This window comes from Sphingobium sp. MK2 (assembly GCF_040170545.1).
Classification (GTDB): domain Bacteria; phylum Pseudomonadota; class Alphaproteobacteria; order Sphingomonadales; family Sphingomonadaceae; genus Sphingobium.
On the sequence record NZ_JAZDXA010000013.1, the window covers coordinates 1 to 109,973 of the forward strand.

Sequence of the window (109,973 nt, forward strand, 5' to 3'; positions counted from 1 at the left end):
GAAGCAATCCATTGTGGTGCCGGTGGATTGCTTCGCTGCGCTCGCAATGACGATTCGACTTCGAGTCATCCGGCTTTGAAAGCCTCGTCATCCCCGCGAAGTCTCACCTTACTGCACGAAGGTCAGCGACAAATTCTCGGCATTTTTGGGAATGTCGATCCGGCTCTCGTTGATCGACGCCTCTTCGCCGGGCTTCAACCGGGCCTTGTCGGCCTTGGTGGTCCAGCTGAACACCAGCCGGTTCTGCTGGTCGCGCAATTGCACCAGCACCGGCGGCACCGGCAGCGCCTGCGTCCCGCTGTTCACGATACGCGCACCAAAGGCGAAATATTCCTCGCCCGTCGGCAGCTTGCGCCGCTCGGCAGGCTTGGAGAGGTAGAAGAGCAGATCGGGATCGCCCTCTTCGGCGACCAGTCCCATGCTGACCGCCCATCCCGGCGGCCCGAAATAATAAAGCGCGCCGCCCGCCGCTGCCACGATCAGGGCAAAGGCGACGGCGGCATAGGTCCATAATTTCAGGACATTGCGGCGGCGCTTGACCGGCAGGGCAGGCGCTGGTTCGCTTTCCTCCACCCGGCTGACGGGCGCACCGGCATAAATGTCGTCGAAACGATTATTCGCTGGCGTCGAAGGCTCTGGCGCAACCGGCTCGGCGGCCTGCGTTTCAGGAACCGTCTCGACCGGTGGGGCAACGGGCGCTGGTTCCGGCGATGGCGGCACTGCCACCGGCGGCGGCGCGGCTTCCGCTGGCTCGTCCGCCCGTCCGGGCAGGATGGCAGGCTCCTGGAACCAGCTATGCTTGCAGGCGGCACATCGCACCTGGCGGCCATTGGGGCCGACGGCGCTGTCCGGCACGACATAGCGTGTCGCGCAATGGGGACATAGCAGGATCATGACGCTTCATAGGCATGGCAGGGACTCGCGCGCAAGCGGCAAGCATCGGGCACGTCACGCCACTGTCATTCAGTCTCGCGACTCGCCCCTTTTCCCGGCGCGGGCTTTACGGCGACCTGCCCGCTGTGCCATGGCGGGGCTTCCGGGGAAGCAGGGAGCGCATGACGCGCCATCAATCTGACATGACGGCCATCGTCCAGTTCGAAAATGTCGGCCTGCGCTATGGTCTGGACAGTGAAACCCTGTCGGACGTCAGCTTTTCGCTGGCGGCTGGCGGATTCTATTTCCTGACCGGCGCATCGGGTGCGGGCAAGACGTCGCTGCTCAAACTCCTCTATCTCGCCCAGCGGCCCAGCCGCGGCGTCATCCGCTTGTTCGGCGAGGATGTCGTCACCCTGCCGCGCACCCGCCTGCCCGGCTTCCGCCGTCGCATCGGCGTGGTGTTTCAGGATTTCCGCCTCGTCCCGCATCTCTCGGCCTATGACAATATCGCCCTCCCGCTCCGCGTGGCGGGGATGGAGGAGAAGGAGATCGACGCGCCCGTCGCTGAAATGTTGAGCTGGGTTGGCCTCGGCGATCGCGGCCAGGCGCGGCCCGCCACTTTGTCGGGCGGGGAACAACAGCGGGTCGCCATCGCCCGCGCCGTGATCGGCCGTCCCGAAATCCTGGTCGCCGACGAACCGACCGGCAACGTCGATGCCGACATGGCCCGGCGGCTGCTGACCCTGTTCGAAGCGCTCAATCGCCTGGGCACCACCATCGTCGTCGCGACCCACGATCTGCCGCTGATGAGCCAGGTCACCGGCGCGCAGATGATGCGGCTGGACAAGGGGCGGCTCGCTGATCCCACCGGATCGCTACGCTATCCGGCCCGGTCCCGGCAGGCCGAATGAGCAGTTCGCGCGCCAGCCGCCGCGCGTCCGCCGCCGCGCGCCATCGCCTGCTGCCGGGTGGACGCCTCGCTGGCCCCATGCCCTGGATCATCGCCATCATGATGTTCCTGACCGTCCTGTCCGCCGCCGCCGGGCTGGCGCTGGGCGCCGCTGTCCAGGCGATGAGCGCTGACCTTGCCGGACGCGCCAGCGTGCAGGTGGTGGAGGCCGATGCCGCCGTGCGCGACCAACTCGCCGCCCGCACGCTCCAGGCGCTGCGCCAGGCGAGCGAAGTGCGCGCCGCAACCCCGGTCGATCCCGCCGCGCTCGCCGACCAGTTGCGCCCCTGGCTGGGCGAAGATGCCGCCAGCGCCGACCTGCCGGTGCCCGCGCTGATCGATGTGACGCTCACCCCAGGCGTGGCGCAGGCAAAAGTCGATCGGTTGCGCCGCCTGCTCGGCACGCTGTCGCCCAGCCTGCGGATCGAACCCCATGCCGCGTTCCTCCTGCCGCTTGCCGGATTGCTGACGGCGCTCGGCTGGCTGGCGGTCGGTGTCGTCGTGCTGATGACGGTCGCGACCGGGGCAGTGGTCGTGCTGGCGGCGCGCGCCGCGCATGACAGCCATCGCGGCACGATCGACGTGCTGCACCTGATGGGATCGACCGATGTGCAGATTGCCCGGCTGTTCCAATGGCGCATCGGCCTCGACGCGCTGCTGGGCGGCGTGCTGGGCTTTGCCTTTGCGGTAGCCACCCTGCTCGTCATCGGCCTGCGTCTCGATGCGACCGGCTCCGATCTGCTGGGCGCGGTGGCGCTGGACGGGACCGGCTGGGCGCTGCTCGCGCTGCTGCCGGTGGCGGGCGTCCTGCTCGCTGTCCTCACCGCCCGCTGGACCGTGCTGCGCGCGCTGGGCCGCGCGCTGTGATCGTCCGCCTGTTCGCCGTCAGCCTGCTGGGGTGGATGCTGGGCTTCATCTGGTTCGCGGTCCTGCTGCCCCAACCGCTCGACAGCCGCCCCACCGACGCCATCGTCGTGCTGACCGGCGGGGCCGGGCGGATCGACCGGGGGATCGCTCTGCTGGAGGCCAAGACCGCCAAGCGCATGCTGATCTCCGGGGTCGACCGCTCCGTGCGTCCGGGCGAACTGGCCGCCGAATATGATACGCCCGAAGCGCTGTTCGCCTGCTGCATCACGCTGGGCCGCGAAGCGATCGACACACGGTCCAACGCGATCGAGACCGCCCGCTGGCTGGAGCGCCGCGATTACAAGACCGTGCGCTTGATCACCACCGACTGGCATATGCGCCGCGCCGCGCTGGAGTTGCGGCAGGCTTTGCCGGCGCAGGTGGCGATTGTTTATGATGCGGTGCCCAGCCGCCCCAGCCTGACGATATTGGTGCGCGAATATAATAAATATCTGCTGCGGCGCGGGGCCGCACTGCTTGGTATCTGACAAAGGCGCTATCTGCTCATGCTTACCGCGATCCGTTCGCTCGTCTTCACGCTGATCTTCTATCCCGGCAGCCTGTTCTTCGTACTTGCTGCGATGCTGGTGGGCTCGTTCAGCACAAGCGCGGTGCATCGGATCGGTACGGGTTGGAGCCGCTTCCATCGCCTGTGCGCGCGCTGGTTGCTGGGGCAGAAGGTGCAGGTCGTCGGCGACCTGCCGCTGGGTTCCTATCTTTACATCATCAAGCATGAATCGATGTTCGAGACGATCGACATGCTCTGCCTGTTCGACCGTCCCGCCGTCGTCGCCAAGCGGGAATTGCTCGACATTCCGCTGTGGGGCCGCGTCGCCCAGCGCTATGGCCTCATTCCCATCGAGCGCAGCGGCGGGGCGAGCGCCATGCGGGTGCTGCGCGCCGCCGCGCGTGACGCCAATGCGCAGGGGCGGGCGGTGTGCGTTTTCCCTGAAGGCACCCGCGTCCCCCATGGCGAAGCGCCACCGCTCAAGGCCGGTTTTGCGGGCCTCTATGTCCTGCTCGGCCTGCCCGTCGTGCCAATTGCGATCGACAGCGGTCGGGTGTCGCCGCGCGGCAAATTCCTCAAACGGTCGGGCACCATCACCTATAAGGTGGGGGAGATCGTCCCGACCGGCCTTGATCGGCGCGAGGCCGAAGCCCGTGTCCATGCCGCGATCAACGCGCTGAACCCGCCATCCGCCCTGCTTCAGTGAGAGCGGCCGAAATCCGGCTTGGCGTCATCCTGTCCCTGTTCGATGATCGAGCGGCGAATGTCGCGGGTGTGGGTGAACAGGTTGAACAGCGCGTCGCCGTCATTCCAGCGGATCGCCCGCTGCAACGCGGATAGATCCTCCGAAAAACGCTGCAGCATTTCCAGCACCGCATCCTTGTTCGCCAGGAACACGTCGCGCCACATGGTCGGGTCGGACGCCGCGATCCGGGTGAAGTCGCGAAAGCCGCCAGCCGAATATTTGATCACTTCGGACTGGGTGACATTTTCGAGGTCGCTGGCCGTGCCGACGATGGTGTAGGCGATAAGGTGCGGCAAATGGCTGGTTACCGCCAGCACCAGGTCATGATGCGCCGGGTCCATCATCTCCACATCCGCCCCGACCCGCCGCCACAGTTCGGCGACCCGCTCGACCGCGGCCGGATCGGCATCGGCGGGGGGCGTGACGATGCACCAGCGACCCTTGAACAAAGTCGCAAAGCCCGCTTCCGGCCCGCTATTTTCGGTCCCCGCGACGGGATGCGCCGGGATGATTGTTCGCCCCGGCAGCGCGGCGCTTAGTTGCGCCAGCACATCGGCCTTGCACGATCCCACATCGCTGACGATCGCGTCGGCGGGCAGATCATCGGCAATCTCGGCGGCGGCCACGCCCATCGCGCGGACGGGCACGCACAAGATCACCAGATCGGCGTCGGTCACCGACGCCCCCGCCGTATCGGTGACATCGTCGCACAGGTCGATCCGACGCGCGGTGCCGCGCACCTGCGGGTCGGCGTCATGCCCGGTCACGCGCACGGTGGGCATGTTCGCCCGGATCGCGCGGGCGAGCGAGGAGCCGATCAGCCCCAGGCCGATGATGGTGACGCGAGCGAAAGGCAGCATCGCGTCAGGCCGCTTCCGCCATGGCGCGCAGCTTGGCGGCGACGGCGCGGGTCTGCGCCTTGGTGCCGATGGTGATGCGCAGCCCGTTGGGCAGCCCCTGGCCGGGCAGCCAGCGGGTGGCATAGCCTTCGTCCCACAGACCCTTCATCGCGGCTTCGGCGGTCAATGTGCCGTCGAACAGGATCAGCAGGAAATTGGTCTTGCTTGGCACCACGCGCAGGCCGTGGTTGGACAGGGCACCGACTTCGCCCGCCAGCCATTCGCGCCAGCGCGCATTATGCGTCCGGCTCGATTCGACCCAGGCGCTGTCGTTGATCGCGGCGATGGCGGCGGCCTGTCCTGCGGTCGTCACGTTGAACGGCGCGCGGATGCGGTGGAGAATTTCGATGATCGCCGGGCAGGCATAGCCCCAGCCGATACGCTCGGCGGCGAGGCCATAGATTTTCGAGAAGGTGCGCGTGACCAATATGTTGGTGGCACTCTTCGCGAGGTCCAGCCCGCCATCATCCTCGCCCGCGTCGAGATATTCGGCATAGGCCTGGTCCAGCACCAACAATATGTCGGGGCGCAGGCCCGCATGCAGCCGGGCAATTTCGTCGCGGCCGGTCATCGTGCCGGTGGGGTTATTGGGGTTGGCGAGGAACACGACCTTGGTCTTGTCGGTCACCGCAGCCAGCAGCGCGTCCACGTCGGTCGCATAGTCCTTGTCGGGCGCGATCACCGGCGTCGCGCCGACCCGACGGGCCGCAATGTCGTAGACCGCAAAGCCATAGCGCACATAGAGGATTTCATCGCCCGGACCGGCATAGGCGGAGGCGGCGATGTGCAGCAGCTCGTCGGAGCCCGTGCCATAGATGATCTGCGCCGGGTCCAGCCCATGCACCGCACCGATCGCCTCGCGCAACCGGGTCGCGGCGGGGTCGGGATAGCTGGCGAGATCGGCGGTGGCCGCGACCAGCGCGGCGCGCGCGGCCGCGCCAGTGCCCAGCGGATTTTCATTGGCCGACAGCTTGATCAGCGGGCGGCCATCGTCGGCGGCGGATTTGCCGGGGATGTAGGGCGAAATGCCCATTATCCAGTCTTTGGGAGCGGGTTGTGTCATGGCATCGCGCTTTAGCGGCTTCCGCGCCAAAGGCAAAGCGGCAGACCGAGCGGGGATTTTGGGCTGTTCAGGGTCACAGGGGGAAATACACACCGTTGCAGGGTCGATTTTTGGGGCGAATTGGCCCGAATTGTACCGGGAAAGCCATGGCAACGTCCCGGCGACGCGACACGGACGCGACAGCGACGCGCCATGCATGCGCCACCAACGCGACGGGGGCGGGGGGCGGTGGAGGGTGGCGTGGAACGGGCGGAGGACTGGCGCATCGCTAAGGATAGACCAGAGAAAATCCTACATTGGAAGGGGGTTGGTTGGGGACGGACGACTGGTCTTGGGGTGGTGGTGTCGAGGCGGGCAGTCGGCCTTTTTCGACCGTGGCGCTGGCCCACCCCCCAACCCCCTCCCGCCTGCGGGAGGGGGAGCAAGACTGGCCGATCGGTAGCGGGGTGGGTTTTTGTACTGAAATGCTCCGTTCCATCCCCAAGTGAGGGCGGAGGGGCGGAACCCTATTGAGAGGGCGACACCCCTCCGTCTGGCTACGCCAGCCACCTCCCCTGCCCTGCCAGGGGAGGATGACCGAAAACGACCGAAGCTGTATAAAAACGTGTGGCTACTAACGAAATGAACAATTTTAGAATTAGTGTGATCCCCATCGCGTATAGAAATTATCCTGCGTCAGTATCGTGTAAACCAAAGTTATGCGGAAGAGCATTTCATTGTCGTGTTTACACAATCTCGACCACAATGGGACGTCACCCCGGACTTGATCCGGGGTCCCGCTATTTGTGCGGATAAAAGCGGGATGCCGGGTCAAGCCCGGCATGACGAAGGAGGAATGGGAATGAACGGTCATTTTGCGGACCTTCAGGTGACAGGCTGGCACTTGATGGTGATGCGGCTGTGGCCGCCTCTTGGCCCTGGCGGCAAGCGAGGGATGGACCAGCGGTCACCAGTTCCCAAGCGACGAAAGAGCGCACCGCATGTCAGTCTATCGGGGGTGGGTTCGCCAAGATATACTGTAACACCACCGTCTCGAAGAAGTGAAAACTCGCAGCGAAGCAACGTTTGGCCACCGCTGCAAAGCAGATTCTGAATGTGCAGTTGAGGTGCGACGGCGGCGTCGCTTCCAGCATTTGCCCAGCGAGCAGCGAGTTCGTTGCCGTTTCCGATTAGGGCATTCGACTGAAGGTCACTCCAGATTTCTGCGCGAAGTTCCCCCGCAAGTGCTTCTTCAGGATGAGCCATCTGAATATCTGGGTTTGGCGAATGGGTGCATCCCGACCCAACAGCCGAAACGAAAGATAGCAGAATGAAGGTGCGCGTCATCGCGCAGTGCTATACCAAACAAATGTCGCCAACCCACCCCTTCCCCTCATGCTTGTAAACGCACCCGGCGGCCCTCGCGGGCGGAGCGGTAGATGGCTTCGATGACGCGGAGGTCAGCGAGGCCTTCTTCGCCGGGTACGATGACGGGCGTGCCGTTCAGCACCGCTTGCGCCAGATGGTCGAGCTGGCCGGCAAATTGCGTTTTGGGCGATGGCGGCAGGGTGCGGTCGGTGACTTTTCCGTCTTTGCGTATGCGCATCGCATGGCCGCTATAGGGGGTGGCGGGTTCCATATCTATCCACCCTTGCGTGCCGATCACGCGATAGCTGTTGTGGGCCGAGCTATAGCTGGACACGCAGGTCGCCTCGATCCCCGACGGGAAGCGCAGCAGGAAGGTGATGCGGTCCTCCACAGTGCGAAAGCGTGGGTCGGCGCGGTCGGTGGATTCGATCGCCATCACGTCCACCGGCTCTTCGCCGGTCAGGTAACGCACGGCATTGAGGCTGTAGATGCCGATATCCATCAGCGATCCGCCGCCCGACAGAGGCTTGTCCAGCCGCCATTGGCCCGGCTGGATGGGGAAGCCATGTTCAGCGGTGATGATCCGCGTTGGTCCGACATGGCCGCCACGCGCCAGTTCGATCGCCAGTTGGTTATGCGGTTCGAAGCGTGATCGATAGCCGATCATCAGTTTTTTGCCCGCCGTGCGGCTGGCCGCGATCATCGCTTCGCATTCGGCGACGGATATCGCCATCGGCTTTTCGCACATGACATGCTTGCCCGCCCGTGCGGCGCGGATCGAATATTCGGCGTGCATACTGTTGGGCAGGATGATGTAGACCGCGTCGATATCGGGATTGTCGGCGATGCGGTCGAACGTCTCATAGCTGTAACGATGCGTCTTGGGCACGCCATATTCGGTGCCGAATTGTTCCAGCTTGGCGGGGGTGCCGCTGACGAGGGCGCTGATCTTCGCATGATCGCACCCGGCAAAGGCGGGCATGATCTGTTTCGTCGCATAAGATCCCAGGCCGACGATCGCATAGCCGAACTTGCGACCGGGCCTGGCCGCCAGCGCGGGCATGCCCGCTGCGGCAAGGCCAAGGCCGACTCCGGTCATCAGGGTCCGCCGCGTTACGATGCTCTCGTCGGTCATGCTCATCTCCTAAAGGGTCGGTCTGCCGCTCTGGAGAGAGAATAACCCATACAAATGACAATGCCCACCCTTTTGCTGTGCGCGGTGCAGGGGCGGGGCTTGCGCATGCCATGCCGCGATGCGCCTGAACAGCGTTCAGGCCGGGCGATGCCCGCAGGCTTTCCATTCACAAGGGGGGTGGTGCGGTCGAGAAGACTCGAACTTCCACGGCCTTTCGGCCACAACGACCTCAACGTTGCGCGTCTACCAGTTCCGCCACGACCGCACACTCAAAGGGAAACCGGCAGGGCCGGCATCTGGTAGGCGGTGGCCATTAGCAAAGGCTTTTGCGCCATGCAACAACCTATCTGCATCTGCGTTATGATTGATGAATTTGGGTCGATATAAGGATCGTGGGAAGGTGAGGCGCGGGATGCCGGGGCAATGGTGGATGATGTCGGGCATGACGCTGGCGGCATCGGTTGCGATGGGGCTGGCGCTGGGAAGCTATGTCACCAGCCCGCAGACATCGTCGGCGGCCGCCGAGGAAATGTGGACGCCAGAGGACAGCCCATCCTATGCCGATGCGGGAAGCGCGAGCCTGACCAGCGATGACGATCGGGGACCGGCGGTGATTCGCTGCACCGGATGTGGCCCGACCTTGACGGAACGGCGCTTTGCCGCCGACATGGCCGGGATGGACGCTGATGGCATGATCAGCGGCAGCAGCGATCCGGTGGTGCAGGACTATATGGCGCAGGATCAGGTGCCGACCGACGAGACGCTGGTGATCGACCCCGCGCCGGTGCGGCCAGCCGCAGAGCCGCGACCGGAACGCCCGAAGCTGGCGGCGGGCGACGCGCTGCCAAAGCCTATCCGGGCTTCGCAAGGGGTGGTGCCGCCGATCGTCCTGCCGACGATCGGCCACGACCACCCCTGAGGCTTTATTCGGCCGCGACGACTTCCGCCGGGGCGTCGCTGAGCGGATGCGCGAGGCGGGTGATCATTTCCTTGGGGCACACCTGCCAGAAATAACGCCGCCAGCGATCCCAATCATCCAATATGGTGTTTGACCATTTGCTGTCGGTCGCCACCGCATGTTGGGCGATCAGCGCTTTCAGCTCCGCTTCCCAATGGGCGCTTTCCAGCCGCTGCCAGACGATGCCTTCGGGGTTGGCGCGCGACGGGAAGCTGCCATCTTCGTCGAGGATGAAGGCCATGCCGCCGGTCATGCCTGCGCCGAAATTGGCCCCGGTCTTGCCCAGGATGACCGCCGTGCCGCCGGTCATATATTCGCAGCCATTGGCGCCGCAGCCTTCGACCACGACCTGCGCGCCCGAATTGCGGACAGCGAAGCGTTCACCGGCTTGCCCTGCCGCGAACAGCTTGCCGCTGGTCGCGCCATAGAGGACGGTATTGCCCAATATGGTGTTGTCCTTGCTCGCGAGCGGGCTGGAGACGGTCGTGCGCACGACGATGATACCGCCCGACAGCCCCTTGCCGACATAGTCATTGGCGTCGCCAAACACTTCGAGCGTGATGCCCTTGCACAGGAATGCGCCGAGTGACTGGCCCGCAGACCCGCGCAGACGGACGGTCAGATGCCCGTCGGCCAGCGTCGACATGCCGAACTTGTCGGTGACGGCCGAGGAGAGGCGGGTGCCGACCGCGCGGTGCGTGTTGCGCACCGTATAGGTCAACTGCATCTTCTCGCCACGCTCGAACACCGCCTTGGCATCGCGCATCATCTGCGCGTCCAGGCTGTCGGGCACGTCGTTGCGCCATTGGGTCAGCGAAAAGCGGCGCTGGTCGTCGGGGGCATCCACCTTGGCCAGGAGCGGGTTGAGATCCAGGTCATCGAGATGCTCGGCCCCGCGATTGACCTGCTTGAGCAATTCGGTCCGCCCGATCACTTCGTCCAGGCTGCGATAGCCCAGCCGCGCCAGCACTTCGCGCACTTCTTCGGCGATGAAGGTCATCAGGTTGATGACCTTCTCCGGTGTGCCAGTGAATTTCTGCCGCAGTTTCTCATCCTGCACGCACACGCCCACGGGGCAGGTGTTGCTGTGGCACTGACGCACCATGATGCAGCCCATGGCGACGAGGCTGAGCGTGCCGATGCCGAACTCCTCCGCGCCCAGGATCGCGGCGATGACGATGTCGCGCCCGGTTTTCAGCCCGCCATCGGTGCGCAGCTTCACCCGGTGGCGCAACCCGTTGAGGGTCAGCACCTGATTGGCTTCCGACAGGCCCATTTCCCATGGCGTCCCGGCATATTTAATCGAGGTCTGGGGGCTGGCGCCGGTGCCGCCGACATGGCCCGCGATCAGGATGACGTCGGCATGCGCCTTGGCCACGCCAGCCGCGACCGTGCCGATGCCCGCCTGGCTCACCAGCTTGACGCAGACGCGCGCGCGCGGGTTGATCTGCTTGCAGTCATAGATGAGCTGGGCGAGATCCTCGATCGAATAGATGTCGTGATGCGGCGGCGGCGAGATGAGCGTTACGCCGGGCGTCGAGTGACGCAGCTTGGCGATAAACTCGGTCACCTTGAAGCCGGGGAGCTGGCCCCCTTCGCCGGGCTTGGCCCCCTGGGCGACCTTGATCTCGATTTCCTCGGCCGATGCCAGATATTCGGCATGGACGCCAAAGCGGCCGCTGGCGATCTGCTTGATGACCGAATTGGCGTTGTCGCCATTGTCATAGGGCTTGAAGCGGTTGGCATCCTCGCCGCCTTCGCCGGACACGGCCTTGGCCCCGATCCGGTTCATGGCGATCGCCAGCGTTTCATGCGCTTCGGGCGACAATGCGCCCAGCGACATGCCGGGCGTCACGAAGCGCTTGCGAATTTCAGTGGTGGCTTCCACCTCGTCGATCGGCACGGCTTCGCGGGCGAAGTTGAACTCCATCAGGTCGCGCAGATAAACGGGCGGCAGGTCGCGCACGCCGCGCGAAAACTGGAGATAGGTCGAATAGCTGTCGGTGCCGACAGCGGTTTGCAGCAGGTGCATCAACTGCGCCGAATAAGCATGCGCCTCGCCGCCGTCGCGTTGGCGGTAGAAGCCGCCGATCGGCAGACGAACGACCGCGCTGTCGAAGGCCTTTTCGTGCCGCAGCATCGCGCTGTAATGGAGCGAGGCATAGCCTTCGCCCGAAATCTTCGCCGGCATACCGGGGAAGAGATCATTGACCAGCGCCCGCGATAGGCCGACCGCTTCGAAATTATAGCCGCCGCGATAGCTGCTGATGACCGCGATGCCCATTTTGGACATGATCTTGAGCAGGCCTTCGTTGATGGCGGTGCGATAGCGTTCGAAACAGGCGTCGAGCGAGAGGTCGCCGAACAGGCCGCGCGCATGGCGATCGGCAATGCTGGCTTCGGCCAGATAGGCGTTCACCGTGGTCGCGCCGACGCCGATCAGCACCGCGAAATAATGGGTGTCGACCGCTTCGGCGCAGCGCACGTTGATCGACGCATAGGAGCGCAGCCCCTTGCGCACCAGATGGGTGTGGACCGCCGCCGCCGCCAGCACGCCCGCTATCGCGGCGCGATCGGCATCGACGCTCTCGTCGGTCAGGAAGATTTCGGTGCGGCCTTCGCGTACCGCCTGCTCGGCTTCCTCACGGATGCGGGCGATCGCCGCGCGCAATTGTTCCTGCCCGCCCGTGGCGGGGAAGGTGCAGTCGATCTGCGCCACGGCCGGGCCGAAATGCGCCTTTAGCCGCGCCCATTCGGCGCTGGTGAGCACCGGCGATTCCAGCACCAGCACATGGCTGTTCTGCGCATCCTGCTCCAAAATATTGTGCAGGTTGGAAAAGCGCGTTTTCAGGCTCATCACATGCCGTTCGCGCAACGGGTCGATCGGCGGGTTGGTGACCTGGCTGAAATTCTGGCGGAAGAAGTGGCTGATCGTGCGCGGCTTGTCGGAAATGACCGCCAGCGGCGTATCGTCGCCCATCGACCCGATCGCTTCCTTGGCATCCTCCACCATGGGGGCCAGGATCAGTTCCAGATCCTCCAGCGTCAGATTGGCCGCCACCTGCCGCCGCGTCAGTTCCGCCTTGTCCCACGCGGGCAGGGCGGTCGGCGCGTCGGTCAGGTCGCCGATCGCCATGAAATCCTTGATCAGCTCGCCATAGGGGCGCTCGCCCGCGATCCGGTCCTTGATCGCGGCGTCGTCATAGAGTTCGCCTTCAGCCAAGTCGATCGCGATCATCTGGCCCGGACCCATGCGGCCCTTGCGCACGATCGTCGTTTCGGGAACCACGACCATGCCGGTTTCGGACCCGACGATCAGCAGATTGTCGCCGGTCAGCGTGTAGCGCAGCGGGCGCAGCGCGTTGCGATCGACGCCTGCCACGACCCAGCGGCCGTCGGTCATCGCCAGCGCGGCGGGGCCGTCCCACGGCTCCATGACGGAGGCGAGATATTCATACATGTCGGCATGGGGCTTTGGCAGTTCGGCGCTTTCGCTCTGCCAGGCTTCGGGCACCAGCATCAGCTTGGCGGTCGGCGCGTCGCGGCCGGAACGGCAGATCGCCTCGAACACGGCGTCGAGCGCAGCGGTGTCGGACGCGCCCGCCGGGATCACTGGCTTGATGTCCTCCGACTGTTCGCCAAAGGCGAGGCTCGCCATCTTGATCTCGTGGCTCTTCATCCAATTCTTGTTGCCGCGGATCGTGTTGATCTCGCCATTATGGGCGAGCGTGCGGAACGGCTGGGCCAGCCACCATTGGGGGAAGGTGTTGGTCGAATAGCGCTGATGGAAGATGGCGACGCGGCTTTCGAACCGCTCATCCTGCAGATCGGGATAGAAGACCGACAGCGATTCCGCGAGGAACAGCCCCTTGTAGATGATCGACCGGCACGACAGCGAACAGACGTAGAAATCGTTGATCTGCGCCGCGATGACCTGCTTCTCGATCCGGCGGCGGATGAGGTAGAGATCCTTTTCGAACTCGGCCTGATCGCGTTCTTCGGGCATCGGCCCGGCGATCATGATCTGTTCGATTTCGGGGCGCGTGCGCTGCGCCTTTTCGCCGATGACGGAGACATCCACCGGCACCTGACGCCAGCCATAGATGGTGTAGCCCGCGTCGATGATCTCGCTCTCGACGATGGTGCGGCAGGTTTCCTGGGCGGATAGGTCCGTGCGCGGCAGGAAGATCATGCCGACGGCAAGGCGGTTGGGCAAAGGCTTGTGGCCGGAGTCCGCAATCGCGTCATCAAAGAAGCGCACCGGCAGGTCGACATGGATGCCCGCGCCATCGCCGGTCTTGCCATCGGCATCGACCGCGCCGCGATGCCACACGGCCTTGAGCGCATCGATCGCGCTGGCGACCACGCGGCGCGAGGGGCGGCCATCGGTGGCGGCGACCAGGCCAACGCCACAGGCGTCGCCTTCCAGGTCGGGATGATACATGCCCTCGGCGGCGATCCGCGCGCGTTCTTCGGGGCTTGCCATGAAGGGAGTGTCAGTCATGATCGCCATCCTATTCTTCCGTTCGGTTCGAGCTTGTCGAGAACCCCTGCGCCTCGTTCTCGACAAGCTCGAACCGAACGGGGTGGGGTGGATTGGGGCGCTTAGGCTGCCACGCTCTCGCGGGTTTTGGCCTTTGCCTTGAGATATTTGTGCATATGCTCCGTCACGTCCCGCCCATCACGGATCGCCCACACCACCAGCGATGCGCCGCGCACGATGTCGCCGGCGGCGAACACGCCGTCCACGCTGGTCATCATCGTTTTGTGATCGACGCGCAGCGTGCCCCAGCGGGTGACCGACAGGTCGTCCGCGCCGAACAATTTGGGCAGTTCTTCGGGGTCGTAGCCCAGCGCTTTGATGACCAGATCGGCCTCCAGCGTATGTTCGCTTCCCGGATCGGGTTCCGGCGCGCGGCGGCCGGAGGCGTCGGGGGCTCCCAGGCGCATCCTGGTGACCTTGACGCCGGTGACATGGTCGGTGCCTTCGAACGCGATTGGCGCGGTTAGCCAGACGAACTCGACGCCTTCTTCCTCGGCATTGGCGACTTCGCGCTGTGATCCTGGCATGTTGTCGCGGTCGCGGCGGTAAAGGCACTTCACCGACTTGGCCCCCTGCCGGATCGCGGTGCGGACACAGTCCATCGCGGTGTCGCCGCCGCCGATGACGACGACATTCTTGCCGGTCGCCAGCAGCGTGCCGTCTTCATGTTCGGGCACGGAGTCGCCGAACCCGGCCTTGTTGGAGGCGGTGAGATAATCGAGTGCCTTGACCACGCCCGGCGCGCCGACGCCCGGCGCGCGGATGTCGCGGGGCTTGTAGACGCCGGTCGCGATCAGGATCGCGTCATGCTTGTCGCGCAGCGCTTCGAGCGTCGCGTCGCGGCCGACCTCGAAATTCTCGTGAAAGACGATGCCGCCATCCTTGAGGCGCTGGACGCGGCGCATGACGATGTCCTTTTCCAGCTTGAAGCCGGGGATGCCATAGGTCAGCAGGCCACCGGCGCGGTCATGCCGGTCATAGACATGCACCTCATGCCCCGCCGCGCGCAGATATTCCGCCGTGGTGAGGCCCGCAGGCCCCGCGCCGATCACGCCGATCGACTGGCCGGTGGGCTTGCCCGCGACTAAGGGTTCGACCCAGCCTTCCTTCCAGGCGGTGTCGGTGATGTATTTTTCGACCGAGCCGATGGTCACGGCGCCATGGCCGGAAAATTCGATGACGCAATTGCCCTCGCACAAGCGGTCCTGCGGGCAGATGCGGCCGCAGATTTCGGGCATGGTGCTGGTCAGATTCGACAGTTCATAGGCTTCGCGCAGGCGGCCTTCGGCGGTCAGGCGCAGCCAGTCGGGGATGTGATTGTGCAGCGGGCAATGGGTCGAGCAATAAGGCACGCCGCATTGCGAGCAGCGCGACGCCTGCTCCTCCGCCTTGTCCAGTATGAAACTGCGGCTGATTTCCAGAAAATCGTCGGCGCGGTCGTCGGCTGCGCGCTTTTCCGGGTAGGCTTGTCCCTTGCCCACGAATTTCAGCATCGGATTGTCGGCCATCGCTCGCCCCTGATCTAAGTGTCAGAGGCGCGCATAGCATAAAAACCCGCAGAGTCACGCGGATTCTGGCACTTAGGACAGCAATGCTTACTATAAAAGAACGGTTATGAGGGCTAGTTGCGAAATGATCGCAAAAACTGGGGTAATAAAAAGACCGTTTCGGACCTATCGCCACCCCAGCCAGATCAGCGCGGCGATCCCGGCGATGATTCGATACCAGGCGAAAGGGGCGAAGCCATGTTTCGACACCAGACCGACGAACCAGCGAATGACCAGCAGGGCGACGATGAACGACACGACAAAGCCCAGCGCGATGCTGTCCCATCCCACGGCGGCGCTGGTGATGCGGTCGCCCTTCTTGAGCAGTTCGAGGACACTCGCGCCCAGCATTGTCGGGATGGCGAGGAAGAAGCTGAACTCGGCCGCCGTGCGCCGTTCCACGCCCAGCATCAGCGCGCCCATGATGGTCGCGCCCGACCGGCTGACGCCGGGCACCATGGCGAGGCACTGGATGAAGCCGATCGCCAGCACGCGGACCATGGGGATGTCGGCGATGCCGTGAAAACGCTGTTCCTTGACCGCGCGTTCGATCAGCAGGATGGCGATGCCGCCGACGATCAAGGCCCAGGCGACGACCTGCGGCGCGCCCAGCAATATCTCGATATAGTCATGCAGCGCCAGGCCAATGACGGCCGAGGGGAGGAAGGCGATCAGCAGATTGCGCAGGAAGCGCCAGCTCACCGGCTCGCGCCGCAGCAGCCCCATGCCGACGGCCCAGAAGGTGCGCCAATAGAGCACCACCACCGCCAGGATCGCGCCCAATTGGATCACGACGTTGAACATCGCCCAGGTCGCGGAATCATAGCCAAGTAATTCGCTGGCGAGGATGAGGTGCCCGGTGGAGGACACCGGCAGAAACTCGGTCAGCCCCTCGACAATGCCGAGCAGGATGACGGTCAGATAATGCAGGTCCATGGGTAGCAGGCTCCTGTTACATCCTCCCCTGGCAGGGGAGGTGGCAGGGCGAAGCCCTGACGGAGGGGTGTCACCCTCTCGATAGGGTAACACCCCTCCACCACCAGCAAGCTGGCGGTCCCCCTCCCCTTGCAGGGGAGGATGATTATATCTTAAGCGCTGGCGCGATCGGTAAAGCGGCCATGACGGCGGAAACGGACCATCCATTTGTCCGCAATGCCGTCCATCGGCGTGGCGACCACGCCCAGAGCGTCGAGGCCCTTCGCCCCCTCTGCCACGACATTGTCCCGGCCGAGCATGGCCAGTTGGTCGCGGGTGATCGGTCCGCCGGGCAGCATGGCCAGCATCTTCGCGACGCCCTGCGGCACTTCGACCAGCGACTTGTCCCGGCCGATCGCCTTGATGATCCACTGGTTGATCTCGCGCATGGTCCGCACCTGCGGTCCGCCCAGTTCATAGGTTTCGCCACCGTGGACGCCGGGCTGCTCGGCTGCATTGGCGATGGCCTGGGCCACATCGGCGACATAGACCGGCTGGAACTTCGTTGCAGCGCCAATCACCGGCACGACCGGCATCATGCCGACGATGCCTGCAAAACGGTTGAGAAACTGGTCTTCCGGACCGAAAATGATCGAGGGGCGGATGATGGTGGCGGTCGGGAAGGCGGCCTTGACCGCCGCTTCGCCCGCCGCCTTGGACCGGCCATAGGCGGACGGACTTTCCGGGTCCGCGCCGATTGCCGACATATGCACGAGCGCGGTGACGCCAGCGTCCGCTGCGGCCTTGGCGACATTGGCCGCGCCGCGATGATGGAAGGCGTCGAAGTCGCCCTTCAATATGCCGACCAGGTTGATGACGACATCGCTACCCGCGATGGCGCGCGCCACGCTGGCGGGATTGCGGATGTCGGCGGCGATGAACTGGACCTGGCCGAGGCCGCCCAATGGCTTGACCCGGAGCGCCGTCGAGGGATCGCGCTGCGCGATCCGCACCCGTGCGCCGCGCCCCAGCAGCGCCTGTGCCACCTGGCGACCGACAAAGCCGCCGCCGCCGAACACCGTTACCAGACTGTCTTTCATCACCTGTCCCATGTCCGTTCGAAAAGGAATATGCTGCCATTTCCCTTGCCCCAGCCGCGCGGCGCTGACAACCGCTTAGCGCATGTTTGGAAATGCGCAAAAGGGCGCATTTCAAAGTCCGCACCGGCCCTCACCCCCACCCGGCCACCCATATGATACTGCCGTTGGGTGGCCGGGTGGGGGTGAGGGCCGGTGCGAACGCCTTACCCGATCCAGCCCTGAAGATCGGCGATCATCCACAGGCCAAGGATCAGGAACAGTAGCGCAGCGCCGACTTGCAACGCACGCATCGGGACTTTCTTCGCCAGCGCTTCACCGAACAGCACGGCCGGGACGTTGGCGACCATCATGCCCAGCGTCGTGCCCATCGTTACCGCGAGCAGATTGTCGAAGCGTGCGCCGAGCGCGATCGTCGCTACCTGCGTCTTGTCGCCCATCTCGACCAAAAAGAAGGCGACCAGCGTGGTCATGAACACGCCTGCGCCCGATGGTGCCTTGAGCGGCGCATCTTCGTCGATCTTGTCTGGCACCAAGGTCCAGGCGGCCATGGCGATGAAGCTGATCGCCACCGCATAGCGGAACCAGCCCTGCGTCAATATGCCAGCGATCGAATGGCCAAGCAGGGCGGCGAGGAAATGGTTGGCCAGCGTTGCGAACAGGATGCCGAGGATGATCGGCACCGGCTTGCGAAAACGGGTGGCCAGCAGCATGGCGAGCAATTGCGTTTTATCGCCCATTTCGGCGAGGGCCACGAGGGCGGAGGAGGTAAGAAGCGCTTCCATCAGGCATATCCGGGGCCGGGCGGAGGTGAATGACGCAATGCCACCGGCGCTCCCCGCCCGGCCGGGCATGGAACGTCGATGCCATTGGTCTCGCCTTACGCGGTCCTGTCCGCGTCCCCCATGCCATGACCTCTCGGCCAAATATGTTGACATAAGGCCCGTTCCGCTAAGCGGGACGGCTGGCTACTCCCCAGATGACGGGTCGTGCTTAGGTTAAAGCGGCGATGGATGCAAGATGCTCAGGGTTCGCCACGGCTTTGCTGCATCCGCCGCTCGGCAAACCATTGTTCCAGCATCTTGGCGGTACAGCCGGTGGCACCATTGGCCCCGTTGACCGAACAGCTATTGGGCAGATTCTGCCGCTGGACGCCTTCCATCGTGGCGACCTGGCTGCCCCAGCCGGGGCCACCCGATACCGCAGGCTTTTCGCGCAGCTTCTTGGGGATTCGGTAGCGCTCCGCCTCCGGCCTGCGCGCGCAGACGACGATTTCGTCGCCTTCGCCCTGCGGGCAGGGATCATCGCCATAGACGAGCAGGTTGATGGTACGCTCCGGCGGGGGTTCCGCCTGCGCAAGCGCGGGAGAGGAGAGCAGCGGGGTCAGCAGCAGGCCGACAAGGGGTAGGACGACAGCATGTCGCATGGGATCATATTCCTTCATACCCCTGTCAAAACCGGGGGTGCCCAAATCCCCGGCTGGTCGGTTTTGAGACGCCGACCGATGCGCAAAACCGTCAGGGTTGCGTCGGACTGGCACCCTGTTGCTGCGCGGCCTTTTCTTCGGCCTTCACCCGTGCCTCGATCTCTTCGCTGTCCGCATCAATCGTGGACAGGCGCTTGGCGCGCTCGGCCTCGACCAGATCCTTCCAACTGGCATTGTCGAGTGCCTGGCGCTCAGCCTTGGCGAGCCGGGCGAGTTGGGCAAAACATCCGGTCGCCCCGCCGCCGCCCGATGGCGAGCAGCTTTCCGTGCCGGAGCGTCCGACATATTCCATCGAGCGCACCCGTTCGCCCCAGGCCTGGTTGCTCGGCTTATTGGGGTCGCCGCGCAGCGGTTCGGGGATGCGATAGCGTTCCGCCTCGCCCTTGCGCGCGCAAACGACGATTTCGTCGCCCTGGCTGGGCGGGCAGGCATCCTCGCCATAGACGATGACGATATTGACCTTTTCATTGTTCGGATCGGTCACGGCGGTTGGCGCTGTCGGCTGTTGCGCCATGGCGGGGACGGCGGCGGCCAGCAGCGCCAAAGCTGCGATCATCGGGGTCTTGGTCATTCGTCCGTCCTTTTCAGATGCGCTTCGACAGCGCGATGGCGGCCCGGCATCCCAGACGGATCGCGCCGAATAACAAGGGATAGGCTGGTGCCTGTTCGGCCCCATGCGCCAGTGCGGCGTCACGATGCTCGACTTCCTCTGCCTGGAAATCCGCAATGGCCTCGGAGAGTTCCGCGTCATCGGTGCCAAGTTGTTCCAGTTGCTCGGCATAATGACGGTCGATTTCGGTTTCGATGGCGGCGGTGCAGGCCATGGCGGCCTTTGGGCCGATCGCGGCGGTAACGGCCCCCAGCGCGAAGCCAGCGACATTCCAGATGGGAGACAGCGCCGTGGGGCGCACGCCGCGCCGGGCGATCATGGCGTCGAACGCGGCGCGGTGGCGTTCTTCCTGTGCCGCCATGCCTGCAATGATCCGGGCATAGGGGTGGCGGTCGCCCATCACCGCCAATTGCCCCGCATAGATGCGGGTCGCGCCATATTCGCCGCCCTGATCCACGCGCAGCATGGAATCGCGCGCATTGTCGGTCAGGCGTCGGCCGGGGCGGGGAAAGTCGTTCGATCCGCTCATGCGTGACGTCCCTTCTTGCTCAACAATGCCAAGATGGCGACCGCGCCACCGACCGACAAGAGGCCATTATAGCCCGCGAGCGAGATGCCCAGCAGGCTCCAGGGCGCAACGTCGCAGCGGGTGATCGGCGTCGCCATGATCTGCGTCAATATGTCCGACGCGCTGCCGCCGGTGGGCGTGGTGGAGCAAGCGGTCAGCCCCTCCCACCAGCCATATTCGACCCCGGCATGGAACAGGCCGATGCCGCCGCTGATCGCGATGGCCATGGCGGCGAGTGCGGTGAAGGCAGCGCTTGTCCGGGGCGTCGCTTTCGTCGCGAAGGCCAGCAAGGCCAGCGGAATCGCGGCCATGTGCGGATAACGCTGCCACCAGCACATTTCGCAAGGGTGCAAGCCGCCAATATATTGGGAGGCATAGGCACCGCCAAGGAGCGCCACGGGCAGCAGCAGCGCAAGGGCGCGGGCAAGGGGAAGTCTGCTCATTCCCCCTGCTTAGACACACCGGCACCTTTCGTCATGCTGAACTTGCAGGCGAAGCGGCGGCCGGACGGGATAGGCTATTTTCCGGCTGGCTTGCGCGCCGCCGCCTGCGCCTGGGCGATGGTCGCCCCCGGCGTGCTGGCAAGGCGCGCAATCGTCTTGAGCGCATAGTCGAGCTGGAAATCCTCGATGCCCTGCTTTTTCAGTTCCTCGGCGGACAGGGCAAAGCGCGGATCGTCCTTGGCGTCTTCTTCCAGCCCCTTGTCGTCCGCCTTGATCTCGTTGATCAGGTGACGGCGCAGGTCGCTTTCGCGATATTTGGGCCGGTTCTTATAATCCGGGTCCGACAATTGCGGCACGCGGATATCGGGCTGGATGCCGCCTTCCTGCACGCTGCGGCCCGACGGGGTATAATAGCGCGCGGTGGTCAGTTTGAGCGCGCTGGTATTGCTGAGCGGCAGCATCGTCTGCACACTGCCCTTGCCGAAGCTGCGTTCCCCCATCACCAGACCGCGCCGCTGGTCCTGCAAGGCACCCGCCACGATTTCCGAGGCGGAAGCGGACCCTGCATCGACAAGCACGATCACGGGCAAGCCCTTCGCATCGTCACCCGGCTTGGCATAATAGCGTTCGACATCGCCCTTGGCCCGGCCGCGCTGCGACACGATTTCGCCGCGTTCCAGGAAGATGTCGCTGACGGTCACCGCCTCGTCCAGCAAGCCGCCCGGATTGGAGCGCAGGTCAAGCACATAGCCGGTGGGCTTGTGGCCCAGGCTCTTGTCGATGCTGCGGATCGCCTGGCGCACGTCAGCGCCGGTATTGGCCGAGAAGCTGACGATGTTGATGACGCCGATATTATTCTTCACTTCCCATTTGACGGGCTTCAACTGAATGATCTCGCGCGTCAGGGTCAGGTCGATCGGCTTGTCGCGACCAGCGCGCACGATGGTCAGCTTGAGCGCGGTGCCCGGCGCGCCGCGCATCTTGTCGACCGCTTCGTCCAGTGTGCCGCCATAGATGAGCTGCCCGTCAATATGGGTGATATAGTCGCCCGACTTGATGCCCGCGCGCCATGCGGGCGTGTCCTGCGTCGGCGCGATGACCTTGACCGCGCCATCCTCCTGCGTGACCGACAGGCCCAGGCCGCCATAGCTGCCCTCGGTCTGGGTGCGCAGATTCTGGAAATCGCGGGCGTTCAGGAAGCTGCTGTGCGGATCGAGGCTGGCCAGCATCCCGTCGATCGCGCCCTTGATCAGCTTTTCATCGTCGACCTTCTCGACATAGTCGCTGCGGACCTTCTGGAACACGTCCATAAATTCATCGAGCGCCTTGTAGCTCGACGCCTCCCCCGCCGCGAAGGTCGCGGTGGCGGCGGGAATGAGCGCAAGCGCCCCAAGCGCAAGGGCGCCATGGAGGAAGGTCGATTTCATGGGCATCCTTGGTTCCGGCATCGTCGTCCCACCATAAGCCGATTCGCGTCGCGACGCAAAAGCGCGTTTCGACCAATGTCGCGCAGTGTCGATGAGCGTCGGGTTAATGGGGATTCCTCACCCCAAACCCACCAGAGGTACGATGTCTACCGGACGCCCATTGCGGCGTAGTTCGATCGTCACCGTCGGGCGGCCCTGGCCGGTGATGCCGACGGGGTCGCCCTGCCGCACCGTGTCGCCGACTTGTGCGGTAACCCGGTGCAGGCCGGTGATCAGCGTGGTCCAGCCTTGGCCATGGTCGATGATCAATATCTGACCATAGCCGCGATAGGGGCCAGCAAAGGCAACGCGCCCTGCGGTCGGCGCGACGGTCTGGGCGCCGGGTTGTGTCACGAGGCTGAGGCCGCGTGATCGCACGCCGCCGTCATTGACTTCGCCCATGCCGGTGACGAGCTGGCCGATGACGGGCAGGCGGTAGGGTGGGGGGCCGCTGGCCGCGCGGGTGGTTTCGGGCTGGGGTGCGCCGACCTGATCGGGGCGATCGGGGCGAAGCAGCGGGCCGGGGAGGGCGGCGAGTCGTTCGCGCAGGTCGCCCGCTTGCTCCAGCCGGTCCATCAGATCGACGATGTCGCGGGCGCGTTCGCCAAGCGCCAGCGCGCGTTCGCTCTCCAGCCCGGCATTGGCACGATAATCACGCGCGGCGACGCGCTTTTGCGTTTCCAACGTGGCGAGCGCGGCCTGGCGTTGACGGCGGTCGGCCTGCGCCTGTGTCAGCGCACCGGCAGCCTGCTGCGCGGTGGCGCGCAGGGCGCGGCTGCGGGCGAGTTCGGCCCGCAGGCCTGCCGTGCGTTGCTGGATGACGGGCAATATCTGCCCCAGCACCGCGCGCATATGGACCGCGTCGGTGATTGATCCGGGTTGCACCAGCGTTAGTGCCATCGGGCGGCGGGCCATCATTTGAAGCGCGGCGGTCAGGCGCACAACCGGCTCCTGACGGGCTGCCAGCCGCGCAGCCTGTGTCCGTTGCATCCGCGTGATGATGGCGATGCGGGCCTGGGCCGCCTGAATGTCCGCCTCGGCCTGCTGGATGCGGGCGGCGGTGGCGGCGGCGCGGCGGCGGGCCTGTTCGGCGTCGTCGCGCGCGGCACTGGCCTGTTGCTCCAGCCGGGCGGAGCGATCACGCGCTTCGTCCGACTGGCGGCGGGCGGCCTTGAGCGCTGCCTGTTCCTGCGCCAGCGTGGTGCCAGCCGTGCCGGGCAGAATGATCGCCCCGTCATCGGCAGCCGTCAGGCGCGTGGCGGCCAGCGCCAAAAAGCCGCACAGTGCGCCGCTGATGATCGTCCCCCGCTTCACGCGGCTATCCTTCGCGATGATAGGGGTGATTGGCAAGGATGGAGCAGGCGCGCCACAATTGTTCGGCCAGCATCGCGCGGGCCATCATATGCGGCCAGGTCATTGCGCCAAAAGCGATCAGAAGGTCGGCATTGGCCCGGTCGGCATCGTCGAAGCCATCCGCCGCGCCGATCAGGAAGCGGCATTCGCGGGTGCCCGCGTCGCGCCAGCCTTCCAGCCGCCGGGCGAACGCCATCGAGCCAAGCTGCCGTCCCTTTTCATCGAGCATCACCGTCACGGCGCCGGGCGCGGCAGGCGGCAGCTTGCCGCCCCGGTCGGGCATTTCGGTGATCTTGTGCGGCATGGTCAATCGCTTGACATAGCGGTCAACCAGATCGGCTTCGGGCGATCGCCCTATTTTTCCGCGCGCGATGATGTGGAGGAGCATGGTGCTCCCCCTAGCCTGTCACCGCTCGACTGTCGAAGGCTTCAGGCTGTACCGGCGACCGGCGCATCGACAAAGCCCCACATGCGTTCCAGATTGTAGAAGCTGCGCACTTCGGGCTTGAACAGGTGAACGATCACGTCGCCCGCGTCGATCAGCACCCAGTCAGCGACCGGCAGCCCTTCGACCCGTGCCGAACGGCCGGTTTCCTTCTTGATCCGTTCAGCCAGATGCTGGGCGATCGCCGCGACCTGGCGCGACGAACGACCGCTGGCGATCACCATATAGTCGGCGATGCTGCTCTTGCCTTCGAGGGGGATGGAGATGGTTTCCTGCGCCTGGTCGTCGTCGAGCGACTGCATGACGAGGGCGTGCAGGGCGGCCACGGTATCGGCCGATGCGGCCGTGTCGTTGGCGGGATGAGGTCTGGTCAAAAAGGCTCCATTCTAGATCACTAACCGGCGCGTGAGCGAATCTCGCACACACGATGTTTCATATTCGCGATGCCAGAGGGGGTCCGCCTGCCGAAGCAGGGTCGCCGATCTTGGATCAGGGCGAAAGCGCAAAAGCACGAGCGCCGGTGGTCTCCAATTCGTCCAGTCTGCACTCTGGCGCGGGGACCGGACGAAGCGCCGCAGCCAGCTCATGGCCGCAGAGCCATGGGCACTGCTATCATAGCCCGGACGGGCGATCACGGCAATGGGCATTTGCCGGGCAATGCCACGCCAGTCGCGCCAATCGCTAAATTGCGCCAGATTATCGGCACCCATCAGCCAGATGAAGCGGTTTTTGGGATAGCGTTGCGCCAGCGCGTGGAGCGTGTCGATGGTGTAGCGGGTGCCAAGATGCGCCTCGATAGCGGTGGCGCGAATCGGCGCGCGGCGGGCGACTTGCCGGGCGTGGGCGAGGCGGGCGGGGAGCGGGGCCATGCCCGCGCGCGGCTTGAGCGGATTACCGGGCGAAACGAGCCACCAGACCTCGTCCAGACCGAGCGCCTGTGCCGCGAACAGTGAAATGGCGCGGTGGCCGCCATGTGCCGGATTGAAGGAGCCGCCCAGCAGGCCGATCTTTGTCATGGCTCTTGCCATGCCAGCGGAGAAGCAGGGGGGCAAGAGACGGGCAGCGCGCCTTAGCGGCTGAGCGCCGCCTTATGCGGCATGGGATAGGGGATGCGATCCAGTTTGGCGATGAGGTCGGCAAAGGGATGGTCGGCCTCAAGCGGCCTCGACCGGCGCGGCATGTCCGGTTCGACAGGCACCGGGCGCGACGGGGGCGCACGCCTAAAGATCAATCGCTTCCACATGATAGTCTCCGACCCTTGTCTCTCAACCCTTACGGCTTTGATTTTCAAGGCTTCATACAGAAGAGACGCAGGCGGAGGGTGGTTGGTTCCCTAGCGCTATTCCGCTGCGTCGGACAGGGCGCGCAGCGCTTCGGGCGATGCGGGCTCGCGGACCAGCGCCTCGACCGGGCCAAGCTCGTCCAGTTCCTTGCCGCCGGTCTCGATATTGAGGTCGCGCAGCTTGCGCCCGGTCACCAATACCCGGCCCTCGAAACTGCCGACGAAGGCGTTGTAATCCCCGACCGCGCCATGGAGCCGATTGCCCAATTTCTTGAGCGATCCGGCGGCGGCGGCGAGGCGTTCGTATAGCTGCTTGCCCAGTTCGGCGACTTCGCGCGCCTGATCCTGCAATTTCGCTTGCCGCCACTGGCTGGCGAGCGTCCGGGCGAGCGGCAGGAAGGTGGACGGACCGCAGATGATGACGCGGTTGCGCGCGGCGCGCTCCCACAGGTCCATGTCCGCTTCCAATGCGGCGGTGACGAAATTGTCGCCCGGCACATACATGATGACGAAGTCGGGCGCCTTGTCGAACTGTTCCCAATAGGCCTTGCGCCCCAGCGCGTCGGCATGGGTGCGCATCGCGCGGGCATGGTCGGCCATATGCGCGTCGCGCAATGCCGAATCGACCTGATCGACGGCGTTCAGATAGGCGACAAGCGAGCATTTGACGTCGACCACCATCTGCTGGTCGCCGGGCAGGTTGATGATGAAGTCGGGGCGCAACCGGCCGTCTTCGACCGTAACCGATACTTCCTCGCTGAAATCGACATGGGCCGACAGGCCGGCGGCCTCGATCAGATTCTTGAACTGCTGTTCACCCCAGCGGCCGCGCGTCTTGGGCGCGGCGCGCAGCGCATTGACCAGCTTGGCGGTCTCTTCGCGCACCTGACCCTGGCCGACATGTACCTGCTGCACGGCTTCGCGCAGTTCGGCATAGCTGCCCACACGGTCCTTTTCGACCCGCTGCAATCCCTCCTCATAGCGTTTGAGCGTGGTTTCGACGGGCGAGAGCAACGTCTTCAATTGCGCCTCGCTCTTCTCGTTCGCCTGCGCAAAACGCTGGTCGGCACGGTCGAGGAACGTCTTTTGCGCCTCGCCCAGCAGCTTGCCGCCAATCTCGCTGAACTGGGCGGAAAGTTGTTCCTTGGCATCCTTGAGCGCGGCGATCTGCGCTTCGAAGGCTTCGGCGCGCGCCTGGGTATCGGACTGGAGCGCGGCGAGTTCGCGCAGGGCCGCCTCGCGCTCTGCCTGCGCCGCCTCGAAACGCTGCTGCGCACTGGCCTGGATCGCGTCGATGCGCTGTGCTGAGGCAACCTGCGCGGCGTCGAGCCGGGCGATCTGCGCTTGCGCCTGCGCCACCCGCTCCTGCTCCACCGCCAATTCGGCGATCGCGCCGTTGCGCTGCGCACTGGCGACTTCCAGCCGCGCGGCAAGGTCTGCCTTCTCCGCCGCCAAGGGTGCCAGCATCCGCCCGCGCAACAGCCACCCCACCGCCAGCCCGACGAGCAATGCGACCAGAATTAGAAGGGCGGAAAGGCTGTCCATAAATTTCCCTTTGCAGAACGAAAAGGGAACTTAGCGGGGGGAGGGGGTGGGGGCAAGGGGGATGGGGGCATGATTGGCTATGCGGGCGGGCGTAGGTTGCAACTGGTCCAAAATGAAAATTTCCGAAAAATGGAGGCTTGAAGTTGTTTCGGCTGCGTCCCACATTAGCAATCCCTCGGTATGAGGTTCTTCACGGCGGCGACTTGGAATATCCGGGAGACTGCTTCGGAGCAACATGGGTGACTGCATAACAGTTGACCATGATGCTGCTTTGGTTGGTGACTGGCGCGAAAGCGCAAGGCAGCCGAGGGTAGTGTGAAGGACCCACGGTTATGAAGATGAAACTTCGTTTCGTTCGTTACTGTGGCCTCGCCTCGGGTATTCTGGCTAACGTGCTGAAAGGTGCGTATTGGCTCATGAAGATCCTGGGCGAGGTCACCAACTACGATGCGAAATTTATACGGCCATCATTTCCAGTTAAAGCCGGGTACTCGCGTTTACGTTCCCACGAATAACGGTCGGGCACGCGGCGGTGAGATTAAACGCGACGTGGAAATGCGTTGGGCAGCGCCCAAGAACTTCTTCCATCTGCGTGATGGTGGGCACGTCGCTGCGGTGAGAATGCATCATAATGCACCTTGGGTGGCGTCGTTGGACCTGCTTCGTTTCTTTGATCAAATCAGCCGTAGCAAGATTTTCAGGTCGGTGAAGAGGCTCGGCTTCACCCAAAGCGAGGCATGGGAAATCGCTTGCGATAGCACAGTCGATAAGGTCCCTCCCGCTAGGTCGTTCAGCGTCCCCTTTGGCTTTGTGCAATCGCCGCTTATCGCCTCTCTCGTGTTGGCGCATTCCGCTCTTGGTCGGTGTATTGAGCGTCTCAGGAGAGAGGGAGTGGCCGTAACCGTATATATGGATGACATTACAGTCTCAGGTGACAGCGAGGCGATGGTTGGCACGGCAATCGCCCAACTGACTGATGCCGCCGATCTGGCGGGATTTGCTTTCAATCCAGAGAAAACGCAGCCCGCGTCAGCGGTCGTGACAAGCTTCAATATTGAGTTTGGCTCTGGGGCGATGGCTATCATCCCTGAGCGTATGGATAAGCTGGAAGAGGCATTCCTTGAAGGGAATGAATATCAGCAGCATGGCATATACGGATATGTTGCGAGCGTGAATCAAGGCCAGCTTACCAAGCTCGTTCCGTAGCGATCTTGGGTGTTGTCGGCGGCGCTGTTAGACATGCGTTAGATGAAGCTAATGGGCGCCACTGACGCTGTCAGTGGATGTTCGCTAAACCATTGCTTTTCCGAAAATCTTGGTCGGGACGAGAGGATTCGAACCTCCGACCCCCACACCCCCAGTGTGATGCGCTACCAGGCTGCGCTACGTCCCGACCGGAGGAGCGCCTTTAGAAGGGGTTTGGGCAAGTTGCAAGGGATTCGATGCGGGCTTTTGGCGGCCGCTGACGATTCCCTAATCATATTGCCTCCGCCCTTGCATCTGTGGTAGCCGCCCGGCCTTGATAGGCGGGCGCTCCCATGCGTTGCGCGGCCAACTGACATATAGGCGAAAGTCCCACTCATGTTCATATCGACAGCCTTTGCCCAGACCGCTGGCGGGGAAGCCTCCGGCGCCGGAATCCTGGTGCAGATGGCACCGCTGGTCCTGATCTTCGTGGTCTTCTATTTCCTGCTGATCCGTCCGCAGCAAAAGAAGATGAAGGAGCATAAGGCCAAGATCGACGCGGTGAAGAAGGGTGACCAGGTCGTCACCGGCGGCGGCCTGATCGGCAAGGTCGTGCGCGTCGATGACATCTATGCCGATGTCGAACTGGCACCGAACATGAAGGTCAAGGCGGTCAAGTCGACCCTGACCGACGTGATCGACCCGACCACTGCCAAGCCCGCGAACGACTGACCCCAACGATGCTCAATTTCTCGCGTGCGGCGGTGATCGCGATCATCCTGCCCCTGTTGATTGGTGTGCTGTGCGCGGTGCCGAGCTTCCTGCCCGATTCGGCTGTAGCCCGGCTGCCCGGTTTCATGCAGACGCGGGTCAATCTTGGTCTCGACCTGTCGGGCGGCAGTCATCTGCTGCTCGAAGCCTCGACCCAGGATGTCGCCAAGCAGCGGCTCGTCAATATGGAGGAGCAGGTTCGCACCGAACTGCGCCGGGCTGACCCGCGCATCGCGATCGGCGATATCTCCAGCCGTGACGGGAAGCTGAGCTTCATGGTGCGCGATCCGGCGCAAGTGGATGCCGCCGTCGAGCGCATCCGCCCGCTGACGCAGGGCGCGGGGCTGACCGGCCAGCGCGATTTCGACGTGGCGGTGGTCAACAGCTCCACCATCACGATCACGCCGACCAATGCGGGCATCGACAATGCGGTCAAGAGCGCGATGGAAGTCGCGACCGAAGTGATCCGCAAGCGCATCGACGAAATGGGCACGCGCGAGCCGACGATCCAGCAGCAGGGCAGCAACCGCATCGTGGTGCAGGTGCCCGGCCTTCAGGACCCGCAGGCGCTCAAGGATTTGCTGGGGCAGACCGCCAAGCTGGAATTCAAGCTGGTCGATACGACCGCCAACCCCTCCGAAGTGGCGCAGGGCCGCGCGCCGGTGGGCAGTGAAGTGCTGCCCTATCTCGACAATCCGTCGGGCGTGCCGCTGATCGCGGTCCGGCGGCAGGTGATGGTGTCGGGCGAGGATCTGACCGACGCGACGCAAGGCTATGACCAGAATAACCAGGCGATCGTCAACATCCGCTTCAACAGTGCGGGTGGCCGTAAATTCGGCCAGGTCACGTCGCAAAATGTCAATCGCCCCTTTGCGATCATTCTGGACGGTAAAGTGCTGTCGGCACCCAATATCAATGAGCCGATCCTGGGCGGCAGCGCACAGATCAGCGGCAATTTCACGGTCGAAAGCGCCAACCAACTGGCGATCGCGCTGCGGTCCGGTAAATTGCCGGTCGCGCTGGCGGTCGTCGAGGAACGCACGGTCGGACCGGGGCTGGGGGCGGATTCGATTCGCGCGGGCCTGATCGCGTCGATCATCGCGGTGGTTGCGGTCGCGATCTTCATGTTCCTGAGCTATGGTCGGTTCGGCATGTATGCCAATCTGGCCGTTGCCATCAATGTGGCAGTCATCCTGGGCGTGATGGGCATATTGGGGGCGACGCTGACGCTGCCCGGCATTGCCGGGTTCGTGCTGACGATCGGCACCGCGGTCGACGCCAACGTGCTGATCTATGAACGGATTCGCGAAGAGCGGCGGCGCGGGCGCAATGTCGTCCAGGCGATCGAACATGGCTATAAGGAAGCCAGCCGCACCATTTTCGAGGCGAACGTGACCCATGCCATTGCAGGCGGGATCATGCTGGCGCTGGGGTCGGGGCCGGTCAAGGGCTTTGCCATCGTGCTGCTGATCGGCATTGCGACCAGCGTGTTCACCGCCGTCACCTTCACCCGCATGGTCGTCGCCAACTGGGTGCGCCGCACCCGGCCGACGGACATCCATATATGATCGAGGTGACACCCCTCCTTCCGTTCGCCCTGCGTTTGTCGAAGGGCACCACCGAGCATAGCGAGGTGTCTTCGCCTCCGCTCAGACAGGGGCTTCGACTTCGCTCAGCCCGAACGGTATTAGGTCTTAGCGCATGAAACTTCTAAAGCTCGTCCCCGATAATACGAATATCGGCTTCGTCGCGATGCGGAAGTGGGCGTTTGCGCTCACGGCCCTGTTGACGGTGCTGGCGGTCAGCGCGACGGCCTATCGGGGTCTCAATCTGGGCGTCGACTTTGTCGGCGGCCTGATGATCGAGGCGAAATTCCCGCAAAATGTCGAAACCGACAAGGTGCGTGCGACCATCGGCAGGCTGGGCGTGGGCGAAAGCTCGCTCCAGCAGTTCGGCGATCCCAAGACGGTGCAGATCCGTTTGCCTCTGCCCGACCAGGGCGGGGCGGGCGCGGCCAATGCGGTGGTTGAAAAGACCCGCAACGCCATGTCGGCGCAATTTCCCGGCGTCACCTTCTCGCGCTACGACACGGTGTCGGGCAAGGTGTCGGGCGAGTTGATCCGCAACGGCATATTGGCGGTGCTGCTCGCCATCATCGGCATCGCGATCTTCTCCTGGTTCCGCTATGAATGGCAATTTGGCGTGTCGACGTTCGTCGCGATCGTCCACGACGTGCTGATGACGCTGGGCTTCTTTGCGGTGACGCAATTGGAGTTCGACCTCAATATCGTCGCGGCCGTGCTGACGATCGTGGGCTATTCGATCAACGACAAGATGGTGATCGACGATCGCATCCGCGAAAATATGCGCAAATATCGCAAGATGGACATGAAATCGCTGATCGACCTGTCGGTCAATGAGACGCTGCCGCGCACGGTGATGACGTCGGTGACGATCATGCTGGCACTGGGCGCATTGCTGTTGTTCGGTGGCCATGTGCTGCGCGGCTTCACGGCGGCGATGATGCTGGGCATCATCGTTGGCACTTATTCGTCGGTCTATGTCTCCTCTTCGCTGCTGATCTCGTTGGGCCTCTCGCCGATGTCGTCGGAGAAGAAGGCGGCCAAGGCCAATCTTGCCGCGCAGGCGGAGCGCGTCGGGCCGCGCGATGACGGGGCGAAGCCCTGAGCGGCGACAAGCGCATAGGGATAGAATTGCGCCGCGACGAGAGCGGGCAGGGGCCGATCGTCACCGGCTTTGCCGGGCGCGGTTTCCGCGTGCGCGACGATCTGTTTCCGAACGGTCTGTTGCTCAGCCCCACGCGGGCGATGGCCTGGGATGATGCGCCGACGATAGAGGCGCTGACGCTGGCGGCGTTGGGCGACCTGCTGGACAGCGATCCGCGTCCCGAATTCCTGCTGCTTGGTACAGGGGCCGGGCTACGCCAGCCACCGCGCGCCTTTGTTCGCGAACTGGAGGCCAAGGGAGTCGGCGTGGAGGCGATGGACAGCCGGGCCGCGGCGCGCGCCTGGGGGGTGCTGCGGGCCGAAGAACGGTCGATCGTCGCGGCGCTGCTGCCGCTCTGAAACGCGCGATTGCGGACACAAAAAGGGCCGCCCGATGATGGGGCGGCCCTTTTCGTTGGTGCATGGCGTGGATCAGAAGCGGATCTTCACGCCCGCTCGATAGCTTTGATAGCTGATATCCTTGCGCCAGACGGTCGTGTCGGCGGTGAGGTTGAGGTCCACGGAGCCAGCCCGGATGGTCAGGCCACCGCCGACTTCGCCCCAATTCTTGTCCGATCCCCCCAGCGCGAAGGGCGCGAGGCTGCCGGTGCCGCCAACCAGATTGGCGAGGAAGAAGGCGGGTTGGTCGTTGAACTCATGGACATAATTGGCCGTGAGGTAAGGTTTGATACCGCCCGTGTCCGCCTTGACCGTGGCACCCAGACGACCCTGCGCACTACGGATGGCATGGCGCTCGATGACCAAAGCGGCATCACCGCCATATTCGGCGAGATTGCCCGAACTGATATAGGCACCGCGTATCGATGCGCGGGGAACGATACTGAACGCATCGCTGCCCAACGCCTTGCTGACGCCCAACTCACCCGACAGGGCCAGTTCCTGGTCGCTGCCATAGAGGGTGTAGGGGGTGATGCCGACCGCGAAGGAGCGACGTGAGCGTGTCGCCATCGTACCTGCACTGCCGACCGCATCCAGTTTGAGGCCGCCCAGATCGAACGCGCCATAGACGGTGCCCTGATAGAGACGGGCGCGGCCCCAGTCATTGGCCCCGGTATTGCCCTTCAATTCGCTGAAGGAGGCTGAGAGGCCGACAACGCCATTGTCGCCAAACGCCTTTTCGATGCCGACGGCCATATACCAGCCATCGAACTGGTCGCGGCCAAGCGGGGTGGCGGTCCGCATCGGCGCGCTGTCGCCGTCGATATAGCCGCCCGCCAGGAAGGCGCTGACATCTTCAGGCAGCACACCTTCGCGGACGGTGGTGTCGCCGCCGCCACCCTGCGCCATGCCAAGGTCGATATTGTTGAGACTGGCGGCGGCCAGTTGCAGCGGCTGGCCGGTCATGGTCAGCGTGCCACCCATCGCCCCGCCATCGAGCTTCGTCAGCCGGTCGCGATAGAAGCGCGCCATATTGTCGTTCAACACTTCGGCCATGGAGGTCTTGAGCGTTTCTGTGCGCGGTGCCATCGCCTCGAAGGTTGCCTGGACTCCGGCAACGCTCAGCAGATCGGCCTCGCCATAGAGATTGGCATAGTTGGCATAGAGCGGCCGATTCTGGTCGAGCAACTGGGCAAAGCTGGTCTGGTTCGGCGCAGCGCGGTTGACGACGTCGGCATAGAGGCCCGCGTCGATCCGCACGCTGACGCTGTTGGGACCATAGAATAAAACCGGCTTCAACACCGCCGACAAGTTGGTCGGCGTCGCAAAGCTGCCGTCGATGCCGCCTTCGGCGGTCAGGAAGGTGTAGCTATTGCCGTAGCGGATTTTGGTGCCGGTCGCGGCACCAAAAACCACGCGCCCGCCGAGCGCGGCGATGCCGTTGATGGGATCACCCGCCGCAAGCAGCGAGACATCGCCATCGGCCTGAGCGGCGGTGATGGCTGCGACTGCGGAGGCCTGCGCCTGATTATCTTCGCCATTGCCCTGGCCATCGCCCGTCGGTGCGCTTTCGCTCCCGCCATTGTCATCGGATTCGACGAACTGCGTCGCCCGGACCGCAAGTACATCCGACACGCCATTGGCACCCAGATCGATCTGGAGCGTGCTGCCTGACGAGAGCAACGCATTGCCCTCAATTTTGAGCGTGCCGATCGTGCCGACGCCACCGGGGGCGATCGTGCCCAGGACATTGGTGAAATAGGGCGCGCGCACTGTTCCCTTGCCGGACAAAAGCCCGGTCATCAGGAAATAGTCGCCCGGCGTTTGGACCATGCCATCGACATTCACGACGCCGGCGAGGTGAGCAATGTCCATCAGACTGGTCAGCGATCCGGCCGCCGTGACATCGAGCGTAGCGCCAGTGCCCGCAATGGTGAACCGATCGACGGTGGCGTCCATATCCAGCGTCGTCTTGCCATTGGCGCTGAGCGTCACGTCATAATAGCGGCCGATCACTCCTTGCGAGGCGAGCGGGTCGATATTGTTGGGTACGAAGCTGGTCGCGCCGGGCAGGCCATTGGCGAGGGTGGGTGCGGGCAGCACCGCAGGGCCGACGTCTTGCACCTGTGCTTCATGGATTGCGCCGCTCAGCAGGGTAACATTTTCAGCGTTGGGGCTGCGTTCGGCGATCTCCACCTTGCCCTTATTGTTACTGACCACGGTTGCGCCGGTGGTTGTGCCTGCCGCTTCCGCAACGACAGGTTCGCCATCGACGATCAGCGTGTCGGTGCCGACATCATAGCAAATATCCGCCACCTCATAATTGGGCTGGTAGCAGATCTGGCCGAATTTCTGGGCGCTGTCCTGCCCGAACGCGCCTGCGCCCGGCGTCGTGGGAATGCCGTTCACTAGCGCGCCATTGCTGTCGATAACCCGATAATTGGGATCGAGCGCGGTCACCCAATGGGTCGGGTCGCTCCACAGACCGTCGCCTGCCTTGGCAGTGGCGTAGCGATAGGGGTTGTTCTGCGCGATCCAGTCCCAGAACAGATAGAGCGGCTGGTAGAAGGATGAGCCGCCATAGGAGCTTTGCGGCTGTCCAAGGAAATAACGGCTGCCGCCCGACAGCACGCCGATGATCGTCTTTTCGTCGAAGGCCTGGTCCAGCACCAGGGGGCCACCCGAATCGCCGCCTGCCGTGCTGCCTTCGTTGGGCAGCGCATCGTCCTTGAATAGGTTGAAATCGAACGGATTTTCGCGGGTCGGATCATCAAAGTCGGTGTGATAGAGATTCTGGGTATAGCCCCCGGCATCACCGAACAGAAACGCATCGATATCGTCGAGCGACCCAAGCATACCCAAGAAGTTTTCAGCGGTCTTGCGGCGGAAGTCGATGCCGAAACTATTACCCGTCGTGCCGCTGCCGCTGCGGCCATAGCCGGTGATGGTCACATGATAGCCGGTGCCCGATGTTTCGCTGATGGCCGAGGGCGCGGACAGGGCGGAAAAGAGCATGGTCCAGGTCGGTACGTCGGCCGCCGGCATATCGAGCGTCGCCATGGCCACGTCGCCATAGAGGAAGCTTAGTGCTGGCGGATCGAGCGAGTCGGGGTGATAGGCAATATTGTTGACGTTATAGACGCTTAAAGCCGTGTTGGTCTGAAAGCCGTTGCTCAGCCAGTCGATCAGGCCAGGGCGGGCGTTGTTCTGAAAGGCGAACGCCACTGGAACGCCGCCATTGACGGTGCTGTAATCGGGCGTGTCGAGGTCGTTGACGCAGTGAGCGGCAAAAATGACGGTGCGCGGATTGATCAGCGTGCCGGTGCAGACGAAGCCATCGGCCCGATACATGATGCCGACGCCGTTGACGTCGCTGCCATCTACAATGTCGGACGGGCTTTTGCTGTCGTTCGGCACGACGGCATGGGCCAGCGGTGCAAAGCTCAAGGCGGCGACGGCGGCCGATGCCAGAAGGCCTGTACGACCGGCGCGCGCAAGCATGCGCACGCCATTCTTACGAATGTGCATGATGGTAACTCCCCAAAGACCTGAGGGGAAGCTATGTCAGCAACAAGACGAACACAATGAGGCAATGCGCGAAAATTGCCTTATGTTTCAAAAAGGTCACATCGCCACGCAATGTCGCAGATTTTTCCTAGTAGAACAGCGCAAATGCGTCATTTTTGAGGGTGCGCTATTGGGAAGACCGGGCGCGCTACTTAATGACAATGGCTGTTAACTTTAATCCGGTACAGCTTTTCGATGCAGGCGGGCATCCCTTGCGCATCCGCGCTGATCCGCTTAAGCATGGTGACAAGTTCCGGCCTCCCCACGAGGCTGGCGAAAAACAGAAGAGAGTTTCGGCATGGTGCAGCAGAGCCGCCCATCGCCGCAGAGTTCCGGTCCGACCGGCGGTTTTTCGGGCAAGCGTGTCCGATCCGGTCCGGGCAATGGGAGCAAGGCTGCGGCCATTCCTCCCCCGTCACCATCGCGGGGCATTGCGCCGCATGGCGCGCGTGAGCGGCGATCCTATGCCGCCATCGACCTTGGCACCAATAATTGCCGTTTGCTGATCGCCAAGCCGTCGGCGGACGGGTTCATTGTAGTAGACGCCTTTTCGCGGATCGTGCGGCTGGGCGAAGGGCTGGCTTCGACCGGGCGGATCAGCGACGCCGCGATTGATCGCGCCATTGCCGCGCTGTCCGTCTGCGCCGACAAGCTGCGCCGCCGTCATGTGACGCTGGCGCGCTCGGTTGCGACCGAAGCCTGTCGCCGGGCGTCCAACGGTACGGACTTTATCCAGCGCGTCTACCGCGAGACGGGCATCGCGCTCGATATCATCAGCGCGCAGGAGGAGGCGCGGCTGGCGGTACTGGGCTGCCACGCACTACTGGAACCCGGCAATGGTCCGGCCCTGATCTTCGACATTGGCGGGGGATCGACCGAATTGGTGCTGGTCGATTCGAACGGATCGGCTGGCGCGCCGCGGATAGTCGATTGGGTGAGCGCGCCCTGGGGCGTGGTGTCGCTGACCGAGAGCGAGGCGTTCGACCATGGCGACCGGGACGCGCGGCTGGCCGCCTATGACCGGATGCGCGCACGGGTAAGCGAAGCCTTTGCCCCGCTGGCCTGTCGCCTGCCGCAGGGCGCGGAGGATATCCGCCTGCTCGGCACGTCGGGGACGGTGACGACGCTGGCCAGCGTGCATCTGAACCTGCCGCGCTATGACCGGCAGGTGATCGACGGGCTGATCGTGCCGTGCGAATCGATGCGCGCGATATCGGAGCGGCTTTCCACCATGACGCTGGCGGAGCGGCAGCAGCTTCCCTGCATCGGCACCGAGCGCGCCGATCTGGTGGTGGCGGGGTGCGCCATATTGGAGGCGATCCTCGACATCTGGCCCGCCGCGCGATTGGGCGTGGCGGATCGCGGCATTCGCGAAGGCATATTGCGCGGGCTGATGGACCGCGACGGGAGAGTGATGTGAGGGGCGCAGGCGCAGGCAAGGTGCGCGTCAAAAGCGCCAAGGGCAGGACCGCGCAATCGGTTCGCTGGCTCGAACGCCATCTGAACGACCCCTATGTGCGCAAGGCGAAGGCGGAAGGGTGGCGCAGCCGTGCCGCGTTCAAGCTGATCGAACTGGACGAGAAATTCCATTTCGTGAAGGGGTCGCGCGCGGTCGTTGACCTGGGCGTAGCACCGGGCGGCTGGTCGCAGGTGGTGCGCAAGCTGGCGCCCAAAGCCAAGGTCGTCGGCATCGACCTGCTGCCCGTCGATCCGATCGAGGGGGTAACCCTGTTCGAAATGGACTTCATGGACGACAAGGCGCCCGATATGCTGCGCGAAGCGCTGGGCGATGCGCCGGATCTCATCATTTCCGACATGGCGGCCAATACGGTGGGCCATGCGCAGACCGATCATCTCCGCACGATGGGACTGGTCGAGGCGGCCGCCTGGTTCGCGGTCGAAAATCTGCGCAAGGGCGGGACGTTCGTCGCCAAGGTGTTTGCCGGGGGCACCGATGGCGAGTTGCTGGTCCTGCTCAAGAAGAATTTCACGACGATCAAGCACGCCAAGCCCCCCGCCAGCCGCAAGGGTAGCGTGGAATGGTATGTCGTGGCGCAGGGGTTCAAGGGGCGACCCGACGAACCCGTGCGCGACCGGGCGGGCGATCCTGTAGAAGAATAGCGGCCTGTAGGCTGGTGGGCGCGAAATAGGAAGCGGGGGTCACTTGGTCGCAACGGTATCGACGGTCGCCTATCTGGGGCTGGAAGCGCGGGCCGTCGAGGTGCAGTGCCAGCTTGTCCCCGGCCTTCCTAACTTCATCGTCGTGGGACTGCCCGACAAGGCGGTGGCCGAAAGCCGCGAGCGGGTGCGCAATGCGATCGCCGCCATCGGCCTGTCGCTGCCGCCCAAGCGGATTACCGTCAATCTCTCGCCCGCCGACCTGCCCAAGGAAGGATCGCATTTCGACCTGCCGATCGCGCTTGCGCTGCTGGGGGCGATGGGCGTGATTGATGCGGAAACGCTGTCGGGTTATGTCGTGGTCGGCGAACTGGGGCTGGACGGGCGCACCGCGCCGTCGCCTGGTGTGTTGCTGGCGGCACTGCATGCGGGCGGGCAGGATATGGGGCTGGTCTGCCCGGTCGCGCAGGGAGCCGAAGCTGCCTGGGCGGGGCAGGTCGAAGTCGTCGCCGGGCCTGACCTTTTGAGCCTGCTCAACCATTTCAAGGGCACGTCTGCCCTGTCGCCGCCCCAGCCCGGCGCGGTAGAAGCCCCCGTGCGGACGCTGGACCTCAAACAGGTCAAGGGGCAGGAAGTCGCCAAGCGCGCGATCGAGATCGCGGCGGCGGGCGGGCATAATCTGTTGATGGTCGGGCCGCCGGGCGCAGGCAAATCGCTCATGGCCGGGTGTTTGCCCGGAATATTGCCTGAACTCACGCCATCCGAAGCGCTGGAAACCTCGATGGTGGCAAGCGTCGCGGGGACGCTGGACGGCGGACGGATCAGCCGGGCGCGGCCCTTCCGCCATCCCCATCATAGCGCGTCGATGGCCGCGCTGGTCGGCGGTGGCCTCAAGGCGCGGCCGGGCGAGGTCAGCATGGCGCATCTGGGCGTCTTGTTCCTCGACGAGTTGCCGGAGTTCCAGCGGGCCGTGCTCGATTCGCTGCGCCAGCCGCTGGAGACGGGCGAAGTGACGGTCGCCCGCGCCAATGCGCATGTCACCTTCCCGGCGCGGGTGCAGTTGATCGCGGCGATGAATCCCTGCCGATGCGGCCATCTGGGTGATCCCGCGCTGGCTTGCTCGCGCGCGCCACGTTGCGCCGCCGATTATCAGGCGAAGGTGTCGGGACCTTTGCTCGATCGGATCGACCTCCATGTCGAGGTGCAGGCCGTGAGCGCCGCCGATCTGGTATTGCCGCCTCCCGCCGAAGGATCGGCCGAGGTCGCCGCGCGCGTCGCTGCGGCGCGCGATGTGCAGACCAAGCGCTATGCCGGGACGAAAGTGCGGACCAATGCCGAAGTCGATGGTGATGCGCTGGAGGCTTTTGCCGGTCCGGATGAGGCGGGACGGCAATTGCTGGCGCAGGCGGCGGCTGCAATGAAGCTGTCGGCGCGGGGCTATACCCGCGTGTTGCGCGTCGCGCGGACGATCGCCGATCTGGCAGGGGCCGAGCGGGTCGGGCGGGTGCATGTCGCCGAAGCGCTCAGCTATCGCCGCCGCGCGCCGGTGAATTAGGGGATCGGCTGGACCGTTAGCAGCGTATAGAGGCCGATCACCGTGCCGCTCGCGACGAAAGCGATGAGAAAACGGCGTATGTCGGGCCAGAAATCGGGGCGTTCCATGTCGGTCGTCTCCTTCTCGGTGACGATGCGACGGATAAAATGGTGCCGAACCCGTATCCAGTGACAAATGAAGTTAAGCGCCCTCGTTCGCGATCAGCTTGAGTTCGGCGGCAGGCCCATTGTCCTTATGGGCAAAATGGCCGTCAATCCGGCTTCCCGCCTCAATGGTGATCCGCTCATAGCGCACATCGCCGGTGATCCGCGCGCTGCGCTCGACCACCAGTTCCTCCGCCATGATCGATCCATCGACGAGGCCTGCGAGCCGCGCGCTCTGGGCCGTGACATGGCCGATGATGCGGCTGTCGGCCCCCTGGACCAATGCGGCGCAGCTAATGTCGCCTTCCACCACGCCATCGACATGCAGGTCGACCGACGCGCTGATATTGCCGCTGATCGTGACGTCGCCGCCGATCAGCGAGAAGGGGGTGTTCTTAGCCCCGGTTGCCGACATCGGCGAAACGGGCCTTGGCGATTTGCTGGACTTGGAGAACATCCTGGGCAGCCTCCAGAAAACGACGGGGGTTGATGGGCCGGTCGTTGAGCCGGACCTCGAAATGGAGATGGGTGCCGGTCGACCGGCCGGTCGACCCCATGCCGCCGATCGTGTCGCCGCGCGCCACCACCTGGCCTACCTTGGCAGCAAAGCGTGACAGATGGGCGTAACGGGTCATCAGCCCATTGCCATGATCGACTTCCACGACATTGCCATAGCCTTGCCGCTGGCCGACATAGCTGATCTTGCCGCGCGCGGCCGCGAGGATCGGCTGACCGCGACGACCGGGGAAATCCATACCAGCATGGAAGGCGGCGTGACCGTTGAACGGATCACGGCGGTAGCCATAGGAACTGGTTTCCATCGGCGCCATGGTGGGCTTGCCCGACGGAATCGATATCAGGCTGCGTTCCAGAAATTCCATCCGCGCCAGCGCATCGGCCAGATGTTCCAATTCGCCGGTCATGGCCCCCTTGCTGCCGTTCCAGGGCACAAAGGGGCCGCCCTGGGCACGGGCCGCGCTGCGGGCGAGCTGGTCAGGATCAAGGCCGAAGCTGCGGATGGCGGCGGCGGCCTTGTCCGCGCGTCTTTCGACAGCGGCGGTCAACAGCAGGGCGAAACGGCGCTGGCGCTCTTCCAGCCGGACGAGGGGGGCGGCTTCGGGTGCCATGCTGATCTTGGCGGTCAGCGCCCCGGTCTTGTCCGACTTTTCGGCTGCGGTCGGCGCGACCATGTCCGCGCTCTTGTCGTCATCGCCCCCGAAATGCGTCTTGTAGAGCGTGTCCATGAAGTCCTGCCGGGCTTCAAGATCCTGGGCCAGATCATCGACGGACTGGCGATAGCCCTCTACCTTGCTCGCGGCCGTCGCGATCGACTGCCCCTTGGCAGCCAGCGCGGCGCGCTCCTGCGTTACCGATGCGCTATTGGCGATCATCGCCAGCGTGACGCCGCCCCAGCCGACCAGGGCTGCCGTCAGGCCGCCCAGCGTGGTGAGTTGAAGTCGGCGCGATATACGCAGGAACCGGACCTGGCCACCTGAGCGAAGGAAAATCTCGCGCTCAGGGCATAAGGCGGCAAGCCGTGCCCGGAGAGCGACGGCCCTCGATTTTCGATGATGCGACAATGGCGACCCCGTAACTCTTATCGAGTCGGGCCGATAGCAAAGCGACGCTGCGTAGGCGAATCTACCATTACGCAGACGTGACGAGTTGAGCGATGTGCGCGACTAAATGATCGTTATCGCCTTTTGTTCCATGACAGATGGTGATTTGCGCAACTCTGGCTAGCCATTGTCCATCTGAGCCGCCGATGTGAGGAGGTGGGCGACTTTGTCCGCTGGGATTGCCGGGCTGAAATGATAGCCCTGGCCGTAATGGCATCCGCCCGCCCGCAGATAATCGACCTGGCGGCTATTCTCTACCCCTTCCGCAACCGTGCGGATGCCGAGGCTAAAGGCGAGGTTGAGGACGGTGCGGACGATCGCGGCGTCATCCGGGTCGGTCTCCAGATCGCGGACGAAGCTCTGGTCGATCTTGATGATATCGATCGGAAACTGTTTGAGATGCGACAGAGAGGCATAGCCGGTGCCGAAATCATCGAGCGCGATGGTGACGCCTGCTTCGCTCAGTCGACTCAGCGCGCGCCCGACCCGTTCCGCGTTGCGGCCCAGAAAGACCGACTCGGTTACTTCCAGTTCCACGGTTGAAGGGGGCAGGCCAGCCCGTGCCAAACGTTCGAGCAAGCGATCGGCAAAGCCGTCATCATTGAGGTCCGCGCCCGATCCGTTAAAGGCGATCGAGCCGACCGTAAGGCCCGCCGCGCGCCAGCGCAGGCAGTCGGCGATGATGCCATCAATCATCACCATGGTGATGATCGGTCCCAGTTCGGGATGTTCGAAGGCAGAAGCGATTTCGCCCGGCATGATGACAGTGCCGTCGGCCGTAGGGCAACGGAACAGCGCTTCGAAACCGACGATCGCCCCGCTGTCGAGCGCGATCTTGGGCTGATACCAGGGGGTTGGCTGTTCATGCGCCAGGATATGACGCGCGCGGTCCAGCATTGCGGCTTCGCGTTCCCAGCTTTCCAGCAATTCCGGGCCGAACAGGATTGCGCGTCCCCGTCCACTATTCTTGGCATGATAGAGCGCGATGTCCGCATGTTTGACCAGGGCGGTGACATCGTCGCCATGATCGGGAAAGAGGGCGACACCGATGCTGACCCGGCATTCCATCGGCCGACCGCCATGGCTGAGCGGCGCGTGAAGATGCTGGGTGACCCGCTGCAATATGGGTTGCAGTGCGTCGCTATCAGGCAGGCGTGTCAGCAGCACCGCAAATTCGTCCCCGCCCATCCGCGCGACCAGATCGCCGGGGCGCAGCGCCTGGCGCAGGCGGCTGGCGACGGCACAGAGCAGGGCGTCCCCCGCATCATGGCCCGCAGTATCATTGACCCGCTTGAACTCATCCAGGTCGATCAGCAGCACCGCCAGTTGGGCGCGGTCGGTCGAGGCGGCCGCCGCCTGCGTCACTGCCGCCATGAAATGGGCGCGGTTGGCCAGGCCCGTCAGCGCATCCGACATGGCCAGTTTTTCGAGATTCTGTTCAATCTCCTTGCGCTCGGTAATATCGACGACGCAGGTCATGAAGCAGGCTTCATTGTCGATCACGATCGGCCTAGAAGACAGCAGGGCGTTGCGAATGGCACCATCGCCGCGACGCAGGCGGCATTCGAAATTGTCGATCGACTCTCCCGCTTGCAGTCGGCCGAAAAGATCATCGCGCACCGTCAGGTCGACATAGGTTTGTTCGACATTGTTCAGCGACAGCGGACCGCCAGCCGCATAGGCGTCCAGCGCCGCGCGGTTGATCCGCACGATGCTGCCATCATAGCGCGTCACCAGCAGCGGCAGGGGTACGGCCATGAACATGCGTTCCAACGTGTCCCGACTGGTGGCCAGAGCCGCCTGCGCTTCGCGGGCGACCAGGTTCGCCATCCATTCCTTGCGCTGAAGCCGGTTGCTCCGCGCGATGGCGATCCACATGCCGAAATGGAGCATTATCATCGCCAGGATCATGCCGGGCATGGTTGCCGAAAGCGGTGCCGGGGCCAGATAGCCGACCAGCAGCGCCACGCCGCAGGCCAATCCGCCGCCGACATTGCCCCTGAAACTGGTCGGCACAACCAGATAGAAGACCAATGGCAGCATCACCAGCACGAAGACGGCAATGTCGCTTCGTGAACTGACGAGGAAGGCAACGCTGACGGCGGTCACCACCTGCCAGGCGAAACATATCCGTTCGACCATGCGAAAGCTGGTCATACGATGGCTGATCGACAGGCATGCAAGCGACCAGAGTATGACCACGATCCGGGCAGGCACCGCCACCCAGAAATGGTCAGTTCCGGCAAAGCGCCAGTCGCTCATGAGGAACAGGGTATTCAGGACCGCGGAGAGCGCGAACAGAATCTGGGCGTGGCCGCGCGATTCGCGTAAACGGCCTTCTTGGAAGTGGCGTTCGCGCTCAGGATCGCAAAATTCGCCGGTATAGGGAGAGAGTTCCGTCACATTTCGTCCATGAAAGCACCATATTGGTGACCTCCACGAAAATAGGCCCTCCAGGGTTATCAAACTCCTAACCATAGGAGGATGATGCCTTAAAATTCATGGACGTAGCGGCCACTCTCCCGCGACGCTTGACCCTTTGTCCGCGCGCGGCTATAGGCCCGGCTGCCCAGCGACCTGTCGCGTCGAGACTCGTCTTTTCTCGCCATTGCTGGGTGCTATTAGAGCTGAACATTGCCGGGTGCTCTTGCGGCTCCAGGGGGGTTTTATGCCCACCGGGGCCTTTGCTGTTTGGATGACGTCTGTTTTCCAAGCGGCTCGCAACACGGGGATGCCACGGTAAAGTAACTGAAAAAGGTGAAGGGCTTCATGCCAACAATCAACCAGTTGGTCCGCAAGGGCCGCGAACCGCAGAAGGCCAAGTCCAAGGTCCCTGCCATGGATGCGAACCCGCAAAAGCGTGGCGTTTGCACCCGCGTCTATACGACGACTCCGAAGAAGCCGAACTCGGCGCTCCGCAAGGTGGCGAAGGTGCGTCTGGTCAACCAGCGCGAAGTCATCACCTACATCCCCGGTGAAGGCCATAACCTTCAGGAACATAGCGTTGTTCTGATCCGTGGTGGTCGTGTCCGCGATCTTCCCGGCGTGCGCTATCACGTTCTTCGCGGCGTTCTGGATACCCAGGGCGTCAAGGATCGTAAGCAGAGCCGTTCGAAGTACGGCGCGAAGCGTCCGAAGTAAGGGGAGACCAAGAATATGTCACGTCGTCGTCGCCCCGAAAAGCGCATCATCCTGCCCGATCCCAAATATGGCGATATCGTGCTGTCCAAGTTCATGAATTCGATCATGCAGGACGGTAAGAAGGCTGTTGCTGAGTCCATCGTCTATGGCGCTCTCGAAACTGTCGAGACCCGCGCCAAGAAGGACCCGATCGGCATGTTCCATGACGCGCTGAACAACATCAAGCCGGGCATCGAAGTTCGCAGCCGCCGCGTTGGCGGTGCGACCTATCAGGTTCCCGTCGAAGTGCGTCCCGAACGCTCGCAGGCGTTGGCCATCCGTTGGCTGATCACCGCCGCGCGCAACCGCAGCGAAACCACGATGGCCGCGCGCCTGTCGGGTGAGCTGATGGACGCCGCCAACAATCGCGGCAATGCCGTCAAGAAGCGCGAAGATACGCACCGGATGGCCGAAGCCAACCGTGCCTTCTCGCACTATCGCTGGTAACATAGCGCTACTGGTAAAAGGCGGGTGGGCGTTTCCAATGTCCGCTTCGCTGTCCGGTTTCAAAAATTGGTCCGTTCGTCAGGGGTCTCTACCCATGGCGGACGGATTGGTTTAGGGGCCACCCAAGAACTCGAATCCCCAACCGCCGGTGCGCCGGCAACGGAGAAGCATCATGGCCCGCAGCCATCCGCTCGAACGCTATCGCAATTTTGGTATCATGGCGCATATCGACGCCGGCAAGACCACGACGACCGAGCGTATCCTTTACTACACCGGCAAGTCCTACAAGATCGGCGAAGTCCATGACGGCGCCGCCACGATGGACTGGATGGAGCAGGAGCAGGAGCGTGGTATCACCATCACGTCGGCTGCGACCACCTGCATCTGGAACGACCACCGTCTGAACATCATCGACACCCCCGGCCACGTCGACTTCACCATCGAAGTCGAACGTTCGCTGCGCGTGCTCGATGGCGCGGTCGCCGCGTTTGACGGCGTTGCGGGCGTTGAGCCGCAGTCGGAAACGGTGTGGCGTCAGGCGGATAAGTATAAGGTTCCGCGGATGTGCTTCATCAACAAGCTCGACCGTACAGGCGCCAATTTCTATTATTGCGTGCAGACGATCATCGATCGCCTGGGTGCCATCCCCGCCGTTCTGTATCTCCCCATCGGTGCGGAGAGCGAGTTCAAGGGTCTGGTCGATCTGGTCGAAAACCGTGCGATCATCTGGAAGGATGAGAATCTCGGTGCTGAATTCTCCTATGAGGAAATTCCCGACGATCTCGCCGACAAGGCTGCCGAATATCGCGAAAAGCTGATCGAACTGGCCGTCGAGCAGGACGACGAGGCGATGGAAGCCTATCTCGAAGGCAATCTGCCCGACGTCGCGACGCTCAAGAAGCTGATCCGCAAGGGCACGCTGGCCCAGGCGTTCGTGCCCGTGCTGTGCGGTTCGGCGTTCAAGAACAAGGGCGTCCAGCCCCTGCTCGACGCGGTTGTCGACTATCTGCCTTCGCCGCTCGACATTGAGGACGTGCAGGGCATCAACCCTGACAACGACCAGCCTGACAGCCGTGCGACCGCCGATGATGCGCCGTTCGCTGGCCTGGCGTTCAAGATCATGAACGATCCGTTCGTCGGCTCGCTCACCTTCCTGCGCGTCTATTCCGGCACCCTGACCAAGGGCACCTATCTGAACTCGGTCAAGGACAAGAAGGAAAAGATCGGCCGCATGCTGCTGATGCATGCCAACAGCCGTGAAGATATCGATGCGGCTTATGCCGGCGACATCGTCGCGCTGGCTGGCATGAAGGAAACCACCACCGGGGATACGCTGTGCGCCGAGCGCCAGCCGATCATCCTGGAGCGGATGGAATTCCCTGAGCCGGTCATCGAATTGTCGGTGGAACCCAAGACCAAGGCCGACCAGGAAAAGATGGGCGTCGCGCTCAACCGCCTGGCTGCCGAAGATCCGTCCTTCCGCGTTTCGACCGATCACGAATCGGGCCAGACCATCATCAAGGGCATGGGCGAGCTTCACCTCGAAATCCTGGTCGACCGCATGAAGCGCGAGTTCAAGGTTGAGGCGAATGTCGGCGCGCCGCAGGTGGCCTATCGCGAATATCTCAAGAAGGCCGTCGACGTCGACTATACGCATAAGAAGCAGTCGGGCGGCACCGGCCAGTTCGGCCGCATCAAGGTGAAGGTCACGCCGGGCGAACGCGGTGCAGGCATCATCTTCAAGGACGAAATCAAGGGCGGTAATATTCCCAAGGAATATATCCCCGCGATCGAAAAGGGCATGCGCGAAACGGCGGCCACCGGCTCGCTCATCGGCTTCCCGATCATCGACTTTGAGATCAACCTGTATGACGGCGCCTATCATGACGTCGACTCGTCGGCGCTGGCGTTCGAAATCACGGGTCGCGCGGCGATGCGTGAAGTCGCGCAGAAGTCGGGCATCACGCTGCTCGAACCGATCATGAAGGTCGAAGTCGTCAGCCCCGAAGAATATCTGGGCGACGTGATCGGCGACATGAACAGCCGTCGTGGCCAGATCCAGGGCACCGACACCCGTGGTAACGCACAGGTCGTCGAAGCGATGGTCCCGCTGGCCAACATGTTCGGCTATGTGAACTCGCTGCGTTCGTTCACCCAGGGGCGTGCGAACTATTCGATGACCTTCTCGCACTATGATGAAGTGCCGCAGAATGTCGCGGACGAAGTCAAGGCGAAGATGGCCTGATGAATTTCCCCGGCCGAGCCGTGCAAGCGGCTCGGTTAGGGGCTGGTAATCTGCAAATTTGCTGCTATGGACGCGCCTTCGCGAGGCGCGGCCGAGCGGTCAGACCCAAGCTGATTTTGATTAGAAGGTAGGATAAAATGGCTAAGGCTAAGTTTGAGCGGAATAAGCCGCACTGCAACATCGGCACCATCGGTCACGTCGACCATGGCAAGACCTCGCTGACCGCAGCGATCACCAAGGTGCTGGCCGAAACCGGCGGCGCCACGTTCACCAGCTACGACAATATCGACAAGGCGCCCGAAGAGCGCGAGCGCGGCATCACCATTTCGACCGCGCACGTCGAATATGAAACCGAAGCGCGCCACTATGCGCACGTCGACTGCCCCGGTCACGCTGACTATGTGAAGAACATGATCACCGGCGCGGCGCAGATGGACGGTGCGATCCTGGTCGTGTCGGCCACCGACGGCCCGATGCCGCAGACCCGTGAGCACATCCTGCTCGCCAAGCAGGTCGGCGTTCCCCAGCTCGTCGTGTTCATGAACAAGGTCGATCTGGTTGACGACGCCGAAATTCTGGAACTGGTCGAGCTGGAAATCCGCGAGCTGCTGAGCAGCTATGATTTCGACGGCGACAACATCCCCGTCATCCCCGGTTCGGCTGTTGCCGCGCTGCAGGACAAGACTCCGGAAATCGGCCATGACGCCGTTCTGAAGCTGATGGCTGCCGTTGATAGCTGGATCCCACAGCCTGAGCGTCCGATCGACAAGCCCTTCCTGATGCCGATCGAAGACGTGTTCTCGATCTCTGGTCGCGGCACGGTCGTCACCGGCCGCGTCGAAACCGGCATCGTCAAGGTTGGCGAAGAAGTCGAAATCGTCGGCATCCGCGACACCCGCAAGACCACGGTCACGGGCGTTGAAATGTTCCGCAAGCTGCTCGACGAAGGTCGTGCAGGCGACAATATCGGCGCGCTGGTTCGTGGCGTTGGTCGTGAAGACGTCGAGCGTGGCCAGGTTCTGGCCAAGCCCGGTTCGGTCATGCCGCACACCGAGTTCGATGCCGAAGTCTACGTGCTGTCGAAGGAAGAGGGTGGCCGTCACACGCCGTTCTTTGCCAACTATCGTCCGCAGTTCTACTTCCGCACCACCGACGTCACCGGCGAAGTCATCCTGCCTGAGGGCACGGAAATGGTTATGCCTGGCGACAACGTAAAGCTCGGCGTCAAGCTGATCGCGCCCATCGCGATGGACCCAGGTCTGCGCTTTGCCATCCGTGAAGGCGGTCGTACCGTCGGCGCAGGGGTTGTCGGCACGATCTCGAAGTAATATAGGCACCGCAGCGGCGCGAATCGCCTGATTCGCGCCGCTCGGATTTTTACCGCCTCGGATCGTCTTTCTCCGGCTCTTGCGAGCTAGAAGGACAGATTAAGAGGCGGTTGTTTTTTGGCTCTTTCGCATCGGTACAGGAATATGGACAGCAACATCCGCATTCGCCTTAAGGCGTTCGATCATCGCGTGCTTGATCAGGCGACCGGCGACATCGCCGACACCGCACGCCGCACTGGCGCTCTCATCCGCGGTCCCATTCCCCTTCCGACGCGCATCGAAAAGTTCACGGTCAACCGTGGTCCGCACATCGACAAGAAGTCGCGCGAGCAGTTTGAGGTCCGCACCTACAAGCGTATGCTTGACATTGTGCAGCCGACGCCGCAGACGGTCGACGCGCTGATGAAGCTGGACCTCGCTGCCGGCGTGAACGTAGAAATCAAGCTGGCCTAAGGCTAGCAAGTCCCTGCCTTCTGTAACAAGTCGGCAGGGTATCGGGTATTCCGGGAAACCGGAAGCTCACACGACACAAGGGATACCGCACAGCGCCGGGCAACCGGCAAGTCTGTGGTTCTGGTCCCCCGTCGCCGGTCCCTAGAGGGGTTGGCATCCAACCCGGACGGGGTGATCTGCATATTTGGGTTGGCCGCTAGGGAATGATCCCAAGCGGTTTTTTTCGTTGGATACGCCCGCCGGCGTCAGTTTCTTTCAAGGCTTAGGCGGGCCTCTATTGGGAGTATGGATCATGCGCACTGGCGTGATCGCTAAGAAAGTCGGGATGACCCGCCTGTTCCAAGAGGACGGGCGTCACGTGCCGGTTACGGTTCTGGCCCTTGAAGGCAACCAGGTCGTAGCTCGCAAGGATGTGGACAGCGACGGCTATGTAGCCGTGCAGTTGGGTGCCGGCGCAGCGAAGGTTAAGAATGTCGCCAAACCGCAGCGCGGTCACTTCGCCAAGGCGGAAGTGGAGCCGAAGGCGCGTCTGGTAGAATTCCGTGTCGCCGAGGATGCGCTCCTCGATGTCGGCGTGGAAATCGCCGCGGATCATTTCATCGACGGCCAGCTCGTCGATGTGTCGGGTCACACCCAGGGTAAGGGCTTTGCCGGCGCCATGAAGCGTTGGGGCTTCGGCGGTATGCGCGCCACCCACGGTGTGTCGATCAGTCACCGTGCCCATGGTTCGACGGGTAACCGTCAGGATCCAGGTCGCGTCTTCAAGAACAAGAAGATGGCCGGTCATATGGGTGATCGTGAACGCACGCAGCAGAACCTCGAAATCGTCCGCACGGACGTCGAGCGCGGTCTGCTGTTCGTCAAGGGCAGCGTGCCCGGTGCCAAGGGCACCTGGCTGACCGTCAAGGATGCCGTCAAGGTGCCCCGTCCGGCCGACGTTCCCTATCCCGCCAGTCTGAAAAAGGCTGACAACAGCAACGACAGCGCTCCCGCTGATACCCCGGCTGAAGAAGTCGCGGCAGTGGAAGCGACCGAAGGCCAGGAGGGCTAAACCATGAAGGTCAAGGTACAGACCCTCGACGCAGCGGAAGCTGGCGATCTGGAGCTGAACGATGCCGTATTCGGTGTCGAGCCCCGCGCCGACATCCTGCACCGTGTCGTCACCTGGCAGCTCGAAAAGCGTCGCGGTACGGCCCGCGGCACGCGCGAGCGCAGCGATGTTGCCCGTACGGGTAAGAAGTTCGGTCGCCAGAAGGGCGGCGGTACGGCTCGTCACGGCGATCGCCGCGCGCCGGTGTTCATCGGTGGTGGTAAAGCCCACGGTGCCCGCGTTCGTGACTTCAATCCCTCGCTGAACAAGAAGGTTCGCGCGCTGGGCCTGAAGATGGCGCTTTCGTCGAAGGTGAAGGACGGTTCGCTGTTCATCATCGACAGCCTCGACGTAGCCGAAGGCAAGACTAAGGCGCTGGTCGCCAATCTTGCCAAGCTGAACCTGACCAAGGTGCTGTTCATCGACGGCGACGCGGTCAACATCAGCTTCGCCAAGGCGTCGGCCAACATCATCGGCGTGGACTTGCTGCCGGCCGTCGGTGCCAATGTCTACGACATCCTGAAAGCCGACTCGCTGGTGCTCACCCGCGCCGCCGTCGAAAAGCTGGAGGCCCGTTTCAATGGCTAAAAAGCAAGCCGCAACGGTCGACAACCGTCATTATGACGTCGTTGTCGCCCCGCACATCACTGAGAAGTCGACCCTTCTCAGCGAATTCAACGCTGTGGTCTTCAAGGTGGCGGGCGATGCCTCCAAGCCTGAGATCAAGGCCGCTGTCGAAGCGATCTGGGGTGTCGACGTCAAGAGCGTGAATACGCTCGTGACGAAGGGCAAGACCAAGAAGTGGAAGGGCAAGCCCTACACCCGCTCCGACGTCAAGAAGGCGATCGTCCGCCTGGCCGAAGGCCAGTCGATCGACATCACCGAGGGAGTGCGCTAACCATGGCGCTGAAGCATTATAACCCGACGAGCCCCGCCCAGCGCGGCCTGATTCTCGTCGACAAGTCCAGCCTGCACAAGGGCAAGCCCGTCAAGGCGCTGACCGAAGGCAAGCGTAAGACGGGTGGCCGCAACAACAAGGGCCATGTGACCTCGCGCGGTATCGGCGGCGGTCACAAGCAGCGCTATCGTATCATCGATTTCAAGCGTCGCTTGTGGGATGTCGAAGGTACGGTCGAGCGTCTGGAATATGACCCCAACCGCACCGCGTTCATCGCGCTGGTCAACTATCCTGACGGTACGCAGGCCTATATCATTGCGCCGCAGCGTCTGGCTCCTGGTGACAAGGTCATCGCGGGCAAGAAGACCGACGTGAAGCCGGGCAACGCGATGGAACTGGGTCAGATGCCGGTCGGCACGATCATCCACAATATCGAGATGAAGCCGGGCAAGGGCGCTCAGCTCTGCCGTTCGGCGGGCACCTATGCCCAGCTCGTTGGCCGTGATCGCGGCATGGTGATGATCCGCTTGTCTTCGGGTGAGCAGCGTTACATCCGTTCGGATTGCATGGGCACCATCGGCGCCGTCAGCAACCCCGACAACGGCAACACCAACCTCGCCAAGGCAGGCCGCAACCGTTGGAAGGGCATCCGCCCGCTGACGCGCGGTGTCGCCAAGAACCCGGTCGATCACCCTCATGGTGGTGGTGAAGGCCGGACCTCCGGCGGCCGTCATCCGGTTACGCCTTGGGGCAAGCCGACCAAGGGTGCCCGCACCCGTCATAACAAGTCGACCGACAAGATGATCATCCGGTCGCGTCACGCCAAGAAGAAGAGGTAATCCGCGATGGCTCGTTCCGTCTGGAAAGGTCCGTTCGTGGACCTCAGCCTTCTGAAGAAGGCAGAAACCGCGCAGGAAGCCGGTGGCCGTGCGCCGATCAAGACTTGGTCGCGTCGTTCCACCATCCTGCCCCAGTTCGTTGGCCTGACGTTCAGCGTCTATAACGGCCGCAAGCATGTTCCGGTGTCCGTGAACGAGGATATGGTGGGTCACAAGCTGGGCGAATTCGCCCCGACCCGCTTCTTCCCCGGCCACGCTGCCGACAAGAAGGGCAAGCGCTAATGAGCAAGGAAAAGGCTCCCCGTCGCGTCGCCGACAATGAGGCTCTGGCCGTCGGCACGCAGATCCGTGGTTCGGCCCAGAAGCTGAATCTGGTGGCGACGCTCATCCGCGGCCACAAGGTCGAGGACGCGCTGAACATCCTCGCTTTCTCCAAGAAGGCGATGGCGGTGGACGTGCGTAAGGTGCTGGCTTCGGCCATCGCCAACGCGGAAAACAACCATAATCTGGACGTCGACGCTCTGGTCGTGGCCGAAGCATCGGTAGGCAAGGCGTTCACGCTCAAGCGCTTCCATGCGCGTGGCCGTGGCAAGTCGACCCGGATCCTCAAGCCCTACAGCCGCGTGCGCATCGTCGTGCGTGAAGCTGGCGAAGAAGCGGAGGCGTAAGCACATGGGTCACAAGAGCAATCCGATCGGTCTGCGTCTTCAGATCAACCGCACCTGGGACAGCCGCTGGTACGCCGAAGGCGCGGACTATGGCCGTCTGCTGCTGGAAGATCTCAAGATCCGCCAGTTCATCATGAAGTCGCTGCCGCAGGCCGCGATTTCGAAGGTCGTCATCGAACGCCCTGCCAAGCTGTGCCGCGTGTCGGTCTATGCTGCCCGTCCCGGTGTCATCATCGGCAAGAAGGGCGCGGACATCGAAAAGCTGCGCAAGAAGCTGAGCGCGCTGACCACGTCCGACGTGTCGCTGAACATCGTCGAAATCCGCAAGCCGGAAGTCGATTCCAAGCTTGTTGCACAGGGTATCGCTGACCAGCTCGAACGCCGCGTGGCTTTCCGCCGCGCGATGAAGCGGGCTGTGCAGTCGGCGCTGCGTCTGGGTGCCGAAGGCATCAAGATCACTTGCGGCGGCCGTCTGGGCGGCGCGGAAATCGCGCGCGTCGAATGGTATCGCGAAGGTCGCGTTCCGCTGCACACGCTGCGCGCGAACGTCGACTATGCCGAAGCCACGGCGCACACCGCCTATGGCGTGTGCGGCATCAAGGTCTGGATCTTCAAGGGTGAGATTCTGGGCCATGATCCGATGGCCACCGACCGGCTCATGCTGGAGGCTCAGACCTCCGGTGTGCGTCCGGCGCGCTGAACATAAGGTAGGTATAGCGTCATGCTGCAACCGAAGAAAATGAAGTTCCGCAAGACCTTCAAGGGCCGGATCAAGGGCGATGCCAAGGGCGGTTCCGCTCTGAACTTCGGTTCCTATGGTCTCAAGGCCATGGAGCCTGAGCGGATCACCGCGCGCCAGATCGAAGCGGCTCGCCGCGCGATCACGCGTCACATCCGCCGTCAGGGCCGTTTGTGGATCCGCGTGTTCCCCGACGTGCCTGTGTCGAAGAAGCCGGCCGAAGTCCGTCAGGGCAAGGGCAAGGGTTCGGTCGAATATTGGGCCGCCCGCGTTAAGCCGGGTCGCATCTTGTTCGAACTGGACGGCGTACCCGGTCCGCTCGCAGCAGAGGCCTTCTCGCGCGCCGCGATGAAGCTGCCCATCAAGACCAAGGTCGTTGCCCGCCTCGGCGACACCTCGCACCTGGAGGGTTAAGCCATGGCGAACGTTGCTGACCTTAAGACCAAGACGGACGACGAACTGTCGACCGAACTCAACAACCTGAAGCGCGAGCAGTTCAATCTGCGTTTCCAGGCGGCCACCAACCAGCTGGAAAAGCCCAGCCGCGTCAAGGAAGTCCGCCGGTCGATCGCGCAGATCAAAACTTTGCAGACCGAGCGTAACAGCTCGGCTGCGACCGCGAAGTAAAGGAAACACACGATGCCCAAGCGCGTGCTGACGGGAACGGTGGTTTCCGACAAGACCGACAAGACGGTGGTGGTTCGTGTAGAGCGCAAGGTTAAGCATGCGCTCTACGGCAAGATCATCCGCCGTTCGAAAAAATATCACGCCCATGACGAGGCCAATGTCTACAAGGAAGGCGAGACGGTCCGCATTGAGGAAACCGCCCCGATTTCCAAGCTCAAGACCTGGAAGGTCATCGAGCGCGTGGACACCCACAAGTCGCCGGAGGTTGCCGCCTAAAGGCGGAAACCCGGACTTTTAGGGTAGGCTCACTAATTCTTTGGGTCTGATTGCGACGCGGGGCTGGCCTTTTCGTTCAGAAGAGGTTACAGGCCCGCGCTTCGCGTAAGACCCGACAGAGTCTTGGCACGAAATTCGGAACCGCTGGGCCAGACCTTTCTGGAGCGTCCCGGTAGGCCAAATAAGAAGGAACCGGATCCATGATCCAGATGCAATCCAATCTTGACGTCGCTGACAACAGCGGCGCCAAGCGCGTCCAGTGCATCAAGGTGCTGGGCGGCTCGAAGCGTCGTTTCGCGAGCGTAGGCGACATCATCGTCGTCTCGATCAAGGAAGCAGCGCCTCGCGGCAAGGTGAAGAAGGGTGACGTGCATCGTGCCGTCATCGTGCGTACCGCCAAGGACGTGCGTCGCGCTGATGGCAGCGTGATTCGCTTCGACGGCAACGCCGCTGTGCTTATCAACAAGAACGAGGAGCCGATCGGCACCCGTATCTTTGGCCCGGTCGTTCGCGAACTGCGCGCCAAGAAGCACATGAAGATCATCTCGCTCGCTCCTGAGGTGCTGTAATGAGCGCTGCCAAGATCAAGAAGGGCGACAAGATTGTCGTCCTGGCTGGCAAGGACAAGGGCCGTACCGGCGCTGTCCTGGCTGTGATGCCCAAGGCCGACAAGGTTCTTGTCGAAGGCATCAACGTGCATGCGAAGCATCGCAAGCCCGACCAGTCGAACCCGCAGGGTGGCATCGAGCGCAAGCCCGCGCCGCTCCACATTTCGAACGTGGCGGTCGCCGACAAGGATGGCAAGCCGACCCGCGTTCGTTTCGAGGATCGCGACGGCAAGAAGGTCCGTGTCGCCGTCAAGTCCGGTGAGGTGCTGTAATGGCCGATAAGTACATCCCGCGCTCCAAAGCGCTGTATGACGCCGAGATCGCCAAGGCGATGACCGAGAAATTCGGTTACAAGAACGTCATGGAAGTCCCCAAGATCGACAAGATCACGCTCAACATGGGTGTGGGCGAAGCGACCCAGGACAAGAAGAAGGTCACGCAGGCCGCCGAGGAAATGGAACTGATCGCGGGCCAGAAGCCGGTTATCACCAAGGCGAAGAAGTCGATCGCGCAGTTCAAGCTGCGTGAAGGCATGCCTATCGGTGCCAAGGTCACGCTGCGCCGCGAGCGCATGTATGAATTTCTGGACCGCATGATCAACGTGGCTCTGCCCCGCGTCCGCGATTTTCGTGGTCTCAATCCGAAGAGCTTCGATGGCCGTGGCAATTATGCCTTCGGTATCAAGGAGCAGATCATCTTCCCAGAGATCAGCTATGACCGTGTCGACAAGGTGCGCGGCATGGACATCATCGTGACCACCACGGCGAAGACGGACGATGAAGCGCGCGAACTGCTGCGCCTCTTCGGCTTCCCCTTCCCGCTCGAAGAGAAGCAGGCGGCCTGAACAAGGTCCCGCTTCTCTCCCAACGCTAAAGCTAAGGAAGAGAACTTAAGTCATGGCGAAACTGAGTTCGATCAACAAGAATGAGCGTCGCAAGAAGCTGGTCAAGAAATATGCCGGCCGTTATGCAAAGCTCAAGGCGATCGCGAATGACAACGCGGCCGATGACAGCGATCGTCTGATCGCTCGTCTGAAGATGGCGGAAATTCCCCGCAACGGCAACCCGACCCGCGTGCGTAACCGCTGCGAACTGACGGGGCGCCCACGCGCTTATTACCGCAAATTCCGGCTCTGCCGTATTCAGCTGCGCGATCTGGCCAATAAGGGCCTGATCCCCGGCGTCACCAAGTCGAGCTGGTAAGGATATCATCTCATGGCATTGACCGATCCCCTGGGTGATATGCTCACCCGCATCCGCAACGGGCAGCAGGCGAAGAAGGACAGCGTTATGTCCCCAGCGTCCAAGCTGCGCGCCCGCGTCCTCGACGTGCTCCAGCGCGAAGGCTATATTCGCGGCTATTCCGAGGAAGATCTCGGCAAGCACCCTGGCCTGCGCATTGAGCTCAAATATTTCGAAGGGCAGCCTGCTATCAAGCATGTCGCCCGCGTGTCCAAGCCTGGCCGCCGCGTCTATTCGGGTTCGAAAGAACTGCCGGTGATCCGCAACGGTCTTGGTATCACGATCGTCTCGACGCCCAAGGGTGTTCTGTCCGACGCGGAAGCGCGCGATCAGAATGTCGGCGGCGAAGTGCTGGCGGAGGTGTTCTAATGAGCCGCATCGGTAAAAAGCCGGTCGCGATCCCCAATGGGGTGACGGCGACCATCGAGGGCGGGCAGCTCTCGGTCAAGGGGCCTAAGGGCACCCTGGCCATGCCGCTGCGCGACGAGATCAGCTACACGCTGGAAGGCGAAGGCATTCTCGTTCAGCCAGCCAACAAGACCAAGGCCGCACGGGCATTCTGGGGCATGCAGCGCACGCTGATCCAGAACCTGGTCACCGGCGTGACGGAAGGCTTCACTAAGAAGCTGCTCATCACCGGCGTTGGCTACCGCGCGAACTCGCAGGGCAAGAACCTGAAGCTGCAGCTTGGCTACAGCCATGACGTCGATTTTGCGATCCCCGACGGGATCGAGATCAAGACCCCGGATAACACCACGGTCGAGATCAGCGGCATGGACAAGCAGCAGGTCGGCCAGGTTGCCGCCGAAATCCGTCGCTGGCGCAAGCCTGAGCCTTATAAGGGCAAGGGCATCAAATATGCCGGCGAGTTCATCTTCCGCAAGGAAGGGAAGAAGAAGTAAGATGGCAAAGCTTTCCCTTTTCGAGCGGCGTCGTCGCCGTGTTCGCACCGCGCTCAAGGCTGTTTCGGGCACGCGCCCGCGCCTGAGCATCCACCGTTCGGGTCGTCACATCTACGCCCAGATCATCGATGACGCTGTCGGCACGACCGTCGCTGCGGCATCGACCCTGGACAAGGACGTGCGCGGCAAGACCGGCGCTACCTCGCAAGCCGCAGCCGATGTCGGCAAGCGCGTCGCTGCTGCAGCGACCGCCGCCGGTGTCACCCGCGTCGTGTTCGACCGTGGTGGCTTCCTGTTCCATGGCCGCGTCAAGGCGCTGGCCGATGCCGCCCGTGAGGGCGGGCTGGAGTTCTGATCATGGCTGACGAAAACACCAACGAAGTCGTCGCACCCGTCGAGGGTGCCGAGGCGGCAGCACCAGCCGAAAACCGCGGTCCCGGCCGTGGCCGTGGCCGTGGCAACCGTGGCGGCGGCGACCGCAACCGTAGCGATCGTGGCGGTGGCCGTGGTCGTCGTGACGATCGTCGCGGCGGTAACCGTGACGAGGATCAGGGCGAAGAACTGATCGAGAAGCTGGTCCACATCAACCGCGTCAGCAAGACCGTCAAGGGCGGCAAGCGCTTCGGCTTTGCGGCGCTGGTCGTTGTCGGCGACGGCAAGGGCCGGGCCGGTTTCGGCCATGGCAAGGCGCGCGAAGTGCCTGAAGCCATCAGCAAGGCGACCGCCGCTGCCAAGAAGGCAATGGTTCGCGTTCCGCTGAAGGAAGGCCGCACGCTGCATCATGATGGCCTCGGCCATTTCGGTGCGGGCAAGGTGACGCTGCGTTCGGCCCCGGCCGGTACGGGTATCATCGCCGGTGGTCCGATGCGCGCCGTGTTCGAAAGCCTCGGCGTCGCAGACGTCGTGACCAAGTCGAACGGCACGTCGAACCCTTATAACATGATCCGGGCGACCTTCGCGGCGCTGGGCGAACAGACGAGCCCCAAGTCGGTGGCGCAGCGTCGCGGCAAGAAGGTTGCTGACCTTCTGCATCGCGGTGGAGCCTCGGTCGAGGTCGCGCAGGCTGACGCCGAAGCGATTGTGGAGTAAGCGACATGGCAACAATCAAGATCAAGCAGATCGGTTCGCCGATCCGTCGCCCCGCCGACCAGAAGAAGATTCTGATCGGTCTGGGCCTTGGCAAGATGCATCGCGTGGTAGAACTGGAAGACACGGCGGAAGTCCGCGGTGCCATCAAGAAGCTGCCCCATATGGTGCAAGTGGTCGAGGGCTAAGCCCTTCGATCCGATGAAATGATGCGGGAGAGGGGGAAACCCCTCTTTCGTTTTTTTGACGGTCGGGCTATCGGCCCGGCCTCTTCAGGTTCCCACTGGGGACAGCGCGAACAAAGCGAAAGCGAGTGCACGATATGAAACTCAATGACATCCGTGACAATGATGGTGCCCGCAAGGGCCGTATGCGCGTTGGACGCGGCATCGGTTCGGGCAAGGGCAAGACCGCTGGCCGCGGCCAGAAGGGCGCCAAGGCGCGTTCGGGCGTTGCCATCAACGGCTTCGAAGGTGGCCAGATGCCACTCCATATGCGTCTGCCTAAGCGCGGCTTCAACAACATCTTCGCCAGCGATTTCGCGATCGTGAACCTGGGTGCGGTGCAGAAGGCGATCGACGCTGGCAAGCTGGACGCCAACGCGACTATCGACCATGCCGCGCTCAAGGCCGCTGCGCTTGCCCGTGGTGGCAAGGATGGCGTCCGTCTGCTCGCCAAGGGCGAACTGACCGCCAAGGTCAGCTTCCTCGTCTCCGGCGCGTCGAAGGGTGCCCTGGAAGCCGTCGAAAAGGCCGGTGGCAAGGTCGAAGTGATCGAAGTCGTCGCAGCCGCCGACAAGGCGAAGGCTAAGAAGGGCACGGCGCTCGCCGCTGCCAAGGCTGCCCGGAAGGCGTAAGCCGCAGTCTCAGACTTGCAAGCACGGCCCCGCTGCCCGATATGGGTTGGCGGGGTCATGCGTATCGGGGGACTGTCTTTGCCACTTGGTATGGCAACTCCCCGTTCGACACGTTGAACCCGTCCCGCTAAGGGATGAGCGATTCCGCACCGGGGCTTGATGCCTCGGCAAGAGTGATTTGAAGGGCAGCCACCATGGCATCGAGAGCCGACCAGCTCGCATCCAATCTGAGCCTCGCGAAATTCAGCAAGGCCACCGACCTCAAGAAGCGCTTGTGGTTTACGCTCGGCGCATTGATCGTGTTCCGATTCCTCAGCTTCGTGCCGATGCCCGGCATCGATCCGACGGCTTTGGCTGGCGCGGTGCAGAATACGCGCGGCGGCGTCCTCGACATCTTCAACACCTTTTCGGGCGGTGCGCTGGAGCGTGCAAGCCTGATTGCGCTGGGCATCATGCCCTACATCACCGCGTCGATCGTGGTGCAGTTGGCCTCCTCGCTCTCGCCGAAACTGGCGGCGATCAAGAAGGAAGGCGAGAGCGGACGCAAGCGGCTCAACCAATATACCCGCTACGGCACGGTGTTCCTGGCCGCGGTTCAGGGTTATTTCGCAGCGGTCGGCTATGAGACGCAGGGCGCGGCCGTGGTCGATCCCGGCATGGTGTTCCGCGTGTCGGCGGTCGTGTCTCTGATCGGCGGCACGATGTTCCTGATGTGGCTCGGCGAACAGATCACCTCGCGCGGCATCGGCAACGGCGTATCGCTCATCATCATGGCGGGCATCGTCGCCCAGTTGCCGGTGACGTTGAGCAACCTGTTCAAGTCCGGCAGCGAAGGGACGATCTCCGGCCTGCTCATTTTCCTCGTCATGGTCATGGCGGTCGGCCTCATCCTGCTGATCTGCTTCATGGAGCGGGCGCAGCGCCGGGTGCTGATCCAATATCCCAAGCGCCAGACCCGTCAGGGACTGATGCAGGCGGACCGCAGCCATTTGCCGCTCAAGGTCAACACCGCAGGCGTCATTCCGCCGATCTTCGCCTCGTCGCTGCTGCTGATGCCGCTGACCATCTCGCAGTTTGCGGGCCAGACGGTCGCTGGCGAAAGCCGGTGGGGCGATTTCGTGCTGACGCTCAACCAATATCTGTCGCATGGCAGCCCGGTCTATATGGGGCTTTATGGCCTGGGCATCGTCTTCTTCTGCTTCTTCTACACCGCTGTGGTGTTCAACCCGGAAGAGACGGCGGACAATTTGAAGCGCAATGGCGGCTTCATTCCCGGCATCCGGCCTGGCAAGAATACCGAAAATTATCTGGACTATGTGCTGACGCGCATCACGGTGATCGGTGCGGCTTATCTGGCCTTCATCTGCCTGGTGCCGGAATTTGCCATCGCGCGAGCCGGGATTCCCTTCTACCTTGGTGGGACTAGCTTGTTGATCGTGGTCAATGTTACGGTCGACACCGTGACCCAGATTCAGAGCCATCTGCTCGCTCATCAATATGGCGATCTGATCAAGAAGGCGAAGCTCAAGGGCCGCCTGCGCTAAACGCGGCCCGGACACTGGGCGCACAACAGGGGAGAATGCGCGCGATGAACATCATTCTGCTTGGCCCTCCGGGGGCCGGCAAGGGGACGCAGGCCAGTCGCCTGGTCGAGGACCGCGGCATGGTGCAATTGTCCACGGGTGACATGCTGCGCGCTGCCGTAAAGGCGGGCACGCCCGTCGGCCTGCAGGCCAAGGCTTTGATGGAGGCCGGGGCGTTGGTGCCTGACGATGTGGTGTCCGGCATTATCGGTGAGGCGCTCGATGCGCTTGCCGCTGATACGGGCGTAATCTTTGACGGCTATCCGCGTACCGAGGCACAGGCCCATTCACTGGACGCCTTGCTCGAAGGGCGCGCTCGTTCGCTCGATCATGTGATCGAACTCGACGTCGATGAAGACGCGCTGGTCGAACGGATCACTGGCCGCTTTACCTGCGCCAATTGCGGCGCGGGCTATCATGATGTCTTCAAGCTGCCCAAGGTCGAGGGCGAATGCGACAAGTGCCAGAGCCACGAGTTCAAGCGCCGCCCCGACGACAATGAGGAAACGGTGCGCACCCGCATGGCCGAATATCGCGCCAAGACCGCACCCATCCTGCCCATCTATGAAGCGCGCGCGATCGTGTCGCGGGTGGATGGCATGGCCGACATGGACGACGTGACCAGCGCGATTGCGGCGATCCTGGACGGCAACGCCGCCTGATATAGCGCGCTACGGAAAAGAAGGACCGATAGGGGCGGGTATGGCGGTGGCCATGCCTGCCCCTTTTGGCTTCATGGTGTCGATGACGATGGAGTGATGGGGTGCCCAGCGTTAGGCGTTAAGCATATTTCCTGTCGCGCAGCATGACGTAGCAAAATACCAGCAATAAAAATCGGCTTATCGCGGACCAATTAACCACGATCTTGCCAGATTTATGTCTCCTATGTTGCTACAGCGGGGCGTGGCTGGATCATCCCCCAAACGCGCACGGTTAACGGAACTGGATGCGCTGCGTGGCATAGGCGCGCTGTGCGTGCTGATCTTCCATTATTCCACGCGCTTCCACGAACTCTTCCCCCAGGCGGCGCATGTGCCGTTCAGTTTCCCCGGCGGCAATTATCGGGTGCTGCTGTTCTTCACCATTTCCGGCTTTGCCATATTCTTCACGCTCGATCGGATCAGGTCGGTCGCCGACTTCGTGGTCAATCGGTTCGCGCGTCTTTATCCGGCCTATCTGGTAGCGATGCTGGTGACGTTGTCTATCGAATATCTTGCCCATACGACGCAACTCCTGATCGGACCGGGCGCGATCCTCGCCAATTTCACCATGTTGCAGGGCTTTGCCTTCCTGCCCGAAGTGGATGGCGCTTACTGGACGTTGACGGTGGAGATCGCCTTCTACGCCTGCATGATCGGCCTGTGGAAATGTGCGGGATTGAAGCATCTGGAGCCGCTGCTCCTGTTATGGCTGGGCGTCCGCTGGCTCTATGCCTTGTGGCCCGACATGCCGGAGCGGATCATCATGCTGCTGGTGCTGCGCTATCTGCCCTTCTTCATCATCGGTATGCTGTCCTACCGCGTCTGGGCGGGGCGGCGCAGTTGGCGGCAGCAAGCCCCCTATGCCGCGCTGGCGCTGGCGTCGGTCGCGACGATGGAGACATGGGACGTGACCATCGTCGCCTGCATCCTGCTCGCCGCCTTTGCGGCGCTGATCGCGGGGCGGCTGCATATATTGCGAATCCGGCCGCTCATCTGGCTCGGCGGGATCAGCTATTCCTTCTACCTCATCCACCAGCATGTCGGTTTCGTCGTCATGCTCGAACTGGCCAAGGCTGGCTATAGCCCCTGGATCGGCTTCTTTGCCGCCTTCGCTGTCGCTTTGGTGCTGGGCACGCTGATCAACCGCGTGGTGGAGCGACCCGCCGGGGAAGCGATATTGGCCTGGTGGAAGCGGCGGCGTGAGATCCAGCTAGCCGCTGTGCAACCGGCATGAAAAAGGCGGCGCTGGATCATCCAGCGCCGCCTTTTCTGCTAACCGGCCCGGCTTACTGCGCGACCGGCGCGGCTGCCGCAGCATTTTCGGGCAGACCGCCCATCTGCGTCACCATCTTGGTATAGGCGTCCAGATAGGCGAGGACGATCACCTGGCCGATCTCGGTATTCTGATAGCCGCCACCGCCGACGGCAGCGAGGCCACCCATCCAGCCAAGGCCGCCGCCACCGCCGAAGCTGAGGTCTGATTTGCGGAAATAGCCTTCGGCCATCACTTCTTCCTCGGTCGTGCGCGCGTTGACGACGGAGAGCATGACATTGGCCTCGCTCTTCTTGATCGAGATGCCGCCCAGTAAGGCGCCGCCGACACGTCCACCGAGCATGCCACCCAGCATACCGCCCAGCGCGTTACCGCCACTATTCTTGTTGGTGGTCACAATATCGGGCTGGATGAAATAATCCGCCGCCTTCACCTGGCCCCGGCCCAGGTTCGACCCGGCTTGCAACTCGCCCGAATCCGCCATGGCGCGTTCGAGGTTGCGGCTGGCCATCGACCGGCCCCGATTGACCAGGCCAAAGCATCCCGATTGCTGCACGAACAATTTGATGATCGCTTCGGGGCTGCCCAGGCTCAATTCCCGCCACCACTGATTGTCCGGTTCGACGATCGCCGCCGTACCCAACCGCTTGGTGCAGCGGGGAATTTCCATCTGCTTCTTGGTCTGTGCCTGACGGCCGGATGATCCCTTGTCCGCAGCCATGGCTTGCGGTGTCGCCAATACCAAGCAGACCGCCATCGCGGTCAGCGTCTTCAATAGTCGCATTGTTGAGGCCCCCATTTGTTGCCTGTTCCACCGAAATTGAGCGCGCCCGTTATTTTGCGCGAACCTTATCACAAGCCGGTTATGCTTCCAAGCAAGGTCGGGAAAATGACACGGCTTGTCATCGTGTTCGCGGACGTGCGTGATCCTGCTGACAGGGACGCCAACTGCTGCTACGGCGCGGCGCATGACCGAGCTTTCGCATATCCGTAACTTTTCCATCATCGCCCATATCGACCATGGCAAGTCGACCCTGGCCGACCGTCTCATCCAACGCACCGGCGGCCTGACCGACCGCGAGATGAGCGCGCAAGTCCTTGATAATATGGATATCGAAAAGGAGCGCGGCATCACGATCAAGGCGCAGACGGTGCGCCTGGATTATGTTGCCAAGGATGGCCAGACCTATGAGCTGAACCTGATGGACACGCCGGGGCATGTCGACTTCGCCTATGAAGTCAGCCGCTCGCTTGCCGCATGCGAAGGCGCGCTGCTGGTCGTGGACGCTGCGCAGGGCGTGGAAGCGCAGACGCTGGCCAACGTCTATCAGTCGATCGAGCATGATCATGAGATCGTGCCGGTGCTCAACAAGATCGACCTGCCCGCTGCAGAACCCGAAAAGGTGCGCAAGGAAATCGAGGACGTCATCGGCCTGGATGCCTCCGAAGCGGTACTGGCCAGCGCCAAGTCCGGCATCGGCATCGACGAAATCCTCGAAGCCATCGTCAAGAAAATCCCCCCGCCCAAGGGCGACCGCAACGCCCCGCTCGAAGCGATGCTGGTCGATAGCTGGTACGACCCCTATCTCGGCGTCGTCATCCTCGTCCGCGTGGTCAATGGTGTCATCAAGAAGGGCCAGGCGATCAAGTTCATGATCGGCGGCACCGAACATCTGATCGACCGCGTCGGCTGCATGCGCCCCAAGATCGAGCAACTGCCCGAACTGGCCGCGGGCGAGATCGGCTTCATCACCGCGCAGATCAAGGAAATCGCGCAGACTCGCGTCGGCGACACCATCACCACGGTCAAAAATGGCGCGACCAAGCCGCTGCCAGGCTTCAAGGAAGTCCAGCCGGTGGTGTTCTGCGGCCTGTTCCCTGTGGACGCCAACGACTTCGACAAACTGCGCGACTCGATCAGCAAGCTGCGCCTCAATGACGCCAGCTTCTCCTTCGAAATGGAAAGCAGCGCGGCGCTCGGCTTCGGCTTCCGCTGCGGGTTCCTGGGGCTGCTCCATCTGGAGATCATCCAGGAGCGGCTGACGCGCGAATATGATCTCGACCTCATCACCACCGCGCCGTCGGTGGTCTACAAGATCCAGCTCACCTATGGCGCGGGCGAGATCGAACTGCACAATCCGGCCGACATGCCCGACCCCACCAAGATCGACGAGATCGAGGAGCCGTGGATCGAGGCGATCATTTATTGCCCCGACGAATATCTCGGCTCCATCCTGAAGCTGTGCCAGGATCGGCGCGGCATCCAGAAGAACCTCACCTATGTCGGCGGCCGCGCGCAGGTGACCTATGAACTGCCGCTCAACGAAGTGGTGTTCGACTTTTACGATCGCCTGAAATCCATCAGCCGGGGCTATGCCAGCTTCGACTATCATCAGATCGGCTATCGCGAGGGCGACCTCGTCAAGATGAGTATCATGGTCAATTCAGAGCCGGTCGATGCGCTGTCCATGATCGTCCATCGCGGCACCGCCGAATCGCGCGGGCGCGGCATGTGCGAGCGGCTCAAGGATCTGATCCCCCGCCATTTGTTCAAAATCCCGATCCAGGCGGCGATTGGCGGCAAGGTGATCGCGCGCGAAACCATCGCGGCGATGCGCAAGGACGTCACCGCCAAATGCTATGGCGGCGACATCAGCCGCAAGAAGAAGCTGCTCGACAAGCAGAAGGAAGGCAAAAAGCGGATGCGCGAATATGGCTCGGTCCAGATTCCGCAGGAAGCCTTCATCGCCGCGCTGCGCATGGGGGATGAGGGGTAGTGGTCGAGCCGTTCAAGCCGCTGCTCGAAAATACATTCCTTAGAAGCGAATTCGCCGCCGAATATGACATCTACAAGGCGCGCGGCGATGACGAAACGCTGCTCGATCGACTGCGTGGATGGAACGGCCGCAGGATACGCGGTGAGGCCGAAATAGAAGCGGCTTTTATCGGCCGGTTTTTCGAAGATACCTGGGGTTACCGTCCCGATGGCCATGGCGATCATTGGACGATGCAACAGCAATTTGCCGTGCCCGGTGCCGGGGCAGGCGGACAGGGTGGCAGTGCTGATCTGGCGCTGGGCCATTTCGGCGAAGGCGGCACGACTGTCGCGCAGGTCTTGTGCGAGTTCAAAGGCGTAGGTCGTGATCTCGACAAGCCACAAGCGCGCAAGGGCAATAGCCGTTCTCCCGCACGACAAGCGCTGGATTATCTGATTTTCGCCCGTCGTGGCCTGTTTGAAAATGCCGCCGTGCTGCCGCGCTTTGCGCTTGTGACGGACATGAACCAGTTTCGCCTTTACTGGTATGACCGCGCACCACAAAGCTACCTGTCATTTCGTATAACGGCGCCTGACCAGGGTGGCTTGTTCGATGGCGGTCCGTCCCTGCTGGGCGATCGGGAGGAAGACCAGTTTTCCCGTTTCCTGTTCTGGCGTTTATTGCGCCCGGACATGCTGCTCAGCGATTATGGCCGCACCCGGCTGGAACGGTTGATCGAGCGGCAAGGGGTAACCCAGAAGCGGCTGGAGCACGCATTTTACAAAGAATATAGCGACTATCGCCATAGGCTATACAATGCGGTTCAGTTGCAGCCACTGGATGATGTCACCAATCGGCAAAAGCTGCGCGTCGCCCAAAAGCTGCTCGACCGGTTGGTGTTCGTCATGTTCACTGAGGACATGGGTGGCCGTGTCGCTTTTCCACCGCACATGCTGCGCGACCTGTTGAAGGAGCGCAGCCTCGACCGTTTCTATGACCCCGAAGACACCCGCATCTGGCAGGATATTCAGCGCATCTTTCGCGCGATGGACCGGGGTGGCCAGATTGGCGATGATGCCATTCATCGCTTTAACGGTGGCTTGTTTGAGCCAGATCCGCTGCTCGATCGACTCGATCTGCCTAATCACTTATTCTGTTCGCGAGGGCAGGGCCGCAATGAAGCGACAACGGCTGCGGACAAGGATACGCTGCTCTATCTGGCGGCGACCTATAATTTTGCCTCGGATGGCGACGGCCAGAACAGTCTTGGCCTCTACACGCTTGGACATATCTTTGAACAATCGCTGGTCGATCTGGAGATATTGGAGGCGCAGGCCGAAGATCGACTGTCGCTAAGCGTCATTACGAAGCGCAAACGGGACGGCGTTTATTATACGCCCGAACCGATCGTGAACCGGATTATCGAAGAGACCGCCGGGCCGCTGTTGGAGCAATGGCGACAGGACGCGGGCTGGCGCGATGATGCAGAGCCGACTTTGGCCGTGGTCGATGCCTATTGGGATCGGGTGCAGGCCATTCGCATCGTCGATCCGGCGTGCGGATCGGGCGCTTTTCTGATTTCGGCCTATGCCTGGCTGTTTGCGGAATTTCGCCGGGTGCAAGACAAGCGGCGGGAGTTGGGTAGCGGTTTCTGGCTGGAGGATGCCGCGCTGACCCGCCATATCCTGGCGACCAATCTCTATGGCGTGGACATTAATCCCCTCTCGGTGGAAATCACCCAATTGTCGCTCTGGCTGCATTCGGCGCGCGCGCGCGAACCATTGTCCCGGTTCGATCATACCATCCGGTGCGGCAATAGCCTGGTGGACCTGCGCCTGCTGGACCGGGGACCGTTGCAGCCCGCGACGATCGAACGGGTCGCCCCCTTCCAATGGGAGGATGCCTTTCCTGAAGTTTTTGCGCAGGGCGGCTTTGATGTCATCATTGGTAACCCTCCCTATGTGAAGCTGCAGCATTTTCGGCGGGTCTATGACGAAACCGCCCGTTTTCTGCGCGATGGCCGGGATGCCGCTGACCAGCCCTTCTACACATCGACTCAGACCGGCAATTTCGACCTCTATCTGCCCTTCATTGAAAAGGGGTTGGGGCTGCTGGGACCGCAAGGGCGGATGGGCTATATTGCGCCCAACCTGTGGCCGACGCTGGAATATGGCGAAGCGCTGCGGCGGCAGGTGGTTGCAGGGCGGCATCTGGCGCGATGGATCGATTTCCGGTCGCACCAGATTTTCGAAGAAGCAACAATCTACACGTCGATCCAGATTTTCACGGCATCGCCCAATGATGCGCTGGCCGTGGCCTTCGCCCGCGATGGTGATCTGGCGAAGGTAAACTGGGCTGTGCCCGATGCCATGATCCCCTATGCCGAACTGGATGGTGGCGGTGCGCCCTGGTTGCTGGCGCCTGATATCATTCGCGGGTTGATGGCGCGGCTGAACCAAACATGCCGTCGGCTGGATCATCCGGATGTGACGCGCGGCATCATTGTCGGCATCCAGACAAGCGCCGACCATATCTATCATCTCGAAAAGCGCGCCAACGGGCGCTATCTGCGCCCCGCCCGACGCAGCGGCGGCGTCGATCAGCCCGCGATCGAGGTGGAGATCGAAGATGCCGTCATGAAGCCGCTGGTGTCGGGGGCGGAAGCCAAACGCTTCATCGCGCCCGCCACCGGGACATATCTACTGTTTCCTTACGCTTTGACCGGGGACGGCGCCCGACTGTGGACGCCCGACGAAATGGCGGAGCAGTTTCCAAAGGCTTGGGCCTGGCTGCGCCGCAGCGAAGCCGAATTGCGGGCACGGGAAAGCCGCGCGTTCGACGATGACCAATGGTATCGGTTCGGCCGCAGCCAGAATCTCGACAAGCAGGAATTGCCGAAGTTGATCGTACCTCGGCTGGTTCCTGGCCTTCGCCTGGCTATGGATGCGCCAGGCGCAGTCTATTGTGACAATGTTGATGTGGGAGGCGTGTTACCGGCCCCTGGTGTCAACCTGGCCTATCTGGGCGGCATATTGGGTGCACCTGCCACCGACATGCTATTCCGCTGGCTGTCCAAGCCGTTTCGGGGGGATTATTTGTCCGCCAATAAACAGTTTATCGCGCCATTGCCCATCCCGCAGGCCAACCCCGCTGATCAGGCGGCGGTCGCCGCGATCGCCGAAGATTTGCAGGCGGGCTATAGCGAAAGGCTGCGCTTGCGCCGGGGTCTGGAAGATCGGCTGAGCACGCTGGCGCGTCGCCGCCGTCCCCATGAGTGGTTATTGCCCGATGTCCAGTCCAAGCAGCAGATTGAGGCCGAAGTCCGCAATCTGCCCGGCCCGGTGGCGCGGGCCGCCTATGCCAATCGGGTGCAACCCGAACAGATTGACGCCGCACTTGCCCGTATTGACGACCTGATCCGCATCGATTCGGTTATCGAGGCGCGGCTGGACGATGGCGAGGTGCAGTTGACGATCGACGGTGCGATCGCGGCGCGCGTCTATGCCGACGCGCAGCAGGGACCATTTTGGCTGGCGCAGTGGCAGGCGATTGCGCTTGGCTTTGAACCCAATGGACGCGGCAATGCCAAGCGGTTGGTCGATCTTTTGCGGGCGGTGGCCGATGAAGCACCACCAGCGGTGCGGGACCAGATCATCGAACGACAAGCCGCGTTGTCGCGATTGGCCGTCACGTTGCGCGAGTTGGAGGCGGAACTGCATGCCATCACCTGCCGCCTGTTCGCCATCACGCCCGCCGAACGCGCGCTGATAGAGCGGCGTTAAATTATGGAGAGAGTGACATGAGCGACGAAGATTATGTGTTCGACGAGGCGTCGGGCGAGTGGGTGCCTGCGTCGCAATTGACCGAGGCAGGCGATGCCGCCGATGCGGTCGAAGTGCGCGACGCGGTGGGCAATTTGCTGGCCGATGGCGATCAGGTGACACTGATCAAGGATCTGGTGGTCAAGGGCGCGGGGCAGACGCTCAAGCGCGGCACGCTGATCAAATCGATCCGTCTGACCGGCGACGCGCAGGAAATTGACTGCCGCCATGACGGGATCAAAGGGCTGGTGCTGCGCGCGGAGTTCGTAAAGAAGCGATGAGCGGCGCGCCTGTCCGTCCCGCGTCGCTGGCGCAGATGGCGCCGATCGCAGGGCAAGTGGCGCGGATCGAACGGGCGGCGGCGTTTCTTGCCAATGGCATGTCGCTGGGGCTTTGTCCCGATGCGGCCAGCGACCGCCGCCGCGCCATGCCTGCCAAGATGATCGGCAACGGCCTGCGCGAACTCGACTTGTTCCTCACCGACCTGATCGCCGAAGCGCGGCGGATCGACCGGCTGGGGGCGGGGGCAGGGGATGATCCCGGCGTCCGGCCTGGCAGTCGCCTCTCCAGCGCGGCCGAAGCCTGGCACCGGGCCGGGCCGCAACTGGGACTGAAGGGCGAAGGGCGCATGGTGCTGCGCGGCCTGCGCGCGGCGCAGAACCGGCTATGTTTCGGCCGCTTGCGCGCGGTCGATAGCGAGGTAGCGATGCAGCGGGCCTGCGCGGACTATGCGCGGTTGGCAGGCGATGTGCTGGCGGCGGTGCAGGCGCGCCGGTCAGGCGACGGCGGCTTGGCGATCACCGCCCGGTAAAGTGGCGACGGGCAGGCTCTTAAAACCCGGCCGGGCCAGCAGATAGCCCTGAATATAGCGCACCCCCATCTTGCACAGGGCGTCATATTCGCCGACCGTCTCGATCCCTTCGGCAATGACGATGATGCCCAGCGATTGGGCGATGCGCAGCACGCCCTCCACGATCATCCGGCGCGGCAGGCTGGTGTCGAGACCCCGGATCAGGTCCATGTCGAGCTTGATATAGTCGGTCTTGAATTTGGCCAGCAGCCCCAGGCCCGCATGGCCCGCCCCGAAATCGTCGATTGCGGTGCCGAATCCCATTTTTCGGTAGGAATCGATGATGGTCCCGACATGGTCGGAATCGACCATCTCCTCATTTTCGGTGAATTCGAAGATCAGGCGCTCGGTAGGAAATCCGGTCTTCTGCGCGGTCTTCAGGGTCAACTGGATGCAGGCGACGGGCGAATAGACGGCATTGGGCAGGAAATTGATCGACAGCTTCGCGTCAGTATCAAGAATGCCTGCCGCGACAGCGCCCTCGATCGCCGCGACGCGACATTGCTGGTCGAAGGCATAGCGATTCTCCGGCGTGATCTGCGCCATAACCTCGCCCGCGCCCTCGCCATTCGGGCCGCGCACCAGCGCCTCGAACGCGAAAGGCCGTCCCGTCTGGATATCGACAATGGGTTGAAACGCCATGGCGATGTCGAATTGATGGGCTTGCGACCGGCAACCCTGGCATCCTGTCTGCACCGAACGTCCTCCTACACCATCAAGGCGTAAGACAGGAGATGCTAACAGCCTGTAAAGCCGACCGGCCATGGGGGCGGTTTTGCGACAAGCCGAGTGGGAAGGGGGCGTCCGTCCGTGCGCTGCGTCAAGATGCGCACCAGTCGATCGGCGTGGCGGACCAGGGACGGGCATGGCCCTTGAGAATCATGATCTGGCCCAGCGACACGCCGTCACGGGTCAACCTGCGTGCGGCGGGATCGGCGTCGGCCGGATCAGGCCGGGCGTCGAATTGGCCACCGTTGAGAAGTGTCAGCAGCGCCATCCGGCCACGTTGCGCCTTCTGCGCCTCTTCCGGGCAAAGAGCGTCGGTTTCGGCGGGTACGCTGATGTCGGACAGATGATAGCGGCGACCCTGATAGGCGTAGCTGTTGGCCGTAAGGACGCAGGCCTCGCCGTTCAGGTCGTCGCAGGCTGCAAAGGATGCGCTGATGCTTGTGGGCGAATTGGCTGACGCGCCTTTGCCCGCGCCCGGCAAGGAATCCTTGAGCAAATAAATGGCCAGCCCCGCTATGGCGAGCGCGACAAGGATTATGCCTACCGGCACGATGCGGGTGCGCCGCTCCTGCTGCTCGTGCAGCCAGCGGCTGTCCCGGTCCGTGCTGCGATCCTCCATATCGTACAGATTACGTGCCATGGCCGTTCCCATTCTCCAGAACCGTCTACTATCACAGCACGAATATTTGGTTAACCAGGCAGCATGGCGACTCGCTTGACGGCAAGGGGGCGGCGTGGTCAAACCGCGCCGGTCCACGCGCGGGAGGCAGCATGAGCGACACCTGGCTGTATGACGAAAACCCCGCCATGTTCCGGGCGCACCCCCTGCTGTTCACGCTGCTGCTGCTGTCAGTCGTCGGCATAGTGGCCATCGCCATCTGGTGGGTGATGCACAAAGGCGAACGGCTGGCGTTGTCCGAGCGGGAAGTGCTGCTGGAGCGGGGACTGTTGTCCAAGCAGCGGACGGAGGTCGCCTTGTCGAGCATCCGCAGTATCCGCATCACCCAAAGCCTGGGCCAGCGCATCTTCGATGTCGGCCATGTGGAGATGTTCAGCGCAGGCGACGTAGCGGAAATCGCGATCAAGAACATGCCACGCCCCGGCCGAATCCGGGCGTTGGCGGCCGCCCGCAACCTCGACCTTTTGCCGCAGCGCTAGGGCATATTGCACGCCGCGCTTGACTTGCGCGCAAATATTCCAACGATAGCAACCACAAGGGAGCCGCATCAGAGCATCCCCGCAGGCAGGATGGACGCCAGAAAGGACCGCCGGTCGCATTATGCGGCACGGCGCTCATAAAAGGGTGCTCTGGATGGTAGGCCTGCGTGTGATGCCTTCATTGCCGGATTTGACGGCCGAGCAGCGCGCGGATATCCGCCAGGCATGCGGTTTTGCCTGCGTGCGCTGCGGCGTCACCCTCTATCGCTATCTGGGATTGCCCGACGGGCCGGGCGCTACGCTGCTATGCCCGACCTGCCACGGCCTGGTCGAGGAAGGGCGGCTCACCCCAACCCAGGTCCATAGTTTCCACGCCAACCCGGTAGTGCGCCAGCGGCATTTCGCGCGCGACCGGCTGCCCTTTTCGTCTGAACTGCCGCACCTGATCGTCGGCGGATCAAGGGTGCTTCGCGATACCCCGATCCCGATCACGCTGGAGGGCGAGCCGATCCTGATCTTCGCCCCGCCGCGCCGGATCAATGGCGCGACTCGGATCAGCGTGCGGCTGGGCGGGCCGGATGGCGAGCCGGTGCAGGTGATCGACGGCAATGAATGGCTGCCGACCGATGGCAGCTGGCACTTTTTGCTGCGCGGCGATCGTTATTCGATGATGGCGGCGCGGGGCGACGGGCTGGCCGTCCTGCGCATCGTGACTCGCAATCGCATCGCGGTCGAGCATCTGCGCACGACGATCAAGGGGCGACGGCTGGAAGTGACGCCCGACTGGCTGGAAATTGACGGCAAACGCTATATCGACCGGATCGGCAGCGGCACGCTCATCGGGCTGGAACTGTGATCGCGCTTTGACAGGCGCGCGCCCAACCGGCAGGGCGGGATCATGCAATTTGCCCATTTCGATATCGATTACTTCCTGCGCACCCATTGGCAGAAGACGCCTGCGCTCATCCGCAATCCTTGGAAGGACTGGCGCAATCCGCTGGAGCCCGACGAACTGGCCGGGCTGGCCTGCGAAGAGGGGGTGGAGTCCCGCCTCATCATGGCGGCGGGCGATCGGCTGGCGATGGAGAGCGGGCCACTGCCCGAAACCCGCTTTGGCGATCTGGGGCGCGACCGCTGGACCTTGCTGGTGCAGGCGGTGGACCAGCATGTGCCCGACGTCGCGGCGCTGATCGCCCCCTTCCGCTTCGTGCCAGACTGGCGGATCGACGATGTGATGGTCAGCTATGCCAGCGATGGCGGCGGCGTGGGCGCGCATTTCGACCAATATGACGTGTTTCTGGTGCAGGGCCTGGGCCGCAGGCGCTGGCGGGTGGGGCCGCGCTGCGACAGCGCGACGCCGCTCTTGCCGCATGACGACCTGCGCCTGATCGCGGATTTTCACGCGACCGACGAATGGGTGCTGGAACCGGGCGACATCCTCTATGTCCCGCCCTGTTTCGCGCATGATGGCGTCGCGGTAGGCGATGATTGCATGACCTATTCGATTGGCTTCCGTGCACCATCCCGCGCCGAACTGGTCGAACATTGGAGCGAGCATCTGGTCGATGCCATGCCGGATGAGGATCGCTATGCCGATCCCGACCTGGTGCGGCAGGACCATCCCGGCGAGATCGCCGCCTCGGCGATCGACCGGCTGCACGGGCTGGTGCTGGAAGCGCTGAGCGACCGGGCGACCTTCGCCCGCTGGTTCGGCGCCTATAGCAGCCAGCCCAAATATGCCGACACCGATTGGCAGCCCGAAGAGCCCGCTGACGTCAATATGGCCCGCGCACTGATCGCGGCCCAGGTGCCGTTGTGCCGCAATCCCGCCAGCCGCTTCGCCTTCATGGCGCAGGCGGACGACGCCGTGACCCTGTTCGTGGACGGGCAGAGTTTCGATTGCGTTGGGGATGGCGCGCTATTGGCGCGCGCTTTGTGCGGGCGCGGCGACCTGATGGTCGATCCTGCGCTGGCCGGGTCCGACACGGCGCTGACGCTGATCGCGGCGCTGATCGATCAGGGCAGCGTTGCCTTTGACGAGGGGGAATGACGACGATGACGCTGATCCTGTTCAACAAACCCTTCAATGTCCTGTGTCAGTTCACCCCGGAGCCGAACGGCCCGGAGCGCCCGACGCTCAAGGATTTTATCGACGTGCCGGGCGTCTATCCCGCCGGTCGGCTGGACACGGACAGCGAAGGGTTGCTGCTGCTGACCGACGACGGGCGATTGCAGGCGCGGATCGCCGACCCGCGCTTCAAGATGCCCAAAACCTATCTGGCGCAGGTCGAGGGCGAGCCGGACGAGGTGGCGCTCGACACGCTGCGGCGTGGCGTGACGCTCAAGGACGGGCGGACATTGCCCGCGGAGGTCGAGCGGATCGACGACCCTGCGCTCTGGCCACGCGACCCGCCGGTGCGGTTCCGCAAGACCGTCACCGATTGCTGGATCAGCCTGACCATCCGCGAGGGCAAGAACCGCCAGGTGCGCCGCATGACCGCGGCCGTCGGACATCCCACGCTGCGCCTGGTGCGCTGGCGGATCGGAGACTGGACACTCGATGGCGTGGAGCCCGGAACGTGGCGCGACGCAAGCTAAGCCTGTAGGTTGCCTACGGTGCGTCAGCACTGAAATTCACCCTCTTAACCGAACAGGATGAGCCATGGGACAGGATCAGGGACGCGTCGCGATCATCGGCGCTGGCCATGTCGGCGCCACCACCGCCTATGCGCTGATGCTGCGCGCCTTGTTTCGGGAAATCATCCTCATCGACAATGATGCTGTGCTGGCGGCGGCGGAGGCGGCGGACATCGCCGACGCTGGCGGACTAGCGCGTCCCGCGATCGTGCGGGCGGGGGGCTATCAGGATGCCGCATCGGCACGGATCGTCATCCTGACGGCCGGGGCAGCGACTCATGGCGACGAAAGCCGATTGTCGGTCGCCGGGCGCAGCGCCGACATCGTGCGCAGTTGCGTGGGCCAGTTGATGGCGGCTGGGTTCGACGGCATCATCCTGGTCGCGGCCAACCCCGTCGATGTCATGACGATGGTCGCGCAGCAGGAAAGCGCGCTGCCCCATGCGCGTGTGATCGGCACGGGCACCTTGCTGGATTCCAATCGCCTGCGCGCGCTCCTCGCCCGGCAGTTGGCGATCGCCCCGGCTTCCATCGACGCCATGATCCTGGGGGAGCATGGCGACACATCCTTCGCCGCGCTGTCGATCGCGACGGTCGGCGGCACCCCGATCGCCCGATTTGCGGCGGATGCCGGACCGATCGCACCGGAATCCCTGAACCAGCAGGTTCGCCAGGCGGCCTATCGAATCATTGAGGGCAAGGGCCATACGTCGTTCGGAATCGGAACCGCGATCGTGCGAATTTGCGAAGCCATCGTCCGCAATGAACATGTGATCCTGCCCGTATCCGCGCATCTGACGGGGCAGTTCGGTATAGACGACCTCTATCTGAGCCTGCCCTGCATATTGGGTGCCGGGGGTGTCGAGCGTGTCCTGACGCCCGACCTGGACGGCGCAGAGATTGCTGCCTTTCGGCAATCGGCCGCCGCTGTCGGTGCGGCGCTCAAGACAGTGGGTAAGGGGACGAAATAAGAGCCGGGCGCTTTACCCGCACCGCGCCGAGGTGATCAGCATCGCGTCGTCATAGCTGACCGTCAGCCGATCCGGACGGAAGTCCATCGTCATCGCCATGCCGGGACCGCCCCAGCGCAACGTCTTTGCGCCTGACGCCTGGAGCAAGGCGGCGCCGCTGTCGGCCGTGGCTTTCTGCCCGGTGAAGCGGGCGAGACTGTCGTGGTTGCAGGAGCCATCGGCCGTGACGGGCGGGGTGGTGGTGGCGCAGGCGGTCAGGACTAGCGCGGCGGTCAGCGACATGATGCGGTGCATGATGTTTCTCTCCTAACACATAATATCCGTTCGCCCTGAGCTTGTCGAAGGGCTGCACTTTTCTTTGAAAAGGAAGTGTGGGGCTTCGACAGGCTCAGCCCGAACGGAGGTAGGGGATTACTCCGTCCGCGTCATCTTCAAACGTCCGCCCTTGACCGCGAAGGCCAGTCGTCCTTCGACCAGGTCCACTGCATCGCGGCCAAATTGTTCGTAGCGCCAGCCTTCCAGGATCGACAGGCCATCGCGCACGCCCGCCGCCAGCGCCTCGATATCGTCGGACCGTGCCAGCAGGCGGGAGGCGACGTTGATGTCGCGCGAGCGGATCTTGAGCAGCAGCTTGAGCAGGTCCGCGACCAGCGCGCCATCCTTGCCAAGGCCCGGACGGCGCGGTTCGCGGTCGGGCATTTCGTCCTTGCTGAGCGGCTGATGCTTGGCGATCGCGTTCATCAGCCGCGCGCCGATATCATTGGTGCGCCAGGTGGCGGACAGGCCGCGCACCTTGCCCAGATCTTCCTGGGTGCGCGGCGGGTGGCTGGCAATGTCGGCCAGCGTCTCGTCCTTGACGATGCGGCCGCGCGGCAGATTCTTGTCCTGCGCCTCGATCTCGCGCCAGGCGGCCAGCGCCTTCAACCGGCCCAGCACATCGGCTTTCTTGCTAGCGATGCGGACGCGCTTCCACGCTTCTTCGGGCAGATTTTCATAATTGGACGGGTCGCTGATCCGCTCCATTTCCTGGTCGAGCCAATCGCCGCGCCCGGTTTTGCGCAATTCTTCCAGCATCTTGGGGAATATCTGAATGAGGTAGGTGACGTCGCCAATCGCATAGTCGATCTGGCGTTTGTCGAGCGGACGGCGCGCCCAATCGGTGAAACGCGCGCCCTTGTCGAGCTGCACGCCCATCCACGCCTCGACCAGATTGCCATAGCCAATCTGTTCGCCAAGGCCGAGCGCCATCGCCGCGATCTGGGTATCGAACATCGGGTGCGGCGTCTTGCCGGTCAGGTTGTGGACGATCTCGATATCCTGCCCGCCCGCATGAAAAATCTTCAGCACATCCTCATTCTCGCACATCAGGTCGAGCAGGGGTGTAAGGTCGATGCCCGGCGCCATCGGGTCGATCGCGGCGGCCTCATGCGGGTCGGCGACCTGCACCAGGCACAGTTCGGGCCAATAGCTGTTCTCGCGCATGAATTCGGTATCGACCGCGATGTAGGGGGATTTTGCGATACGGGCACAAAATGCGGCCAGGGTCTTGCTGTCGGTAATCAGCGGATGAATTTGCATATAGTCTTCGATCTTATTATGGGCAGGCCCGCTCCCTGGCGGGCTCGTCGCTAGTCGACGTTCCAGCCCATAACCCGGCTGCAACACTTTGTCATTTCCGTAAAACGAAGCTGAAAGAACCCAAACGCCATGCACGCCTATCGCACCCACACTTGCGGCGCCCTTCGTGAAGCCGATGTCGGCGCGACCGTCCGCCTGTCCGGCTGGGTCCATCGCAAGCGCGATCATGGCGGCGTGTTGTTCATCGACCTGCGCGACCATTATGGCATCAGCCAGGTGGTGGCGAAGGCCGACAGCGAAGCGCTGCACGTGCTGGAAGGTCTGCGGCTCGAATCGGTCGTGACCATCGACGGCACGGTCGTCGCGCGCGGTCCCGAAGCCACCAACCCCAAGATGGAAACCGGCGCGATCGAGATTGTCGCCGACAGCGTGACGGTGCTGTCCACCGCCGCCGAACTGCCGTTGCCGGTCGCGGGCGAGCAGGATTATCCCGAAGATATCCGCCTGCGCTACCGCTTCCTCGACCTGCGGCGCGAAACGCTGCATGGCAATATAGTCAAGCGCACGAAGATCATTTCCGACATGCGCCGCCGGATGGAAGATGCGGGCTTCACCGAATATTCGACGCCGATCCTGACCGCCTCCAGCCCCGAAGGCGCGCGCGATTTCCTGGTGCCGAGCCGCATCCATGCGGGCAAATTCTATGCCCTGCCGCAGGCACCCCAGCAATATAAGCAGTTGCTGATGGTCGCAGGCTTCGACCGCTATTTCCAGATCGCTCCCTGTTTCCGCGATGAAGACCCGCGCGCCGACCGACTGCCCGGCGAATTCTACCAGCTCGATCTCGAAATGAGCTTCGTCACGCAGGAAGAAGTGTGGGACACGATGGAGCCGGTCATCGCCCAGATCTTCGAGAAATTCGCCGACGGCAAGCCAGTGACGCCCGCGGGCAGCTTCCGCCGCATTCCCCATGCCGAAGCGCTGCTGAAATATGGCAGCGACAAGCCGGACCTGCGCAATCCGATCGAAATTACCGATGTCACCGAGCATTTTGTGGGTTCGGGCTTCGGCATCTTCGCCAGCCTGGTCGATAGCGGCAGCGTCATCCGCGCGATTCCGGCACCGGGCGCTGGCGCTGGCAGCCGCAAATTCTTCGACGAAATGAATAATTGGGCGCGCGGCGAAGGCTATTCGGGCCTTGGCTATATCAACATCAAGGATGGCGTACCCGGTGGCCCGATCGCCAAAAATCATGGCGAGGAAGCGACCGCCAAGCTGATCGCGGCGCTGGGCCTTGGCGCGAATGACGGCGTGTTCTTCGCGGCTGGCAAGGAATCGCAGGCGGCCAAGCTGGCGGGCCTCGCCCGGACCCGCGTGGGCGAAACGCTCGACCTCATCGACAAGGATCGGTTCGACCTGTGCTGGATCGTGGACTTCCCCTTCTACGAATATGATGAGGATAGCAAGTCGGTCGATTTTGCGCACAACCCCTTCTCCATGCCGCAGGGTGGCCTCGACGCGCTGAACAATCAGGATCCGCTGACGATCAACGCCTATCAGTACGACATGGTCTGCAACGGGTTCGAAATCGCATCGGGATCGATCCGCAACCAGTCGCCAGAACTGATGGTCAAGGCGTTCGAGCTGGTCGGCCTGTCACAGCAGGATGTCGAAGAGCGTTTCGGCGGCCTCTATCGCGCCTTCCAGTACGGCGCGCCGCCGCATGGTGGTATGGCCGCTGGCGTCGATCGCATCGTGATGCTGCTGTGCGGCGCGCAGAATCTGCGCGAAATCACGCTGTTCCCGATGAACCAGCGCGCCGAAGACCTGCTGATGGGCGCGCCCAGCGCCGCCGAGTTCAAGCAGTTGCGCGAACTCCATGTCCGCGTGGTGGAGCCGCAGGCCAAGGGCTGACCCGGCTTTGTCATGCTCTGTGTTTAGGAGCGCTGCATGAAGACCCGCAGGACCATGATCCGCCGTCCGCTGCTCCCGCTTTGCGCGATCGGCCTGCTGCTCGGCCTGCTCAACTGGGCGCTGCAGGGGCCGTTGCCGGGTGAAGCGGCGCTGACGCGCGGCTTGCAGGCGCTGTTCGGGAATCAGCCCGGCTGGGCCAATATCATGACCAAGAGTGCGACCGAGCCATGGATGTGGGCGATGACGCTGGCGGTCGCCATCCTGCTCCATATGCTGCACGGCGCGCGCATGGCGCTTGCCGCGCCGATCAGCTTTGCCTTGGCGATCACGGCGGACGGCCTGCTGCGTTTCTACGTCCATTCACCCCGTCCGCTGGCTGCGCTGGTCGCGGTCGCCAAGCCCAGTTCATCCTCCGGCCTGCCCTCGACCTATGGATTGCTCACCGGCGCGACGATCGGCCTGTTGGCGATCGTCGCGCTGGCGGATCGGCGCGCCGTGGTGCGGGCGATCGGCTGGGTTGCGATCGGCTGGATGGTTGCGGGCTGGGCCGCGCGGGTGACGATGGGCGGGCATTGGACCAGCCAGTTGCTGGCCAGCTACGCGCTGTCGGCGATCATGGCGCTGGGCGTCGTCAGGCTGCTGCGCCGGGGTTGAGCCTCGCCAGCGTTGAGCCTCGACAGCGTCCCCGTGCAGCGTCATGATGGCCGCATGACAATCACCCTGACCGACTATGAATCCGCGCCGAAATTCGATGGCGATTATGATGCGACGCTGGCGGCCTTGCAGGAGCGGCTGGCCAAGATTCAGGTCGCGCATATCCTGCACAAGCGGCGTAGCGTCATCCTGCTGGAGGGCTGGGACGCCGCGGGCAAGGGCGGGATCATCAAGCGGATGTCGGCTGATTGGGACCCGCGTTTTTATCAGGTCCATCCCATCGCCGCGCCCAATGAGGTCGAGCGCGACCATCATTTCCTGTGGCGTTTCTGGACCCGACTCCCCGCCAGCAGCAACATCGCGATCTTCGATCGTAGCTGGTATGGCCGTGTGCTGGTGGAACGGGTCGAAGGTTTCGCCAAGAAGGCCGACTGGAAGCGCGGTTATGACGAGATCAACGCCTTCGAAAAGCAGCAGACCGATGCCGGCATGAACATGGTCAAATTGTTCGTCCACATCACCCAGGAAACCCAGGACGAACAACTGGCCCAGCGGCTCGATACGCCGTGGAAGCGGTGGAAAACCGGAACCGACGATTATCGCAATCGCGCGCGCCGGGACGACTATCTCGACGCAATGCACGCGATGTTCAAGAAGACCGATACCAAGCATGCCCCGTGGCACGTCATCGACAATAATCATCGCAAGACCGGGCGGATCGCGGCGCTGACCTATGTTGCTGAACGGTTGGAGCAACTCGTGCCGATGGACTTCCCGGCGGCCGACCCTGCGGTAGTAAAATTGGCGGAACAGGCCTTTGGCTATACTCTTGGAAAATCGCGCTAAAATACTGTAAATACAAAGGCTTGTAACATTATTGTCATAAATTCCTAACCGCCTGTTTACCATTGATGGCTAACGCAGGCGCATGCTTGCTGTGCGCTTTCTCTCATCCGATACCAGTCCCGTCATAAAGCTGGGCCGTCCGCTCAGCGAGGCGGTCGATTGTTTCCAAGACGACGCGGGGTTGCGGCTGCTGCCGGTACTGGACGATGCTGACAGGCCGGTGGGTGCGATCTATGAACGCGACATGCGGCGCATCCTGTTCAATCCCTTCGGTCATGCGCTGCTGCGCAATCCGAGTTTTGGCGGGCGGCTGGACGATCATGTCCGACCCTGCGCTACGATCGAACGCGACGCGGACGTAGAGCGGATGGTCGATCTCTATGCGGCGCAGGGAAGCGGATGCGAAGGACTCATCCTGATAGAGGGTGAGCGCTATGCCGGGGTGCTGGGCGGGCCGTTGCTGTTGCGCCTCACGGCAGAACGCGACGCGCGGATCGCCTTGGCGCGTACCCAACGCGCGGAGCGGATCACGCGCGAAAGCAGGGGCTTTCGTGACGATATCGGCGCGCTGATCGCGGACATGGTGGCGATGGCGGAGCAATTGTCGGTGCTGGCGGGGCAGGTGTCGGACCGGGCATCCGGCGATCGCGCTGATTCAGCGGCGATGGCGGTGGCGGCGGTGCAGACCGCCGACCGGCTGGCGGCGCTGCAAAGCGGGGGCGTGGAACTGGGCCAGCTATTCGCGGCGATGGAGGCCGAAGCGCGCGATGCAGGCGCGGCGATGCGCGAGGCGGCGGCACGGAGCCGGTCGGGCCTGGCACAAAGCGCGGCGCTACGCGACGAAGCGGACGGGATTGGCGAGGTTGCCGCGCTGATCGACGCCATTGCCGGAGCAACGGCGATGCTGGCGCTCAACGCAGGCATAGAGGCGGCGCGCGCGGGCGAGGCGGGGCAGGGCTTTGCCGTGGTCGCCCGCGAAGTCAAATCGCTCGCGGCGCAGACGCGCGCGGCGGCGGCGGGCATTGGCGAACGGATCGACCATATCCGCGCGGCGGTGGGCGATGTCGCAGCGGGCCACATGACGATCGACGATGCCATGACGCGCGCCGACCGGCTATCGACAGCCTTGTTCGACGCGATGGCGCGACAGGGCGCGTTCACCCGTACGATCGCCGACAGCGTCGCTGAAGCCGGATCGTCCAGCGACCACATTCGCGCCGGCGCACAAGCGATCAGCGACAATGCGCTGGCCACCGCGCACGGCGCGCAGGAAATGCGCGCCGTGGCGCGGCGATTGGCGGACGAAGCGCACCGGCTGGGCGCGCGCGCTGGCGGTTTCATTGCCGAAATCCGCGCGGCTTGATCCGCCTTCATCGGGCCGCCGCAAAAAGCTCTGGCGCGGGACGAAAATAGCGATAGGCTGGGCGTTCATAAAAAAGGAGAGGACGCCATGCTCGTCATGTTCGTGGGAACGGACCGCACTGAAACCGCCGTCAATGCCGCGCAGGTCACCTTCGTCTCGTCGGTCAATGACGGCACCCGCATTCGCTTTGGCGAAGGCCGCAGCGTAACAGTGACCGAACCCATCGCCGAAGTGCTGGAAAGTCTCAACAGGTCGCTTCGCCCGCACGAATAGGAACCACTCCAGCGGCGTCCACCGGGCGCTCAGCCTGGCCCCGCTCAGTCCCGGCGGCTGGTCACTCGCCCGGTACCGTCACTTGTGATTTCAATGAGATGCGCGGTGCCATTGTCGCATTGCGCTTTCCATCCCATCACGCCCTTGCGCACTTCTGTCCGAACCGACTCGCTCACCACCGGACAAGCCGCGCCCGATGCACGGATCGCACGTTCCAGCACGCCATTGCGCTGGGCCTCATCCAGTTGGGCGACCTGCGCGGCAGCGCCTGTCTCCGGCATGGCCTGATTATTCGTGGCAGCCGTCGGCGCATCATTGCCGCCACAGGAGGCAAGACCCAAAGCCGCCACAATCATGATCATCGCCCGCATGCCACTATCTCCTATGCTATTCAGTTGGCAAAACCATCGGTCGCGCGGATCAGCGCGTCGAGTATGTCCGGTTCGTTGTACGCATGACCCGCGCCTTCGATCATTTCGAACCGTGCCTCCGGCCATGCTTTGTGCAAAGCCCAGGCGGTTTCGGCCGGGCAGGCCATGTCGTAGCGCCCCTGCACGATGACGCCGGGGATGCCCGCCAGTCTGCCTGCATCACGCAGTAACTGCCCCTCCTCCATCCATCCGCCATGGACGAAATAATGATTTTCGATGCGGGCAAAGGCCAAGGCGAAATCGTCTGCATCATGTGCTGCCGACAGCGCCGGGTCGGGTAACAGGCGGATCGTCTCGCCCTCCCACACGCTCCAGGCGCAGGCGGCGGCGATCTGCGCGGCGCGATCCGGCCCGGTCAGGCGGCGATGATAGGCGTTCAGTAAATCGCCGCGTTCCTCTGGCGGAATGGGGGCAATGAAGCGTTCCCATTTGTCGGGATAGATGCGGCTTGCACCATGCTGATAATACCAGTCGATCTCGCTGCGCCGGATGGTGAAGATACCGCGCAGGATAAGTTCCGAGACGCGGTCCGCATGCGCCTGCGCATAGGCGAGCGCCAGCGTTGAACCCCAACTGCCGCCGAACACCAGCCATTGATCGACCCCCACCATCGCGCGCAGCCGCTCGATATCGGCAACCAGATGCCAAGTGGTGTTGGCGTTGAGGTCGGCATGCGGCGTCGACCGGCCGCATCCCCGCTGGTCGAACAGCAGCACATCATAACGCATCGGGTCGAACAGACGGCGATGGTCTGGCGCAATACCGCCCCCTGGCCCGCCATGCAGGAAGACGGCCGGCTTCGCGCCGGGGGTGCCGACCCGCTCCCAATAGACATGGTGGCCGTCGCCAACGTCGAGATGACCAGAGGCGAAAGGGGTGATCGGTGGATAGAATGTGCGCATTGAGCCGCTTCTAGCAGTCTGTGTCGGGCTTCGCCACGAGGCTGTGACGCCTCGGCCAGCCCCGGTTCAGCCACGCTATTACATGTTGCGACAAATTTGTCGGTCTATTGCCAGAGTCCTGAGACAATTGACGGCTAATCATGCATCAGCATCCGGTTTGATTTTTGGGGGTTTTCGTGCGGTTTTCCACGTCCATAATGTTCATTTCATTTTTCTGGGGCGCAGCGCCCGCCGCGCTGATGGCGCAGGAAGTTTCGCCCCGTACGGCACCAGCGCAGATGGACGATGGAGAGGGCGAGGAAATCATCGTCACCGGCCAGGTTCTCCGCGGGTCGGTGATCGGCAATATTGAGCCCGAACAGAGCTTGTCCGCCGCTGATGTGCGCGCACTGGGCGTCACGTCCATTTCGGAAATGATCAGCGAATTGTCGCCGCAGACCAATGGCTCGCCGGTCATCCTCTTGAATGGCAAGCGTATTTCCAGCTTCTCGGAAATTCAGGACATTCCCTCCGAGGCGGTGTCGCGGGTTGAAATCTTGCCCGAGCAGGTCGCGCTCTCCTATGGCTATGCGCCTACGCAAAAGGTGGTGAATATCGTTTTGCGCGAGCGGTTCCGCGCGGAAACGGGCGAAGTACGCGCGGGGGTGACGACGCAGGGCGGACGCGAAAATGGCCAGGTAGAGGCCGGAATGCTGCGTATTCAGGGCGACAATCGCTTCACCTTGAACCTCAAATATAGCCGCGCCGCTGCCCTGCTGGAGGATGAGCGAGGCATAGTTCCTACTGCGCCTGGCCGCCCCTATTCGCTCGGCGGAAACATTACCGCCCCGATTTTGGGCAATGAGATCGACCCGGCGCTTTCGGCGTCGGTCGGGCAAAGCGTTACAGTGGCAACGGTGCCCGGTAGTGCGGCATCCGTCGCACCCGGCCTTGATGATTTCGTCGCAGGCGCGAACCTCACCAGCGTTAGTGACCTTACGCGCTATCGTACGCTTAGCCCGGAGACGGAGAATTTTTCCGCCAACGCCACGCTGGCGCGCGCACTGGGCGGGGTGACCGCCACGCTCAACGGGCGGTTGGAGCTGTCGGAGAATGATTCGTTGCAAGGCCTGTCGGCGAACGCGCTGACGCTGCCGGGCGGCAGTCCTTTCTCTCCGTTCGCAGGCGACACGACGCTCTATCGCTATCTGGCGCAGGCCGGGGCCTTGGAGCAGCAGATACGCGGCACCACGGCGCATATCGGGCTGACGCTGAACGGCCAGTTGGGGCGCGGCTGGCAATGGTCCTTCACCGGCAATGGTGACCTGTCGATCACCCGCACCCGCACCGACCGCGGCGTGGATAGCGGGCCGATTCAGGCCGCCCTCGATGCCGGAGACGCCAGCGTCAATCCCTATGGCAGCGTCACGCCCGACCTGATCGCCACGCGGCTGTCCGACCGGGCGCGGGCGAAAAGTCAGGCCCTACAGGGTGACTTGTTGCTCAGTGGTACCCTGTTCGACCTCCCTGCCGGTGAAGTGACGACGTCGATCAAGATCGGTGGGTCTGCAAACGGCTTTGACAGCCGCTCGACCCGATCGGGCGTCGAGAGCGAGACCAGTTATAGCCGGGAGATTGGCAGCGGTCAGTTGAGCCTGGACCTGCCCATCACCAGCCGGTCAAAAGATGTGCTGGGCGCTGTGGGCGACATCAGCATCAACCTGAACGCAGCAGCGCAACATTATTCGGATTTCGGGACGCTTTCGACATTGGGCTATGGCCTGCGTTGGGAGCCGGTGAAGGCGATACAAGTGCTGGCATCAGCTAATCAGGATCGCGCAGTGCCCACGGGTGCGCAGATCAACGACCCCCTCATCGCCACGCCCAATATTTCGGTCTTCGACTATGCGACCGGACAAAGTGTGTTCGTCACCCAATTGTCGGGCGGCAGCGCGACGCTGCGCGAAAGCGTGCGCGACCAGTTCCGCCTGTCGGCGAGGGTAAAGCCCTTCGAAAGGCCCAATCTGACGTTGACCGCTACCTATCTCAACAGCCGCACGACCAATCCGATCGCGGCTTTTCCGACGCCGACCCCGGCGCTTGAGGCGGCCTTCCCTCAACGATTTTTGCGCGACGTGGACGGTAGCCTTCTTCAGATCGATGCCCGGCCGATCAATTTTCTCCGCTCGCAGAGCGAGCAGTTGCGCTGGGGCATCGACCTGTCGATCCCGATCAAGTCGCGTGTTCAGAAACTCGTGGAAGCCTGGCGTGCTTCAGGCGGCAAAGCTGAAGACCGGCCGCCTGAATTGCAAGCCTTGTTCGGAAACCGGCCTCAGCGTGCTCCGGGTGCTGACGGTGCCGATCAACCGCGCGGCGAACGAGGCGCAGGGCCTGAGGGCGGGCGCCCATCCGGTCCGCGCGGCGGCGGCTTTGGCGGCGGACGCGGTGGCGGGCAGGGCGGTGGTCGGATCAGTTTCAGCCTATACCATAGCTGGCACCTGACCGAGAGCATCGACATTGCGCCCGGCGTCCCCCAACTCGACCTTCTCAACGGCGACGCCACTGGCTCGGCGGGCGGACAGCCTCGGCATGAGATCGATGCGCGGATCGGTTATACGAATAACGGCATCGGCGCGCGGCTGGGCATCGATTGGGAAAGCGGGACCCACGTCGATGGCGCATTGAGCGGCACGCCGGGCGGGAGTTCCCGGCTGAACTTCGGTAGCCTCGCCACAGCCAATTTGCGCCTGTTCGCCAATCTGGGACAGATGCCGATGCTGGTGAAGGACATGCCGTTCCTGCGTGGGGCACGAATGTCGATCGGCATCGACAATATCTTCAATCAACGCCGCGAAGTGACCGATGCCACCGGCATGACCCCGCTACGCTATCAACCCGGCTATCTCGACCCGCTTGGTCGCACCATATCGGTGAGCTTCCGCAAGCTGTTTTTCCCCAATTTCGCAGGTGGCAGTCGCCCGCGTAGTTAAATTGTCGTTAGCTACAGTTAAAGTCCGTCGTTGCCCCGCCGTTATGATCCATATCAAAGGTTCGGGAGACAACGGATGAAGCCGATCAGGATTGTGGTTGTCGATGATTCGCTCACCATCAGGGCGATGATCGAGACGCTGTTGGAACGTGACCGCCGGGTTCAGGTCGTCGGCATCGCGCGCAATGGCGAGGAAGCGATCGACATGATTCGGTTGGAAAAGCCCGATGTCGTGACGCTGGATATCGCCATGCCGGGCAAGGACGGCATGGCGATCCTCGACGAAATCATGGATATGGAGCCATGCCCGGTCATCATGTTGTCCAGCCTGATGCGGGAAGGCGCGCCGATTGTTGCCGAGGCGATGGATCGGGGAGCGGCCGCCTGCTTCAACAAGGCGATGATCGTGCGCGAGGCGACCCGCTTCGTTACACTCATCAAGGCGGTGTCGCGGGGTATGATTGAGACGCAGGTCGAGCCTGTGGCGATTGCGGCTTAAGCCAGGCATAGGGAGAGGAAAGGGGACGAAGCGGGTAGCTTCGCCCCCTTTTTGCGCGTCAGATGGCTAGCGCGTAGACGATTTTGAACTGGCGAGCGCCATGGCCTGGGCCGCACCATTGGCAGGCTGGACCGGACTTTCCTTGCCAGAAATATAATAAGCGCTCAACGTTGCGATACCCAGGACGATCGCCAAGCCCAATATTGCACGGCTTCCGATTGCATGATTATGGCTTGCCGGACGCTTTGCTTCATCATCACCAGGATTGCGCATTACATATTCTCCATTGAGTTTACCCGCGGAGAATAATTGACGCCTCCTGTCTGTGTTCCTCCACAAATTTGTGAAATTTTGTTGCTAGGCCAATCGTTTAGCGAGAAAGTCTCTTCACCCGGATGCAGTTGCCTTGGAATAGCTGCGCAGGGCCGTCAGATCGACCTTGCCTGCAAATTCCACCCCCATCCGGTCTTCCCTCGACCAACGGGCGGTTGCGTTTACCGAATAGCCTTCGGCCAATTCTATCGCGAACAAAGTGCCCAGCGGAACATTCCACAATCCTTCAATCAGCGCGCCCGTAGCCGAGATGTTGCGCACACGACCCGTATAGATATGGCCCTCATGGTGAATGGCAACGGTTCGCAACATGGTTTTGCGATCGGGCCGACTGGATTTGAAGCCGTCCATCAATACGGTAACGCCATGCTTGTTATGGTTGGCGATCACGTCGGCGAAAGGCATGGGGCGCCCATAGATATAGCCTTGGACATGGCTGCACCCCAGTTGGCGGATAAGCGCGAGTTCATCCTGGGTTTCGGCGCCTTCTGCCGTTGTGTCCATGCCCAGTGCCTCGGCAAGACTGACAATCGCCTTGATGATCGCGCTATTGCGGCTGCCTTTAATAGCCGCCCCGCGCACGAAACTCTGGTCGATCTTGATCTTGTCGAACGGGGCCTTCTTCAAATAGCCAAGCGAGGAATAGCCGGTCCCGAAATCGTCGAGCGCCAATCGCACGCCCAAAGCCTTCAATCGCGCGAACATGGCGTCAGTGCCATCATCGTCGTTGAGGAAGACGCTTTCGGTAATCTCCAGCTCAAGCCGTCCCGGTGCGAGTTGCGATGCCGCCAAGGCGTTCATCACCGTCGAAGGAAAGCCGGGATTGGCAAATTGCGTCGGCGAAACATTGACCGCAACACGGATATCTTCATCCCATTGGGCCGCATCCCGGCAGGCTGTGTGTATCACCCATTCACCGATCTGGCTGATCATCCCGCTGTCTTCGGCAATGGGAATGAACAGGGCCGGCGAAATGGGGCCGCGGTCAGGATGTATCCAGCGCAGGAGTGCCTCATATCCCGTAATCTGATCGGTGCGCAGCGACACGACAGGCTGATAGGCCAGATGCAGGCCGTCACAGGCGAGCGCATGGCGCAAATCCTGTTCCAGGCGTCGGCGATCTTCCGCGTCGGCATGCATTTCCGAGGAATAGAAGCGATGAATGCCGCGCCCGTCGCCTTTGGCAGCATAGAGCGCCAGATCGGCGTTGCGGATCAGCGCGTCGGCTGTAACCCCATCCTGCGGCGCACAGGATATACCAATGGACACGCCGATGACCACGGCATTGCCTTCGATCGAATAAGGCTGGGCCACCATGTTGATGATGGATTGCGCCAACAGGGCCAAGGCATCCCGATCATGGCGACCTGGCAGCAATATCTTGAACTCGTCGCCACCCTGGCGGCCGACCAGTCCTTTCGTGCCTACGGCGCGTTGCAGGCGTTGGCTGACCTGACGCAGCAGGGTGTCACCAGCAGGGTGGCCCAGCGTGTCGTTGACCATCTTGAACCGATCAAGGTCCAGCATCATCAACGCGCAGTCGCCAGGCTTGCCGGGGCAGCCGGCGACCGCCTGCTCCAGTGAACTGAGCATCTGAATGCGATTGGCGAGGCCCGTCAGCGAATCGAACCGGGCAAGGCGGGTTACTTCTGCCTGGCTGCGGCGCATCTCCGTCAGGTCCGTGCCGCTGCCGCGAAAGCCATGAAACTGGCCATATTCGTTGAACACCGGCTGGCCGGAGATTGACCACCAGCGCTCTTCCTGCGCCATCGCGGCACAAACGGACAGATCCGAAAAGCCCGTCCGGGCCGACAGGTGAAAGCCAAGCGTGCGCTCGCCATCACCCTGCTGCTTGTCACTTGGTCTGATGATTTCCGTCATGGGCCGCCCGATCAGTGCACCCTCGCGCGCATCGAGTGTTTGCGCCAATGTATCGGAAATATAGGTCAGGCATCCATGTCGGTCGGTTTCCCAGAACCAGCCCCGCCCCGTGCGCTCATGCTCCAGCAGCAAACGGTCCGACCGCTGTGCGCGCAGATCCTGCCGATGGCGTTCAATGGCCTGTTCACGGTCGACCCGTGCCTGTCGAACGGTTGCGATCGCCATTACGATCACACAGCAAATCAGCAGGCCAACCTGCGTCACGCTACTATTTTCAATCATCGAAACCAGCAACAGGCCCAGAAAATAGCCGATCCCCAAAAGGCGCCGGTCACCAAAAATGCAGACGGCCAATAGCGCAACCGCCAGTTCGGGCACCGTTGCCAGAAAAATAATATTGGACGCGGCCACCGGCTCCTGCCCTATCCACAGCCAAAGGCTGAAGCAAAGGCCCGATACGAACACCATCAGCAACATCAGCCAATTCTGGATGTGCGGCTTGAGCGTCCGAAACACCGCTTGTCGCGGCGCGATCATCAATGCGCCGTCCGCCAGCAGCATGACGGCCAGAATTGAAGCCTGAGCGCCATTTCCCACCTGATAGAAGGGGATATGGAGAAGATTGACGACGCAAATCTTGGCCAGCAGGATGAGGGGCCATAGACGCGCGATCGGGCCGAAGGCACCCGATATCCACGACGCAGCGACTTCCGTTCCACTTTCGGTTAAGCCCAGCGTGACCATCAACGTCATGGGTCGCGATGAAGGATCGGACAGGGAAGCGCGCAATGGGATCATGCGCGAGACAATAGACAGAAGTCGTTGACAGAGGCTTACTGCCAGACCTCTCGCAATCGTAAGATTACGTCATTAGGCCCGGCAGTAGCGCCGACAATCAGACACGCATCGGCATGAGTACATAGAGCGCGGGACTGGCGTCATTCTCCCGGATCAATGTCGGTGCGGCGGCGTCGGCCAGATGCAGTTCGACCAAATCGCTGTCTATCTGCCCCAGAATGTCGAGCAGATACCGGGCATTGAAGCCGATATCGAACCCTTCGCCCTGGAAGGCACCGGGCACCTCTTCTGCCGCTGTGCCGTTTTCCGGGCTGGTGACTGACAAAGTAATCTTGTCGCGATCCAGGCTCATCTTCACGGCGCGGGTCTTTTCCGTGGCAATCGTGGCAACACGGTCGACCCCTTCTTCGAAGCCGCGCGGGTCGATCTTGAGCAGCTTATCATTCGCTGTCGGAATGACGCGGCTATAGTCGGGGAAGGTGCCATCGATCAGCTTGCTGGTCAGGATCGCGCTGCCAAGGCCGAAGCGGATCTTGCTCGCTGACAGGGCGATCTGGACCGAGCCATCGACCTCATCGAGCAGTTTGCGCAATTCAGCGATGCATTTGCGCGGGATGATGATGCCGGGCATCCCATCTGCACCATCGGGCCGCGGCACGGTGATGCGGGCCAGGCGGTGTCCATCGGTCGCCGCTGCGCGCAAGACCGGCTGGCCATCGTCGGCTACGTGGAAATAGATGCCATTCAGATAATAGCGCGTCTCTTCGGTCGAGATCGCAAAGCGTGTCTTGTCGATGATCTGCTTCAATGTCTCGGCCGGCAGTTCGAAGCTGGTCGGTAGTTCGCCCTCGGCAATGACGGGAAAGTCGTCGCGCGGCAGGGTGGACAGATTGAAGCGCGCGCGTCCGGCCTGGATCAGCATCTTGCCCTCGGCCGCCTGTAGCGAAACCTGGCTGCCTTCGGGCAATTTGCGGGCGATGTCGAACAATGTGTGCGCCGAAATCGTGGTGGCACCGGGCTGCTCGACTTGTGCGGCGATGCTGTCCACGATCTGTAGGTCGAGGTCGGTTGCCATCAGCTTGATCGCGCCATCGGCCGATGCTTCGATCAACACGTTGGACAGGATTGGGATGGTATTCCGGCGCTCAACCACCGACTGGACGTGGCTTAGGCTCTTGAGGAGCGTTGCGCGTTCGATGGTGGCCTTCATGTCCCTGTTCTGTCCGTTTCTTTTTAAGCCGATAGCCAAGATTCGATCGAATCCCGGCGACAATGATGGATGGTTCTTCATAACCGCTGTTGCGGCTTGGGCAAGCACTCGCTCAGCCCTTTCGTCCGGGTCGGGGTTGCAAATGGAGACAGGTTGGGCTTTGCCCGTAAGATGCGCGCCGTCCTCTTCTTGCTGATTTCCCTGTTCCTGACGACAAGTCCAGTCGCCGCGCGTGAGTCTCTGGGAATATTCGAGGGCTGGGGCGCGTTCCGCGACCCCGCGACGCCCCGCTGCTACGCCATCGCGCAATCAATGGCGCGCGGCGGACGGAGCGGGAAGGGCTTTGCTTCCGTCGCCACCTGGCCCCGTCAGCGGGTGCGCGGGCAAATTCACCTGCGCCTGAGCCGCGCCCGGTCGGACAAGGCGCCGGTGACGCTAGGCGTGGGCGAGCGCCGATTTTCCTTGGTCGCGGGCAAGGTTGATGCCTGGGCTGCCGACGCGCGCGGCGATGCGGCGATTATCGCGGCCATGCGATCGGCCAGCAGCATGAGCGTGCAAAGCATCGACGCGCAGGGCCGCGCCTTTGTCGATAGCTACGCGCTGCGGGGTGCCGCGACGGCGATCGACGCGGCGGCGCTGGGCTGCGCGCGGGTGCGATAGGCGCATGCTTTCACATTTTGTGAAAATCGACTATGGGCGCGGCTATGCAATCAGCCGCCAACCTTGTCATGCCGATTCCCGGCCTTATCGATCCTGTGCCCGTGCCCCGCGCCGTCACGCCGCGCGCGGATGGCCGCACCGACCTGCTCGGCCTGTCGCGCCCGCAGATCAAGGCCGTGCTAGAGGAGGCAGGACTGGACGTGAAGGCGGCCAAATTGCGCGCCAAGCAGCTATTCCACTGGCTCTATCATCGTGGTGAAACCGATTTTGAGGCCATGACGGACCTCGCCAAGCCCATGCGCGGCTGGATGGCCGAGCGCTTCGTCGTCGGTCGCCCGGAGGTGGTGGAGGCGCAAGTTTCCAACGACGGTACCCGCAAATGGCTGCTCCGCTCGGACGATGGGCAGGATTATGAAATGGTCTTCATCCCCGATGCGGATCGGGGAACGCTGTGCGTGTCGAGCCAGGTCGGCTGCACGCTGAACTGCCGTTTCTGCCATACCGGCACGATGCGGCTGGTGCGCAATCTGACGCCGGGCGAGATTGTCGGCCAGGTCATGCTGGCGCGCGATGCGCTGGGCGAATGGCCCAAGGGCAATATGGGCAGTGCCGTCGCGGTGGCGGACGACGAAGACGAGGATGCGCCGCAATATTCGCCCGACGGGCGGATGCTGACCAACATCGTGATGATGGGCATGGGCGAGCCGCTCTATAATTTCGAGCATGTCCGCGATGCGCTCAAGGTCGTGATGGACGGCGATGGCCTCGCGCTTTCGCGCCGCCGCATCACGCTGTCGACCAGCGGCGTCATTCCGATGATGGCGCGCGCGAGCGAGGAGATCGGCGTGAACCTGGCCGTGTCGCTCCATGCCGTGACCAAGGACGTGCGTGACGAGCTGGTGCCGCTCAACAAGAAATATGGGATCGAGGAGCTGCTGCAGGCCTGCGCCGACTATCCCAAGGCGAGCAATGCCCGGCGCATCACCTTTGAATATGTGATGATCCGCGACAAGAATGACAGCGACGAGGATGCGCGCGAGCTGGTGCGGCTGCTGCGCAAATATAAGCTGCCCGCCAAGGTCAATCTGATCCCGTTCAATCCCTGGCCGGGCAGTGACTATGCATGTTCGACGCCCGATCGCATCCGCGCGTTCAGTTCGATAGTGTTCGAAGGCGGGATTTCCGCGCCGGTCCGCACCCCGCGCGGGCGCGATATCATGGCGGCCTGCGGCCAGTTGAAGTCGGCGAGCGAGAAGAAGAGCCGGGCCGAACTCGACCGGCTGGCAGCGGAAAAGCAAGCGGCGCTCGGATGAAGCGGAGCCTGTAATGCGCGCCCGTTGCGGCGCGAGACGATAGCCCCGCCCTGATCCGGCGGGGTTTTTCTTTGGGGGGAATGGCGATGACCGATGACGAGATCGAACGGCTGGCGACGGGCTTTTGCGATTGCACCCTGCCCAAGGCCGCATGGACCCATGGCGCGCACTTCGCCACCGCGCTCTGGCTGATCCTGAGGCGCGCCGACGTCGACTCGGAACGCGACATGCCCGCGATGATCCGACGCTATAATGAGAGCGTGGGCGGGGTGAATAGCGACACGCAGGGCTATCATGAGACGATCACGCAGGCATCGTTGCATATGACCCGCGTCTTGCTGGCGGAATTGCCACGCGATGGATCGCTTTCATGCGCCTTTGCCGCATTGATGGCATCATCGCTGGCAAGCAAGGATTGGCCGTTTGCCTATTGGTCGCGCGAAAAGCTGATGTCTGCGGCGGCGCGAAGAGCATGGGTGGCACCGGACATCCAACCGCTGCCGCAGATCTGACCCAACCCCCTGTCGAACGGCCGAAACAAAAAAGAGCGGCCCTTCGCAGGACCGCTCTTTCTTCTGTCGCAAGGGGTTCGCTGATTAGAAGCGGAAGCCGACGCCGACCATCGCCGCGTCACGGCCACCGATATTCTGCTCATATTCGGTGCGCTGATATTCGGCCGAGATATAGGTCGATGGGGTCGCGGCGAATTCCAGACCGCCCCCGAAGCGGACACCTTCGAATGCGGCACCCACGCCAAGCGTCTCGATGCGGGTCGAGGCATAGCCAACCCTGCCGAACGCGAGGACGCGCGGCGTGGCGACGAAGCCCAGCCGCAGCGAGGCCGCCAGGTCACGGCTGGCGTCGACACCGGCACCGTCTACGGTCGTGTCGCCAAGGCTGACTTCAACGCCGCCAGTGACGCGGGGTGCGAGGGCCAGATCATAGCCTGCGGTGACGCCATAGGCGAAACCTTCCTCACCATCGAATTTGTCATAGCCCATGGTGACGCCAGCGCGCGGCCCGGTGAAGGGTGCAGCGTCCTGAGCGATGGCAGGGGTCGCAATGGTGGCAGCAGCAATGGCTGCGAAAATCACAGTCTTCATAAATTCCTCGATATTATTATATTGTCTGACATAGGTTGTCGTCAGACTATCTGGTTCGATGCGAAGATTTCATGGCGCCATATACGCCAAGTTTATCCTGACCGTGATCGCTTTTATTTTTAGCGATCATGGACGCGAACCGCATCGGCATCGCGTGATTGCCATCTAGGTGCGCCATGCTGATTTGCAAAGGGGCTGGATTGTACGTGGTCATGATTCTTGATTTATGTTGCAAAAGTGTGACATTCGGCAGTTGTCGGCGTTGGTGCCGACTGTCATGCAGGTGCCGTGGATTTTCACCGAAAAAGGCGTTAGCCTGCCCCGATGGATAGCCCCACTCCCACCGACGGCATCGCAGTCAAGCGCCATCGGCTTTCGACCCGGTTGTGGCATTGGTTGAACGCCGCGCTGCTCTATGTCCTGTTCACCAGTGGCCTTGGCATCTTCAACGCCCATCCCCGGCTCTATTGGGGCCAATATGGCGCGAATTTCGACCATGCCTGGCTTGAGCTGGAGCGGTTTCCCGGCTGGATCACCTTGCCGGGCCTCTATAACCTCGCGATGTCGCGCCACTGGCATCTGACTGCAGCACCGATCTTTGCCTTTGCGCTGCTGTTCTACATGCTCTGGAGCCTCGCCAACCGCCATGTGACCCGCGACCTCGCGTTCCGCCGCGATGATCTGCGTCCTCGGCACATCTGGCAGGACATCAAGGACCATGCCCGGTTGCGGTTCCCGACGGGGCAAGCGGCGCTGCGCTACAATGTGCTACAGAAGGCGAGCTATGTCGGCGTGATCTTCATCCTGTTACCGTTGGTCATTCTGACCGGGCTGACCATGGCACCGGGCATGAATGCGGCATGGCCCTGGCTCGTCGATCTGTTCGGCGGGCGACAATCGGCCCGCTCGCTGCATTTCATCGCCGCTTTCGCGCTGGCCGCATTTTTCATCGTCCATATATTGATGGTGATCCTGGCCGGACCGATCAACGAAGTGCGGTCCATGCTTACCGGGCGATACCGGGTGCCGGAGGAACGACCATGATCCTGACCCGCCGCATGGCGCTGCTGGGCGCTGGCGCAATGCTCACCGGCTGCGACCGGCTGGCCAGCCATGACAGCGTGCGAAAGGCGCTTTTCTCCGCCGAAAATTTCCGTCGCTGGGCGCAGCGCAGCCTGATGGCCCGCGACGCGCTTGCGCAGGAATTCCGCCCTGATCAGATTTCGCCGATATTCCGCGCCAATGGCACCGCCAACCCCAATACGCCCGCCTACAAGGCGCTGTGGCGCAATGGCTTTGCCGATTGGCGACTGGCGGTGACCGGCCTTGTCGAACGACCGCTCTCCCTCTCGCTTGCCCAGCTACGGACTCTGCCGCATCGCGAACAGATCACACGCCATGATTGTGTCGAGGGGTGGAGCGCGATCGGCAAATGGCGCGGCGTGCCGCTGCGCACGATCCTGGAGGGCGCACGGTTGCGCGATACGGCGCGCTATATCGTGTTCCGCTGCGCCGATGACATGGGCGGCGGCCGCCCCTATTATGAAAGCATCGACCTGATCGACGCCTTTCACCCTCAGACCATCCTGGCTTTTGCGCTGAACGACGCGCCGCTGACCGTCGCCAATGGGGCACCCTTGCGGCTGCGTGTCGAACGGCAGCTTGGCTATAAGCAGGCCAAATATCTGATGGGAATAGAGGCGGTCGCGACGCTGGACGGGATCGGCAAGGGGAAGGGTGGTTTTTGGGAGGATTATGCGGGTTATGATTGGTATGCGGGCATTTGACGCAGGCCATCTGGGGTGACAAGGTAACAAGATGAAACTGTTTGAGCGGGTATTGGGGCGGCTGATCACACGCGGTCAGCTAACGGTATTTTATGCAAACGGGCGGCGCTTTGTCGTGGGGCAACCCGATCCGGCCTTTCCTGATCTGGCGCTAAGATTTCAGGATGGCCGCGTCCCTTTTGACATCGTCCGCGATCCCCGCCTGGGCATGGCAGAAGCCTGGATCGACGGCCGCATCGCCATAGAAGGTGGTGGCATCATGGAATTCATATCCATGGTGCGGGCCAATAACCCTTGGGAAAGTGGTCGCTCGATCGACGCCAAAAGCTTTTTGAATCGCGCTCTGGGCAATGTGAGACAGAAGCTGTGGCGCGCCAATCATAAGGCCCGGTCGAAGGCGAACGTCGCCCATCATTATGATCTTTCCGGCGCGCTCTATGCGCTCTTCCTCGACCGCGACCGGCAGTATAGCTGCGCTTATTTCCCCGATGGCGAAAACGCGGTCGGCATCAGCCTGGAGCAGGCGCAGGAGGACAAGAAGGCACATATTGCCGCCAAGCTGCGACTGGAACCGGGCATGACGGTTCTGGATATCGGCTGCGGCTGGGGCGGGATGGCGCTGTATCTCCATCGTACCTGCGGCGTGGACGTGACGGGTATCACCTTGTCGGAGGAACAGCTCAAGGTCGCACGGCAAAGGGCAGTGGATGCAGGTGTCGCCGACCATGTCCGCTTCGAACTGATCGACTATCGCGACATGTCTGGTACTTTTGACCGGATCGTGTCTGTTGGCATGTTTGAACATGTCGGCACGGCCCATTATCGTAGCTTTTTCAGTACCTGCCGCGATCTGCTTGCTCCCGATGGCGTCATGTTGATCCACGCGATCGGACGGATGGGCGGTCCCGGCGTCACCGATGCCTTCACCCAGAAATATATTTTCCCCGGCGGCTATATTCCTGCCTTGTCGGAAATGATCGCAGGCAGCGAGGATACGCGCTTGATGGTAACCGACGTGGAGGTGTTGCGGCTCCATTATGGGCTGACCATTCGCCAATGGTATAAGCGGACCATGGCGCATCGCGCGGAGATCGTCGCCTTATATGACGAGCGATTTTTCCGCTTGTGGACCTTCTACCTCGCCGGGGCGGCGACCGTGTTCGAACATGGTGGCATGGTCAATTATCAGGTCCAATATGCACGGGACCGACGCGCACTACCTATTACACGCAACTATATGCTGGAGGCCGAGACGGCGTTAGCAGGACGCTGAATAAGGGATTACAATAGCATTCTCTGACCGTTCAGCCGACGAAAGGCATCTTCTCATCATGCCCCGCCAACCTGCGGGGTGGATGAGGAGAGAGCAATGAACATCATATTGAAAGGCGTGGCCGCGTTGAGCCTAGCCATCGCGGGCATTGCTGCGGCCGCTCCCGCGCAAGCGCAACATCATGGCGGCTATCGTGACGGATGGCGCGGCGATCGCGATCATCGCTGGGATAGTCGCCGCTGGGACAATCGACGTTGGGACGGACGACGCTGGGATGGCCGTCGGCACTGGCGAGGCGACCGAGGCTATCATCGCGCAAAATACCGTCCGCGCTGTTGGACCCAGTGGCGTTATGACTATTATCGCGATCGTAACGTCCGCGTGCGGGTCTGTCGTTGAGCAGCCAGTTGCAGTCCGCCGGGGCTATTGCATCGGCGGGCTGTGGCGGTTGACGGGTTACCGGGCAAAAGGCTAGGCGCAGCCCAGCCCATTCCAAGGAACCGCATCATGAGCGATACGCCCCCCGATCACCTGTCCACCAATCCCAAAAGCCCCCATTTCAACATGGAAGTGCTACAGCGCGGCATCGGCATCCGGTTCAAGGGCCGGGAGCGCAAGGATGTCGAGGAATATTCGATTTCCGAGGGCTGGATTCGCGTTGCAGCCGGTAAAACCCGCGACCGTCACGGCAACCCGTTGACGATCAAGCTCACTGGGCCAGTCGAAGCCTGGTTCGAAAATCCAGCCGAAGGTGCCGAAGAGGACAAACCATCGAACGCGGAATAAGCGGTATGGCGAAGGCGCGGGCTGACAAGCGCGCCTTCCATCAGTTCAGAGCCGACTGGCGTTTTACGTCCGCGATGATCGCGCTCAGGGTCCGTTCCGAAGGACTTGCATCGGCATAGTGTATGACGCCCGGATCAGCCTCCAGGCGGGGCTTCATTTTGCGGGCAGTCTTGGCCGGAGCCGGACGGCCATGAGCAACCATGATGCCCCCATGGAATGGCGGCGAGCGATGGGGCTGACGGGCATCCCAATAGTCCGTATCCAGTTTGGCAAAGCGCACGCTGCTGCCCAATGCGGGGTCAGGCGTGAATTCATGCAATCTGGCCTTGGTCGGATAGATGAAACCGAATGTCGGATTAGTGCGCGCGCCCATTTGCGCGGTCGGGCTGTGCCAGACGCGCACCTGGCTCCAATCGCCGCCATCCGATACATCGATTGCCAGTACGTCTTCCTCGATCGCGCCGGGCACCGACCAATTGGCATGGCGGATCAGTAAGCGCCGGTCGTCCAGAACACGACTGACCACGGCAACATGACCCAACATCATCGAGCCATGCGGCCGGAACGCCAGCACCGCTCCCTTTTTGGGCGTGTTGCCACGCTTATACTGCTGGCCGGCTTGATCCCACCATGTCAGCGCATCGCCGCGAATATCCACGCCCGACACGATACGGGCATAGGGCACGCATTGTAGTACCGCCGCGCTCCACACAGGCGCAGCTATCAGGCTGGACGCCAGCCATGCCGCCGCCCAGGCAAGTCCTCGTATCATTTATGCGATCCCGAAACACTCGAATCGCCCCACCAAGGGCAACTCTAGATCGCGACTATTTATGAAGAGGTTAAAGGATCAGAAGGCCGCGCGGGGCGCGCCGCCGCTGGCAGATGCCGATGCGATCTGCACCGGCTGATCGATGGTCCGGGCCGGCTGGGCATAGATGAAACCGCGCGCCGCGTTGGACCGCAGGCCGAGATTACCGATCGGACCATACCACACGCGCACATCGGTCCAGTCATTGTTGGCCGATACGTCGATCGCGCGGACATTGCGCTCGATCCCGCCGCGATAGGACCAGTTGGCATGGGTCAGCAGCACTTCGCGCTCATTGACCACCTTGCTGACCATCGCGACATGGCCGACCGGCATGGACCGGCTGGCAGCAAAGGCGAGGACGGCACCGACGCGCGGTTCATGACCACGATCATAGCGGCCTTCCGCCTGGTTCCACCAAGTATGCGCATTGCCGTAAAGGTCGATGCCGGACGCCTGACGGGCGAAGGGAACGCATTGCAGCACTCCGGCCGTCGCAGGCGTAACGATCAGGGAAGAGAGCGCAAGCAGAGCAGCGGCGAAAACCGCGCGAAAACCACCGATCATGCGAATGCGACCCCGACTTGCTTTTAGGCTTTTGCCACGATGGCTGCTTTAGGCCAGACGCCGGACGTCCTGAAAAGAGGCGGGCGACGAGTCGTTGCGGGGGCGGGTTATGTTGCGGAACGAAACAGTTGGCCTGCGGTTACCGAAAATCGGCTCGCTGACGTTAAATCTTTGAAAAGAGATGCTTCGGTTCCGGTCATCCAGACCTGTCCGCCCGTCGCGGCCAATCGTTCGAACAGCGCGGCGCGGCGCGAAGGGTCAAGATGCGCGGCCACTTCGTCGAGCAGCAGTACTGGCGGTTGCCCGCGGTCGGTCGCTACCAAGGCGGCATGGGCGAGCAGGATCGATAGCAGCAATGCTTTTTGCTCGCCCGTCGAACAAAGTGCTGCGGCCTGCGCTTTGGCAATATGCGTGACCGACAGATCATGGCGGTGCGGTCCCGACAATGTCCGCCCTGCCGCCGCATCGCGCCGCCGATTTCGCCCAAGTCGCACCGCCAATGGCTCGTCGCTCCCTCCCTCTTCCTGCTCGATCACAATGAATGGTCGGGCAAAGGGCGCATCGGGCTGGTCGGCCAGCACGCTGTTCAGCCGCGCAACAAGGTCAGCGCGCGCCTGCGCCAGCACCGTACCATGTTCATCCATCTGCGCTTCCAATGCGGCAAGCCAGACGGGATCGGCACGGTGCGGATCGATCAGCAGGCGATTACGCGCGCGCATTGCCGCGTCATAGCGGGCGCTGTGCGTTGCATGGCCGGAATGTAGCGCCAGCGTCAGCCGATCCAGAAAGCGTCGCCGACCGCCCGGACTGTCCAGGAAGAGTCGGTCCATTGCCGGGGTCAGCCAGACGATCGCGAGATGGTCGGCCAAGGCATTGGCAGATGACGCCACGCCCCCGATCCGCACTTGTCGTCGGTCAGGCATGGCGGCGGATATGCCCGTGCCCAGCATGACCCCGTCCACCTCCGCGGCCACGCCGAAACTTCCCGCTCCGTCTTGCCGCGCCATCGTCCGCAGGGCTGCACCGCGCAAGCCGCGCCCTGGCGCAAGCATGGAGACGGCTTCCAATATATTGGTTTTGCCTGCGCCATTGTCGCCGGTCAGCAGGATGAAGGGGTGGTCCGGCAGGATCAGCGCATCCGCATGATTGCGAAAATCGCTCAGGGTCAGACGGCCGATCATTGCGCGGCTGTAGCGGGACAAAAGCGATGGGGAAAGCGCCTAGCAGCGCTTGCGGGTTTCAGAGGCTCCATCGTTGACGATGGTGAGTTTCTGGCCGTCGGCCGCCAGATTGAGCAAGATAGTGCGGCTCCAGCTTTGTCCTTCGCCGGTAAAGGCTGCCGTGATCGAAAGCCGTCTATCCCCATCCGGCTTGACAGTCTGCACGGTGCCCACGCTTTCGTGAAAGACCAACTGATCGGGCAGGATTTGCAGCTCCATAGCCGCTGCCCGATCGCCACACCGATCATTCATGCCTGTCCAGTGGCCCTGCATTGCTGGGGGAATAGGTCCGGTTTCATCAGTATCGGCTTGGGGGGCATCGGACTCGGATTCTACGGATAGGGCAGGGGTGTTGTTAGGCGGCGTGACTGGCGCGTTGGCAGCCGTCCGATCGCTGATGTTGGTAGTCACACCAGGGTTGGATTCTGGTGGCTCGCTCGACTTTTCGCAAGCCGCAAGGGCGATCAGTGCAGGCAGGAGAAAAACAAGACGCATGAAAGCAGAAACCGGCCAGACGCTCTACGGTTCCGGTGACCCGCAGTGGTGACCATGCTATTGCAGGCGCGGGATAGTGACAGGAATATATGTCATGTCGGCAGTGGGAATGGGCGGCATTTTTTCGCGAATGTAACCTGACGCTCTCGCGGCCCGGTATCGTACGCATTTGAATGTTGGTGCCATTCAGCGCGGACAGTGACTATTTCGCCGCAGACAAGGCATTCATGCTGAACTTTCGTGTCACCGATCTGGATTCCCTTCTGAACGCCTTGCGCGCCGCCGACATTATGATCATCACCAACGCTGAATGGGACCATCCCGATGTGGGCCGTTTCGCCCGCATTCATGATCCCGAAGGCAATGCAATCGAATTATGGGAGCAAGCGTCTCCCGCCGCCTGACTGATGGAGCCCCGCCGATGAAGCGCCTGTCCCTTTTCCTTGCTACCGTCGCTGCCCTGACGGTATCGACTAATGCTATGTCGGCGCTTGCCGTCGGTGCCAAAGCTCCTGAGTTCACCACGCGCGGCGCGATGGCGGGCAAGACGTTCACGCTGACCCTGTCGCACCAGTTGAAGCGCGGGCCGGTCGTGCTCTACTTTTTCCCCAAAGCTTTCACGCCGGGCTGTTCGGCCGAAGCGCGCGAATTTGCCGACAATATCGACAAGTTCAAGGCCGCTGGCGCGACCGTCATCGGCATGTCCGCCGATCCGGTCGATGATCTGGTGGCCTTTTCTACCAAGGAATGCGCAGGCAAGTTCGCGGTCGCTTCAGCGGGGCCTGACATCGTGTCGGGTTATGATGTGGCGCTCAAAATGCGACCAGGCATGACGGACCGGACATCCTACGTCATTTCACCGGCAGGCCGTATTGCGTTCGTCCATTCCGAAATGAATTATGCCAATCATGTCAAAGCGACACTGGCTGCGGTCGAGGCGATGAAGCAACAGTGAGGCGCGCGCTATCGCTTGTGGGATAGGAAATCGCCGCTTGCGATCAGGGGTAGGTCTGTTACCGGCAGGGCGTAGATATAGGCCCAGGCGATAACGCGGCCGCTTTGTCCCTGCACCGTCAGTTGTTCGCGCCGATATTCATGCGGTTCAGGATAGGCTCGCGTGCATTCTTCATAGTCGTCGAGCCATGCAAGCGTCGCCGACAGGTTAAACGGCATCAGCAAATCGCCGATCACCTGTCCTTCCGGTCCTGACACGAAGGCTGGGTAGTCGGCTATTTGATATAGTCGCCCTTGGGCAACAGCGCGGCCGATATAGCGTGTCGTTGCGCGCAACTGCGCTGCCATTGGCCCCGCGAAGGCAGGTCGCAACGTCCCATAGACGAATAAAGGCAGTTGGCTCATGCGCTGAACTTGGAAAAAATCCCTATCAGCAGGATTTTTCCCCAACTGGCGGTACTTTTATAGCGATCATATATCGGGGCCTTAGCCGAAAATCTCGTATTTTCAGCCAAAATGAAGATTGGCACGGCTTGTGCAAAGCCTGAAAGCATCAAGGCTGAATGGTCCAGCCACCGCAGCAACAGGGAGTTTCCATTATGTCCATCGCCCGTTTCCAGCACGTCGCCACCGCGTTCACGGGTGCCATTCTAGTCGCCAGCCTGTTTATCAGCGCAGCGACGCCTATCGTTCCGATCGCCTGATCGCATCATCTCATTTAAGACACCAAGATTGAAAGTCCAAGTCATGAACAACAGTTTCACCCTCGACCGTCGCAATGGCAAGATTATGGGCGTATGCGCGGGCCTGTCCAACCGCAGCGGCCTGGACGTCACGCTGATCCGCGTCGCCGTCGTGCTGTTGACGCTCTGCGCGCTCGGACCGATCGGCGTTGTGGCTTATCTGCTGGCAGGCTGGCTTGCCGAAGGTTGATGTCGCCGCAAATCATTTCTGCAAAGCGCACGGCATCCAGTCAGTAAAAAGGCCGCTCCGGTTATACCGGAAGCGGCCTTTTCGCATCCCGCAATGTCGGGATGAAGGTTGAGCGCAAAGCGCGCTCAGGCATAAAGCACCGAATAGAAAGTCAGCACCTGTGCGCCGACGGCTACAATCAGTGCAGCGCCTTGAAATGCCTGCCGCATGGTTATGTCCTTTGTTAGGGTATCATCTGTCCCCTGTCTTGGGGTTGCGGGCCTATGCGCCTGTCATACTTATGTAACAATCGCAAAGCGCGGCATACCAATTGCACTAAATGCAACAGTGCTGTTACCCCAAAGCCGCAATCAGCGCCTTGGCCGCAGCAGGATTACGCTCTTTGGCACCACCGATGAAAAACGCATAGACGTCCCCCCGTTTGGCCAGCGTCCACGCCTGATCGGTCCAACGGCCGACGTCTGCAGGGGAATAGCCAGTCGTCTCTTCCGCTTGGGTCCGCATCAGCCGCACATAAGAAAAGCCGACATCATGTCCCCGGATTGCCGGATAGCTGTCATGATCGGCCAGTACGACCGCCACGCCTGCATCCCGCGCCATCTCTAGAAAAGCAGGATCGTCGAAACTTGCGTGCCGGACCTCGACCGCATGGCGCAATGCGACGCCATCAACGCTGGCAGGCAGCAGGCGCAGGAACGCGCCGAAGTCAGCGGGATCGAACCGCTTGGTCGGCATGAATTGCCACAGGATCGGACCGAGCCGATCGCCCAACTCGACAATACCCTGTTTCGTGAATTTCGCGATCGAGTCTCCCGCTTCGGCCAGCACTTTACGATTGGTGCAATAACGCGATGCTTTGACCGCGAACTGGAACCCGTCGGGTACGGCCTTAGCCCAGTTGGCGAAAGTTGCGGGCTTTTGACCGCTATAATAGGTCGCATTAATCTCGGTCGCGGTCAGATGCGCCCCGACATAGGCCAGTTCGTCTTTCTGCCGCAGCTCGGCGGGATAGAAATTGTCACGCCATGGCGCATAGACCCAGCCGCCAATGCCTACCCTGATCCGACCTGCCATATCACGATTCTCCTGCCACAATGCTGATCGCTTTCGCCGATCAGAGCCAATGGAAAAAGCGGTTGGTATATTTGCGAATAATTCTTAACTGGGTCGCAACAAGGAGCATCCCCATGTCGCTGGACCTCATCAAGACAGGCACCTATCTCAGCATCCACCTCACGGTCGGCTTTACCGTCGCCTATCTTATGACCGGGTCGGTGGCGCTGGCGGGGGGCATTGCGCTGGTCGAGCCAGTGATCAATGCGGTCGCCTTTTTCTTTCATGAAAAGGCGTGGAAGAAGATACAGGCCCGGCCGTCGCGCGAGGCACATCCGGCATCACGACACGATCAAGCAGCCTTCGCCTGATCGTTACCTTACAGGCTTCAGCAGGCTGCCGATCAGCCAGGGCTTTACGCCACCCGTCGGCTTTGCCTTGCCATCCAGCCTTTTGACATGGCGGATGACGATGGGCTTGACGATCATCTGCCCGCGCATCGGCCCAGTCCCACAACAGGTCGGCGCGGCGAGGATTTTCTTCACGACATCCATGCCCGCGACCACATGGCCAAAGGCCGCATAGCCGATATAGCCCGGCTGTGCGTCCATATTCGGCGTGGGGCCGATGGTGATGAAGAAATTGCCCATCGCCGAATTGGGCCGGTCGGGGCGCGCCATGGACAAGGTGGCGTCCAGATGGCGAATGCCCGTTTGGGTCGTCGGTTCATGCACCACAGGCGGCAACGAGCGGCGCGCATCCGTGTCGATGCCGCCCTGAATCAAGCCCATGGTCGGCGCACTTTTGCGCCGCGCCGCGCGGTAAAAGGTGACGCCGTCAAACCGGCCATCATCCACATAGGTCAGGAAATTGGCCGATGTGCGTGGCGCTCGCTTCTGATCCACCGCGACGACGATCGTCCCAACCGTCGTCTCGATCGCGACGCGGGTGTAGCCGGGCGTCGACCGATTGGTTGGCAGCGCGTTCGCCCAGCCAATTGGCAATGTCATAGCCATTACCATCAGGACGAATAGCAGGCGGCGTAAAGCCAAGGGACGGGCAATCATGCCAACCGGCCTAGCTTCCGATCAACCGGCTGGCAACGCTCAGGCCACCTGTGCCTTCAGCAATTTGTCGATGGTCAGCGGATAGTCGCGGATGCGGATGCCTGTCGCATTATAGATGGCGTTCGCCACCGCTGCGCCCGCGCCACAAATGCCCAATTCACCCACGCCCTTGGCCTTCATCGGCGAACTCTTGTCATCCAGTTCTTCGATGAACAGCACGTCCTGTTCGGGGATGTCGGCATGGACCGGCACCAGATATTCGGCCATGTCATGATTGACGAAGAAGCCGAAGCGGGTGTCGACGTCCAGCGCCTCCATCAGTGCCGATCCGGCCCCCATGGTCATCGCGCCGATCACTTGGCTGCGTGCGGATTTGGGGTTGAGAATACGCCCGGCCGCAAAGGCACCACCCATGCGGCGGATGCGCACTTCGGCGGTGTCCATATCGACGCCGACTTCGCAGAAATGCGCGCCGAACGTCGCCTGCGCATAGCGTTTGTCGAGATCGCCGAATTCGATACTGTCCTCGGCCCATACGCCCTCGCGCCCGGCGAGCGCCGCCAGCGTCTGGGATTTGTTCTCGTGACGGATGAGGCCCTCCTCGAACTCTGCCTGATCGACGGAATAGCCCGCCTTTTCAGCCAGTTTCGCGCGCAACGCCATGGCCGCGGCATAGACGCCCGCCGTCGAGCTGTTAGCCCCCCACTGTCCGCCAGACCCAGCCGACACGGGAAAGCGGCTGTCGCCCAACCGGACGGTGACAGCTTCCAATGGCACGCCCATCATCTCGGCCGCCGTCTGGGCAATGATCGTATAGCTGCCGGTGCCGATGTCGGTCATGTCGGTTTCGACAATCACCTGCCCCTTGGCATCGACGCCGATCCGCGCGCCCGATTTGCCTACCAGATTGTTGCGGAAGGCGGAGGCCACGCCCATGCCGACCATCCAGCGTCCATCGCGCACCTGGCCGGGTTTTGCCTGGCGCTTGTTCCAGCCGAAACGCTCGGCCCCGGCGCGCATACACTCCACCAGCTTGCGGCTGGAGAAAGGCCGCTGCGTGCCTGCTTCGGGATCATATTGCACATCGTTGCGGATGCGCAGCTCGACCGGATCGACGCCGCAAGCTTCGGCCAGTTCGTCCATCGCGACTTCCAGCGCGAGCAGGCCGACCGCTTCACCGGGCGCGCGCATCGCATTGCCTTCGGGCAGGTTGAGCGTCGCCAGCCGGTGCGCGGTCATCCGATTGGCACCGCGATAGAGCAGCCGCGTCTGTTGTGCCGCCGTCTCCGGCCCGCCACCGGGCAGGTCGCCCGACCAGACTTCATGGCCGATCGCGTCGATCACGCCATCCTTGTCCGCGCCGATGCGGATGCGCTGGATCGTTGCGGGCCGATGGGTGGTGTTATTGGGGATCTGGTGCCGCGCGAGCGCGACCTTGACCGGCCGTCCGACCTGCCTTGCCCCCAGCGCCGCGAGCAACGCATCGGCGCGCAGGAACAGTTTGGCCCCGAAGCCGCCGCCGATATAGGGCGACACTAGCCGGACATTCGCCTTGGGAATGCCCAATGTCTTGGCGACATCACCCACGGTCCAGGCGATCATCTGGTTGGACGTCCACAGCGTCAGCTTGTCGCCATTCCACGCCGCGGTGGAGGCATGTGGCTCCAGCATCGCGTGGCTATGGTCGGGGGTAGAGTAGTTCTGATCGACCTTGACCGCCGCCTTGGCGAACGCGCCGTCGAAATCGCCGACCGCCGTATCGGGTGACCCGCCAAAGCCGCCTTCGGGCGGTTTGACCGCATTGGGCCGCTCGGCGGCCAGGTCGAACTTCCCACCTTCGCTGGTATAGTCGATCCGCACCAGCTTGGCCGCGTCGCGCGCATTTTCGAAGCTGTCGGCGATGACCAAGGCCACAGCCTGATCATAATGGTCGATCTGCGGCCCGCCCAGCAGGGGTGCGGTATTCATGCTGCCCTTGCCGAGCTTTCCCGCATTGGCGTGTGTGACGATGCCCAGAACGCCAGGCGCAGCCTCGGCCGCGCGCAGGTCCATGGCGGCGATGCGCCCCTTGGCAATGCCCGACCCTACCATCCAGCCATAGGCGGCATTGGGCGCGGCGTCGTGCCGCTCATAGGCATAAGGCGCGGTGCCGGTCACCTTGGCAGCGCCGTCGATCCGGTCATGGGCCTTGCCAACGACCCGGCCCTTGTCGATCGGGTTCAACCCGGCGGGCGTATCGAACTTCATGCCCGTGCCTCCTTCTGCCGATAGAGCGATGTCAGCGTCTGTTCGACCAGCTTTTTCTTGAATTCATTATGATGCGTCGTGCGCGCGCCAGCCAGCGCGGCCTCCGCCACCGCCTTGGCACCCGACCCCGCCGCCGCATCCGCATCAGCCGTGCGCCAGGGCTTTGCACCAATACCGCCAAAGGCAAAGCGCGATGCGTCATTCTTGCCGAACACCGCCGCCACCGACACCAAAGCGAAGGCATAGGAGGAACGGTCGCGCACCTTGCGATAGACATGGGTGCCGCCGATCGGCTTGGGCAGGGTGACCGATGTGATGATCTCTCCGGCTTTCAGCACCGTTTCGACATGGGGTGTATCGCCGGGCAGCAAGTGGAAGTCCGCGATCGGGATCGACCGGGCCGCGCCATCTGCGCCGACCGTATCCACCGTCGCGTCCAGCAGCCGCATCGCCACCGCCATGTCGCTCGGATGTTGAGCGATGCAGGCATCGCTCACCCCAAGGATGGCGAGGTTACGGCTCATGCCCTGCAATGCGCCGCAGCCGCTGCCCGGCTTGCGCTTGTTGCAGGGCATGCGCGTGTCGTAAAAATAGGGGCAGCGCGTGCGCTGCAGAAGGTTGCCCGCAGTCGTCGCCTTGTTGCGCAACTGCCCGGATGCACCCGACAGCAGGGCGCGGCTCAATACGCCATAATCGTGCCGCACAACCTTGTCGGCGGCGAGATCGGTATTGCGCACCAGCGCCCCGATCCGCAGCCCCCCGTCGGCCGTCTTCTCTATCTGATCGAGCTTCAGCGGATTGACGTCGATCAGATGCGTCGGCGTCTCGATCTGCAGCTTCATTAGGTCGAGCAAGTTGGTGCCGCCGGCAATGAAGCGCGCGCCCTGCGTCGAAGCGGCCATTGTCGCCGCCTCCTGCGCGCTGGTCGCGCGGCTATAGGTGAAGGGCTTCATGCCTTGGCTCCCCCGGCCACGTCGTTAATGGCGGCGATGATGTTGGGATAGGCGGCGCAGCGGCAGATATTGCCGCTCATCCGCTCGCGCAGCTCCGCGTCGGTTAGCGCCACCTTGTCCAGATCGTCGGTGACATGGCTGGGGATGCCGGCCTCGATCTCTTCCAGCACGGCGACGGCCGAGCAAATCTGGCCCGGCGTGCAATAGCCGCATTGATAGCCATCATGGGTGATGAAGGCGCGCTGCATCGGGTGCAGCTTGTCGGGTGTGCCCAGCCCCTCGATCGTCGTGATCGCCTCGCCATCATGCATGACAGCGAGCGTCAGGCAGCTATTGATGCGTCGCCCTTCGACGATGACCGTGCAAGCGCCGCACTGGCCATGGTCACACCCTTTCTTGGTGCCAGTGAGGTGCAGATGCTCGCGCAGCGCGTCGAGCAGGCTGGTCCGTGGGTCGAGCTGCAAATGTGTTTCGCGGCCATTGACGGTCAATTCCACCGGGATCATCGGGGTTCCTTCGCGAGAGGAAGCGGCGGCGGGCTGGGCCGCCTGCGCGCTGGAAAGAAATGGCGTAGCCGCTGCAATGGTCGTTCCACCGCGCAACATGCCCCGGCGGGTGATCTGGTCGGACGGCATGGCGGTCCCTTTCTTCTGCTATCGGCTGTCATACGAAGGGCGGCGGCAAATGATCCCTGCCGATGCAGGAAATATGATCAACAAGGTGCGGCAGCGCAAGCGCACCTATTGCCACGGCGGCAGGACCGGGCGCGATAGCCGGACAGCGAGTCGGACAATGGTTTCATATTTTGACGCTGGGGGGCGCGGGGCGGCCGAGGGCGTCGAACGGGGCGAAAGTGGCGCAAAACCAGGCTTTTCCGCACGTTCAGCAAGGAATTTCATATTTGTGCAATTCTCCCCTTGCCGATCCCCAAAAGCGCTGCTAGTTCCCCGCCACCCGCCGAGAGGGAGACATCCTCCGGCCGCCAGAGCGGGCGTAGCTCAGGGGTAGAGCACAACCTTGCCAAGGTTGGGGTCGAGGGTTCGAATCCCTTCGCCCGCTCCAGTTTTTCCAAAAACCACGGAAAACTGCGGACCATCGTCACTCGGACGATCCCGTCCGCATGATGTCTCCACAAAGCGTCTACACAATGATGTAGGCCAAAGGCTCGCAAGCCCGCGTAAATCTTCGAAAAATCTGCGTTCGAGCGTCTACACAAAGCGTCTACACAATCGACCAACTGGGCTGTGTCAGAAGCGCGGCATTTTCCATTACCGACGACGGGTTCCGACCGATCTCCTCACCATCTGGAACGGATGTGAAGTCTGGCGGTCGCTGGATACCGATAGTCTTGCGATAGCGCTTCGGCGCATCCATCGGATTGCAGCTGAGGTCGAGGCAGAGTTTGAGAAGGTGCGAGGTGAAGCCGGGCACCCCGTCGATCGCACCTTGTATATAACCAGAGCTGCTCATGCTCCCGTCCCGGATACATCAGCCATGGTTCCAGCTCATCCGACAGCGTCGAATCTCGCGCCGATCATCAGGACCATCGGAGAGGCCTACGATCTTTACATCGCCGATCCTAAGCATTCGTGGAGCAAGCGCACCGCTATCGCGCATGCCACTACACGCAAATGGGTCGTCGAAGCGTTTGGTGAGCAGACAGCGATGACGGGCATTACCCGCGAAGCGTGCCGCGACTTTGTCGAACTCCTTCGGAATATGCCTGCTCATGCGGACAAACGGTTTCCGAATCTGCCTATCCGGGAAGCAGTCGATGCCGCCAAGATGAAGGGGGAGGTGCGCTTGATCAACGCCGCGAACGTGAACGCCTATATCAACCGCTTCGGGGGCGTAATGAACTGGTCGATGAATGAAGGATATATTGATCGCAATCCATTGAAGGGGCTTAAGCTTACGGACCCCGTGAAGAAACGGGACAAGCGCCGTCCGTTCTCGACCGAGCAGCTTACACGCATCTTTAGCGCCCCCCTTTATACAGGATGCCAAGACGACGAGCGGGGATATGCGTCCATTGGTCACCAGCGCCCCCGTCGCGGGCGCTTCTGGCTACCGCTACTTGCCCTTTTTGGTGGCTTCCGTGCAAATGAATGTGCCCAGCTTGAGGTTCGTGACATTCAGCGCATTGACAATGTTACATGCTTTCGCATTACCGAAGGAGAGAGCGAAGCGGGGGACGAAAAGCGTTTAAAGACGGCCGCAAGCGATCGGATCGTGCCGATTCACAAGGAACTTATTAGTTTCGGATTTCTCGCGTTCGTTGAGTCTCAGCGGGATGTAGAGGGCGGTGACAAACCAGGCCAATGGAACGCCAGCGATTTGCTGAGCGTGGCGGTTTAAAAACCAGCCATTG

The 109,973-nt window shown here is 62.5% G+C and carries 115 protein-coding genes, 3 tRNA genes, 2 pseudogenes and 1 riboswitch; of the genes and pseudogenes, 72 read left to right on the forward strand and 48 right to left on the reverse strand.

Annotation, left to right across the window (positions count from 1 at the left end; translation table 11 throughout):
* Window positions 1–108: 108 nt before the first annotated feature.
* Complete coding sequence (locus V2I08_RS08065) at window positions 109–894, reverse strand: MJ0042-type zinc finger domain-containing protein (protein ID WP_349634642.1); 786 nt, start codon at window positions 892–894, stop codon at window positions 109–111.
* Window positions 895–1,076: 182 nt separating this feature from the next.
* Between V2I08_RS08065 and ftsE the strand changes: the two genes are divergently transcribed.
* The 4 genes from ftsE to V2I08_RS08085 are packed head-to-tail and all read left to right on the forward strand — an operon-like array spanning window position 1,077 to window position 3,945.
* Window positions 1,077–1,787 (forward strand): cell division ATP-binding protein FtsE, encoded by a 711-nt coding sequence (gene ftsE / locus V2I08_RS08070; RefSeq protein WP_037472794.1) that lies wholly within the window; start codon window positions 1,077–1,079, stop codon window positions 1,785–1,787.
* On the forward strand, window positions 1,784–2,692 hold the full coding sequence (locus V2I08_RS08075; RefSeq protein ID WP_349634643.1) for an FtsX-like permease family protein: 909 nt from the start codon (window positions 1,784–1,786) through the stop codon (window positions 2,690–2,692). The genes ftsE and V2I08_RS08075 overlap by 4 nt, the downstream gene beginning before the upstream one ends.
* Window positions 2,689–3,219 carry a YdcF family protein gene (locus V2I08_RS08080; RefSeq protein WP_349634644.1) on the forward strand — a complete coding sequence of 177 codons (531 nt, stop codon included), beginning with the start codon at window positions 2,689–2,691 and terminating at the stop codon, window positions 3,217–3,219. Before V2I08_RS08075 ends, V2I08_RS08080 begins: the two co-directional genes overlap by 4 nt.
* A gap of 18 nt (window positions 3,220–3,237) precedes the next feature.
* Window positions 3,238–3,945, forward strand: coding sequence for a lysophospholipid acyltransferase family protein (locus V2I08_RS08085; RefSeq protein ID WP_349634645.1), 708 nt, complete (start codon window positions 3,238–3,240; stop codon window positions 3,943–3,945).
* Here the strand turns inward: V2I08_RS08085 and V2I08_RS08090 are convergent.
* The 4 genes from V2I08_RS08090 to V2I08_RS08105 all read right to left on the reverse strand — a co-directional run bounded on the left by V2I08_RS08090 (window position 3,939) and on the right by V2I08_RS08105 (window position 8,693).
* Entirely contained in the window at window positions 3,939–4,844 is a 906-nt protein-coding gene (locus tag V2I08_RS08090; protein ID WP_349634646.1) for a prephenate/arogenate dehydrogenase family protein, read from the reverse strand. The genes V2I08_RS08085 and V2I08_RS08090 overlap by 7 nt on opposite strands.
* Before the next feature lie 4 nt (window positions 4,845–4,848).
* Window positions 4,849–5,946 carry a histidinol-phosphate transaminase gene (hisC, locus tag V2I08_RS08095; RefSeq protein ID WP_349634647.1) on the reverse strand — a complete coding sequence of 366 codons (1,098 nt, stop codon included), beginning with the start codon at window positions 5,944–5,946 and terminating at the stop codon, window positions 4,849–4,851.
* Window positions 5,947–7,318: 1,372 nt separating this feature from the next.
* Window positions 7,319–8,434, reverse strand: a complete 1,116-nt coding sequence (locus tag V2I08_RS08100) for a Gfo/Idh/MocA family protein (RefSeq protein ID WP_405053628.1) — start codon at window positions 8,432–8,434, stop codon at window positions 7,319–7,321.
* A 172-nt stretch (window positions 8,435–8,606) separates the two neighbouring features.
* Window positions 8,607–8,693, reverse strand: a tRNA-Leu gene (locus tag V2I08_RS08105).
* A gap of 135 nt (window positions 8,694–8,828) precedes the next feature.
* Here V2I08_RS08105 and V2I08_RS08110 point away from each other — a divergent pair.
* A complete protein-coding gene (locus tag V2I08_RS08110) occupies window positions 8,829–9,347 on the forward strand; it encodes a hypothetical protein (protein ID WP_349634649.1) in 519 nt (172 codons plus the stop codon).
* A gap of 4 nt (window positions 9,348–9,351) precedes the next feature.
* Here V2I08_RS08110 and gltB read toward each other — a convergent pair whose 3' ends face one another.
* From gltB to rmuC, 16 genes are all read right to left on the reverse strand, one after another.
* On the reverse strand, window positions 9,352–13,890 hold the full coding sequence (gltB, locus tag V2I08_RS08115; RefSeq protein ID WP_349634650.1) for a glutamate synthase large subunit: 4,539 nt from the start codon (window positions 13,888–13,890) through the stop codon (window positions 9,352–9,354).
* Window positions 13,891–13,991: 101 nt separating this feature from the next.
* Window positions 13,992–15,437 (reverse strand): NAD(P)-dependent oxidoreductase, encoded by a 1,446-nt coding sequence (locus V2I08_RS08120; RefSeq protein WP_349634651.1) that lies wholly within the window; start codon window positions 15,435–15,437, stop codon window positions 13,992–13,994.
* A gap of 165 nt (window positions 15,438–15,602) precedes the next feature.
* Window positions 15,603–16,412, reverse strand: a complete 810-nt coding sequence (locus V2I08_RS08125; protein WP_349634652.1) for an undecaprenyl-diphosphate phosphatase — start codon at window positions 16,410–16,412, stop codon at window positions 15,603–15,605.
* Between the two features lie 152 nt (window positions 16,413–16,564).
* Window positions 16,565–17,491, reverse strand: a complete 927-nt coding sequence (locus V2I08_RS08130) for a complex I NDUFA9 subunit family protein (RefSeq protein ID WP_349634653.1) — start codon at window positions 17,489–17,491, stop codon at window positions 16,565–16,567.
* 203 nt (window positions 17,492–17,694) lie between these two features.
* Entirely contained in the window at window positions 17,695–18,273 is a 579-nt protein-coding gene (locus tag V2I08_RS08135; RefSeq protein ID WP_349634654.1) for a TMEM165/GDT1 family protein, read from the reverse strand.
* Between the two features lie 17 nt (window positions 18,274–18,290).
* Window positions 18,291–18,478, reverse strand: a riboswitch (yybP-ykoY riboswitch).
* Window positions 18,479–18,512: 34 nt separating this feature from the next.
* Complete coding sequence (locus V2I08_RS08140) at window positions 18,513–18,914, reverse strand: hypothetical protein (RefSeq protein ID WP_349634655.1); 402 nt, start codon at window positions 18,912–18,914, stop codon at window positions 18,513–18,515.
* 91 nt (window positions 18,915–19,005) lie between these two features.
* Window positions 19,006–19,545 carry a hypothetical protein gene (locus V2I08_RS08145; protein WP_349634656.1) on the reverse strand — a complete coding sequence of 180 codons (540 nt, stop codon included), beginning with the start codon at window positions 19,543–19,545 and terminating at the stop codon, window positions 19,006–19,008.
* Between the two features lie 13 nt (window positions 19,546–19,558).
* Complete coding sequence (locus tag V2I08_RS08150; protein WP_349634657.1) at window positions 19,559–20,113, reverse strand: demethoxyubiquinone hydroxylase family protein; 555 nt, start codon at window positions 20,111–20,113, stop codon at window positions 19,559–19,561.
* Window positions 20,110–20,595: a disulfide bond formation protein B gene (locus V2I08_RS08155; protein ID WP_349634658.1), complete on the reverse strand. Its 486-nt coding sequence runs from the start codon at window positions 20,593–20,595 to the stop codon at window positions 20,110–20,112. Before V2I08_RS08155 ends, V2I08_RS08150 begins: the two co-directional genes overlap by 4 nt.
* 74 nt (window positions 20,596–20,669) lie before the next feature.
* Window positions 20,670–22,022 carry a S41 family peptidase gene (locus tag V2I08_RS08160; protein ID WP_310226649.1) on the reverse strand — a complete coding sequence of 451 codons (1,353 nt, stop codon included), beginning with the start codon at window positions 22,020–22,022 and terminating at the stop codon, window positions 20,670–20,672.
* 117 nt (window positions 22,023–22,139) lie between these two features.
* Window positions 22,140–23,375 carry a peptidoglycan DD-metalloendopeptidase family protein gene (locus V2I08_RS08165; protein WP_349634659.1) on the reverse strand — a complete coding sequence of 412 codons (1,236 nt, stop codon included), beginning with the start codon at window positions 23,373–23,375 and terminating at the stop codon, window positions 22,140–22,142.
* 4 nt (window positions 23,376–23,379) lie between these two features.
* Complete coding sequence (locus V2I08_RS08170) at window positions 23,380–23,802, reverse strand: 23S rRNA (pseudouridine(1915)-N(3))-methyltransferase RlmH (RefSeq protein WP_349634660.1); 423 nt, start codon at window positions 23,800–23,802, stop codon at window positions 23,380–23,382.
* A gap of 41 nt (window positions 23,803–23,843) precedes the next feature.
* Window positions 23,844–24,233, reverse strand: a complete 390-nt coding sequence (rsfS, locus tag V2I08_RS08175) for a ribosome silencing factor (protein ID WP_349634661.1) — start codon at window positions 24,231–24,233, stop codon at window positions 23,844–23,846.
* A 12-nt stretch (window positions 24,234–24,245) separates the two neighbouring features.
* Window positions 24,246–24,875, reverse strand: coding sequence for a nicotinate-nucleotide adenylyltransferase (locus V2I08_RS08180; protein WP_349634662.1), 630 nt, complete (start codon window positions 24,873–24,875; stop codon window positions 24,246–24,248).
* A gap of 53 nt (window positions 24,876–24,928) precedes the next feature.
* Complete coding sequence (locus V2I08_RS08185; protein WP_349634663.1) at window positions 24,929–25,057, reverse strand: hypothetical protein; 129 nt, start codon at window positions 25,055–25,057, stop codon at window positions 24,929–24,931.
* A 141-nt stretch (window positions 25,058–25,198) separates the two neighbouring features.
* Entirely contained in the window at window positions 25,199–26,686 is a 1,488-nt protein-coding gene (gene rmuC / locus V2I08_RS08190; RefSeq protein WP_349634664.1) for a DNA recombination protein RmuC, read from the reverse strand.
* A gap of 447 nt (window positions 26,687–27,133) precedes the next feature.
* On the opposite strand from rmuC, the gene V2I08_RS08195 reads away from it, so the two are divergent.
* Window positions 27,134–27,892, forward strand: coding sequence for a reverse transcriptase domain-containing protein (locus tag V2I08_RS08195; RefSeq protein WP_349634665.1), 759 nt, complete (start codon window positions 27,134–27,136; stop codon window positions 27,890–27,892).
* A 110-nt stretch (window positions 27,893–28,002) separates the two neighbouring features.
* Here V2I08_RS08195 and V2I08_RS08200 read toward each other — a convergent pair.
* Window positions 28,003–28,079, reverse strand: a tRNA-Pro gene (locus tag V2I08_RS08200).
* Between the two features lie 188 nt (window positions 28,080–28,267).
* Here V2I08_RS08200 and yajC point away from each other — a divergent pair.
* The 4 genes from yajC (at window position 28,268) to V2I08_RS08220 (ending at window position 31,728) form a co-directional block, all read left to right on the forward strand.
* The gene (yajC, locus tag V2I08_RS08205; RefSeq protein ID WP_037472426.1) at window positions 28,268–28,603 is read left to right on the forward strand and encodes a preprotein translocase subunit YajC; all 336 of its coding nucleotides are present in this window, start codon (window positions 28,268–28,270) and stop codon (window positions 28,601–28,603) included.
* A gap of 8 nt (window positions 28,604–28,611) precedes the next feature.
* The gene (secD, locus tag V2I08_RS08210; RefSeq protein ID WP_349634666.1) at window positions 28,612–30,210 is read left to right on the forward strand and encodes a protein translocase subunit SecD; all 1,599 of its coding nucleotides are present in this window, start codon (window positions 28,612–28,614) and stop codon (window positions 30,208–30,210) included.
* Window positions 30,211–30,343: 133 nt separating this feature from the next.
* Window positions 30,344–31,330: a protein translocase subunit SecF gene (secF, locus tag V2I08_RS08215; protein ID WP_349634667.1), complete on the forward strand. Its 987-nt coding sequence runs from the start codon at window positions 30,344–30,346 to the stop codon at window positions 31,328–31,330.
* 56 nt (window positions 31,331–31,386) lie between these two features.
* Window positions 31,387–31,728 (forward strand): Mth938-like domain-containing protein, encoded by a 342-nt coding sequence (locus V2I08_RS08220; RefSeq protein ID WP_349634727.1) that lies wholly within the window; start codon window positions 31,387–31,389, stop codon window positions 31,726–31,728.
* A gap of 72 nt (window positions 31,729–31,800) precedes the next feature.
* Here V2I08_RS08220 and V2I08_RS08225 read toward each other — a convergent pair whose 3' ends face one another.
* On the reverse strand, window positions 31,801–35,295 hold the full coding sequence (locus V2I08_RS08225) for an autotransporter domain-containing protein (RefSeq protein ID WP_349634668.1): 3,495 nt from the start codon (window positions 35,293–35,295) through the stop codon (window positions 31,801–31,803).
* Window positions 35,296–35,632: 337 nt separating this feature from the next.
* On the opposite strand from V2I08_RS08225, the gene V2I08_RS08230 reads away from it, so the two are divergent.
* The 3 genes from V2I08_RS08230 to V2I08_RS08240 are packed head-to-tail and all read left to right on the forward strand — an operon-like array spanning window position 35,633 to window position 39,007.
* Window positions 35,633–36,754, forward strand: a complete 1,122-nt coding sequence (locus V2I08_RS08230) for a Ppx/GppA phosphatase family protein (protein ID WP_349634669.1) — start codon at window positions 35,633–35,635, stop codon at window positions 36,752–36,754.
* The gene (locus V2I08_RS08235; RefSeq protein WP_349634670.1) at window positions 36,751–37,455 is read left to right on the forward strand and encodes an RlmE family RNA methyltransferase; all 705 of its coding nucleotides are present in this window, start codon (window positions 36,751–36,753) and stop codon (window positions 37,453–37,455) included. The genes V2I08_RS08230 and V2I08_RS08235 overlap by 4 nt, the downstream gene beginning before the upstream one ends.
* A 43-nt stretch (window positions 37,456–37,498) precedes the next feature.
* Window positions 37,499–39,007 (forward strand): YifB family Mg chelatase-like AAA ATPase, encoded by a 1,509-nt coding sequence (locus tag V2I08_RS08240; RefSeq protein WP_349634671.1) that lies wholly within the window; start codon window positions 37,499–37,501, stop codon window positions 39,005–39,007.
* Window positions 39,008–39,187: 180 nt separating this feature from the next.
* Here the strand turns inward: V2I08_RS08240 and V2I08_RS08245 are convergent, their stop codons facing one another.
* The 3 genes from V2I08_RS08245 to V2I08_RS08255 all read right to left on the reverse strand — a co-directional run bounded on the left by V2I08_RS08245 (window position 39,188) and on the right by V2I08_RS08255 (window position 43,172).
* Window positions 39,188–39,565 carry a polymer-forming cytoskeletal protein gene (locus tag V2I08_RS08245; protein WP_349634672.1) on the reverse strand — a complete coding sequence of 126 codons (378 nt, stop codon included), beginning with the start codon at window positions 39,563–39,565 and terminating at the stop codon, window positions 39,188–39,190.
* Window positions 39,546–40,658, reverse strand: coding sequence for a M23 family metallopeptidase (locus V2I08_RS08250; RefSeq protein ID WP_405053630.1), 1,113 nt, complete (start codon window positions 40,656–40,658; stop codon window positions 39,546–39,548). Before V2I08_RS08250 ends, V2I08_RS08245 begins: the two co-directional genes overlap by 20 nt.
* Window positions 40,659–40,889: 231 nt before the next feature.
* Entirely contained in the window at window positions 40,890–43,172 is a 2,283-nt protein-coding gene (locus tag V2I08_RS08255; protein ID WP_349634674.1) for an EAL domain-containing protein, read from the reverse strand.
* Between the two features lie 366 nt (window positions 43,173–43,538).
* Here V2I08_RS08255 and rpsL point away from each other — a divergent pair, with 366 nt between their 5' ends.
* The 28 genes from rpsL (at window position 43,539) to V2I08_RS08395 (ending at window position 61,770) form a co-directional block, all read left to right on the forward strand.
* A complete protein-coding gene (rpsL, locus tag V2I08_RS08260) occupies window positions 43,539–43,910 on the forward strand; it encodes a 30S ribosomal protein S12 (RefSeq protein ID WP_026002556.1) in 372 nt (123 codons plus the stop codon).
* A gap of 15 nt (window positions 43,911–43,925) precedes the next feature.
* Window positions 43,926–44,396, forward strand: a complete 471-nt coding sequence (gene rpsG / locus V2I08_RS08265) for a 30S ribosomal protein S7 (protein ID WP_037472408.1) — start codon at window positions 43,926–43,928, stop codon at window positions 44,394–44,396.
* A 172-nt stretch (window positions 44,397–44,568) separates the two neighbouring features.
* Window positions 44,569–46,641, forward strand: coding sequence for an elongation factor G (gene fusA / locus V2I08_RS08270; RefSeq protein ID WP_043152131.1), 2,073 nt, complete (start codon window positions 44,569–44,571; stop codon window positions 46,639–46,641).
* 137 nt (window positions 46,642–46,778) lie between these two features.
* Entirely contained in the window at window positions 46,779–47,969 is a 1,191-nt protein-coding gene (gene tuf / locus V2I08_RS08275) for an elongation factor Tu (RefSeq protein WP_037472405.1), read from the forward strand.
* Between the two features lie 144 nt (window positions 47,970–48,113).
* Window positions 48,114–48,422 (forward strand): 30S ribosomal protein S10, encoded by a 309-nt coding sequence (rpsJ, locus tag V2I08_RS08280; RefSeq protein ID WP_007686587.1) that lies wholly within the window; start codon window positions 48,114–48,116, stop codon window positions 48,420–48,422.
* A 292-nt stretch (window positions 48,423–48,714) separates the two neighbouring features.
* Window positions 48,715–49,473, forward strand: coding sequence for a 50S ribosomal protein L3 (gene rplC / locus V2I08_RS08285; RefSeq protein ID WP_349634675.1), 759 nt, complete (start codon window positions 48,715–48,717; stop codon window positions 49,471–49,473).
* Between the two features lie 3 nt (window positions 49,474–49,476).
* Window positions 49,477–50,100 carry a 50S ribosomal protein L4 gene (rplD, locus tag V2I08_RS08290; protein ID WP_037472402.1) on the forward strand — a complete coding sequence of 208 codons (624 nt, stop codon included), beginning with the start codon at window positions 49,477–49,479 and terminating at the stop codon, window positions 50,098–50,100.
* Window positions 50,093–50,410: a 50S ribosomal protein L23 gene (locus tag V2I08_RS08295; RefSeq protein ID WP_037472401.1), complete on the forward strand. Its 318-nt coding sequence runs from the start codon at window positions 50,093–50,095 to the stop codon at window positions 50,408–50,410. The genes rplD and V2I08_RS08295 overlap by 8 nt, the downstream gene beginning before the upstream one ends.
* A 2-nt stretch (window positions 50,411–50,412) precedes the next feature.
* Complete coding sequence (rplB, locus tag V2I08_RS08300; protein WP_037472400.1) at window positions 50,413–51,249, forward strand: 50S ribosomal protein L2; 837 nt, start codon at window positions 50,413–50,415, stop codon at window positions 51,247–51,249.
* Window positions 51,250–51,255: 6 nt separating this feature from the next.
* Window positions 51,256–51,531 carry a 30S ribosomal protein S19 gene (gene rpsS / locus V2I08_RS08305; protein WP_037472398.1) on the forward strand — a complete coding sequence of 92 codons (276 nt, stop codon included), beginning with the start codon at window positions 51,256–51,258 and terminating at the stop codon, window positions 51,529–51,531.
* Window positions 51,531–51,917: a 50S ribosomal protein L22 gene (gene rplV, locus V2I08_RS08310; protein ID WP_043152133.1), complete on the forward strand. Its 387-nt coding sequence runs from the start codon at window positions 51,531–51,533 to the stop codon at window positions 51,915–51,917. The genes rpsS and rplV overlap by 1 nt, the downstream gene beginning before the upstream one ends.
* Window positions 51,918–51,921: 4 nt before the next feature.
* Window positions 51,922–52,617: a 30S ribosomal protein S3 gene (rpsC, locus tag V2I08_RS08315; RefSeq protein ID WP_037472395.1), complete on the forward strand. Its 696-nt coding sequence runs from the start codon at window positions 51,922–51,924 to the stop codon at window positions 52,615–52,617.
* A 21-nt stretch (window positions 52,618–52,638) separates the two neighbouring features.
* Entirely contained in the window at window positions 52,639–53,070 is a 432-nt protein-coding gene (rplP, locus tag V2I08_RS08320) for a 50S ribosomal protein L16 (protein WP_037472393.1), read from the forward strand.
* Between the two features lie 3 nt (window positions 53,071–53,073).
* Complete coding sequence (gene rpmC / locus V2I08_RS08325) at window positions 53,074–53,283, forward strand: 50S ribosomal protein L29 (RefSeq protein WP_037472392.1); 210 nt, start codon at window positions 53,074–53,076, stop codon at window positions 53,281–53,283.
* A 12-nt stretch (window positions 53,284–53,295) separates the two neighbouring features.
* The gene (rpsQ, locus tag V2I08_RS08330) at window positions 53,296–53,559 is read left to right on the forward strand and encodes a 30S ribosomal protein S17 (RefSeq protein WP_349634676.1); all 264 of its coding nucleotides are present in this window, start codon (window positions 53,296–53,298) and stop codon (window positions 53,557–53,559) included.
* A 200-nt stretch (window positions 53,560–53,759) separates the two neighbouring features.
* Complete coding sequence (gene rplN / locus V2I08_RS08335) at window positions 53,760–54,128, forward strand: 50S ribosomal protein L14 (RefSeq protein WP_007686569.1); 369 nt, start codon at window positions 53,760–53,762, stop codon at window positions 54,126–54,128.
* Window positions 54,128–54,439, forward strand: a complete 312-nt coding sequence (gene rplX / locus V2I08_RS08340) for a 50S ribosomal protein L24 (protein ID WP_310226572.1) — start codon at window positions 54,128–54,130, stop codon at window positions 54,437–54,439. Before rplN ends, rplX begins: the two co-directional genes overlap by 1 nt.
* A complete protein-coding gene (rplE, locus tag V2I08_RS08345) occupies window positions 54,439–55,011 on the forward strand; it encodes a 50S ribosomal protein L5 (protein ID WP_037472389.1) in 573 nt (190 codons plus the stop codon). The genes rplX and rplE overlap by 1 nt, the downstream gene beginning before the upstream one ends.
* A gap of 52 nt (window positions 55,012–55,063) precedes the next feature.
* Entirely contained in the window at window positions 55,064–55,369 is a 306-nt protein-coding gene (gene rpsN, locus V2I08_RS08350) for a 30S ribosomal protein S14 (RefSeq protein WP_037472388.1), read from the forward strand.
* Window positions 55,370–55,381: 12 nt separating this feature from the next.
* Window positions 55,382–55,777 carry a 30S ribosomal protein S8 gene (gene rpsH / locus V2I08_RS08355; protein WP_037472387.1) on the forward strand — a complete coding sequence of 132 codons (396 nt, stop codon included), beginning with the start codon at window positions 55,382–55,384 and terminating at the stop codon, window positions 55,775–55,777.
* A complete protein-coding gene (gene rplF, locus V2I08_RS08360) occupies window positions 55,777–56,310 on the forward strand; it encodes a 50S ribosomal protein L6 (RefSeq protein WP_037472386.1) in 534 nt (177 codons plus the stop codon). Before rpsH ends, rplF begins: the two co-directional genes overlap by 1 nt.
* A gap of 1 nt (window position 56,311) precedes the next feature.
* Window positions 56,312–56,665, forward strand: coding sequence for a 50S ribosomal protein L18 (gene rplR / locus V2I08_RS08365; protein ID WP_349634677.1), 354 nt, complete (start codon window positions 56,312–56,314; stop codon window positions 56,663–56,665).
* Window positions 56,666–56,667: 2 nt separating this feature from the next.
* Complete coding sequence (gene rpsE, locus V2I08_RS08370; RefSeq protein ID WP_349634678.1) at window positions 56,668–57,399, forward strand: 30S ribosomal protein S5; 732 nt, start codon at window positions 56,668–56,670, stop codon at window positions 57,397–57,399.
* 5 nt (window positions 57,400–57,404) lie between these two features.
* A complete protein-coding gene (gene rpmD / locus V2I08_RS08375; protein WP_037472383.1) occupies window positions 57,405–57,584 on the forward strand; it encodes a 50S ribosomal protein L30 in 180 nt (59 codons plus the stop codon).
* 134 nt (window positions 57,585–57,718) lie between these two features.
* Window positions 57,719–58,252 carry a 50S ribosomal protein L15 gene (gene rplO, locus V2I08_RS08380; RefSeq protein WP_043152163.1) on the forward strand — a complete coding sequence of 178 codons (534 nt, stop codon included), beginning with the start codon at window positions 57,719–57,721 and terminating at the stop codon, window positions 58,250–58,252.
* 194 nt (window positions 58,253–58,446) lie between these two features.
* Complete coding sequence (gene secY, locus V2I08_RS08385; protein WP_349634679.1) at window positions 58,447–59,796, forward strand: preprotein translocase subunit SecY; 1,350 nt, start codon at window positions 58,447–58,449, stop codon at window positions 59,794–59,796.
* 44 nt (window positions 59,797–59,840) lie between these two features.
* Window positions 59,841–60,497, forward strand: a complete 657-nt coding sequence (locus V2I08_RS08390; RefSeq protein WP_349634680.1) for an adenylate kinase — start codon at window positions 59,841–59,843, stop codon at window positions 60,495–60,497.
* 223 nt (window positions 60,498–60,720) lie between these two features.
* The gene (locus tag V2I08_RS08395; protein ID WP_349634681.1) at window positions 60,721–61,770 is read left to right on the forward strand and encodes an acyltransferase; all 1,050 of its coding nucleotides are present in this window, start codon (window positions 60,721–60,723) and stop codon (window positions 61,768–61,770) included.
* Window positions 61,771–61,822: 52 nt separating this feature from the next.
* On the opposite strand, the gene V2I08_RS08400 is transcribed toward V2I08_RS08395, so the two are convergent.
* Window positions 61,823–62,593: a CsgG/HfaB family protein gene (locus tag V2I08_RS08400; RefSeq protein WP_349634682.1), complete on the reverse strand. Its 771-nt coding sequence runs from the start codon at window positions 62,591–62,593 to the stop codon at window positions 61,823–61,825.
* Between the two features lie 184 nt (window positions 62,594–62,777).
* Between V2I08_RS08400 and lepA the strand changes: the two genes are divergently transcribed.
* Genes lepA through V2I08_RS08420 form a run of 4 tightly spaced genes read left to right on the forward strand, consistent with a single transcriptional unit; the run spans window position 62,778 to window position 69,197 of the window.
* Complete coding sequence (lepA, locus tag V2I08_RS08405; protein WP_349634683.1) at window positions 62,778–64,586, forward strand: translation elongation factor 4; 1,809 nt, start codon at window positions 62,778–62,780, stop codon at window positions 64,584–64,586.
* Complete coding sequence (locus tag V2I08_RS08410) at window positions 64,586–68,347, forward strand: Eco57I restriction-modification methylase domain-containing protein (RefSeq protein WP_349634684.1); 3,762 nt, start codon at window positions 64,586–64,588, stop codon at window positions 68,345–68,347. Before lepA ends, V2I08_RS08410 begins: the two co-directional genes overlap by 1 nt.
* 17 nt (window positions 68,348–68,364) lie before the next feature.
* Window positions 68,365–68,667 carry an alkylphosphonate utilization protein gene (locus V2I08_RS08415; RefSeq protein WP_349634685.1) on the forward strand — a complete coding sequence of 101 codons (303 nt, stop codon included), beginning with the start codon at window positions 68,365–68,367 and terminating at the stop codon, window positions 68,665–68,667.
* Complete coding sequence (locus tag V2I08_RS08420; RefSeq protein ID WP_349634686.1) at window positions 68,664–69,197, forward strand: hypothetical protein; 534 nt, start codon at window positions 68,664–68,666, stop codon at window positions 69,195–69,197. The genes V2I08_RS08415 and V2I08_RS08420 overlap by 4 nt, the downstream gene beginning before the upstream one ends.
* Here the strand turns inward: V2I08_RS08420 and V2I08_RS08425 are convergent.
* Together V2I08_RS08425 and V2I08_RS08430 are read right to left on the reverse strand one after the other, a co-directional pair.
* The gene (locus V2I08_RS08425) at window positions 69,162–69,932 is read right to left on the reverse strand and encodes an EAL domain-containing protein (protein WP_349634687.1); all 771 of its coding nucleotides are present in this window, start codon (window positions 69,930–69,932) and stop codon (window positions 69,162–69,164) included. The two genes, V2I08_RS08420 and V2I08_RS08425, sit on opposite strands and share 36 nt — an antisense overlap.
* A 124-nt stretch (window positions 69,933–70,056) precedes the next feature.
* Window positions 70,057–70,605 (reverse strand): nuclease, encoded by a 549-nt coding sequence (locus tag V2I08_RS08430; protein ID WP_349634688.1) that lies wholly within the window; start codon window positions 70,603–70,605, stop codon window positions 70,057–70,059.
* Between the two features lie 131 nt (window positions 70,606–70,736).
* On the opposite strand from V2I08_RS08430, the gene V2I08_RS08435 reads away from it, so the two are divergent.
* The 5 genes from V2I08_RS08435 to V2I08_RS08455 all read left to right on the forward strand — a co-directional run bounded on the left by V2I08_RS08435 (window position 70,737) and on the right by V2I08_RS08455 (window position 74,730).
* On the forward strand, window positions 70,737–71,123 hold the full coding sequence (locus tag V2I08_RS08435; RefSeq protein WP_349634689.1) for a PH domain-containing protein: 387 nt from the start codon (window positions 70,737–70,739) through the stop codon (window positions 71,121–71,123).
* Between the two features lie 172 nt (window positions 71,124–71,295).
* Entirely contained in the window at window positions 71,296–71,979 is a 684-nt protein-coding gene (locus tag V2I08_RS08440) for a hypothetical protein (RefSeq protein ID WP_171899289.1), read from the forward strand.
* A 42-nt stretch (window positions 71,980–72,021) separates the two neighbouring features.
* Complete coding sequence (locus V2I08_RS08445) at window positions 72,022–73,173, forward strand: cupin domain-containing protein (RefSeq protein WP_349634690.1); 1,152 nt, start codon at window positions 72,022–72,024, stop codon at window positions 73,171–73,173.
* A 5-nt stretch (window positions 73,174–73,178) separates the two neighbouring features.
* Window positions 73,179–73,721, forward strand: coding sequence for a pseudouridine synthase (locus V2I08_RS08450; RefSeq protein WP_349634728.1), 543 nt, complete (start codon window positions 73,179–73,181; stop codon window positions 73,719–73,721).
* A 64-nt stretch (window positions 73,722–73,785) separates the two neighbouring features.
* Window positions 73,786–74,730, forward strand: coding sequence for an L-lactate dehydrogenase (locus V2I08_RS08455; RefSeq protein WP_349634691.1), 945 nt, complete (start codon window positions 73,786–73,788; stop codon window positions 74,728–74,730).
* 12 nt (window positions 74,731–74,742) lie between these two features.
* Here the strand turns inward: V2I08_RS08455 and V2I08_RS08460 are convergent, their stop codons facing one another.
* Together V2I08_RS08460 and rnd are read right to left on the reverse strand one after the other, a co-directional pair.
* The gene (locus tag V2I08_RS08460) at window positions 74,743–75,024 is read right to left on the reverse strand and encodes an I78 family peptidase inhibitor (protein ID WP_349634692.1); all 282 of its coding nucleotides are present in this window, start codon (window positions 75,022–75,024) and stop codon (window positions 74,743–74,745) included.
* Window positions 75,025–75,141: 117 nt separating this feature from the next.
* Complete coding sequence (gene rnd, locus V2I08_RS08465) at window positions 75,142–76,308, reverse strand: ribonuclease D (RefSeq protein WP_349634693.1); 1,167 nt, start codon at window positions 76,306–76,308, stop codon at window positions 75,142–75,144.
* Between the two features lie 129 nt (window positions 76,309–76,437).
* Here rnd and aspS point away from each other — a divergent pair, with 129 nt between their 5' ends.
* The 5 genes from aspS (at window position 76,438) to V2I08_RS08490 (ending at window position 81,358) form a co-directional block, all read left to right on the forward strand.
* Entirely contained in the window at window positions 76,438–78,222 is a 1,785-nt protein-coding gene (gene aspS / locus V2I08_RS08470) for an aspartate--tRNA ligase (protein WP_349634694.1), read from the forward strand.
* 36 nt (window positions 78,223–78,258) lie between these two features.
* Window positions 78,259–78,876: a phosphatase PAP2 family protein gene (locus V2I08_RS08475; RefSeq protein WP_349634695.1), complete on the forward strand. Its 618-nt coding sequence runs from the start codon at window positions 78,259–78,261 to the stop codon at window positions 78,874–78,876.
* Window positions 78,877–78,930: 54 nt separating this feature from the next.
* Window positions 78,931–79,722 (forward strand): polyphosphate kinase, encoded by a 792-nt coding sequence (locus tag V2I08_RS08480; RefSeq protein WP_349634696.1) that lies wholly within the window; start codon window positions 78,931–78,933, stop codon window positions 79,720–79,722.
* A gap of 82 nt (window positions 79,723–79,804) precedes the next feature.
* A complete protein-coding gene (locus tag V2I08_RS08485; protein WP_349634697.1) occupies window positions 79,805–81,085 on the forward strand; it encodes a methyl-accepting chemotaxis protein in 1,281 nt (426 codons plus the stop codon).
* Between the two features lie 87 nt (window positions 81,086–81,172).
* A complete protein-coding gene (locus V2I08_RS08490; RefSeq protein WP_310226526.1) occupies window positions 81,173–81,358 on the forward strand; it encodes a hypothetical protein in 186 nt (61 codons plus the stop codon).
* A 44-nt stretch (window positions 81,359–81,402) separates the two neighbouring features.
* Here the strand turns inward: V2I08_RS08490 and V2I08_RS08495 are convergent, their stop codons facing one another.
* Together V2I08_RS08495 and pip are read right to left on the reverse strand one after the other, a co-directional pair.
* A complete protein-coding gene (locus V2I08_RS08495; RefSeq protein WP_405053629.1) occupies window positions 81,403–81,729 on the reverse strand; it encodes a hypothetical protein in 327 nt (108 codons plus the stop codon).
* A gap of 20 nt (window positions 81,730–81,749) precedes the next feature.
* Window positions 81,750–82,691 carry a prolyl aminopeptidase gene (gene pip, locus V2I08_RS08500; RefSeq protein WP_349634698.1) on the reverse strand — a complete coding sequence of 314 codons (942 nt, stop codon included), beginning with the start codon at window positions 82,689–82,691 and terminating at the stop codon, window positions 81,750–81,752.
* A 197-nt stretch (window positions 82,692–82,888) separates the two neighbouring features.
* Here pip and V2I08_RS08505 point away from each other — a divergent pair, with 197 nt between their 5' ends.
* Together V2I08_RS08505 and V2I08_RS08510 are read left to right on the forward strand one after the other, a co-directional pair.
* A complete protein-coding gene (locus V2I08_RS08505) occupies window positions 82,889–85,660 on the forward strand; it encodes a TonB-dependent receptor (protein WP_349634699.1) in 2,772 nt (923 codons plus the stop codon).
* 75 nt (window positions 85,661–85,735) lie between these two features.
* Window positions 85,736–86,158 carry a response regulator gene (locus V2I08_RS08510; RefSeq protein ID WP_349634700.1) on the forward strand — a complete coding sequence of 141 codons (423 nt, stop codon included), beginning with the start codon at window positions 85,736–85,738 and terminating at the stop codon, window positions 86,156–86,158.
* A 66-nt stretch (window positions 86,159–86,224) separates the two neighbouring features.
* On the opposite strand, the gene V2I08_RS08515 is transcribed toward V2I08_RS08510, so the two are convergent.
* From V2I08_RS08515 to dnaN, 3 genes are all read right to left on the reverse strand, one after another.
* The gene (locus V2I08_RS08515; protein WP_349634701.1) at window positions 86,225–86,431 is read right to left on the reverse strand and encodes a hypothetical protein; all 207 of its coding nucleotides are present in this window, start codon (window positions 86,429–86,431) and stop codon (window positions 86,225–86,227) included.
* 114 nt (window positions 86,432–86,545) lie between these two features.
* Complete coding sequence (locus tag V2I08_RS08520) at window positions 86,546–89,170, reverse strand: EAL domain-containing protein (RefSeq protein ID WP_349634702.1); 2,625 nt, start codon at window positions 89,168–89,170, stop codon at window positions 86,546–86,548.
* 97 nt (window positions 89,171–89,267) lie between these two features.
* Window positions 89,268–90,380 (reverse strand): DNA polymerase III subunit beta, encoded by a 1,113-nt coding sequence (gene dnaN, locus V2I08_RS08525; protein ID WP_349634703.1) that lies wholly within the window; start codon window positions 90,378–90,380, stop codon window positions 89,268–89,270.
* Between the two features lie 171 nt (window positions 90,381–90,551).
* Between dnaN and V2I08_RS08530 the strand changes: the two genes are divergently transcribed.
* The 3 genes from V2I08_RS08530 (at window position 90,552) to V2I08_RS08540 (ending at window position 92,865) form a co-directional block, all read left to right on the forward strand.
* Window positions 90,552–91,040: a hypothetical protein gene (locus V2I08_RS08530; protein WP_349634704.1), complete on the forward strand. Its 489-nt coding sequence runs from the start codon at window positions 90,552–90,554 to the stop codon at window positions 91,038–91,040.
* A 44-nt stretch (window positions 91,041–91,084) separates the two neighbouring features.
* Window positions 91,085–92,353: a 23S rRNA (adenine(2503)-C(2))-methyltransferase RlmN gene (rlmN, locus tag V2I08_RS08535; RefSeq protein ID WP_349634705.1), complete on the forward strand. Its 1,269-nt coding sequence runs from the start codon at window positions 91,085–91,087 to the stop codon at window positions 92,351–92,353.
* 86 nt (window positions 92,354–92,439) lie between these two features.
* Window positions 92,440–92,865 carry a hypothetical protein gene (locus V2I08_RS08540; protein ID WP_349634706.1) on the forward strand — a complete coding sequence of 142 codons (426 nt, stop codon included), beginning with the start codon at window positions 92,440–92,442 and terminating at the stop codon, window positions 92,863–92,865.
* Between the two features lie 84 nt (window positions 92,866–92,949).
* On the opposite strand, the gene V2I08_RS08545 is transcribed toward V2I08_RS08540, so the two are convergent.
* Window positions 92,950–93,456 carry an outer membrane beta-barrel protein gene (locus V2I08_RS08545; protein WP_349634707.1) on the reverse strand — a complete coding sequence of 169 codons (507 nt, stop codon included), beginning with the start codon at window positions 93,454–93,456 and terminating at the stop codon, window positions 92,950–92,952.
* A gap of 324 nt (window positions 93,457–93,780) precedes the next feature.
* Here V2I08_RS08545 and V2I08_RS08550 point away from each other — a divergent pair, with 324 nt between their 5' ends.
* The 5 genes from V2I08_RS08550 to V2I08_RS08570 all read left to right on the forward strand — a co-directional run bounded on the left by V2I08_RS08550 (window position 93,781) and on the right by V2I08_RS08570 (window position 97,302).
* Complete coding sequence (locus tag V2I08_RS08550) at window positions 93,781–94,500, forward strand: cytochrome b/b6 domain-containing protein (RefSeq protein ID WP_349634708.1); 720 nt, start codon at window positions 93,781–93,783, stop codon at window positions 94,498–94,500.
* A complete protein-coding gene (locus V2I08_RS08555; RefSeq protein ID WP_349634709.1) occupies window positions 94,497–95,243 on the forward strand; it encodes a molybdopterin-binding protein in 747 nt (248 codons plus the stop codon). Before V2I08_RS08550 ends, V2I08_RS08555 begins: the two co-directional genes overlap by 4 nt.
* Before the next feature lie 31 nt (window positions 95,244–95,274).
* Window positions 95,275–96,516, forward strand: a complete 1,242-nt coding sequence (locus tag V2I08_RS08560; RefSeq protein ID WP_349634710.1) for a cyclopropane-fatty-acyl-phospholipid synthase family protein — start codon at window positions 95,275–95,277, stop codon at window positions 96,514–96,516.
* A gap of 96 nt (window positions 96,517–96,612) precedes the next feature.
* Window positions 96,613–96,915, forward strand: a complete 303-nt coding sequence (locus tag V2I08_RS08565) for a hypothetical protein (protein WP_349634711.1) — start codon at window positions 96,613–96,615, stop codon at window positions 96,913–96,915.
* A 108-nt stretch (window positions 96,916–97,023) separates the two neighbouring features.
* Window positions 97,024–97,302, forward strand: a complete 279-nt coding sequence (locus tag V2I08_RS08570) for a DUF3297 family protein (protein WP_349634712.1) — start codon at window positions 97,024–97,026, stop codon at window positions 97,300–97,302.
* A gap of 40 nt (window positions 97,303–97,342) precedes the next feature.
* On the opposite strand, the gene V2I08_RS08575 is transcribed toward V2I08_RS08570, so the two are convergent.
* From V2I08_RS08575 to V2I08_RS08590, 4 genes are all read right to left on the reverse strand, one after another.
* Window positions 97,343–98,074, reverse strand: coding sequence for a CHAP domain-containing protein (locus V2I08_RS08575; protein WP_349634713.1), 732 nt, complete (start codon window positions 98,072–98,074; stop codon window positions 97,343–97,345).
* 78 nt (window positions 98,075–98,152) lie between these two features.
* Window positions 98,153–98,680 carry a CHAP domain-containing protein gene (locus tag V2I08_RS08580; RefSeq protein WP_349634714.1) on the reverse strand — a complete coding sequence of 176 codons (528 nt, stop codon included), beginning with the start codon at window positions 98,678–98,680 and terminating at the stop codon, window positions 98,153–98,155.
* Between the two features lie 107 nt (window positions 98,681–98,787).
* Window positions 98,788–99,861, reverse strand: coding sequence for a DNA replication/repair protein RecF (recF, locus tag V2I08_RS08585; protein WP_349634715.1), 1,074 nt, complete (start codon window positions 99,859–99,861; stop codon window positions 98,788–98,790).
* Window positions 99,862–99,900: 39 nt separating this feature from the next.
* Window positions 99,901–100,119, reverse strand: coding sequence for a hypothetical protein (locus V2I08_RS08590; RefSeq protein WP_349634716.1), 219 nt, complete (start codon window positions 100,117–100,119; stop codon window positions 99,901–99,903).
* A gap of 370 nt (window positions 100,120–100,489) precedes the next feature.
* On the opposite strand from V2I08_RS08590, the pseudogene V2I08_RS08595 reads away from it, so the two are divergent.
* Together V2I08_RS08595 and V2I08_RS08600 are read left to right on the forward strand one after the other, a co-directional pair.
* A pseudogene (locus tag V2I08_RS08595) lies at window positions 100,490–100,799 on the forward strand (VOC family protein).
* A 17-nt stretch (window positions 100,800–100,816) separates the two neighbouring features.
* Window positions 100,817–101,350: a peroxiredoxin gene (locus V2I08_RS08600; RefSeq protein ID WP_310226476.1), complete on the forward strand. Its 534-nt coding sequence runs from the start codon at window positions 100,817–100,819 to the stop codon at window positions 101,348–101,350.
* Window positions 101,351–101,358: 8 nt separating this feature from the next.
* Here V2I08_RS08600 and V2I08_RS08605 read toward each other — a convergent pair whose 3' ends face one another.
* Both V2I08_RS08605 and V2I08_RS08610 read right to left on the reverse strand, forming a co-directional pair.
* The gene (locus V2I08_RS08605) at window positions 101,359–101,754 is read right to left on the reverse strand and encodes a gamma-glutamylcyclotransferase family protein (protein ID WP_349634717.1); all 396 of its coding nucleotides are present in this window, start codon (window positions 101,752–101,754) and stop codon (window positions 101,359–101,361) included.
* A complete protein-coding gene (locus V2I08_RS08610) occupies window positions 101,751–101,933 on the reverse strand; it encodes a hypothetical protein (RefSeq protein WP_349634718.1) in 183 nt (60 codons plus the stop codon). The genes V2I08_RS08605 and V2I08_RS08610 overlap by 4 nt, the downstream gene beginning before the upstream one ends.
* A 163-nt stretch (window positions 101,934–102,096) precedes the next feature.
* Here V2I08_RS08610 and V2I08_RS08615 point away from each other — a divergent pair, with 163 nt between their 5' ends.
* Window positions 102,097–102,282 (forward strand): PspC domain-containing protein, encoded by a 186-nt coding sequence (locus V2I08_RS08615; protein ID WP_069065503.1) that lies wholly within the window; start codon window positions 102,097–102,099, stop codon window positions 102,280–102,282.
* 333 nt (window positions 102,283–102,615) lie between these two features.
* Here the strand turns inward: V2I08_RS08615 and V2I08_RS08620 are convergent, their stop codons facing one another.
* Window positions 102,616–103,356 (reverse strand): DUF72 domain-containing protein, encoded by a 741-nt coding sequence (locus V2I08_RS08620; protein WP_349634719.1) that lies wholly within the window; start codon window positions 103,354–103,356, stop codon window positions 102,616–102,618.
* 113 nt (window positions 103,357–103,469) lie between these two features.
* Here V2I08_RS08620 and V2I08_RS08625 point away from each other — a divergent pair, with 113 nt between their 5' ends.
* A complete protein-coding gene (locus V2I08_RS08625; protein ID WP_349634720.1) occupies window positions 103,470–103,706 on the forward strand; it encodes a DUF2061 domain-containing protein in 237 nt (78 codons plus the stop codon).
* Between the two features lie 3 nt (window positions 103,707–103,709).
* Here V2I08_RS08625 and V2I08_RS08630 read toward each other — a convergent pair whose 3' ends face one another.
* The 4 genes from V2I08_RS08630 to paoA form a co-directional block, all read right to left on the reverse strand.
* Window positions 103,710–104,345 (reverse strand): peptidylprolyl isomerase, encoded by a 636-nt coding sequence (locus V2I08_RS08630; RefSeq protein ID WP_349634721.1) that lies wholly within the window; start codon window positions 104,343–104,345, stop codon window positions 103,710–103,712.
* A 96-nt stretch (window positions 104,346–104,441) separates the two neighbouring features.
* Window positions 104,442–106,649 (reverse strand): aldehyde oxidoreductase molybdenum-binding subunit PaoC, encoded by a 2,208-nt coding sequence (gene paoC, locus V2I08_RS08635; protein ID WP_349634722.1) that lies wholly within the window; start codon window positions 106,647–106,649, stop codon window positions 104,442–104,444.
* Window positions 106,646–107,602, reverse strand: coding sequence for a xanthine dehydrogenase family protein subunit M (locus V2I08_RS08640; protein WP_349634723.1), 957 nt, complete (start codon window positions 107,600–107,602; stop codon window positions 106,646–106,648). The genes paoC and V2I08_RS08640 overlap by 4 nt, the downstream gene beginning before the upstream one ends.
* On the reverse strand, window positions 107,599–108,237 hold the full coding sequence (paoA, locus tag V2I08_RS08645) for an aldehyde dehydrogenase iron-sulfur subunit PaoA (protein ID WP_349634724.1): 639 nt from the start codon (window positions 108,235–108,237) through the stop codon (window positions 107,599–107,601). Before paoA ends, V2I08_RS08640 begins: the two co-directional genes overlap by 4 nt.
* Window positions 108,238–108,589: 352 nt before the next feature.
* On the opposite strand from paoA, the gene V2I08_RS08650 reads away from it, so the two are divergent.
* The 3 genes and pseudogenes from V2I08_RS08650 (at window position 108,590) to V2I08_RS08660 (ending at window position 109,960) form a co-directional block, all read left to right on the forward strand.
* A tRNA-Gly gene (locus tag V2I08_RS08650) sits at window positions 108,590–108,664 on the forward strand.
* Window positions 108,629–108,958: pseudogene (locus tag V2I08_RS20600) on the forward strand (DUF6538 domain-containing protein); the annotation flags it as partial. The gene V2I08_RS08650 and the pseudogene V2I08_RS20600, both read left to right, overlap by 36 nt.
* Window positions 108,959–109,096: 138 nt before the next feature.
* Window positions 109,097–109,960, forward strand: a complete 864-nt coding sequence (locus tag V2I08_RS08660; protein ID WP_349634726.1) for a hypothetical protein — start codon at window positions 109,097–109,099, stop codon at window positions 109,958–109,960.
* The last annotated feature ends 13 nt before the right edge of the window (window positions 109,961–109,973 follow it).

What these genes read in the sequence shown, in the direction of transcription:
- secY (WP_349634679.1), top strand. Translation starts at nt 58,447, where the DNA reads ATGGCATCGAGAGCCGACCAGCTCGCATCCAATCTGAGCCTCGCGAAA.
- yajC (WP_037472426.1), top strand. Translation starts at nt 28,268, where the DNA reads ATGTTCATATCGACAGCCTTTGCCCAGACCGCTGGCGGGGAAGCCTCC.
- V2I08_RS08480 (WP_349634696.1), top strand. Translation starts at nt 78,931, where the DNA reads ATGACAATCACCCTGACCGACTATGAATCCGCGCCGAAATTCGATGGC.
- rplO (WP_043152163.1), top strand. Translation starts at nt 57,719, where the DNA reads ATGAAACTCAATGACATCCGTGACAATGATGGTGCCCGCAAGGGCCGT.
- V2I08_RS08160 (WP_310226649.1), bottom strand. Translation starts at nt 22,022, where the DNA reads ATGAAATCGACCTTCCTCCATGGCGCCCTTGCGCTTGGGGCGCTTGCG.
- V2I08_RS08135 (WP_349634654.1), bottom strand. Translation starts at nt 18,273, where the DNA reads ATGGAAGCGCTTCTTACCTCCTCCGCCCTCGTGGCCCTCGCCGAAATG.
- V2I08_RS08245 (WP_349634672.1), bottom strand. Translation starts at nt 39,565, where the DNA reads ATGTCGGCAACCGGGGCTAAGAACACCCCCTTCTCGCTGATCGGCGGC.
- rlmN (WP_349634705.1), top strand. Translation starts at nt 91,085, where the DNA reads ATGCAATCAGCCGCCAACCTTGTCATGCCGATTCCCGGCCTTATCGAT.
- V2I08_RS08075 (WP_349634643.1), top strand. Translation starts at nt 1,784, where the DNA reads ATGAGCAGTTCGCGCGCCAGCCGCCGCGCGTCCGCCGCCGCGCGCCAT.
- V2I08_RS08640 (WP_349634723.1), bottom strand. Translation starts at nt 107,602, where the DNA reads ATGAAGCCCTTCACCTATAGCCGCGCGACCAGCGCGCAGGAGGCGGCG.
- V2I08_RS08130 (WP_349634653.1), bottom strand. Translation starts at nt 17,491, where the DNA reads ATGAAAGACAGTCTGGTAACGGTGTTCGGCGGCGGCGGCTTTGTCGGT.
- rplX (WP_310226572.1), top strand. Translation starts at nt 54,128, where the DNA reads ATGAGCGCTGCCAAGATCAAGAAGGGCGACAAGATTGTCGTCCTGGCT.
- rpsN (WP_037472388.1), top strand. Translation starts at nt 55,064, where the DNA reads ATGGCGAAACTGAGTTCGATCAACAAGAATGAGCGTCGCAAGAAGCTG.
- V2I08_RS08660 (WP_349634726.1), top strand. Translation starts at nt 109,097, where the DNA reads ATGGTTCCAGCTCATCCGACAGCGTCGAATCTCGCGCCGATCATCAGG.
- V2I08_RS08450 (WP_349634728.1), top strand. Translation starts at nt 73,179, where the DNA reads ATGACGCTGATCCTGTTCAACAAACCCTTCAATGTCCTGTGTCAGTTC.
- V2I08_RS08150 (WP_349634657.1), bottom strand. Translation starts at nt 20,113, where the DNA reads ATGAGCGGATCGAACGACTTTCCCCGCCCCGGCCGACGCCTGACCGAC.
- V2I08_RS08085 (WP_349634645.1), top strand. Translation starts at nt 3,238, where the DNA reads ATGCTTACCGCGATCCGTTCGCTCGTCTTCACGCTGATCTTCTATCCC.
- fusA (WP_043152131.1), top strand. Translation starts at nt 44,569, where the DNA reads ATGGCCCGCAGCCATCCGCTCGAACGCTATCGCAATTTTGGTATCATG.
- ftsE (WP_037472794.1), top strand. Translation starts at nt 1,077, where the DNA reads ATGACGGCCATCGTCCAGTTCGAAAATGTCGGCCTGCGCTATGGTCTG.
- V2I08_RS08445 (WP_349634690.1), top strand. Translation starts at nt 72,022, where the DNA reads ATGCAATTTGCCCATTTCGATATCGATTACTTCCTGCGCACCCATTGG.
- lepA (WP_349634683.1), top strand. Translation starts at nt 62,778, where the DNA reads ATGACCGAGCTTTCGCATATCCGTAACTTTTCCATCATCGCCCATATC.
- V2I08_RS08230 (WP_349634669.1), top strand. Translation starts at nt 35,633, where the DNA reads ATGGTGCAGCAGAGCCGCCCATCGCCGCAGAGTTCCGGTCCGACCGGC.
- rpsL (WP_026002556.1), top strand. Translation starts at nt 43,539, where the DNA reads ATGCCAACAATCAACCAGTTGGTCCGCAAGGGCCGCGAACCGCAGAAG.
- V2I08_RS08575 (WP_349634713.1), bottom strand. Translation starts at nt 98,074, where the DNA reads ATGATACGAGGACTTGCCTGGGCGGCGGCATGGCTGGCGTCCAGCCTG.
- rplF (WP_037472386.1), top strand. Translation starts at nt 55,777, where the DNA reads ATGAGCCGCATCGGTAAAAAGCCGGTCGCGATCCCCAATGGGGTGACG.
- rpsJ (WP_007686587.1), top strand. Translation starts at nt 48,114, where the DNA reads ATGGACAGCAACATCCGCATTCGCCTTAAGGCGTTCGATCATCGCGTG.
- V2I08_RS08600 (WP_310226476.1), top strand. Translation starts at nt 100,817, where the DNA reads ATGAAGCGCCTGTCCCTTTTCCTTGCTACCGTCGCTGCCCTGACGGTA.
- V2I08_RS08625 (WP_349634720.1), top strand. Translation starts at nt 103,470, where the DNA reads ATGTCGCTGGACCTCATCAAGACAGGCACCTATCTCAGCATCCACCTC.
- V2I08_RS08440 (WP_171899289.1), top strand. Translation starts at nt 71,296, where the DNA reads ATGCCTTCATTGCCGGATTTGACGGCCGAGCAGCGCGCGGATATCCGC.
- V2I08_RS08415 (WP_349634685.1), top strand. Translation starts at nt 68,365, where the DNA reads ATGAGCGACGAAGATTATGTGTTCGACGAGGCGTCGGGCGAGTGGGTG.
- V2I08_RS08630 (WP_349634721.1), bottom strand. Translation starts at nt 104,345, where the DNA reads ATGACATTGCCAATTGGCTGGGCGAACGCGCTGCCAACCAATCGGTCG.
- V2I08_RS08555 (WP_349634709.1), top strand. Translation starts at nt 94,497, where the DNA reads ATGATCCTGACCCGCCGCATGGCGCTGCTGGGCGCTGGCGCAATGCTC.
- V2I08_RS08125 (WP_349634652.1), bottom strand. Translation starts at nt 16,412, where the DNA reads ATGGACCTGCATTATCTGACCGTCATCCTGCTCGGCATTGTCGAGGGG.
- V2I08_RS08120 (WP_349634651.1), bottom strand. Translation starts at nt 15,437, where the DNA reads ATGGCCGACAATCCGATGCTGAAATTCGTGGGCAAGGGACAAGCCTAC.
- tuf (WP_037472405.1), top strand. Translation starts at nt 46,779, where the DNA reads ATGGCTAAGGCTAAGTTTGAGCGGAATAAGCCGCACTGCAACATCGGC.
- secF (WP_349634667.1), top strand. Translation starts at nt 30,344, where the DNA reads ATGAAACTTCTAAAGCTCGTCCCCGATAATACGAATATCGGCTTCGTC.
- V2I08_RS08460 (WP_349634692.1), bottom strand. Translation starts at nt 75,024, where the DNA reads ATGCACCGCATCATGTCGCTGACCGCCGCGCTAGTCCTGACCGCCTGC.
- V2I08_RS08530 (WP_349634704.1), top strand. Translation starts at nt 90,552, where the DNA reads ATGCGCGCCGTCCTCTTCTTGCTGATTTCCCTGTTCCTGACGACAAGT.
- V2I08_RS08505 (WP_349634699.1), top strand. Translation starts at nt 82,889, where the DNA reads ATGTTCATTTCATTTTTCTGGGGCGCAGCGCCCGCCGCGCTGATGGCG.
- V2I08_RS08435 (WP_349634689.1), top strand. Translation starts at nt 70,737, where the DNA reads ATGAGCGACACCTGGCTGTATGACGAAAACCCCGCCATGTTCCGGGCG.
- V2I08_RS08560 (WP_349634710.1), top strand. Translation starts at nt 95,275, where the DNA reads ATGAAACTGTTTGAGCGGGTATTGGGGCGGCTGATCACACGCGGTCAG.
- rplN (WP_007686569.1), top strand. Translation starts at nt 53,760, where the DNA reads ATGATCCAGATGCAATCCAATCTTGACGTCGCTGACAACAGCGGCGCC.
- V2I08_RS08590 (WP_349634716.1), bottom strand. Translation starts at nt 100,119, where the DNA reads ATGGAGCTGCAAATCCTGCCCGATCAGTTGGTCTTTCACGAAAGCGTG.
- V2I08_RS08420 (WP_349634686.1), top strand. Translation starts at nt 68,664, where the DNA reads ATGAGCGGCGCGCCTGTCCGTCCCGCGTCGCTGGCGCAGATGGCGCCG.
- V2I08_RS08580 (WP_349634714.1), bottom strand. Translation starts at nt 98,680, where the DNA reads ATGATCGGTGGTTTTCGCGCGGTTTTCGCCGCTGCTCTGCTTGCGCTC.
- V2I08_RS08620 (WP_349634719.1), bottom strand. Translation starts at nt 103,356, where the DNA reads ATGGCAGGTCGGATCAGGGTAGGCATTGGCGGCTGGGTCTATGCGCCA.
- V2I08_RS08545 (WP_349634707.1), bottom strand. Translation starts at nt 93,456, where the DNA reads ATGAAGACTGTGATTTTCGCAGCCATTGCTGCTGCCACCATTGCGACC.
- V2I08_RS08615 (WP_069065503.1), top strand. Translation starts at nt 102,097, where the DNA reads ATGAACAACAGTTTCACCCTCGACCGTCGCAATGGCAAGATTATGGGC.
- V2I08_RS08485 (WP_349634697.1), top strand. Translation starts at nt 79,805, where the DNA reads ATGCTTGCTGTGCGCTTTCTCTCATCCGATACCAGTCCCGTCATAAAG.
- rmuC (WP_349634664.1), bottom strand. Translation starts at nt 26,686, where the DNA reads ATGGACAGCCTTTCCGCCCTTCTAATTCTGGTCGCATTGCTCGTCGGG.
- V2I08_RS08430 (WP_349634688.1), bottom strand. Translation starts at nt 70,605, where the DNA reads ATGGCACGTAATCTGTACGATATGGAGGATCGCAGCACGGACCGGGAC.
- rpsS (WP_037472398.1), top strand. Translation starts at nt 51,256, where the DNA reads ATGGCTCGTTCCGTCTGGAAAGGTCCGTTCGTGGACCTCAGCCTTCTG.
- V2I08_RS08390 (WP_349634680.1), top strand. Translation starts at nt 59,841, where the DNA reads ATGAACATCATTCTGCTTGGCCCTCCGGGGGCCGGCAAGGGGACGCAG.
- V2I08_RS08400 (WP_349634682.1), bottom strand. Translation starts at nt 62,593, where the DNA reads ATGCGACTATTGAAGACGCTGACCGCGATGGCGGTCTGCTTGGTATTG.
- V2I08_RS08565 (WP_349634711.1), top strand. Translation starts at nt 96,613, where the DNA reads ATGAACATCATATTGAAAGGCGTGGCCGCGTTGAGCCTAGCCATCGCG.
- rpmC (WP_037472392.1), top strand. Translation starts at nt 53,074, where the DNA reads ATGGCGAACGTTGCTGACCTTAAGACCAAGACGGACGACGAACTGTCG.
- V2I08_RS08475 (WP_349634695.1), top strand. Translation starts at nt 78,259, where the DNA reads ATGAAGACCCGCAGGACCATGATCCGCCGTCCGCTGCTCCCGCTTTGC.
- V2I08_RS08195 (WP_349634665.1), top strand. Translation starts at nt 27,134, where the DNA reads ATGCGAAATTTATACGGCCATCATTTCCAGTTAAAGCCGGGTACTCGC.
- V2I08_RS08540 (WP_349634706.1), top strand. Translation starts at nt 92,440, where the DNA reads ATGACCGATGACGAGATCGAACGGCTGGCGACGGGCTTTTGCGATTGC.
- recF (WP_349634715.1), bottom strand. Translation starts at nt 99,861, where the DNA reads ATGATCGGCCGTCTGACCCTGAGCGATTTTCGCAATCATGCGGATGCG.
- hisC (WP_349634647.1), bottom strand. Translation starts at nt 5,946, where the DNA reads ATGACACAACCCGCTCCCAAAGACTGGATAATGGGCATTTCGCCCTAC.
- V2I08_RS08510 (WP_349634700.1), top strand. Translation starts at nt 85,736, where the DNA reads ATGAAGCCGATCAGGATTGTGGTTGTCGATGATTCGCTCACCATCAGG.
- V2I08_RS08170 (WP_349634660.1), bottom strand. Translation starts at nt 23,802, where the DNA reads ATGCTCCTCCACATCATCGCGCGCGGAAAAATAGGGCGATCGCCCGAA.
- rplP (WP_037472393.1), top strand. Translation starts at nt 52,639, where the DNA reads ATGCTGCAACCGAAGAAAATGAAGTTCCGCAAGACCTTCAAGGGCCGG.
- rpmD (WP_037472383.1), top strand. Translation starts at nt 57,405, where the DNA reads ATGGCAACAATCAAGATCAAGCAGATCGGTTCGCCGATCCGTCGCCCC.
- rplD (WP_037472402.1), top strand. Translation starts at nt 49,477, where the DNA reads ATGAAGGTCAAGGTACAGACCCTCGACGCAGCGGAAGCTGGCGATCTG.
- V2I08_RS08395 (WP_349634681.1), top strand. Translation starts at nt 60,721, where the DNA reads ATGTTGCTACAGCGGGGCGTGGCTGGATCATCCCCCAAACGCGCACGG.
- V2I08_RS08090 (WP_349634646.1), bottom strand. Translation starts at nt 4,844, where the DNA reads ATGCTGCCTTTCGCTCGCGTCACCATCATCGGCCTGGGGCTGATCGGC.
- rpsQ (WP_349634676.1), top strand. Translation starts at nt 53,296, where the DNA reads ATGCCCAAGCGCGTGCTGACGGGAACGGTGGTTTCCGACAAGACCGAC.
- rplC (WP_349634675.1), top strand. Translation starts at nt 48,715, where the DNA reads ATGCGCACTGGCGTGATCGCTAAGAAAGTCGGGATGACCCGCCTGTTC.
- V2I08_RS08100 (WP_405053628.1), bottom strand. Translation starts at nt 8,434, where the DNA reads ATGAGCATGACCGACGAGAGCATCGTAACGCGGCGGACCCTGATGACC.
- V2I08_RS08295 (WP_037472401.1), top strand. Translation starts at nt 50,093, where the DNA reads ATGGCTAAAAAGCAAGCCGCAACGGTCGACAACCGTCATTATGACGTC.
- rpsG (WP_037472408.1), top strand. Translation starts at nt 43,926, where the DNA reads ATGTCACGTCGTCGTCGCCCCGAAAAGCGCATCATCCTGCCCGATCCC.
- V2I08_RS08495 (WP_405053629.1), bottom strand. Translation starts at nt 81,729, where the DNA reads ATGCGGGCGATGATCATGATTGTGGCGGCTTTGGGTCTTGCCTCCTGT.
- V2I08_RS08065 (WP_349634642.1), bottom strand. Translation starts at nt 894, where the DNA reads ATGATCCTGCTATGTCCCCATTGCGCGACACGCTATGTCGTGCCGGAC.
- V2I08_RS08140 (WP_349634655.1), bottom strand. Translation starts at nt 18,914, where the DNA reads ATGCGACATGCTGTCGTCCTACCCCTTGTCGGCCTGCTGCTGACCCCG.
- secD (WP_349634666.1), top strand. Translation starts at nt 28,612, where the DNA reads ATGCTCAATTTCTCGCGTGCGGCGGTGATCGCGATCATCCTGCCCCTG.
- gltB (WP_349634650.1), bottom strand. Translation starts at nt 13,890, where the DNA reads ATGACTGACACTCCCTTCATGGCAAGCCCCGAAGAACGCGCGCGGATC.
- rnd (WP_349634693.1), bottom strand. Translation starts at nt 76,308, where the DNA reads ATGCAAATTCATCCGCTGATTACCGACAGCAAGACCCTGGCCGCATTT.
- rplB (WP_037472400.1), top strand. Translation starts at nt 50,413, where the DNA reads ATGGCGCTGAAGCATTATAACCCGACGAGCCCCGCCCAGCGCGGCCTG.
- rplV (WP_043152133.1), top strand. Translation starts at nt 51,531, where the DNA reads ATGAGCAAGGAAAAGGCTCCCCGTCGCGTCGCCGACAATGAGGCTCTG.
- paoA (WP_349634724.1), bottom strand. Translation starts at nt 108,237, where the DNA reads ATGCCGTCCGACCAGATCACCCGCCGGGGCATGTTGCGCGGTGGAACG.
- dnaN (WP_349634703.1), bottom strand. Translation starts at nt 90,380, where the DNA reads ATGAAGGCCACCATCGAACGCGCAACGCTCCTCAAGAGCCTAAGCCAC.
- V2I08_RS08520 (WP_349634702.1), bottom strand. Translation starts at nt 89,170, where the DNA reads ATGATCCCATTGCGCGCTTCCCTGTCCGATCCTTCATCGCGACCCATG.
- V2I08_RS08455 (WP_349634691.1), top strand. Translation starts at nt 73,786, where the DNA reads ATGGGACAGGATCAGGGACGCGTCGCGATCATCGGCGCTGGCCATGTC.
- pip (WP_349634698.1), bottom strand. Translation starts at nt 82,691, where the DNA reads ATGCGCACATTCTATCCACCGATCACCCCTTTCGCCTCTGGTCATCTC.
- V2I08_RS08570 (WP_349634712.1), top strand. Translation starts at nt 97,024, where the DNA reads ATGAGCGATACGCCCCCCGATCACCTGTCCACCAATCCCAAAAGCCCC.
- rpsH (WP_037472387.1), top strand. Translation starts at nt 55,382, where the DNA reads ATGGCATTGACCGATCCCCTGGGTGATATGCTCACCCGCATCCGCAAC.
- V2I08_RS08550 (WP_349634708.1), top strand. Translation starts at nt 93,781, where the DNA reads ATGGATAGCCCCACTCCCACCGACGGCATCGCAGTCAAGCGCCATCGG.
- V2I08_RS08145 (WP_349634656.1), bottom strand. Translation starts at nt 19,545, where the DNA reads ATGACCAAGACCCCGATGATCGCAGCTTTGGCGCTGCTGGCCGCCGCC.
- V2I08_RS08490 (WP_310226526.1), top strand. Translation starts at nt 81,173, where the DNA reads ATGCTCGTCATGTTCGTGGGAACGGACCGCACTGAAACCGCCGTCAAT.
- V2I08_RS08225 (WP_349634668.1), bottom strand. Translation starts at nt 35,295, where the DNA reads ATGCACATTCGTAAGAATGGCGTGCGCATGCTTGCGCGCGCCGGTCGT.
- rpsC (WP_037472395.1), top strand. Translation starts at nt 51,922, where the DNA reads ATGGGTCACAAGAGCAATCCGATCGGTCTGCGTCTTCAGATCAACCGC.
- aspS (WP_349634694.1), top strand. Translation starts at nt 76,438, where the DNA reads ATGCACGCCTATCGCACCCACACTTGCGGCGCCCTTCGTGAAGCCGAT.
- rpsE (WP_349634678.1), top strand. Translation starts at nt 56,668, where the DNA reads ATGGCTGACGAAAACACCAACGAAGTCGTCGCACCCGTCGAGGGTGCC.
- rplE (WP_037472389.1), top strand. Translation starts at nt 54,439, where the DNA reads ATGGCCGATAAGTACATCCCGCGCTCCAAAGCGCTGTATGACGCCGAG.
- V2I08_RS08155 (WP_349634658.1), bottom strand. Translation starts at nt 20,595, where the DNA reads ATGAGCAGACTTCCCCTTGCCCGCGCCCTTGCGCTGCTGCTGCCCGTG.
- rplR (WP_349634677.1), top strand. Translation starts at nt 56,312, where the DNA reads ATGGCAAAGCTTTCCCTTTTCGAGCGGCGTCGTCGCCGTGTTCGCACC.
- V2I08_RS08605 (WP_349634717.1), bottom strand. Translation starts at nt 101,754, where the DNA reads ATGAGCCAACTGCCTTTATTCGTCTATGGGACGTTGCGACCTGCCTTC.
- V2I08_RS08180 (WP_349634662.1), bottom strand. Translation starts at nt 24,875, where the DNA reads ATGACAAAGATCGGCCTGCTGGGCGGCTCCTTCAATCCGGCACATGGC.
- V2I08_RS08515 (WP_349634701.1), bottom strand. Translation starts at nt 86,431, where the DNA reads ATGCGCAATCCTGGTGATGATGAAGCAAAGCGTCCGGCAAGCCATAAT.
- paoC (WP_349634722.1), bottom strand. Translation starts at nt 106,649, where the DNA reads ATGAAGTTCGATACGCCCGCCGGGTTGAACCCGATCGACAAGGGCCGG.